Source organism: Mesobacterium hydrothermale (assembly GCF_035818635.1).
Taxonomy (GTDB): Bacteria; Pseudomonadota; Alphaproteobacteria; order Rhodobacterales; family Rhodobacteraceae; genus Mesobacterium_A; species Mesobacterium_A hydrothermale.
This window is the reverse complement of the sequence record NZ_JAYLLH010000011.1, coordinates 1-113,552: the sequence shown is the minus strand read 5'-3', so window position 1 is coordinate 113,552 and position 113,552 is coordinate 1. Positions and strand designations below refer to the sequence as shown.

The 113,552-nt window shown below is 62.5% G+C and carries 109 protein-coding genes and 1 tRNA gene (1 of these 110 running past the window's edge); 37 read left to right on the top strand and 73 right to left on the bottom strand.

Annotation, left to right across the window (positions count from 1 at the left end; translation table 11 throughout):
* The 7 genes from VK792_RS10170 to VK792_RS10140 form a co-directional block, all read right to left on the bottom strand.
* On the bottom strand, window positions 1-265 hold the 5' portion of the coding sequence (locus tag VK792_RS10170; protein ID WP_326297371.1) for an SPFH domain-containing protein. Its footprint begins 866 nt before the window's first position; only the first 265 of its 1,131 coding nucleotides appear in the window; it begins with the start codon at window positions 263-265; its stop codon lies off the left edge, out of view.
* 24 nt (window positions 266-289) lie between these two features.
* Window positions 290-1,255 (bottom strand): DUF2927 domain-containing protein, encoded by a 966-nt coding sequence (locus VK792_RS10165; protein WP_326297370.1) that lies wholly within the window; start codon window positions 1,253-1,255, stop codon window positions 290-292.
* 3 nt (window positions 1,256-1,258) lie between these two features.
* Entirely contained in the window at window positions 1,259-2,461 is a 1,203-nt protein-coding gene (locus VK792_RS10160) for a toxic anion resistance protein (RefSeq protein WP_326297369.1), read from the bottom strand.
* A gap of 26 nt (window positions 2,462-2,487) precedes the next feature.
* Window positions 2,488-3,378 carry a 5-bromo-4-chloroindolyl phosphate hydrolysis family protein gene (locus VK792_RS10155; protein WP_326297368.1) on the bottom strand — a complete coding sequence of 297 codons (891 nt, stop codon included), beginning with the start codon at window positions 3,376-3,378 and terminating at the stop codon, window positions 2,488-2,490.
* 196 nt (window positions 3,379-3,574) lie between these two features.
* A complete protein-coding gene (locus VK792_RS10150; protein ID WP_326297367.1) occupies window positions 3,575-4,399 on the bottom strand; it encodes a hypothetical protein in 825 nt (274 codons plus the stop codon).
* Between the two features lie 3 nt (window positions 4,400-4,402).
* Window positions 4,403-4,600, bottom strand: a complete 198-nt coding sequence (locus VK792_RS10145) for a hypothetical protein (RefSeq protein WP_326297365.1) — start codon at window positions 4,598-4,600, stop codon at window positions 4,403-4,405.
* Between the two features lie 83 nt (window positions 4,601-4,683).
* The gene (locus VK792_RS10140; protein ID WP_326297364.1) at window positions 4,684-5,481 is read right to left on the bottom strand and encodes a pseudouridine synthase; all 798 of its coding nucleotides are present in this window, start codon (window positions 5,479-5,481) and stop codon (window positions 4,684-4,686) included.
* Between the two features lie 92 nt (window positions 5,482-5,573).
* Here VK792_RS10140 and VK792_RS10135 point away from each other — a divergent pair, with 92 nt between their 5' ends.
* Both VK792_RS10135 and VK792_RS10130 read left to right on the top strand, forming a co-directional pair.
* On the top strand, window positions 5,574-6,005 hold the full coding sequence (locus VK792_RS10135) for a nucleoside deaminase (RefSeq protein WP_326297363.1): 432 nt from the start codon (window positions 5,574-5,576) through the stop codon (window positions 6,003-6,005).
* A complete protein-coding gene (locus VK792_RS10130; RefSeq protein WP_326297362.1) occupies window positions 6,002-6,547 on the top strand; it encodes an rRNA large subunit pseudouridine synthase E in 546 nt (181 codons plus the stop codon). The genes VK792_RS10135 and VK792_RS10130 overlap by 4 nt, the downstream gene beginning before the upstream one ends.
* 119 nt (window positions 6,548-6,666) lie before the next feature.
* On the opposite strand, the gene hemF is transcribed toward VK792_RS10130, so the two are convergent.
* From hemF to VK792_RS10115, 3 genes are all read right to left on the bottom strand, one after another.
* Window positions 6,667-7,560 (bottom strand): oxygen-dependent coproporphyrinogen oxidase, encoded by an 894-nt coding sequence (gene hemF, locus VK792_RS10125; RefSeq protein ID WP_326297361.1) that lies wholly within the window; start codon window positions 7,558-7,560, stop codon window positions 6,667-6,669.
* 64 nt (window positions 7,561-7,624) lie between these two features.
* Window positions 7,625-9,235: a GMC family oxidoreductase gene (locus VK792_RS10120; RefSeq protein ID WP_326297360.1), complete on the bottom strand. Its 1,611-nt coding sequence runs from the start codon at window positions 9,233-9,235 to the stop codon at window positions 7,625-7,627.
* Window positions 9,236-9,300: 65 nt separating this feature from the next.
* Window positions 9,301-9,765, bottom strand: a complete 465-nt coding sequence (locus tag VK792_RS10115; RefSeq protein WP_326297359.1) for an Lrp/AsnC family transcriptional regulator — start codon at window positions 9,763-9,765, stop codon at window positions 9,301-9,303.
* Window positions 9,766-9,897: 132 nt separating this feature from the next.
* Here VK792_RS10115 and ald point away from each other — a divergent pair, with 132 nt between their 5' ends.
* Window positions 9,898-11,016, top strand: coding sequence for an alanine dehydrogenase (gene ald / locus VK792_RS10110; protein ID WP_326297358.1), 1,119 nt, complete (start codon window positions 9,898-9,900; stop codon window positions 11,014-11,016).
* Window positions 11,017-11,031: 15 nt separating this feature from the next.
* On the opposite strand, the gene VK792_RS10105 is transcribed toward ald, so the two are convergent.
* The 9 genes from VK792_RS10105 to VK792_RS10065 are packed head-to-tail and all read right to left on the bottom strand — an operon-like array spanning window position 11,032 to window position 15,613.
* The gene (locus VK792_RS10105) at window positions 11,032-11,559 is read right to left on the bottom strand and encodes a flagellar basal body-associated FliL family protein (protein WP_326297357.1); all 528 of its coding nucleotides are present in this window, start codon (window positions 11,557-11,559) and stop codon (window positions 11,032-11,034) included.
* Window positions 11,560-11,570: 11 nt separating this feature from the next.
* Window positions 11,571-12,305, bottom strand: a complete 735-nt coding sequence (flgH, locus tag VK792_RS10100; protein WP_326297356.1) for a flagellar basal body L-ring protein FlgH — start codon at window positions 12,303-12,305, stop codon at window positions 11,571-11,573.
* Complete coding sequence (gene flgA, locus VK792_RS10095) at window positions 12,302-12,724, bottom strand: flagellar basal body P-ring formation chaperone FlgA (RefSeq protein ID WP_326297355.1); 423 nt, start codon at window positions 12,722-12,724, stop codon at window positions 12,302-12,304. Before flgA ends, flgH begins: the two co-directional genes overlap by 4 nt.
* Complete coding sequence (flgG, locus tag VK792_RS10090) at window positions 12,724-13,509, bottom strand: flagellar basal-body rod protein FlgG (protein WP_326297354.1); 786 nt, start codon at window positions 13,507-13,509, stop codon at window positions 12,724-12,726. Before flgG ends, flgA begins: the two co-directional genes overlap by 1 nt.
* Window positions 13,510-13,518: 9 nt before the next feature.
* A complete protein-coding gene (locus VK792_RS10085) occupies window positions 13,519-14,232 on the bottom strand; it encodes a flagellar hook-basal body complex protein (protein ID WP_326297353.1) in 714 nt (237 codons plus the stop codon).
* A 1-nt stretch (window position 14,233) separates the two neighbouring features.
* Complete coding sequence (locus VK792_RS10080; RefSeq protein ID WP_326297352.1) at window positions 14,234-14,503, bottom strand: flagellar biosynthetic protein FliQ; 270 nt, start codon at window positions 14,501-14,503, stop codon at window positions 14,234-14,236.
* Window positions 14,504-14,508: 5 nt separating this feature from the next.
* The gene (fliE, locus tag VK792_RS10075; protein ID WP_326297351.1) at window positions 14,509-14,799 is read right to left on the bottom strand and encodes a flagellar hook-basal body complex protein FliE; all 291 of its coding nucleotides are present in this window, start codon (window positions 14,797-14,799) and stop codon (window positions 14,509-14,511) included.
* A gap of 23 nt (window positions 14,800-14,822) precedes the next feature.
* Window positions 14,823-15,209, bottom strand: a complete 387-nt coding sequence (flgC, locus tag VK792_RS10070; RefSeq protein ID WP_326297350.1) for a flagellar basal body rod protein FlgC — start codon at window positions 15,207-15,209, stop codon at window positions 14,823-14,825.
* A gap of 14 nt (window positions 15,210-15,223) precedes the next feature.
* A complete protein-coding gene (locus VK792_RS10065; protein ID WP_326297349.1) occupies window positions 15,224-15,613 on the bottom strand; it encodes a FlgB family protein in 390 nt (129 codons plus the stop codon).
* An 85-nt stretch (window positions 15,614-15,698) separates the two neighbouring features.
* Here VK792_RS10065 and VK792_RS10060 point away from each other — a divergent pair, with 85 nt between their 5' ends.
* Entirely contained in the window at window positions 15,699-17,060 is a 1,362-nt protein-coding gene (locus VK792_RS10060; RefSeq protein ID WP_326297348.1) for a FliI/YscN family ATPase, read from the top strand.
* Between the two features lie 2 nt (window positions 17,061-17,062).
* Here VK792_RS10060 and VK792_RS10055 read toward each other — a convergent pair whose 3' ends face one another.
* The 6 genes from VK792_RS10055 to VK792_RS10030 all read right to left on the bottom strand — a co-directional run bounded on the left by VK792_RS10055 (window position 17,063) and on the right by VK792_RS10030 (window position 20,801).
* Window positions 17,063-17,875 (bottom strand): DUF1217 domain-containing protein, encoded by an 813-nt coding sequence (locus VK792_RS10055; RefSeq protein ID WP_326297347.1) that lies wholly within the window; start codon window positions 17,873-17,875, stop codon window positions 17,063-17,065.
* Window positions 17,872-18,276, bottom strand: coding sequence for a flagellar biosynthesis repressor FlbT (flbT, locus tag VK792_RS10050; RefSeq protein WP_326297346.1), 405 nt, complete (start codon window positions 18,274-18,276; stop codon window positions 17,872-17,874). The genes VK792_RS10055 and flbT overlap by 4 nt, the downstream gene beginning before the upstream one ends.
* The gene (gene flaF / locus VK792_RS10045; RefSeq protein WP_326297345.1) at window positions 18,273-18,659 is read right to left on the bottom strand and encodes a flagellar biosynthesis regulator FlaF; all 387 of its coding nucleotides are present in this window, start codon (window positions 18,657-18,659) and stop codon (window positions 18,273-18,275) included. Before flaF ends, flbT begins: the two co-directional genes overlap by 4 nt.
* Before the next feature lie 68 nt (window positions 18,660-18,727).
* Window positions 18,728-20,032 (bottom strand): flagellin, encoded by a 1,305-nt coding sequence (locus VK792_RS10040; RefSeq protein ID WP_326297344.1) that lies wholly within the window; start codon window positions 20,030-20,032, stop codon window positions 18,728-18,730.
* 183 nt (window positions 20,033-20,215) lie between these two features.
* The gene (locus VK792_RS10035) at window positions 20,216-20,515 is read right to left on the bottom strand and encodes a hypothetical protein (RefSeq protein WP_326297343.1); all 300 of its coding nucleotides are present in this window, start codon (window positions 20,513-20,515) and stop codon (window positions 20,216-20,218) included.
* Window positions 20,502-20,801 carry a hypothetical protein gene (locus tag VK792_RS10030; protein WP_326297342.1) on the bottom strand — a complete coding sequence of 100 codons (300 nt, stop codon included), beginning with the start codon at window positions 20,799-20,801 and terminating at the stop codon, window positions 20,502-20,504. The genes VK792_RS10035 and VK792_RS10030 overlap by 14 nt, the downstream gene beginning before the upstream one ends.
* 2,184 nt (window positions 20,802-22,985) lie before the next feature.
* Between VK792_RS10030 and VK792_RS10025 the strand changes: the two genes are divergently transcribed.
* The 8 genes from VK792_RS10025 (at window position 22,986) to infB (ending at window position 31,757) form a co-directional block, all read left to right on the top strand.
* Window positions 22,986-23,456, top strand: coding sequence for a flagellar hook-length control protein FliK (locus VK792_RS10025; RefSeq protein WP_326297341.1), 471 nt, complete (start codon window positions 22,986-22,988; stop codon window positions 23,454-23,456).
* Window positions 23,453-24,124 (top strand): flagellar hook capping FlgD N-terminal domain-containing protein, encoded by a 672-nt coding sequence (locus VK792_RS10020; RefSeq protein ID WP_326297340.1) that lies wholly within the window; start codon window positions 23,453-23,455, stop codon window positions 24,122-24,124. The genes VK792_RS10025 and VK792_RS10020 overlap by 4 nt, the downstream gene beginning before the upstream one ends.
* A 70-nt stretch (window positions 24,125-24,194) precedes the next feature.
* Window positions 24,195-25,157 carry a PLP-dependent cysteine synthase family protein gene (locus VK792_RS10015; protein ID WP_326297339.1) on the top strand — a complete coding sequence of 321 codons (963 nt, stop codon included), beginning with the start codon at window positions 24,195-24,197 and terminating at the stop codon, window positions 25,155-25,157.
* 122 nt (window positions 25,158-25,279) lie between these two features.
* Window positions 25,280-26,185, top strand: coding sequence for a LysR family transcriptional regulator (locus VK792_RS10010; protein WP_326297338.1), 906 nt, complete (start codon window positions 25,280-25,282; stop codon window positions 26,183-26,185).
* Between the two features lie 209 nt (window positions 26,186-26,394).
* Window positions 26,395-26,961 carry a ribosome maturation factor RimP gene (rimP, locus tag VK792_RS10005; protein ID WP_326297337.1) on the top strand — a complete coding sequence of 189 codons (567 nt, stop codon included), beginning with the start codon at window positions 26,395-26,397 and terminating at the stop codon, window positions 26,959-26,961.
* A 5-nt stretch (window positions 26,962-26,966) separates the two neighbouring features.
* The gene (gene nusA / locus VK792_RS10000; protein ID WP_326297336.1) at window positions 26,967-28,574 is read left to right on the top strand and encodes a transcription termination factor NusA; all 1,608 of its coding nucleotides are present in this window, start codon (window positions 26,967-26,969) and stop codon (window positions 28,572-28,574) included.
* 28 nt (window positions 28,575-28,602) lie between these two features.
* Window positions 28,603-29,238 (top strand): RNA-binding protein, encoded by a 636-nt coding sequence (locus tag VK792_RS09995; RefSeq protein ID WP_326297335.1) that lies wholly within the window; start codon window positions 28,603-28,605, stop codon window positions 29,236-29,238.
* Window positions 29,239-29,246: 8 nt separating this feature from the next.
* Entirely contained in the window at window positions 29,247-31,757 is a 2,511-nt protein-coding gene (infB, locus tag VK792_RS09990; RefSeq protein WP_326297334.1) for a translation initiation factor IF-2, read from the top strand.
* 371 nt (window positions 31,758-32,128) lie between these two features.
* Here infB and mutT read toward each other — a convergent pair whose 3' ends face one another.
* Genes mutT through VK792_RS09975 form a run of 3 tightly spaced genes read right to left on the bottom strand, consistent with a single transcriptional unit; the run spans window position 32,129 to window position 34,737 of the window.
* Window positions 32,129-32,536: an 8-oxo-dGTP diphosphatase MutT gene (mutT, locus tag VK792_RS09985; protein WP_326297333.1), complete on the bottom strand. Its 408-nt coding sequence runs from the start codon at window positions 32,534-32,536 to the stop codon at window positions 32,129-32,131.
* Window positions 32,533-33,762, bottom strand: coding sequence for a bifunctional glutamate N-acetyltransferase/amino-acid acetyltransferase ArgJ (gene argJ, locus VK792_RS09980; protein WP_326297332.1), 1,230 nt, complete (start codon window positions 33,760-33,762; stop codon window positions 32,533-32,535). The genes mutT and argJ overlap by 4 nt, the downstream gene beginning before the upstream one ends.
* Window positions 33,763-34,737, bottom strand: a complete 975-nt coding sequence (locus VK792_RS09975) for a foldase protein PrsA (RefSeq protein ID WP_326297331.1) — start codon at window positions 34,735-34,737, stop codon at window positions 33,763-33,765.
* Window positions 34,738-34,779: 42 nt separating this feature from the next.
* On the opposite strand from VK792_RS09975, the gene secA reads away from it, so the two are divergent.
* From secA to VK792_RS09960, 3 genes are all read left to right on the top strand, one after another.
* Window positions 34,780-37,509: a preprotein translocase subunit SecA gene (gene secA, locus VK792_RS09970; protein ID WP_326297330.1), complete on the top strand. Its 2,730-nt coding sequence runs from the start codon at window positions 34,780-34,782 to the stop codon at window positions 37,507-37,509.
* 132 nt (window positions 37,510-37,641) lie between these two features.
* Window positions 37,642-38,616, top strand: a complete 975-nt coding sequence (locus tag VK792_RS09965; RefSeq protein WP_326297329.1) for a translocase — start codon at window positions 37,642-37,644, stop codon at window positions 38,614-38,616.
* A 24-nt stretch (window positions 38,617-38,640) separates the two neighbouring features.
* Window positions 38,641-40,200, top strand: coding sequence for a phosphate ABC transporter substrate-binding/OmpA family protein (locus tag VK792_RS09960; RefSeq protein WP_326297328.1), 1,560 nt, complete (start codon window positions 38,641-38,643; stop codon window positions 40,198-40,200).
* Window positions 40,201-40,203: 3 nt separating this feature from the next.
* On the opposite strand, the gene radC is transcribed toward VK792_RS09960, so the two are convergent.
* Genes radC through hslV form a run of 3 tightly spaced genes read right to left on the bottom strand, consistent with a single transcriptional unit; the run spans window position 40,204 to window position 42,899 of the window.
* Window positions 40,204-40,947: a RadC family protein gene (gene radC / locus VK792_RS09955; RefSeq protein ID WP_435404839.1), complete on the bottom strand. Its 744-nt coding sequence runs from the start codon at window positions 40,945-40,947 to the stop codon at window positions 40,204-40,206.
* A gap of 45 nt (window positions 40,948-40,992) precedes the next feature.
* Entirely contained in the window at window positions 40,993-42,300 is a 1,308-nt protein-coding gene (hslU, locus tag VK792_RS09950) for an ATP-dependent protease ATPase subunit HslU (protein WP_326297327.1), read from the bottom strand.
* A gap of 44 nt (window positions 42,301-42,344) precedes the next feature.
* Entirely contained in the window at window positions 42,345-42,899 is a 555-nt protein-coding gene (hslV, locus tag VK792_RS09945; RefSeq protein WP_326297326.1) for an ATP-dependent protease subunit HslV, read from the bottom strand.
* A 104-nt stretch (window positions 42,900-43,003) separates the two neighbouring features.
* On the opposite strand from hslV, the gene VK792_RS09940 reads away from it, so the two are divergent.
* Window positions 43,004-43,912: a hypothetical protein gene (locus VK792_RS09940; protein WP_326297325.1), complete on the top strand. Its 909-nt coding sequence runs from the start codon at window positions 43,004-43,006 to the stop codon at window positions 43,910-43,912.
* Window positions 43,913-43,966: 54 nt separating this feature from the next.
* Here the strand turns inward: VK792_RS09940 and trxA are convergent, their stop codons facing one another.
* The 8 genes from trxA to regB form a co-directional block, all read right to left on the bottom strand.
* Complete coding sequence (gene trxA / locus VK792_RS09935) at window positions 43,967-44,287, bottom strand: thioredoxin (RefSeq protein ID WP_326297324.1); 321 nt, start codon at window positions 44,285-44,287, stop codon at window positions 43,967-43,969.
* 48 nt (window positions 44,288-44,335) lie between these two features.
* Window positions 44,336-47,749: a double-strand break repair helicase AddA gene (gene addA, locus VK792_RS09930; RefSeq protein ID WP_326297323.1), complete on the bottom strand. Its 3,414-nt coding sequence runs from the start codon at window positions 47,747-47,749 to the stop codon at window positions 44,336-44,338.
* Complete coding sequence (addB, locus tag VK792_RS09925; protein ID WP_326297322.1) at window positions 47,746-50,673, bottom strand: double-strand break repair protein AddB; 2,928 nt, start codon at window positions 50,671-50,673, stop codon at window positions 47,746-47,748. Before addB ends, addA begins: the two co-directional genes overlap by 4 nt.
* Window positions 50,666-51,346, bottom strand: coding sequence for a nucleotidyltransferase family protein (locus VK792_RS09920; RefSeq protein WP_326297321.1), 681 nt, complete (start codon window positions 51,344-51,346; stop codon window positions 50,666-50,668). The genes addB and VK792_RS09920 overlap by 8 nt, the downstream gene beginning before the upstream one ends.
* Window positions 51,343-52,347 carry an aminoglycoside phosphotransferase family protein gene (locus VK792_RS09915; protein WP_435404838.1) on the bottom strand — a complete coding sequence of 335 codons (1,005 nt, stop codon included), beginning with the start codon at window positions 52,345-52,347 and terminating at the stop codon, window positions 51,343-51,345. Before VK792_RS09915 ends, VK792_RS09920 begins: the two co-directional genes overlap by 4 nt.
* Window positions 52,314-52,793 carry a tRNA (adenosine(37)-N6)-threonylcarbamoyltransferase complex ATPase subunit type 1 TsaE gene (gene tsaE, locus VK792_RS09910; protein WP_326297320.1) on the bottom strand — a complete coding sequence of 160 codons (480 nt, stop codon included), beginning with the start codon at window positions 52,791-52,793 and terminating at the stop codon, window positions 52,314-52,316. The genes VK792_RS09915 and tsaE overlap by 34 nt, the downstream gene beginning before the upstream one ends.
* Window positions 52,794-52,839: 46 nt before the next feature.
* Window positions 52,840-54,360, bottom strand: coding sequence for a PAS-domain containing protein (locus tag VK792_RS09905; protein WP_326297319.1), 1,521 nt, complete (start codon window positions 54,358-54,360; stop codon window positions 52,840-52,842).
* Between the two features lie 75 nt (window positions 54,361-54,435).
* Complete coding sequence (gene regB, locus VK792_RS09900) at window positions 54,436-55,827, bottom strand: sensor histidine kinase RegB (RefSeq protein ID WP_326297318.1); 1,392 nt, start codon at window positions 55,825-55,827, stop codon at window positions 54,436-54,438.
* A 109-nt stretch (window positions 55,828-55,936) separates the two neighbouring features.
* On the opposite strand from regB, the gene VK792_RS09895 reads away from it, so the two are divergent.
* Complete coding sequence (locus tag VK792_RS09895; protein WP_326297317.1) at window positions 55,937-56,557, top strand: SCO family protein; 621 nt, start codon at window positions 55,937-55,939, stop codon at window positions 56,555-56,557.
* 78 nt (window positions 56,558-56,635) lie between these two features.
* Window positions 56,636-57,190: an ActR/PrrA/RegA family redox response regulator transcription factor gene (locus VK792_RS09890; RefSeq protein WP_326297316.1), complete on the top strand. Its 555-nt coding sequence runs from the start codon at window positions 56,636-56,638 to the stop codon at window positions 57,188-57,190.
* 159 nt (window positions 57,191-57,349) lie between these two features.
* Here the strand turns inward: VK792_RS09890 and VK792_RS09885 are convergent, their stop codons facing one another.
* The 3 genes from VK792_RS09885 to VK792_RS09875 are packed head-to-tail and all read right to left on the bottom strand — an operon-like array spanning window position 57,350 to window position 58,449.
* Complete coding sequence (locus tag VK792_RS09885; protein WP_326297315.1) at window positions 57,350-57,706, bottom strand: GNAT family N-acetyltransferase; 357 nt, start codon at window positions 57,704-57,706, stop codon at window positions 57,350-57,352.
* A complete protein-coding gene (locus tag VK792_RS09880; protein ID WP_326297314.1) occupies window positions 57,707-57,835 on the bottom strand; it encodes a GNAT family N-acetyltransferase in 129 nt (42 codons plus the stop codon).
* Window positions 57,832-58,449: an HD family hydrolase gene (locus tag VK792_RS09875; RefSeq protein WP_326297313.1), complete on the bottom strand. Its 618-nt coding sequence runs from the start codon at window positions 58,447-58,449 to the stop codon at window positions 57,832-57,834. Before VK792_RS09875 ends, VK792_RS09880 begins: the two co-directional genes overlap by 4 nt.
* A gap of 221 nt (window positions 58,450-58,670) precedes the next feature.
* Between VK792_RS09875 and ahcY the strand changes: the two genes are divergently transcribed.
* Window positions 58,671-60,062 carry an adenosylhomocysteinase gene (gene ahcY, locus VK792_RS09870; RefSeq protein WP_326297312.1) on the top strand — a complete coding sequence of 464 codons (1,392 nt, stop codon included), beginning with the start codon at window positions 58,671-58,673 and terminating at the stop codon, window positions 60,060-60,062.
* Between the two features lie 198 nt (window positions 60,063-60,260).
* Window positions 60,261-60,602 carry a DUF2853 family protein gene (locus tag VK792_RS09865; protein WP_326297311.1) on the top strand — a complete coding sequence of 114 codons (342 nt, stop codon included), beginning with the start codon at window positions 60,261-60,263 and terminating at the stop codon, window positions 60,600-60,602.
* Window positions 60,603-60,820: 218 nt separating this feature from the next.
* Here VK792_RS09865 and VK792_RS09860 read toward each other — a convergent pair whose 3' ends face one another.
* The 5 genes from VK792_RS09860 to tsaD all read right to left on the bottom strand — a co-directional run bounded on the left by VK792_RS09860 (window position 60,821) and on the right by tsaD (window position 64,009).
* On the bottom strand, window positions 60,821-61,216 hold the full coding sequence (locus VK792_RS09860) for a DUF1761 domain-containing protein (protein WP_326297309.1): 396 nt from the start codon (window positions 61,214-61,216) through the stop codon (window positions 60,821-60,823).
* A 69-nt stretch (window positions 61,217-61,285) separates the two neighbouring features.
* On the bottom strand, window positions 61,286-61,705 hold the full coding sequence (locus VK792_RS09855) for an EVE domain-containing protein (RefSeq protein WP_326297308.1): 420 nt from the start codon (window positions 61,703-61,705) through the stop codon (window positions 61,286-61,288).
* On the bottom strand, window positions 61,705-61,977 hold the full coding sequence (locus tag VK792_RS09850; RefSeq protein ID WP_326297307.1) for a YciI family protein: 273 nt from the start codon (window positions 61,975-61,977) through the stop codon (window positions 61,705-61,707). The genes VK792_RS09855 and VK792_RS09850 overlap by 1 nt, the downstream gene beginning before the upstream one ends.
* Window positions 61,974-62,930, bottom strand: a complete 957-nt coding sequence (locus VK792_RS09845) for an NAD(P)H-dependent glycerol-3-phosphate dehydrogenase (protein ID WP_326297305.1) — start codon at window positions 62,928-62,930, stop codon at window positions 61,974-61,976. The genes VK792_RS09850 and VK792_RS09845 overlap by 4 nt, the downstream gene beginning before the upstream one ends.
* Window positions 62,927-64,009, bottom strand: coding sequence for a tRNA (adenosine(37)-N6)-threonylcarbamoyltransferase complex transferase subunit TsaD (gene tsaD / locus VK792_RS09840; RefSeq protein ID WP_326297304.1), 1,083 nt, complete (start codon window positions 64,007-64,009; stop codon window positions 62,927-62,929). The genes VK792_RS09845 and tsaD overlap by 4 nt, the downstream gene beginning before the upstream one ends.
* Window positions 64,010-64,027: 18 nt before the next feature.
* Between tsaD and VK792_RS09835 the strand changes: the two genes are divergently transcribed.
* The 5 genes from VK792_RS09835 (at window position 64,028) to VK792_RS09815 (ending at window position 70,381) form a co-directional block, all read left to right on the top strand.
* Entirely contained in the window at window positions 64,028-64,816 is a 789-nt protein-coding gene (locus VK792_RS09835) for a uroporphyrinogen-III synthase (RefSeq protein WP_326297303.1), read from the top strand.
* 63 nt (window positions 64,817-64,879) lie between these two features.
* The gene (locus tag VK792_RS09830; protein ID WP_326297302.1) at window positions 64,880-66,334 is read left to right on the top strand and encodes a COG4223 family protein; all 1,455 of its coding nucleotides are present in this window, start codon (window positions 64,880-64,882) and stop codon (window positions 66,332-66,334) included.
* A 9-nt stretch (window positions 66,335-66,343) separates the two neighbouring features.
* Window positions 66,344-67,897, top strand: coding sequence for a heme biosynthesis protein HemY (locus VK792_RS09825; RefSeq protein WP_326297300.1), 1,554 nt, complete (start codon window positions 66,344-66,346; stop codon window positions 67,895-67,897).
* A gap of 317 nt (window positions 67,898-68,214) precedes the next feature.
* A tRNA-Thr gene (locus VK792_RS09820) sits at window positions 68,215-68,290 on the top strand.
* 465 nt (window positions 68,291-68,755) lie between these two features.
* Window positions 68,756-70,381, top strand: coding sequence for an ABC transporter substrate-binding protein (locus VK792_RS09815; protein WP_326297299.1), 1,626 nt, complete (start codon window positions 68,756-68,758; stop codon window positions 70,379-70,381).
* A gap of 58 nt (window positions 70,382-70,439) precedes the next feature.
* Here VK792_RS09815 and VK792_RS09810 read toward each other — a convergent pair whose 3' ends face one another.
* From VK792_RS09810 to VK792_RS09770, 9 genes are all read right to left on the bottom strand, one after another.
* Complete coding sequence (locus tag VK792_RS09810) at window positions 70,440-70,943, bottom strand: hypothetical protein (protein ID WP_326297298.1); 504 nt, start codon at window positions 70,941-70,943, stop codon at window positions 70,440-70,442.
* Window positions 70,936-73,764, bottom strand: a complete 2,829-nt coding sequence (locus VK792_RS09805) for a 2Fe-2S iron-sulfur cluster-binding protein (protein ID WP_326297297.1) — start codon at window positions 73,762-73,764, stop codon at window positions 70,936-70,938. The genes VK792_RS09810 and VK792_RS09805 overlap by 8 nt, the downstream gene beginning before the upstream one ends.
* Entirely contained in the window at window positions 73,761-74,027 is a 267-nt protein-coding gene (locus VK792_RS09800) for a sarcosine oxidase subunit delta (RefSeq protein ID WP_326297295.1), read from the bottom strand. Before VK792_RS09800 ends, VK792_RS09805 begins: the two co-directional genes overlap by 4 nt.
* A gap of 12 nt (window positions 74,028-74,039) precedes the next feature.
* Entirely contained in the window at window positions 74,040-75,290 is a 1,251-nt protein-coding gene (locus tag VK792_RS09795; protein ID WP_326297294.1) for a sarcosine oxidase subunit beta family protein, read from the bottom strand.
* Entirely contained in the window at window positions 75,287-75,952 is a 666-nt protein-coding gene (locus tag VK792_RS09790; protein ID WP_326297293.1) for a TetR/AcrR family transcriptional regulator, read from the bottom strand. Before VK792_RS09790 ends, VK792_RS09795 begins: the two co-directional genes overlap by 4 nt.
* A 3-nt stretch (window positions 75,953-75,955) precedes the next feature.
* Window positions 75,956-77,509, bottom strand: a complete 1,554-nt coding sequence (locus tag VK792_RS09785; RefSeq protein WP_326297292.1) for a trimethylamine methyltransferase family protein — start codon at window positions 77,507-77,509, stop codon at window positions 75,956-75,958.
* Window positions 77,506-79,908, bottom strand: coding sequence for a GcvT family protein (locus VK792_RS09780; protein WP_326297291.1), 2,403 nt, complete (start codon window positions 79,906-79,908; stop codon window positions 77,506-77,508). The genes VK792_RS09785 and VK792_RS09780 overlap by 4 nt, the downstream gene beginning before the upstream one ends.
* A gap of 446 nt (window positions 79,909-80,354) precedes the next feature.
* Window positions 80,355-82,313 (bottom strand): DUF4214 domain-containing protein, encoded by a 1,959-nt coding sequence (locus VK792_RS09775; RefSeq protein WP_326297290.1) that lies wholly within the window; start codon window positions 82,311-82,313, stop codon window positions 80,355-80,357.
* A 300-nt stretch (window positions 82,314-82,613) separates the two neighbouring features.
* Window positions 82,614-84,908 (bottom strand): arginine/lysine/ornithine decarboxylase, encoded by a 2,295-nt coding sequence (locus tag VK792_RS09770; protein ID WP_326297289.1) that lies wholly within the window; start codon window positions 84,906-84,908, stop codon window positions 82,614-82,616.
* A 389-nt stretch (window positions 84,909-85,297) separates the two neighbouring features.
* Between VK792_RS09770 and mscL the strand changes: the two genes are divergently transcribed.
* On the top strand, window positions 85,298-85,726 hold the full coding sequence (mscL, locus tag VK792_RS09765; RefSeq protein ID WP_326297288.1) for a large conductance mechanosensitive channel protein MscL: 429 nt from the start codon (window positions 85,298-85,300) through the stop codon (window positions 85,724-85,726).
* A gap of 36 nt (window positions 85,727-85,762) precedes the next feature.
* Here the strand turns inward: mscL and VK792_RS09760 are convergent, their stop codons facing one another.
* Genes VK792_RS09760 through VK792_RS09750 form a run of 3 tightly spaced genes read right to left on the bottom strand, consistent with a single transcriptional unit; the run spans window position 85,763 to window position 87,238 of the window.
* Entirely contained in the window at window positions 85,763-86,368 is a 606-nt protein-coding gene (locus VK792_RS09760) for a MotE family protein (protein ID WP_326297287.1), read from the bottom strand.
* Window position 86,369: 1 nt separating this feature from the next.
* A complete protein-coding gene (locus VK792_RS09755) occupies window positions 86,370-86,729 on the bottom strand; it encodes a hypothetical protein (RefSeq protein ID WP_326297286.1) in 360 nt (119 codons plus the stop codon).
* Between the two features lie 8 nt (window positions 86,730-86,737).
* Complete coding sequence (locus tag VK792_RS09750) at window positions 86,738-87,238, bottom strand: flagellar basal body-associated FliL family protein (protein WP_326297285.1); 501 nt, start codon at window positions 87,236-87,238, stop codon at window positions 86,738-86,740.
* A 116-nt stretch (window positions 87,239-87,354) separates the two neighbouring features.
* Between VK792_RS09750 and fliF the strand changes: the two genes are divergently transcribed.
* From fliF to fliP, 4 genes are read left to right on the top strand one after another with little or no spacing between them, the layout of a single operon-like run.
* Window positions 87,355-88,968, top strand: a complete 1,614-nt coding sequence (gene fliF, locus VK792_RS09745) for a flagellar basal-body MS-ring/collar protein FliF (RefSeq protein ID WP_326297284.1) — start codon at window positions 87,355-87,357, stop codon at window positions 88,966-88,968.
* The gene (locus VK792_RS09740; protein ID WP_326297283.1) at window positions 88,965-89,564 is read left to right on the top strand and encodes a FliH/SctL family protein; all 600 of its coding nucleotides are present in this window, start codon (window positions 88,965-88,967) and stop codon (window positions 89,562-89,564) included. Before fliF ends, VK792_RS09740 begins: the two co-directional genes overlap by 4 nt.
* Entirely contained in the window at window positions 89,557-89,841 is a 285-nt protein-coding gene (locus VK792_RS09735; RefSeq protein WP_326297282.1) for a FliM/FliN family flagellar motor switch protein, read from the top strand. Before VK792_RS09740 ends, VK792_RS09735 begins: the two co-directional genes overlap by 8 nt.
* Window positions 89,838-90,545, top strand: coding sequence for a flagellar type III secretion system pore protein FliP (fliP, locus tag VK792_RS09730; RefSeq protein WP_326297281.1), 708 nt, complete (start codon window positions 89,838-89,840; stop codon window positions 90,543-90,545). The genes VK792_RS09735 and fliP overlap by 4 nt, the downstream gene beginning before the upstream one ends.
* A gap of 115 nt (window positions 90,546-90,660) precedes the next feature.
* Here the strand turns inward: fliP and VK792_RS09725 are convergent, their stop codons facing one another.
* The 11 genes from VK792_RS09725 to VK792_RS09675 all read right to left on the bottom strand — a co-directional run bounded on the left by VK792_RS09725 (window position 90,661) and on the right by VK792_RS09675 (window position 102,463).
* Complete coding sequence (locus VK792_RS09725) at window positions 90,661-91,785, bottom strand: ABC transporter permease (RefSeq protein ID WP_326297280.1); 1,125 nt, start codon at window positions 91,783-91,785, stop codon at window positions 90,661-90,663.
* Complete coding sequence (locus tag VK792_RS09720; protein ID WP_326297279.1) at window positions 91,782-92,705, bottom strand: ABC transporter ATP-binding protein; 924 nt, start codon at window positions 92,703-92,705, stop codon at window positions 91,782-91,784. Before VK792_RS09720 ends, VK792_RS09725 begins: the two co-directional genes overlap by 4 nt.
* A complete protein-coding gene (locus VK792_RS09715) occupies window positions 92,698-93,651 on the bottom strand; it encodes an HlyD family secretion protein (protein ID WP_326297278.1) in 954 nt (317 codons plus the stop codon). The genes VK792_RS09720 and VK792_RS09715 overlap by 8 nt, the downstream gene beginning before the upstream one ends.
* Complete coding sequence (locus tag VK792_RS09710; protein WP_326297277.1) at window positions 93,648-94,286, bottom strand: CerR family C-terminal domain-containing protein; 639 nt, start codon at window positions 94,284-94,286, stop codon at window positions 93,648-93,650. The genes VK792_RS09715 and VK792_RS09710 overlap by 4 nt, the downstream gene beginning before the upstream one ends.
* Before the next feature lie 94 nt (window positions 94,287-94,380).
* A complete protein-coding gene (locus VK792_RS09705) occupies window positions 94,381-94,818 on the bottom strand; it encodes a DsrE family protein (protein WP_326297276.1) in 438 nt (145 codons plus the stop codon).
* A gap of 207 nt (window positions 94,819-95,025) precedes the next feature.
* A complete protein-coding gene (gene cydX, locus VK792_RS09700) occupies window positions 95,026-95,181 on the bottom strand; it encodes a cytochrome bd-I oxidase subunit CydX (RefSeq protein WP_326297275.1) in 156 nt (51 codons plus the stop codon).
* A 15-nt stretch (window positions 95,182-95,196) separates the two neighbouring features.
* A complete protein-coding gene (cydB, locus tag VK792_RS09695) occupies window positions 95,197-96,357 on the bottom strand; it encodes a cytochrome d ubiquinol oxidase subunit II (protein ID WP_326297274.1) in 1,161 nt (386 codons plus the stop codon).
* 5 nt (window positions 96,358-96,362) lie between these two features.
* Window positions 96,363-97,976 carry a cytochrome ubiquinol oxidase subunit I gene (locus tag VK792_RS09690; RefSeq protein WP_326297273.1) on the bottom strand — a complete coding sequence of 538 codons (1,614 nt, stop codon included), beginning with the start codon at window positions 97,974-97,976 and terminating at the stop codon, window positions 96,363-96,365.
* A gap of 158 nt (window positions 97,977-98,134) precedes the next feature.
* Complete coding sequence (locus VK792_RS09685; RefSeq protein ID WP_326297272.1) at window positions 98,135-99,784, bottom strand: amino acid ABC transporter ATP-binding/permease protein; 1,650 nt, start codon at window positions 99,782-99,784, stop codon at window positions 98,135-98,137.
* On the bottom strand, window positions 99,781-101,430 hold the full coding sequence (locus VK792_RS09680; protein WP_326297271.1) for an ABC transporter ATP-binding protein/permease: 1,650 nt from the start codon (window positions 101,428-101,430) through the stop codon (window positions 99,781-99,783). The genes VK792_RS09685 and VK792_RS09680 overlap by 4 nt, the downstream gene beginning before the upstream one ends.
* 109 nt (window positions 101,431-101,539) lie before the next feature.
* Entirely contained in the window at window positions 101,540-102,463 is a 924-nt protein-coding gene (locus VK792_RS09675) for a LysR family transcriptional regulator (protein ID WP_326297270.1), read from the bottom strand.
* Window positions 102,464-102,576: 113 nt separating this feature from the next.
* On the opposite strand from VK792_RS09675, the gene VK792_RS09670 reads away from it, so the two are divergent.
* The 4 genes from VK792_RS09670 (at window position 102,577) to VK792_RS09655 (ending at window position 107,780) form a co-directional block, all read left to right on the top strand.
* On the top strand, window positions 102,577-103,995 hold the full coding sequence (locus VK792_RS09670; protein WP_326297269.1) for a form I ribulose bisphosphate carboxylase large subunit: 1,419 nt from the start codon (window positions 102,577-102,579) through the stop codon (window positions 103,993-103,995).
* Between the two features lie 62 nt (window positions 103,996-104,057).
* Window positions 104,058-104,414, top strand: a complete 357-nt coding sequence (locus VK792_RS09665; protein ID WP_326297268.1) for a ribulose bisphosphate carboxylase small subunit — start codon at window positions 104,058-104,060, stop codon at window positions 104,412-104,414.
* 110 nt (window positions 104,415-104,524) lie between these two features.
* Complete coding sequence (locus VK792_RS09660) at window positions 104,525-105,334, top strand: CbbQ/NirQ/NorQ/GpvN family protein (protein WP_326297267.1); 810 nt, start codon at window positions 104,525-104,527, stop codon at window positions 105,332-105,334.
* A gap of 103 nt (window positions 105,335-105,437) precedes the next feature.
* The gene (locus tag VK792_RS09655; RefSeq protein ID WP_326297266.1) at window positions 105,438-107,780 is read left to right on the top strand and encodes a nitric oxide reductase activation protein NorD; all 2,343 of its coding nucleotides are present in this window, start codon (window positions 105,438-105,440) and stop codon (window positions 107,778-107,780) included.
* Here the strand turns inward: VK792_RS09655 and VK792_RS09650 are convergent.
* Window positions 107,723-108,214, bottom strand: coding sequence for a hypothetical protein (locus tag VK792_RS09650; RefSeq protein ID WP_326297265.1), 492 nt, complete (start codon window positions 108,212-108,214; stop codon window positions 107,723-107,725). The genes VK792_RS09655 and VK792_RS09650 overlap by 58 nt on opposite strands.
* Before the next feature lie 11 nt (window positions 108,215-108,225).
* Between VK792_RS09650 and VK792_RS09645 the strand changes: the two genes are divergently transcribed.
* On the top strand, window positions 108,226-108,534 hold the full coding sequence (locus tag VK792_RS09645; protein WP_326297264.1) for a hypothetical protein: 309 nt from the start codon (window positions 108,226-108,228) through the stop codon (window positions 108,532-108,534).
* A 394-nt stretch (window positions 108,535-108,928) separates the two neighbouring features.
* Here the strand turns inward: VK792_RS09645 and VK792_RS09640 are convergent, their stop codons facing one another.
* Window positions 108,929-110,251, bottom strand: a complete 1,323-nt coding sequence (locus tag VK792_RS09640) for a site-specific DNA-methyltransferase (RefSeq protein ID WP_326297263.1) — start codon at window positions 110,249-110,251, stop codon at window positions 108,929-108,931.
* A 262-nt stretch (window positions 110,252-110,513) separates the two neighbouring features.
* Window positions 110,514-111,248: an SH3 domain-containing protein gene (locus tag VK792_RS09635; RefSeq protein WP_326297262.1), complete on the bottom strand. Its 735-nt coding sequence runs from the start codon at window positions 111,246-111,248 to the stop codon at window positions 110,514-110,516.
* A 467-nt stretch (window positions 111,249-111,715) separates the two neighbouring features.
* Here VK792_RS09635 and VK792_RS09630 point away from each other — a divergent pair, with 467 nt between their 5' ends.
* Both VK792_RS09630 and VK792_RS09625 read left to right on the top strand, forming a co-directional pair.
* Window positions 111,716-113,047 (top strand): tyrosine-type recombinase/integrase, encoded by a 1,332-nt coding sequence (locus VK792_RS09630; protein ID WP_326297261.1) that lies wholly within the window; start codon window positions 111,716-111,718, stop codon window positions 113,045-113,047.
* Between the two features lie 175 nt (window positions 113,048-113,222).
* Window positions 113,223-113,456 carry a hypothetical protein gene (locus tag VK792_RS09625; protein WP_326297260.1) on the top strand — a complete coding sequence of 78 codons (234 nt, stop codon included), beginning with the start codon at window positions 113,223-113,225 and terminating at the stop codon, window positions 113,454-113,456.
* Window positions 113,457-113,552: the final 96 nt, after the last annotated feature.

The following is a 113,552-nucleotide window of genomic DNA, read 5'->3' as shown; positions in this document are numbered from 1 at the left end:
ACTGGAACCCGTGGTCCCAATGCTGAAGCGAGGTCATGATCGGCATGTTGTTGGTTTCCAGCATGTAAAGGCCGGGCTGGAACACGTCCGCCAACTGCCCTTCATGGATGAACACCGCCGCCTGCCCTTCGCGCACCGTCAGTTTGGCGCCGTACTTGATTTCGTGGCCTTCGCGTTCGAACCGCCACACCATCGTGTCGCGGGTGTCGTCGACCCAGTGGATCACGTCGATGAACTGGCCGCTCAGGAAATCGAAAATGCCCATGCCGGACCTCCCCTTATTTCTAGTTCAATTCGTGCCGCCCATCAGGTCGGCTACGATGTCTTTGACAATGGGTCGCGCGGTATCTGCCGACATGCCCGCCTGCAAGCGGTCGTCGTACAGGATTTTCAGCAGCACCTCGTCATGCGAGGTCAGCAACGCGAATTCATCATCGTCGTTGAAGATCGACGGACGGGCATAGGGGCTGTCATTGGCCAGCCCAAGCCCCTGCGCCACCTCTTCGTGAATGCAGGATTTGCGCAGCAGGTCAGGATGTTCCGACCGGACCAGCGCGATTGCCTTGCCATAGGCGGTGCCCCCCGGCGTATCGGCAAAGGCGATCACAAGGCAATGGATCGAACGTGGCAGGCTGTCGATGATCGACAGCGATGCCCGATCCACGTCGGGCACCAGCGCCTCGATCCGGCCACGCACGCCGGGGCGATCATCCTCGCCCATGAACAGCACGTGGAAATTGGCGCCGCTGTCCGCCATCGCGATCGGATGCCCCGTCACCCGCGCCAGCCGGGCGGCATAGGCCTTGAGCGACGCGCGGTCGCGCTGCCGCTGTTCAAGCGGCACCGAGGCACCGAATTCCGCGGTGATCCGCACCGGGACCTGCCATTTCTTGACCGGCCCCAGCGCGCCGTCCGACAGTTCCAGCCCACGCCCGCGGGCATATTCATCCGCCAACGCGATACGTTCGAAATTCCGCGTCACCATGTCGGCGGTATAGGGTGTGTCCGGCCCGCCGCCATCCGTGCGCAGCAAGCCTTGGGTCAGCAGATCGCTTTGGACCCGGGCATAGTACACTGCCAGGTCCTTGCTGGTCTGCGACGGGGCCTTTGGATCGGGGTCGGCCGGGGGCACCGGTTCCGGCACGGGCTGGACCACGGGCACGGCAACGGGCTCTTCGGGTGCAACCATGTTGCAAGCCGAAAGCCCTGCCGCGACCACAGCAACCAGCGCCGCGCGTGCCCGGTCCCGGATCATGCCTCAGCCGTTGTCGGGCACGGCAGTGCCGGCATTGTCGCCGACACCGTCGCGACGGGCCTTGGCCGCGGCCAGCGTATCGCGCAGATCCGCTTCCATTTTCTTCAGCTCTGCCTCGGCCTTGGCGCGGCGTGCCTTGCCTTCGTCGGCGATTTGCAGGCTTTCCTGGATGGTGCCGATCAGGTCGGCATTGGCTTGCTTGACCGCCTCGATATCAAACACACCGCGTTCCATTTCCTGCCGGATCACCTTGTTGCTGTCGCGCAGGTTCTTGGCATTCGCCGTCAGCAATTCGTTGGTCAGGTCGTTGGCGTCGCGCACCGCCGCCGCCGCCTCGGCCGAGCGTTGAATGGTCACCGCCTGCGCCAGCTGGGTTTCCCACAGCGGAACGGTGTTCACCAGGGTCGAATTGATCTTGGTCACCAGCGACTTGTCGTTTTCCTGCACCAGCCGGATTGACGGCAGCGACTGCATGGTCACCTGCCGTGTCAGCTTCAGGTCGTGCACCCGGCGCTCCAGATCGTCGCGCGCGGCGCGCAGGTCGCGCAGTTCCTGCGCCGCCATCACCTGATCGCCTTCGGCAGCGGCCTTCACCGCAGCCTCTTTCGCGGGAATATCGCGCGCGTCCAGTTCGTTCAGCTTTTCCTCGCCCGCGGCGATGTAAAGCGCCAGTTCGTCGTAAAACTGCAACGTCTTGTCATACAGCAGATCCAGCGACTTGATGTCCTTCAGCAGCGTGTGCTCGTGCTTCAGAAGGTCGTCGGTGATGCGGTCGATCTGGCCCTGAACCTGCTCGAATTTCGCGGTGAACTTGGCAAACGGCGCAGCGCGGCCGATCAGCTTTTCCCACCAGCTGCGTTCGCGGCGCACGTCCAGTTCCGACACCGAAAACCCGCGGATCGTGGTGACGATGTTGCGCAGGCTATCGCCTGCCGGGCCGACGTCCTTGTTGCGCACATCCTGCAGCATCGCCTGGCTGATTTCCTGCAACTCTGCCTGCGCGGCCGACCCAAAGGATACGATCGACTGGGTGTCTTCCATGTCGATTTCATCCATCCGAGACCGGATCTCCTCGGACGTGGGCGCGTCGGCATCGGTCAGGCTGACCACCTCGCCTGCGTCTTTCGGCTCTGGCAGGATCACGGCGTTGACCTCTTCCACCAGCGCCAGCGCTTCCTGCGCCTTTTCGCGAACATTCTCGGACATGGGACGTTCCTTTTACGAATACCGGCTCAGTCGAGCCTGACCCCTTCACGCTGCAGCCTGTCGCGCAGCACATCAATTTCAACTGTCAGATCGCTGTTGGTATCCAAAAGCAGCTTGCGCGTCTTGGCCCCAAAGCTTTCCTCTAGGTCGGTTAGCAGCATCATGTAACTGCTGCGTGCATCGGCATCCCGCGTGCGGGAATAAACGTCGGCAAATTTCACCGTCGCGTCGCGCGCGCCCATCAGGTAGACGCTCAGGAACTTGCGCGCGCCGGTCAGGTCGCGCGGGTCTTCCTCGACCGTTCGGATCATCTCGCGCACCTGGTCCTTGAACCGCTCCACCCGCGCCTCGGCCTGACGGTCACCGGCGCGGCGGATGGCATCGGACATGACGTTCAGATAGGCCTCGGCCTCGTCCACCACGCGGGCCACACGATCCTGCTGAAAGGTATCGACACCGTCCATGCCCTTGTCGCGCATCGGGTCCAGACCGAAGGCCCCCAACTGCAACGCGCTGGCCGCAACACCGTAGATCACCGGCGCGATCAGCCCCGGTTCGACCTTCCAGGCCGCAATGGCCACGCCCAGCCCGGTCAAAACCGCGGCAAACAGCTTGCGCGGAATGCCCGGACGGCGCGCGACACGGCGCGCGTTGTATTCGGTCTCGGCCCTCAGACCTTCGCGCAGCAGCCACGCCGCCAGCAACATCAGCGCTGCACCACCCAGCCCCACGGCCATACCGGTCGCGCCATCGTTGATCGAGGTGAAGGCCAGAATGACTGGCGGCACGAACAGCACCTTGGTGCGCGCTCCCGCCGGATCGACCCGCGCGCCCTGATAAGCCCCGCGCGGTTGCGGGCGGCCCTTGCCATCCGGAGCGCCATCGGGGCTGAACTGACCGCCATACCGCTGCGCCACGTTACATGCCCCCCAGCCAGCCAGAGGTGACCCCGAACAGCAGGATAAGCAGCAGGATATAGGAAACTTTCTGCAAGCCCCGTGCGGACATGCGCACCCCCAAATTCAATTCCAGTCAGAACTTATGGAAAAGGGGGCCCGCTTGCTAGGGGGAAGCGGGAAAACCTTTCGTCAACGGCAAGAATCCGGCCAGCGCTTAGGCAGCGTCCTTGCGGCTTGCCTCATCGAACAGCGCATCTTCGCGGGCTTGCTCTGCTTCGGCCAGGGCGTCGTCGGCGGTCAGTTCCTGAATGCAGGCGTCGAATTCATCCGCCAGAGTCTTGAGAAACACCATGTAGCGGCGGCGTATCCGCGGTTCGGGGTCCTCGGAATACTCCTCGACAAACAGGTCCGACGCCTCTGCCGCCTCGGTCAGGACATGACGCAGTTCTGGGGCGATTTCCTCGATCACCTCGGGGTGCGTACTCAGCACCCGCAGCATGGAATCGCGGAACGCGCGGGCCTGCAACAGCGACGGCTCGTCTTCCAGCTCTGCCACCCGGATCGGGATTGCGCTCAGCACCCGCTCGGCGGTGTCGATCAGCTTCTGCGTTTCCTTCGCCGAACTCCTGCGGTCCTTGATCCTGATGCGTTTTTCCATGCCCTTGTCGGTGCCAAAGGCAATGACGCTCAGCCCGAATACCAGCATCCCGATACCGCCTGACGTGATCAGTTCGATCCCTTGCATCAGCGCCAGGATCGCGGCACCCGCCCCGATCATCGCCGAGCCGATCGCCTTGCGCGGCACGTTGCGACAGCAGCTCAGCCCGACTTGTTCGTCTTCCAGGGCAGTCACGATCATATGCGCGGCAAAGCCGAACAGCGTCAGCAGCAGAAACCCCATCACAAGGCTGCCGATATCGCCCCGGAACAGCCAGAAGATCAGCGGGCACAGCGCCAGCAACAGGACGTTCACGGTGTTCGGGCTGCGGGGTTCGTCGTGGCGCGGCTCTGGTCCGTCATGATGGGAAATGTCGGCCATGGCTCACCCGTAACTCAGCACGAACAGCACGATCCACAACGCCACCAACGCAAGGTTTGCCGCCAGGTGGTCGGTGAACCGCATCCCGGACACGGTCGAAACCATGACATCATAGATGTCCCGCATGACCAGACGCAGATTCCCGAGAATCAGCAAGGTCGAGCCCAGAAGGATCAGTATGGCGAGGATCGATAGCAACATGCCCCCGGATCTGCCCGCCAATCCCGGCGGAAAAATGGCGCGGGGCGGGAATTTTGGGGATTTGGCCGTGGCTTGTCAGCGCGTTAAGGGTTGCGCTGCCGCCGTTGACGCACCGGTTTGGGCTTGTCGGGCTTCGCACCTTCCAGTCCCAGTTGATCGCGCAGCACCTTGGGGCGCACCTCGACGACCTCTCCGGGCTTCATCTGACCCAGCTGGAACGGGCCATAGCTGATCCGGATCAGCCGGTTCACCGTCAGGCCAATGTCGCCCAGGGCGCGGCGGATTTCGCGGTTCTTGCCCTCGCGCAGCCCGATGGTCAGCCAGGCGTTCGCGCCCTGTTGGCGGTCAAGGCTAACGATCATCGGCTGAAACGTCTGGCCATCCACGGTCAGCCCCTGACGCAGCGGGGTCAGGCTGTCGTCGGTCGGACGTCCGTTCACCCGCACCCGGTATTTCCGCAGCCAGCCGGTGCTGGGCAGTTCCAGCTTGCGCTTGATCCCGCCATCGTTGGTCAGCAACAGCAGACCTTCGGAATTCAGGTCAAGCCGCCCCACGCTCATCACCCGCGGCATCTCTTCGGGCAGGTCGTCATAGATCGTCGGCCGCCCCTGTTCGTCCTTGTTGGTCGTCACCAGCCCCGTGGGCTTGTGATACAGCCAAAGCCGCGCCGCTTCGGGCGCGTTGATCGGCTTGCCGTCGACGGTGATCTTGTCGGCATCGGTCACATTCAGCGCGGCGCGGTCGATGATCTTGCCGTTCACCGCGATGCGGCGGGCTTCGATCATCCGCTCGGCTTCGCGCCGGCTTGCAACGCCGGCACGGGCCAGAACCTTGGCGATCCGCTCGCCCGGGGGGGACGCTTTGGGGGTCTTGTCACTCATGCCTTCGCCATATCCTGTTCCCCTGCCCTTGGGAACCGGATTTGCATCGCCGCGCGCGCAGGCTAAGAAACGCCATGCACAGCGAAAGCCCGATGTCCCTTGCCCTGGCCGAAGCCCGCGCCGCCGCCACGCGCGGCGAGGTGCCAGTTGGCGCTGTTCTGCTTGGCCCCGATGGCCGCGTCTTGGCGCGCGCCGGCAACCGCACGCGCGAACGGAACGACCCAACCGCCCATGCCGAGATCCTCGTGATCCGCGAAGCCTGCGTCGCGCAAGGCTCCGAACGGCTGCCCGATCACGATCTGTACGTCACGCTGGAACCCTGCCCGATGTGCGCCGCCGCGATCAGCTTTGCCCGCATCCGCCGGGTGTTTTACGGCGCGTCCGACCCGAAATCGGGCGGTGTCGCGCAAGGCCCGCGGATCTTTTCCCATCCGCAGTGCCACCATGTGCCCGAAGTATATGACGGCATCGCCGCCCGTGAGTCCGAAACCCTGCTGCGCGATTTCTTCAAAGGCCGCCGATGACCCGCGTGATCCTGTTCAACAAGCCGATGAACGTGCTGTCGCAATTCACCGATCGCGGCACCGAAGGGTCTGACCGCCAGACCCTGTCGGATTTCATCAAGGTCCCCGGCGTCTATCCCGCAGGGCGGCTGGACCGCGACAGCGAAGGGCTGATGATCCTGACCGACAATGGCCGCCTGCAGGCGCGGATTTCCAACCCGAAATTCAAGCAGCCCAAGACCTACCTCGCGCAGGTCGAAGGCGACGCGACAGAGGCACAGCTGGACCAACTGCGCCGGGGGGTGGACCTGAACGACGGCATGACCCGCCCGGCGCAGGCGGTGCGGATCGACGACCCGGGCCTGTGGCCCCGCACGCCGCCGGTGCGGTTCCGCAAATCGGTGCCCGATTGCTGGATATCGCTGACCATCACCGAAGGCCGCAACCGGCAGGTGCGCCGGATGACGGCCCATGTCGGCCTGCCTTGTCTGCGGCTGGTGCGCTGGTCGGTCGGCGACTGGACGCTGGACGGGCTGGCCCCGGGCCAGTGGCGCGACGCCTGATCGCACGCTGCGTTAACCCGGCAAACGCCCCGAACCATGCGCATGGAATGTGCATCGGTTGTGCATGGATTGTGCCCCGGAAATTGACAGTCTTCCCAGGGTCTTAACCCCGATTCCCGTCAAACCCACTTGGCCAGCGGCGGCAGGCTCATCAGAACGGCATTCGCGTCATGCCCGGTTTCCAGACCGAATTTCGTGCCCCGGTCATAGACAAGATTGTATTCCGCATAGAGGCCCCGGTGGATCAGCTGCGCGTCCTTGTCGGCCTCGGAAAACGCCTGTACCCGGCGCTTTTCCACCAGCGGCACAAAGGCCGGCAGGAAGGCGCGGCCAATGTCCTGGGTCAGGGCGAAATCCGCGCCCCAGTTGCCAGTGCATTGATCGTCCATGAAAATTCCGCCCACACCCCGCGCCCGTTTGCGGTGCGGGATATAGAAATATTCGTCTGCCCAGGCCTTCAAACGCGGGTATTCGTCGGCCCCGTGCGGGTCCAGGTGGGCCTTTTGCGTGGCATGGAAATGCGCCGTATCCTCGGCATATTCGATGCAGGGGTTCAGGTCCGACCCGCCGCCGAACCACCAGGCGTGCGGGGTCCAGAACATCCGCGTGTTCATGTGAACCGCGGGCACATGCGGGTTGCGCATGTGCGCCACCAGCGAAATGCCAGAGGCCCAGAACCGCGGATCGTCCGCCATCCCCGGAATGCCCTTGCGCGCCGCCATCGCCCGCTGCGCCCGTTCGCCTAGCGTGCCATAGACGGTGGACACGTTGACGCCCACTTTCTCGAACACCCGACCGCCGCGCATCACGCTCATCAGCCCGCCGCCCGCGTCGCTGCCATCGTCGGAATGCCGTTTGGTTTCAGTCACTTCGAACCACCCTGCGTCCATCTCGGTGAACGGCCCCCCGGCGTGGCTGTCCTCCAGCCCCTCGAAGGCGGCGACGATCTGGTCGCGCAGGTCGCGGAACCACGCAGAGGCGCGGGCTTTTTCGGTGTCCATCTGGTCGGTCATGGCGTGCAGTCCTTGTCTTGTTGCCGCCTTCTAGCCCGCACGCAAAGGCGCGGGCAAGCCGGGCTTATGCCGCAACCGACGCGCGGGCATCGGCCAGGATCATGTCCGCGCCCTTTTCCGCGATCATGATGGTGGGAGAATTGGTATTGCCGCTTGTGATGGTCGGCATCACGCTGGCGTCAATCACCCGCAGACCGGACAAGCCCTTGAAACGCAAGCGTTCATCCAGCGGCGCCGTCGCATCCTGCCCCATCCGCACCGTGCTGACCGGGTGGAAGATCGTGGTGCCCACGTTGCCTGCCGCCTCGGCGACCTCGGCGTCGGTCTGGAAACTGGCGCCGGGTTTCAGCTCTTCCGGGCTGTATTTCGCCAGCGGCCCCTGCGCCGCGATCCGCCGCGCAAGACGGATCGAATCGATGGCCACCCGGCGGTCGCCCTCGGTCGACAGATAGTTCGGAGCGATTTCCGGCGCATCGCGCCAATTGCCCGAGGTGATGCGGACCGTGCCCCGGCTTTCGGGCCGCAGGTTGCAGACCGACGCTGTAATTGCAGGGAAATCATGCAGCGGCTGGCCGAACGCCTCCAGCGACAGCGGTTGAACGTGGAACTCCAGGTCCGGGGTTTCCAGATCCGGGCGCGACTTGGCAAAAGCGCCCAGCTGGCTGGGGGCCATCGACATCGGGCCGGACCGTTTCAGCACGTATTCCAAGCCGATCATCGCCTTGCCCCACAGCGAATTCGCCAGAGAGTTTAGCGTCTTGCCATGGCTCAGCCGCCAGGCGCAGCGCAATTGCAGATGGTCTTGCAGGTTGGCGCCGACACCCGGCGCGTCCATCGCCACCGCGATCCCGTACCGCTGCAGCAACGCGCCCGGCCCGATCCCCGACAGTTGCAGGATCTGCGGCGAATTGATCGCGCCGGCGCTCAGGATCACCTCCGCCCGGGCGGTGGCCGTCATCTCCTGCCCGGCCTTGTCATAGACCACGCCGGTGACCCGCGAACCGTCCAGCACCAACCGCTTGGCCTGCGCCTGTGTTTCGACCTTCAGCGTCTTGCCCGTGGCCGTCCGCAGGAACGCCTTGGCGGTGTTCATCCGCCAGCCAGCGCGTTGATTCACCTTGAAATAGCCGACGCCTTCGTTGTTGCCGGTGTTGAAATCGGTGACCTTGGGCAGGCCCTCTGCGGCGGCGGCCTCCAGCCAGTCATCCAGCACGTCCCAGTGCAGTCGCTGGTTTTCCACCCGCCATTCGCCGCCCGTACCGTGCAGATCAGACGGGCCGTCAACGTAATCTTCAGACTTTTTGAAATAGGGTAGCACATCGTCCCACCCCCAACCGGTCAGCCCCATCTGCCGCCAGCCGTCATAATCCGCCGCCTGACCCCGCAGATACAGCATGCCATTGATCGAGGAACAGCCGCCCAGAACCTTGCCCCGCGGGTAAAGCAACGACCGACCGTTCAGCCCCTTGTCCGGCGCGGTCTTGTACATCCAGTCGGTGCGCGGATTGCCGATGCAATACAGATAGCCCATCGGGATATGCACCCAGTGGTAATTGTCCTTGCCGCCTGCTTCCAGCAAAAGCACGCGGTGGCCTGCGTCGCTCAGCCGTTTGGCCAGAACGCAACCCGCGCTGCCGGCGCCTACAACGATGTAATCCCACTCATTTGCCGACATCTGCGTTCCCTGACTGCTTGGTATACCGCTGTCTACAAAATTGACGTTACGGGAACCAGCCCCATTCAAACCGGCAGGGCGGTGGTCTTGAACACCGTCCGCAGCGCGAAGGACGACTGCATCTGCGCCACGCCGGGCAGGCGCGTCAGGTACTGACGGTGTATGCGGGCAAAGTCCTCGGTATCTTCGGCCACGACCTTGAGGATGTAGTCCGCCGTGCCTGCCATCAGGTGGCATTCCAGCACATCCGGCACCCGCGCCACGGCCTTTTCAAAGGCGTCCAGCACCTCGTCAGCCTGCGCACTCAGCTTGATTTCGACGAAGACGGTGGTCGGCATCCCCAGCTTGCGGGCGTTCAGCAGGGCGACATAGTCCTTGATGAACCCCTCTGCCTCCAGCCGCTGCACCCGGCGGTGACAGGCAGACGCCGACAGATTCACCGTTTCCGCCAGTTCGGCATTCGACATCCGCCCACGTTTCTGAAGCGCGCGCAGAATACGGCGATCCGTTTCATCAAGGCTGGGATGCACAGGTTTCTTCCTCTCCTGCTGCGGTTCTTCGAATTTTCTGCGAAAATTCTTGTGGCAAGCGGATCATTTCCACCCAGAAATTGCAATACCGCCATGACACCTTTGACCCAGAAGGGGAGAAGGAGAAACCCAATGAAAATCGGATGCCCGACCGAGATCAAACCACAGGAATTCCGTGTCGGCCTGACGCCGCAGGCAGCGATGGAGGCCGTCGCCCACGGTCACGAGGTGATCGTTCAGAAAGGCGCAGGCCTTGGCGCCGGCTTTACCGACGATGACTATGTCGCGGCCGGTGCCCGGATCGCCGAGACCGCCGAACAGGTCTTTGCCGAGGCCGAGATGATCGTGAAGGTCAAGGAACCGCAGGCCGTGGAACGCAAGATGCTGCGCGACTATCACCTGCTGTTCACCTACCTGCACCTTGCGCCCGACCCGGACCAGACCCACGACCTGCTGGCAAGCGGCTGTACCGCGATCGCCTATGAAACCGTGACGGACGACCGGGGCGGTCTGCCGCTGCTCGCGCCGATGTCGGAAGTGGCGGGTAAACTCGCCCCGCAGATGGGGGCCTGGACCCTGCAAAAGGCCAATGGCGGGCGCGGCGTTCTGCTGGGCGGCGTGCCCGGTGTCGGCCCGGCGAAGGTGGCCGTGATCGGTGGCGGCGTCGTCGGCACCCACGCGGCGCGCGTCGCGGCGGGCATGGGCGCGGATGTGACCGTGCTGGACCGCTCTCTGCCGCGGATGCGCTATCTCGATGACGTGTTCGGCGGGGTGTTCAAGACCCGCTATGCCAGCGCCGGAAGCACCGCCGAACTGGTGGCCGAGGCCGACATGGTGATCGGCGCGGTGCTGATCCCGGGGGCCGCGGCACCCAAGCTGGTCAGCCGCGCACAGCTGTCGACGATGAAACACGGCGCGGCAATCGTCGATGTCGCAATCGACCAGGGTGGCTGTTTTGAGACTTCGCGCGCGACGACGCACCAGGACCCGGTTTATGAGGTCGATGGCATCATGCATTACTGCGTCGCCAACATGCCTGGCGCGGTGGCCCGCACCTCGACCATCGCGCTGGGGAACGCCACCATGCCCTTCATGCTGGCGCTTGCGGACAAGGGCTGGAAACAGGCCTGCGCCGACGATCCGCACCTGCTGAACGGGCTGAACACCCACGCGGGCAAGCTGACCTACTACGCCGTGGGCAAGGCACTGGGGATCGACGTGACCTCGCCCCAGTTGATCGTCAAGGGCTGAACCCCGGCAGTCCCGTCAGGCATCCTGGCGGGACATGTCCGTGATCAGCACATCGCTGACCGCATCGCCCAGCACCCGCCGCGCGACCGTCCGCAATTCATCGCGCAAAGGGGCAAGATTTGCAGCGTTGGCGAAATCGCCGCTGAACCGGCCAAGACTGGCCTGGTCGAACAGCGTTTGCAGGAACAGGTCGCGCAACTTCGGTTCACGTTGATAGACCAACTCGGAACTGCCGGCCTTGGCTTCCAGCGTGATCGAGAGCACCACCAGCGACGCGACCCGGGTTTCGGTGATCACCGGGATGACGAACTGATTGTTCATCTTCACATATTCCCGGTCAGCCAGGTCCGCCGCATCGATCGGGGGCAGCGGCGCGTGACCTTCGACCGGGACGCAGGCGACAGGCTCGCCAGCTGTCGCATCGTGGGACGTGTCTCCTTGCGCCGCATTTTCCTGGGCGGGATCGGGACGCAGGAACAGCCCGGCGCCCAGACCGGCGCCCACGCCGATCAGAGTCAGGATAACGGGGATCAGGAAACGCATCGCGGGCCCTCTCAGAACGGCAGAACCATGTCCAGCACCTGCTGGCCATAGCGTGGTTGCTGCACATCGGTGATCTGGCCGCGCCCGCCATAGGAAATCCGGGCCGAGGCGATCTTGTCATAGGTGATCTGGTTCTGGCGCGACACGTCCTCTGGCCGGACGAAGCCCGTAACCAGCAATTCGCGCAGTTCGAAATTCACCCGCACCTCCTGGCTGCCCTCGATCGACAGGACGCCGTTGGGCAGAACGTCGATGATGGTGGCGGCAACGCGCAGGGTCAGCTTTTCCTTGCGCCGGACAGAGCCGTCGCCAGAGCTTTGCAGTCCGCCGCTGACATCCACCGCATCGGCCATCGACGCCCCGTCGGAAATGCCCGTGTCGATCCGTTGCGGAACGCCGAAAAGCTGCGGCACCTGCATGTCCTGCGTGGCATTGCGCGACCGCGCGGTGGCATTGGAGATCTCGGCCTTCTCGTCGATCTCGATCACCACGGTCAGGATATCGCCGCGCTTCATCGCCCGCCGGTCCCCCAGGAGCGACGCGCGATCCCGGCTCCAGAGCGAGGCGCTGTCGGACGGCTGCACCGTGGCAGGCAGAAACGGCAGCGGCGCATAGATCATCGCATTGTGTTCGCGGGTGTTTTCGGGTTCGGAAAAGGTGGGCGCCTTTCCCAGGTGATCGCTGCGTCCGCAGGCAGATATGAGCAGCGCGCAGGCAAAAAGATACGTCAATCCTGTTCGTTTCATTGCACCAAAACCCGCCCATCTGGTTGTACGACACCCAGGACCTTGCTGCGCGACGCGGTGTTGAGGACCGAAATGGTGTCTCCGACGCTGCCCCTTGCCAGCGACCGACCTTCGGCCAGAATCTCCAGCCCACCCTGGCGGTAGATCAGGCTGACCACGGCATTGCGCGCAACCAGGGCGGGTGGCCGCAGGTCGCCACGACGGATGTCGCGACCGGCATAAAGCACAACGCGCGCCTCTTGCCCGATGACCTCGTCCAGCGTGGAATAGACCCCGGCGGACGCACCGGACGACAGGCGCACATCGGCGTTGGTCAGAACCTCCTCGGGGCGGATGGTGCGGGTGGCAATCACGGTATCGGCCCATGCCACGGCCGGCACCAGCGAAAGCGCGATGAGCGTTGGAACCGCGCGCAACATCAGCGCACCTGCGTCGTCGCCGACAGCATCTGGTCAACCGCGGTGATGACCTTTGCGTTCAGCTCGTATCCGCGCTGCGCCTCGATCAGTTCGGTGATTTCACGGACGGCATCCACCGAACTGTCCTCAAGATACCCCTGCCGCAGCGTCCCCAACCCATCCAGCCCCGGTGAAGACACAAGCGCCGGACCAGACGCTTCGGTTTCGACAAAAAGATTGCTGCCCAGCGCCTCCAACCCCTTGGGGTTGGTGAACCCGGCCAGCGTGAACTGTCCTATCAGCTCCCCTTCCACCCCGTCGCGGAAATAGGCATAGACTTCACCATCGGCATTGATCGAAATGCTGCGGGCGTCGGCGGGGATGGTGATTTCCGGGACCACGGGCATGCCATCGGCGGTCACGATCAGCCCATCGGCATTGCGTTTGAGCGCCCCATCGCGGGTGAAAGCGGACTGCCCCGACGGCAAGGTTATTTCGAGGTAACCCGCCCCTTCGATGGCGACGTCCAGATCGCCATTCGTGGCCGACAGCGCCCCCTGCCCCAGTTCGACGCTTATCGCCGAAGGACGCACACCAAGGCCCAGTTGAATACCGGTCGGAAGCACCGTTCCATCCGCCGCGCTGACCGCGCCGGCACGGGCAAACTGTTGATAATGCAGGTCTGCAAATTCGGCGCGGCGCGGATTGTACCCCGTCGTGCTCATGTTCGACAGGTTGTTGGAAATCACTTCGACCCGCATTTGCTGGGCGCTCATTCCGGTGGCGGCAATGGCAAGGGCGCGCATGGCTTGCTCCTATTTTATAAAGGTGTCGAGCGCGCTGCGGACGCGTTCGTTTTCGGAATCGAGAAAGCTTTGGCCCAGTTCATAGGCACGCTGCACCTCGATCATGCGGGCCATCTGGCCCACGGCATCGACATTCGAGCTTTCGAGGAATCCCTGAAGCACCGTCGGGTCCGGGATCGGGTCGAACCCGGCGTCGGCCCGGAACATCACGCCGTCCTCGCGCTGCAAGTCCTCGGGCGCGACGGGGTGCACCACGCCCACCTGTCCCAGCAGGCGGTCCCCGGCGCTGAGCGTGCCATCGCGCGCCATGGCGAAATCCTGCGCGTCGGGCGGGATGAAGATCGGCGCCCCGCCGGCATCCAGCACGCGATAGCCTTCAGGCGTGACCAGGTCGCCGTTGGCATCGGTGGAAAACGCCCCCGCGCGGGTCAGACGCTGGCCCAGCGGCGTTTCGACAAGGAAATAACCATCGCCCTCGATCGCCATGTCGAACGGCGCGCCGGTGCGTTCAAGCGCCCCTTGTCGGAGCGAGGTGTTGTGGATCCGCGCGGCCGCCATCGACACGCTGTCATCCCGGCCCGATCTAACGACAAATTCTGAAAACAAAAGCCCTTCCTGCCGGTAACCGGTGGTGGCGCTGTTGGCGATATTGTTCGCGATCACGCGCATTTCGCGCATCAGCCCGGATTGCCGGGTCAGGGTGGTGTAGCCTGCGGTTTCCATCTCAGCCTCCGGCAATGATGGGGATCAGCTGGTCCTGGAAAAAGCTGACCAGCGTCTGTGTCATGAAGCTCATCGACATCCAGAACGTGACGACGATGGCGATCAACTTGGGCACGAAGGTCAGCGTCATTTCCTGGATCGAGGTCAGCGCCTGGAACAGACCGACCGCGATCCCCATCACCAACGCGACAGCGAGGATCGGCAGCGCCGTCACGACACTGACCGACAGACCCTGTCGCAGGGTGTCGAAAAACAACGCTTCGCTCATCATGGCGGTCAGACCGGCATCCGCAGGATTTCCTGGTAGGCCTCGACCACCTTGTTGCGCACGGTGACCGCCGCCTCGACGGCGAGTTCCGACTGCGCCAGCGCATGTACCAGCGCATGCGGATCGGCATCACCGATCATCGCCTTTTGCGCTGTTACTTCGGCCTGCCGCAGCGTCTGTTCGAAACTGCTTGCGACATCGGACACCGCGCGACCGATGTCGGGCTGTGCCGGACCTGCGGCGGTTGCGGTTCGGGTCGCCGCGTATTTCTGCGCGGCAAACAAGGATCGGACGTCCATTCTGGTCTCCTTCCGAGTTGGAGTTATCGACGCAGCAAGTCCATCAGCGCGGATGACATCTGCCGGGTCTGGTCAAAAATCTTCAGGTTTGCCTCGTAGCTGCGCTGTGCTTCGCGAGCGTCGGCGATCTCGATCACCAGGTCGACATTGGAGCCCTCGAAGTGGCCCGAAGCATCGGCCAGCGGGTGCGAAGGGTCATATATGCGTTCCAGTTCCGACCGGTCGAGCGTCACATCGCCCAGCATCACCTGACCCCTACCAGCGTCGCGATCCGCGCGTACCGGGGCCAGCTTGCGGTGATATCCCGGCGTATCAAGGTTGGCGACGTTTTCGGAAATAAGCCGCAGGCGTTTGGATTGCATCCGCAGCGCGCTTGTGGACACCCCGAGGGCATTCGTGAATTCTGACATTTTTCGCGCCTTCCCTAGCTTCGGCCAATGCTGCTGCGCAGGATATTGAGGCCAGAGCGATAGATCGCGAGCGCACGATCATGCTGACGCCGCGCTTCGACCGAATGCAGCATCTCTTCCTCCAGCGACACGTTGTTGCCATTGGGATCGGCAGGGCCCCGCCGTGCGCGCGCCTCCACCAACGTTTCGCCGCCGGCTCCGCCCAAGTGACCCGGACGGGTGGCGCGCAAGCCGAACGTTTCACGCGCCCGGCGGCTGACGAGCGTGGCAAAATCCGGCAGATCGCGCGCGACGTAGCCCGGCGTGTCCGCATTCGCCATGTTCTGGGCGATCAGTGCCTGCCGTTGGCCGGCATGCTGCGCCATGGATTGCGCTGTCTTGAACAGCGAGAGTGTTTGGAACATCGGGGCTTCTCCCTCGATTGGCTTCAATCAAGGCTTAACCGTGATTCCTTTAGAAACGGTTTTCGAAACCTGAAGGGAGCGCGCGATGGACAAGACCCTGTTTGCAAGCCTGGGCGCCGGGCTGGGAGAACTGAGCGCGGTGCATGCCGTGGGCCGTGTGGCCGGTATCGAAGGCAACACGGTCTGGGTCACCGGCCTCGTGCGCGCGGCGGCCATTGGTGACCGCGTCCGGCTTTACGCCCGCCATGGCCGGAACAGCGAGGGCGAGGTGATCCGCATCCAGAACGACCGCGTTGCCGTGATGCTGGACACGGGGCTTGAAGGGGTGTCGGTCAGGGATCGGGTCGCCCTTCTGGGGCCCGCGCATCTCCGTCCGTCCAAGGCCTGGATCGGCCGGGTGATCGACCCCTATGGACGTGCACTGGACGACAAGCCGCTGATTGGCGGAAGCGCGCCGGTCGATCTGCGTCAACAGCCGCCTTCGGCGGTCACCCGGCGACGCATGGGGGACCGGTTGCGGTCGGGGTTGAATATCCTCGACACGGTCTTGCCGATCGTGCGCGGCCAGCGGATCGGCCTTTTCGCGGGATCGGGCGTCGGAAAATCGCGGCTGCTGGCGCATCTGGCGCGGCATATGCAAGCCGATGTCGTGGTCGTCGCGCTGGTCGGCGAACGCGGGCGCGAATTGCGCGAATTCGTCGAATCCGCACTTGGCCCGGACGGGATGGCGCGCAGCGTCGTGGTAACCGCGACGTCTGACCGGTCCCCGCTCGAACGACGGCGCTGCCTTTGGTCCGCCATGGCCGTGGCGGAACATTTCCGCGCAACCGGGCAGCATGTTCTGTTGCTGGTCGACTCCGTCACCCGCTTTGCCGAGGCGCACCGGGAAGTCGCGCTTGCCTCGGGCGAAATCCCGGCGCTGCGCGGCTTTCCCCCGTCGGTGGTCCACGAAATAAACGCCCTGTGCGAACGGGCCGGGCCAGGGGCGGGCAGCGACGGGGACATCACTGCCGTTTTCAGCGTGCTGGTCGCAGGTTCGGACATGGAAGAGCCGATTGCGGATATCCTGCGCGGTGTGCTGGACGGGCACGTGGTGCTGGATCGACAGATTGCCGAGCGCGGACGCTATCCCGCGATCAACGTGCTGAAATCGGTGTCGCGCAGCCTGCCCGATGCCGCCAGCCCTTCAGAGAACGCGTTGATCGTGACACTGCGGAGCCTGATCGGCGCCCATGAGGGTGCCGAAGCCATGATCCGTGCGGGGCTGTATCGCAAAGGGTCCGATCCACTGGTTGATCAGGCCTTGAATATCTGGCCAGCCGTGGAGGATTTTCTGAAATCCGGGAATGCGGCCTCACCCGACGGTGCGTTTCAGCGGCTGGCCCTGCTGCTGCGTCGCGCCGGGGCGCAGGTTCCACACACCCCGACCAGAGAAGGTGCCGCCTGAATTTAGGGCAGCAGATCGGGGACTTGAATCTGGCTCATCAAGGTCAGCGCGACCTGTCGCGAGTCCAAGGCCGCGCCGGCATTGACCTGCGATCTCAGCAAGAAGCGCCGCACGATCTGTTCGCTGGTGTCGCCGGTCGCCAGTTCCGCGATCCGATCGGTACCAAAACCGCTTTCGGCCTTGGTCTTGAAGACCTCCAACTGTTTGTCGAGGTCGATCTGGCCGAACTGCTGGGGCAGACCGAATACGGTTTCCCAGACCTTGCGCAGCGGCGGATTGGCCATGACCTTGAACCAGGCGGCATCGTTCGATGCGGTGCTGGCAGCAATTTCGGGCATCAGCCGCTTGAAGCCCAGGGAAAGCCGCAAGTCTGCATCCTGTTCGCCCACCGCCTGCTCGAACGCGACCTGGGTGTATTTGTCGATCGTCCGGGCCACGAAAGCCGCGTTCCGTGTCAGGCCAAGATCAAACCTGTCCTGTCCGAAGCCACGCGCCAGCTCCTTGTATCGACTGTCCTGCAGCCGGTTGGCCAGCGCCGAGGCATCGGTGCTGCCGCCTTCCAGTATCCGGCGAATGAAGAACCGGCTGTCGATATCCTGGCCCAGATCATAGGCACCCAGCGCCACTTTCAGCGCCGTCCGGTCAGCGACCAGAGCCTCGGGCGAGGTGAGACCGGCAATACGTTCCTGGAATCGGTCGGCATCGCGGGCAAGATCGGGGCGCGCCGCGAACAGCCCCCACTGACGTTCCAGGCCAGTCTGCAAGCCGATCCAGGCTGAAAGACCGGTGCCCAGGATCAGCGGCTGAAAGCTCATCTTGCGGCCACCGCCAGCAGGCGTTCCTCACGCGGGAGCAACGCGCGCAAGGATTTCAGGCAAGCATAAAAGTTGTCCTCGATCAGCGCCTGCGATGCGCGGCGCAGCAAATCCCGGCTGTCGGGATCGGTAAAGACCCGGCTCAATTCTTCCATCCTCAGGATGGCGCCCGGCTTGGCCTGATCCGAGGATCGGTCCCCGGTCAGAACCAGTTGCACAGTGTAGCACAGACGACGGACGGGCGTGACCGCGTCATCGGGATGAATCGCGTCTTTCAGGCGCAGGACATTGGCATTGGGCGTCATGATGCAGATGCGCGACCGCCGGTCACCGTTTTCGATCACCGCCCCGTTGATCAGCACGCGCTCTTTTGGGGCCAGTTTCAACACCAGTCCGGTCACGATGTTTCCTCCGGTTGCTTCAGGCCACGCAGGACGGCCAGGTTGACATCGACCAGCGGTTTGACCTTGGCAGAGTTCGACAGAACCTTGCCGGTGTGTACCGAAACGAACTCTGCCAGGTAGAGCAGCCGCGCCCGCAGGTCGTCGGGCAGCATGTTGTCAGGATCCATCAGGTCGGCGGCCAACACCGTCCAAAGGCGCCGGTTTTCATGCAGAGCCGCGACCAATCCGGGATAGTCGGTTTTCTTGATCCGCGCCGCCTGCCCCAGGCGATAGGTGATGCGAGAGATGATTTCGTATTCCAGCGATTTCGCGGATCGCGTGGCCAGCACGTTGTCACGGGTCTGGTAGTATCCATGCGTCGGTTGCGTTTGGGCGGCCAATGTCACAGCGGCATTCCAATCTCAGTCAGGCGGGAAACCGAGGCGGCGAACCGCCCCGGCTGTGTGGATCAACGGAAGAGCGACAGAAGCGACTGCGGCGCCTGGTTGGCAATCGACAGCGCCTGGACACCCAACTGCTGCTGAACCTGCAACGCCTGCAACCGGGCAGAGGCCTCTTCCATGTCCGCATCGACCAGCGTGCCGATGCCCGAGCGCAGCGAATCCGTCAGCGACGTGATGAATTTCGACTGAGTTTCGATCCGGCCCTGCACCGAACCGAAAGAGGCGCTGGAATCGATGGCGGTCTGGATCAGACCCTCGATATTGGTCAGCGCCTCGTCGACCCCGCTTTGGGTCGACACGTCGATGTCCGCCAGCGCTTCCAGCCCACCGGCCACGACGTTCGCCGACGAAACCACGCTTGACACACTGACGGCCAAGGTGTCGGTCGCCGTGGTCACTGTCGATGCGATGGTCAGCGTGTCCCCCGACGCGGTGACGTTCAGCGTGTCCGTGTCCAACCCGTTTGCCGACGCATAGGTGGAATAGGCGTCCGCCAGACCCTTGGCCACGTCATTTGCGGTGTCACCATCGCGCACAATGTAACGAATCTCGCTTGCTGCGGCTTCTGCCTGGGTTGCGGCGGCAGCGGCGGTGGTGCGGTAATCCGCCTGCGTGAAGGTCGAGTCGTCGGCGTCGGTCCCGAACACGTTCAGAACATAGGCCGTACCGGCGGCCAGACCCGAGTTCGTCGTGCCAAGGTCGATCGTGTCGGACAGGGTTGCGTTGTTCAGCGTCACGCTGTCGACACTGGCCGTGAAAGTCCCGCCAGTGCCGTCGATCGAGCCGGCGTCGGTGCTCAGGTCTTTCTTGCGCACACTGATATCCGACGCTGTCACCCCGGTGTCGGACCGATCCAGCGAGGCCAGAACATTGATCGACCCCGTCCCGGCGGTGGTGTCGGTATTGCTGAGCAGGTTTAGCCCGTTGAATTGCGCCGCGCCGACAACCGCCGAGATCTGGTCGCGCAGCGCCGCGATATCGGTCTGGATCTTTTCGCGGTCAACGTTTTCTTCCTGTGCGGCGACGATCTTGCCTTTCACCTGGGTCAACAGGTCGGTCACGGTTTCCGCACCCTGCCGGGCAACCGCAACTGTCGACTGGCCCAGCGCAAGGCTGTCCGAGATGCCCTTGAATCCCTGGACATCGCTTTCCATGACCTTTGAGATCGCCCAGATCGCGGAATTGTCCTTGGCATTGGCCACGGATTTGCCGGTCGAGATCTGCTTTTGTGTATCGGCCAGGTCGTAGTTGATCGACTTCAGGGTTTGCAGCGCCACCATGGCGCCGTTGTTGGTAAGAATACTGGACAAGGTTTTGCTCCTTCGTAGGCCGGGATTTCCGGCGGCTTCATTCACGCGTTGGTGTTGTCCAAGACATTCTGTCCATGCGCCCCTGGATCAGGGAGTTGCGCCATCCGTGGATGCAGGTCGGTGCTAACAGCCGGACCGCAAACAAATCGTGAATCGCATCCGGCGGTTTGCGGCCAAACTGTTTCAAATACGTTTGTTCACAAGGGACTGTTCCAACGATGCAGGTCCGCCATAACCAGTCTCGCCCACAACCGTGCGCCGCCGCCCCTGGATATAGCCCTGCAGCAACCCGGCAAGCACGTCCGACAGGGCACGGCAGTCTTGAAGCGCTGCCTCGATGCGAACGCGTGTTGCGGGGGGGCCATGCGCAAAGTCCGCAGCGTCGACGATGAACGACGGGCGTTCCGGTTGCCCCGCCAGGATCGCGCTGCGCGCGACGCGCATGCGGCGCGACAGATCGGCCAAGCTGTCACGTCCGGGCATCGCCTTGCCCCCACGTGCCAACGATGTGCGACGCAATGCCGTTTTCATCCGCAGCCATCCGCTGCGCCAGTTCCATCGTCAGGAATGACGCAAATTCGGACGGCCCGGTCTGACCCGGCGCCTGCCCAAGTGCCTTTTCAACACCCATCGCCTGCAAAAAGAACTGAGTGAACCCAACGCGCAGCATAAATTGCGCGCGGGCATCGTCGTCGCCCTGAAAACCAACCGTGCCGTTGGGCCGGAAGATCTGTGCCGCTTTGATCGGCTGTACCGTTGTCTCGCTCATCGTTCGTTAACCGCTCCTGCTCTATCCACGGTGGACAACGGATAGAGCGGGGCGGTTATGAATTATTTAAACCTGCAGTTTTCCACACAGTTTCCTTCTGCGATTGCAGGCAGATCGGCCCCCCTGCCGAAAGGAACAGGCGTCGGGGCGTTTGCGGACGAAAAGACTGCGCTGGATTTTCTGCAAAACTATACCGCTGCCGCGCCGGCAGTTCAGGCGCCGGAAGGCGCGCCGATGGTGCAACAGGATGCGCCAGACGGCATCGAAACCGCGACTTCGCAGCCGGACGGGGATGATGCGGCGGTTGTTGACGCATCGGAAAATGCAGACGCCCCGGCATGTCCCGATGAAGCGCTTGTCGACACTGTGGACCCTGCAGCGGTTGACGATTCGCATCTGGAAAGCGCCCAAATCTCATCTGCCACCGGCAAGACGGACATATTCCCTCGCCCCTCAACACCGGACCCGATTGACGCACAAAACGCGGTGCATGCGCCCGCAAACGCAAGTCACCAAGAAAGCCTGGCCCCAGCCGAACCGAAACAACGGCTGTCCAAGCAGACGCTTCACCCGGTCCCCCAGGTGCCGCACAGGGTTGGAAACGGCCGCGAACGAATCCATCCGACGCGGCCGCTCAACGCTGTACCCGGCGGCCTGTCAGGCGGTCTTCCCGGGCCAACGCCGCCGCTCACTGCTTTTAAAACGGGGGCGCCTCACGCACCGACCACAGCCCGTCCAACGGCCCCGGTGGCGGGCCAGCAAGCACCAGACGCCCCGATGCGCGAAAAACCTCAGGCAATGGAGCAGGGAACTACAACAGAGGCAAGACTCGTGAACACGCCGAAAGGCGCTGCACGTTCGAATGTCCCGAATGCGGACCTTTTCAACGGGCCACGGCTTCAAACCCGCACAACCGCCATCAGCCCGATCTCAGCGCAACCGATAGCAACCTCTCCGCCCCCTTTCGGTGATGCGCCATCGGCGTACCAGACCGCGTTTCAAACCGGAACAACCATTCCGTCCGATCACCGCCGAGCCGACGAAACGCCCAGGACTGACGCAACCGAAATTCTGACAGAACCCCGCTCGTCGCGTCATCGTGCCGGGGGTTTTTCCGCACCTGAGAAGTCCGGCCTTGCGCCCATTCCATCGTTGCCGCAACAGGACGCGAAGCATGCACTGACAAAAGATCCGACACCGACCCTCTCTCCGGATCGCAGCCTGGTTCGCGCCTCTCCGGTCACGGGCCCGGACCTTCAGCCGTCGCCGCAACAGCCCGTCTTCGCCCGTGAACCCGACCTGAGTGCCCCGACCGAACACCAAATCGTCGCAGCCCCCCGATTTACCAAGCCCCGGAACGACACGGCGTCGAGGCTGCCGGCCACGAAAACGATACCTGAACCAGGGCCAGTACCGGCCGTACAAACTCTGGCCACGCCCAAGCCTGTTCAATCACCCGGACCCGTTGGGTCCCGGCAGGTTGAAAACGTTCAGAACGCACAGATCGGGCCGGTGGGAACCACGCCCCCATCCAAAGCCCGAACCGACACCCCCGAGGCCCCAGTGGAAACGTCGGAGACCACGAGAACGACCGCTCAGGCCGAAATGCGCTCCGGCTCTCAACCCGTTGCGCAAACCGCGGTGCGAACAGGCTTTGCCACCAATGTCCCGCATGGCGACTTGCGGTATCCGGTGACGCAAGATACGCCGCGACCCGACCGAGGTACCTTTGGTGAAGCGCCGGCTTCGCATGACACGCCTGCACGTCGAGCCGCGCCTTTGGCTGCGACTGGGCCTGCCCACGCGCGCGCGCAGGTTCGGGCCCCGATAAGTCCCCCACCCCAAAGCGACACAAGTCCCAATGACGCACTGGCGTCGAAACACGCGTTCGTGACCGCAACAGTGCCCCCCGGTCCGTCGTCCAGCAGTGTCAGTGCGTCAGACAATTCCGCGCCACCCCCTGCAGGACATACGCCACCCGCCGTACCTGCGCCGCTCGTCACCCCGATCGGTGCGCGCACCCAGGACAGCCCACACCTACGGCCAGAACACGCTGCGCTACTGACAGAACGCCCTGCGCCGAGCAACGCCAATCCGATTGCCGAAGCGCCATCTGCCCCGTTTCAAGGCCAGGACAACCCGTCGCAGAAAGCAAAGGCCCACGAACCTGCCACAGAGCCGCCTGTGGCCCGCATCACCGAAACCGCATTGCCATCGGATACAGCGGCGCCGCGCGCCGCGACATCTGTGGCACCGTCCACCACACTGCCCCCGGTGCACCGCCAACTGGCCGTTGTAATTGCACAGGGCGACGGCGGCGTGACAGTGCGGCTGGCCCCAGAGGAACTTGGGCAGGTGTCGATACGGCTGCACAGCGACGACGGGTCCCTCCGCCTTGTGATCCACGCCGACAGGGCGGACACGGCCGACTTGATCCGCCGCAATGTCGCCCCGCTGGTCGATGAAATGACCCGGCTTGGATATGACCGGGTGGCCGTCGATATCTCTGGCGGGCAGGGCGGACCGGCGCAGGACCGTCGACACCCCATGCCGCAGGTGGCGCCGCAAGACGGGGCCGATCTGTTAGACATGCCCCCCCCGGAAACGCCGCAACGCCGCAACGCGCCGACCAGTGGAATGGACCTGAGACTATGACAAACGCCATCGAAACCACCACCACCGCCACCGCCGCCAATGGGCAGATCCAGAACCCGGCGAAAAAGACCACGACGCTGACGTCTGACTTCGAAACCTTCCTGAAGATGCTGACGGTGCAGATGACCAATCAGGATCCGCTCAACCCCGCTGACGCCAGTGAATTTTCGACCCAGCTCGCAACTTTTTCAGCGTTGGAACAGCAAGTGCTGACCAACCAGTTGTTGCACGACCTGACCAGCAGCCTGACCGCCGCCCCGGTCAGCGAGGCAGCCGCGCTGATCGGGATGCAGGCGCTGTCGGATGCCCCGGCGCGCTTTGCCGGAACGCCGCTCGACTTGCGCGCCGATCCGCCCGTCAGTGCCGATCGCGCGGTTCTGATCGTGCGTGACGCGGATGGCAGCCTGGTGCAGTCCTTCGATTTCGATCCGGATGAAACCGAACTGAGCTGGGCTGGCGTGGATGGCGATGGGCGCAGCCTGCCCTATGGCACCTACCAGTTCGAGGTTGAGAGCTTTGTCGGCGCAGACACGCTCGGTACACGTCCCGCGCTGAACTATGCCACGGTGACAGAGGTGCGCCGTGACGGGGCATCGACCGAACTGGTTCTGGATGGGGGCATCGCAGTCAACGCCAACGCGGTACAGGGCATTCGCTTGCCGCAATAACGCGTCAGGACTGGACCTTCGCGCCGATCTCGCCCAGCTTTGCCGCCAAAGGTGGGGAAAGGGAAAGCGGATGGCCTGTTCTTCGGTTCTGGACGTAATCGGCAATACACCGTCGGTCTGGCTGGATCGCCTGACCGCACAGGCAGGGGTCTCTGGGCGCATCCTTGCCAAGCTGGACTACCTGAACCCCGGATTTTCAAAGAAGGACCGTGCCGCGCTGGGGATCCTGGATGCTGCCAAAGACAGCGGAGATCTGAAGCTGGGACAAACCGTGGTTGAACTGACCTCGGGCAACATGGGCACCGGGCTGGCGATTGTCTGTGCGATCCGTGGGCATCCGTTTGTCGCCGTCATGTCGCGTGGCAATTCCATCGAACGGGCGCGGATGATGTCAGCGCTCGGGGCCGAGGTGGTGCTGGTGCCGCAAGCCGAAGGCTCTGTACCTGGCGAAGTTTCAGGCATCGACCTGGCCTTGGTCGAAGACGAGGCGCAGCGCCTTGTCACGGAACGCGGAGCGTTTCGCGCAGACCAGTTCAACCACCCCGGCAACCGTTTCGCCCATGAAACCGGCACCGGGCCTGAACTGTGGCGCGACAGCGATGGCACGCTGACGGCCTTTGTCGATTTCGTCGGATCGGGGGGCAGCTACGGCGGAACGATCCGGGCGCTGAAAGCCGCCAATCCGAACCTGCGCGGCTATGTTGTCGAACCGGCCGGGGCCGAGGTCCTGTCGGGAAAGCCGGTCGAAACCCCGGCACACCCGATCCAAGGCGGCGGCTATGCCATGGCTGACCTGACACAATTGCACGGGGCCCCGATCGACGGCTATCTGCGGGTCACCGGTGACGCCGCGCGGCACGCGGCGCGGCACCTGGCGCGGACCGAAGGGCTGTTTGCCGGCTTTTCCGCGGGGGCAAACCTTGCCGCCGCGCTGGAGCTTCTGCGCGAGACGGAACAGCACGGCACCATCGGGATCGTGCTGTGTGACAGCGGGCTGAAATACCTGTCCACCGACCTGTGGCCGCAGGGCTAACGCTGTTTCTGCGCCCAAGACACTGCCTGCAAATACCCCTGTATTGTCCGGGCAGCGCCCCGAAACTGCCTGAATTGACCGCGATACCAGACGCTAACAAAACGAACTGTTGAGGGTTAGTGATGGACCGTTTAACGGAAATGGAAGCCTTCGCGACGGTTGTGGACCAAGGTGGGTTCACCGACGCGGCCAAGAAAATGGGCATCTCGAAATCGGCCGTGTCGAAACACGTGTCGTCGTTGGAAGCCCGGCTTGGTGCACGGCTGTTGAACCGGACCACGCGCCGCGTCAGCCCAACCGAGATCGGCCTTGCCTACTATGACCGCGCCCGCCGCGTGCTGAACGACGCTGGTGAAGCCGACGCGCTGGTCACCTCGATGCAATCGGCCCCTTCGGGCCTGTTGCGGATCAGTGTGGCGACCGATTTCGGTGTCAATCACCTGAGCCCGGTACTGGGCGAATTCCTTGCAGATTTCCCCGATATCACCGTCAACATGGTGTTGAACAACCGCTACGTGGAGCTGATCTCGGAAGGGTTCGACATGGCGATCCGCATCGGCGAGCTGGAAGACAGCACGCTCCGGGCCCGCAAGCTGACCGAGACCACCAAGCGGATGATTGCCGCGCCCGGCTATTTCGAAAAATTCGGCCGGCCCGAGCGGATCGACGACCTTAACGAACACAAGCTTCTGCACTATTCCAACCAATCCAGCGGCAATGTCTGGAAAGTGACCGCTCCGTCAGGTGAAAAACGACAGGTGCGCACCGCCGGCTGGTTGTCTGTCAACGACGGTCAATCGCTGCTGAACGCCTGCATCGCCGGTCTTGGTATCGCGTATCTTCCGTCCTATCTATATTCGGATGCGATGCGGCAAGGGCTCGTCGTGGACGCGATCCCGGAACTTCCGATCGAAACTCAGGGCATCTATGCCGTCTATCCGCCGGGTCGGTTCACGCACCCCAAGGTCCGCGCCTTCATTGATTTTCTGGTCCACGCCTTCGCGGAAAAAGGCCCGACCGACTGGTAATATCCGACTTTCCCTCGCCTGACCCAAGGCACCTCGACCCCGGTTTCGACCGGGGTTTTTCTTTGCCGCGCGCAAAACCCTTGCAGACTCGGGGCAAGCCGCGTATACGCGCCTTCAACAGCGGCGTGTTTGGTTAGCTCTGAACGCTCCACCGGAAATCATGACGGGCCGCGCGCCCGTTTTTTTGTGTCTGAAAGACGAATATCCGCATGACAAACATGATCGCCAAAGCCGCCATAGATCGCCGCCTGGCCGAGATCGTGGGCCCCGTGATCGAAGACATGGGGTTCGAACTGGTCCGCATCCGGTTGATGAGCGGCAAGACCGCCACCTTGCAGATCATGGCCGAACGCCCCGAAGGCGGGATCGAGGTCGATGACTGCGCCGAGATTTCCACCGCCGTCAGCGCGGTGCTGGATGTTGAAGACCCGATCCTCGATGCCTATACGCTGGAAGTGTCCAGCCCCGGCATTGACCGCCCCCTGACCCGGCTGAAGGATTTTGAGACCTTCGAAGGTTACGAAGCCAAGATCGAAACCACCGATATGATCGACGGCCGCAAACGCTTCCGGGGTATCTTGGCCGGGGTTGAAGGCGACGACGTGCTCATCAACATCGAGGAAGGCACGATCGGCCTGAACTTTGATTGGCTGTCCGATGCCAAGCTGGTCCTAACCGACGAACTGATCCGCGACATGCTGCGTGCCCGCAAGGCCGCTGAACTGGACGAAACCAAATTCGATGACATCACGGCCGATGGCCCTGAGGAGGAGTAAGTAAGATGGCAATCACCTCTGCCAACCAGCTTGAGCTTTTGCAGACCGCCGAAGCCGTTGCCCGGGAAAAGATGATCGACCCTGGCCTGGTGGTCGAAGCGATGGAAGAGTCGCTGGCCCGTGCCGCCAAGTCCCGCTACGGCTCGGAAATGGACATCCGCGTGAAGATCGACCGCCGCACCGGCAAGGCGACCTTCACCCGCGTCCGCACTGTCGTGGCCGATGACGAGCTGGAAAACTACCAGGCTGAAATGACGGTCGAGACCGCCAAGCAGTATCTGTCCGACCCCCAGATCGGCGACACTTTCGTGGAAGAGGTCCCGCCGGTGGAACTGGGCCGGATCGCGGCGCAGTCGGCCAAGCAGGTGATCCTGCAGAAGGTCCGCGAAGCCGAGCGTGACCGCCAGTACGAAGAATTCAAGGACCGCGTCGGCACCATCATCAACGGCGTCGTCAAGCGCGAGGAATTCGGCAACGTGGTTGTGGACGTGGGCGGCGGCGAAGCCACCCTGCGCCGGAACGAGAAGATTGGCCGCGAAAGCTATCGCCCAAACGACCGGATCCGCTGCTACATCAAGGATGTGCGCCGCGAAGTGCGTGGCCCGCAGATCTTCCTGTCGCGCACCGCGCCGGAATTCATGGCCGAACTGTTCAAGATGGAAGTGCCGGAAATCTATGACGGCATCATCGAGATCAAGGCCGTCGCCCGCGACCCCGGTTCGCGCGCCAAGATCGCCGTGATTTCCTACGATGGTTCGATCGACCCGGTCGGCGCCTGCGTCGGTATGCGCGGCAGCCGCGTGCAGGCTGTGGTGAACGAACTGCAGGGCGAAAAGATCGACATCATCCCGTGGTCCGAAGACCTGCCCACCTTCCTTGTGAACGCGCTGCAGCCGGCCGAAGTGTCCAAGGTGGTGCTGGACGAGGACGCCGAACGGATCGAGGTCGTCGTGCCCGACGAACAGCTGTCGCTGGCCATCGGCCGCCGCGGTCAGAACGTGCGTCTGGCCAGCCAGCTGACGGGTCTCGACATCGACATCATGACCGAGGAAGAAGAATCAAAGCGTCGCCAGGCGGAATTCGAAGAGCGCACAAAGCTGTTCATGGAAACGCTGGACGTGGATGAATTCTTTGCTCAGCTGCTGGTCTCGGAAGGGTTCACGAACCTCGAAGAAGTTGCCTATGTCGAACTGGACGAACTGCTGGTGATCGACGGTGTCGATGAAGGCACCGCAGAAGAGCTTCAGACCCGCGCCCGCGAATTCCTGGAAGAACAGGCCCGCAAGGCCCTGGAAAACGCCCGTGAACTGGGTGCCCAGGACAGCCTTATCGACTTCGAAGGCCTGTCGCCCCAGATGGTCGAGGCACTGGCCAAGGACGGCGTGCTGACGCTGGAAGATTTCGCCACCTGCGCGGACTGGGAACTGGCCGGCGGCTGGACCAGCGTCAATGGCGAACGCGTCAAGGACGATGGTCTGCTGGAGCCCTTCGAGGTCAGCCTTGAAGAGGCACAGCACATGGTCATGACCGCCCGCGTCCTGCTGGGCTGGGTCGACCCGACCGAGCTGGACGCCGAGGAAGACGAAGACGAAACCGAAGCGCAGGCCGAGTAATCGGCCAGGCGCAGCCTTGGGGGCTTGAATGACACGCGGCGGTAAAGCCAAGACACTCGACGATGGACCGGAGCGCAAATGCATCGCCACCGGCGAGGCACAGCCCGCCGCTGGCCTGATCCGATTTGTCGTCGGCCCCGATGCGCAGATTGTGCCCGATATCCTGGGCCGCCTGCCCGGTCGGGGCATCTGGGTCAGCGCTGACGGCGCTGCCCTCGACAAGGCGGCGGGCAAGGGCCTTTTCGCCCGCGCCGCGCGTCAGCCTGTACAGGTGCCCGAAAACCTGCGCGCCGAGGTCGAAAACCAGCTGGCACGCCGGGTTGTTGACCTTATCAGCCTCGCCCGCAAATCGGGCGACGCGATCGCGGGCTATGAAAAGGTCAAGGACTGGCTGATGAAGGACGAGGCAGAAATCCTGCTTCAGGCCTCGGACGGTTCGGGACGCGGAAAAACGAAACTCAGCACCCCGCAATTCGGCAGCTACATCGGCTGGCTGACAGCCGACGAACTGGGTATGGCCTTTGGACGAGAAACTGTGATACACGCTGCGCTTCGCGCTGGCGGACTCGCGCAACGTGTTGTAGACGAGGCCCGACGACTGAAGGGCGTGCGCATCGTAAGCGACGATGCAAAGGACGGCGGCAGGGGCCGCCGGAAAGGATAAGTAGCTTTATGAGCGATAACGACGGCAAAAAGACTTTGGGCCTGCGCGGCGGTTCCCATTCCGGGAACGTGAAGCAAAGCTTCAGCCATGGACGTACCAAGAATGTCGTGGTGGAAACCAAGCGCAAGCGCGTGGTCGTGCCGAAGCCCAACGCGGGCAAACCCGGCAGCGGACCGCAGACGCAGGCTTCGGCCAAGCGCCCTGCCGGCATTTCCGATGCCGAAATGGAACGCCGCCTGAAGGCGCTTCAGGCAGCAAAACTGCGTGAGGTCGAAGAGGCCGCACAGCGTGAAGCCGACGAAAAGGCCCGTGCCGAAGAGCGTGATCGCCTGCGCGCCGAGAAGGAACAAAAAGAGCGCGAACAACGCGAGGCCGAAGAACGCGCCAAGGCCAAGGCCGAGGAAGAAGCCCGCCAGAAGCGCGAAGCCGAAGAGGCCGCCAAGCGCGCCGCCGAAGCCAAGGCCAAGCCGGCCGCTGCTGCGGCCCCCGCTGCCGCCGCTGCCCCTCAGGACCGCGCCGCAACACCTGCCCGTGGCCCGGCCCCGCAGCAGACTCCGCGCAAATCGGAACGGGAACGTGAAGAACGCGGTCGCTCGGCCAAGGCCCGGGACGATGGCAGTCGCCGCGCAGGCAAGCTGACGCTGAACCAGGCGCTTTCGGGCGAAGGGGGCCGTCAGAAATCCATGGCCGCGATGAAGCGCAAGCAAGAGCGCGCGCGTCAGAAGGCAATGGGTCAGCCGCAATCCCGCGAAAAGGTGGTGCGCGACGTTCAACTGCCCGAAGCGATCACTGTTGGTGAACTGGCCAACCGGATGGCAGAGCGCGTTGCGGACGTGGTCAAGTCGCTGATGCAAAACGGCATCATGGCGACCCAAAACCAGACCATCGACGCCGATACCGCGGAACTCATCATCGAGGAATTCGGCCACCGGGTGACCCGTGTGTCCGATGCGGACGTCGAAGACGTTATTCAGGATATCGAGGACAAGCCCGAAGACCTGCAATCGCGCCCGCCGGTCATCACGATCATGGGCCACGTCGACCACGGAAAGACCTCGCTTCTGGATGCAATCCGCAACACAAGCGTGACCAGCGGCGAAGCCGGCGGCATCACCCAGCACATCGGCGCCTATCAGGTGACGACGAAGGATGGTGCGGTGCTGACGTTCCTCGACACCCCTGGCCACGCGGCGTTTACGTCGATGCGGTCGCGCGGTGCACAGGTGACGGACATTGTCGTTCTGGTGGTTGCAGCGGATGACAGCGTCATGCCGCAGACGGTCGAGGCCATCAACCACGCCAAGGCGGCAGGTGTGCCGATGATCGTCGCGATCAACAAGATCGACAAGCCGGCAGCGAACCCGACCAAGGTGCGCACCGAATTGCTGAACCACGAGGTCGTGGTCGAAGCGATGTCGGGTGAAGTGCAGGATGTGGAAGTGTCCGCGCATACCGGCCAAGGTCTCGATGACCTGCTGGAAGCCATTGCGCTGCAAGCGGAAATCCTGGAACTGAAGGCCAACCCTGATCGGGCCGCACAAGGCGCGGTGATCGAGGCACAGCTTGACGTCGGCCGTGGCCCCGTGGCCACCGTTCTGATCCAGACTGGGACGCTGCATCAGGGGGATATCTTCGTCGTCGGAGAGCAGTACGGCAAGGTCCGTGCGCTGATCAACGACAAGGGCGACCGCGTGAAAGAGGCAGGGCCGTCGGTTCCTGTTGAGGTTCTTGGTCTGAATGGCACCCCCGAGGCCGGCGACGTTCTGAACGTCACCGAGACCGAAGCGCAGGCCCGCGAGATTGCGGAATACCGCGCCGGCGTCGCCAAGGAAAAGCGCGCCGCTGCCGGTGCCGCAACCACGCTCGAACAGCTGATGCAGAAGGCCAAGGACGACGAAAGCGTTTCGGAGCTTCCGATCGTCGTGAAGGCGGACGTGCAGGGTTCTGCCGAAGCCATCGTTCAAGCGATGGAGAAAATCGGCAACGACGAAGTGCGTGTGCGTGTGATTCACTATGGCGTGGGTGCCATCACCGAGACCGACATTGGCCTGGCCGAAGCGTCGGGTTGCCCGGTGATCGGCTTCAACGTCCGCGCAAACGCCCCGGCCCGTAACGCGGCCAACCAGAAAGGTGTGGAAATCCGCTATTACAGCGTGATCTACGACCTCGTGGATGATGTGAAGAAAGCGGCCTCTGGTCTGCTCTCGAACGAGATTCGCGAAAAGTTCATCGGCTATGCTCAGATCAAAGAGGTCTTCAAGGTCTCTGGTGTCGGCAAGGTCGCGGGCTGTCTGGTCACCGAAGGTGTCGCCCGCCGGTCCGCCGGTGTGCGCCTGCTGCGCGATAACGTCGTGATCCACGAAGGCACGCTGAAAACGCTGAAGCGCTTCAAGGACGAAGTGGCCGAAGTGCAGTCGGGTCAGGAATGCGGCATGGCGTTTGAGAACTACGACGATATCCGCCCCGCAGATGTCATCGAAATCTTCGAGCGCGAAGAGGTCGAACGTACACTCGACTGATCGAACCGTACGAAACCATAGAAAAAGGCGGGGTGACACCAATCACCCCGCCTTTTTTCTTTCCCCCGTTCGGATCAGTTAGACACTGGTGTTCCGGTGAACAGGCGGTTGCCAATCCGGACAATCATCCGACCATCCGGGAGCGTCTTTTCAAGGATACCCTGGGCGGAAACACAGCTGCCCAGAATGATAGTTTTCAGCATTTTGTTCCTCCCCAACAAGTGAACGTTTTATGTATATATCGAAAATCTGTTTCCTGAACCAGTTCAAAACGCCACACCTACGCAATATTATTGCGCAAATTATGGGCAAATGGGGTGTTTTGAAACAATGCCGCACCGCAGCACTTGACGCAAATCCACCAGGTCAGATCAGAGCCAATCGCGCAGAATCGGGATGAGCGGCACATCTGCGGCGGGCATCGGATAGTCGCTCAGATCCCGCGCCCGCACCCATTTCAGTGCCTGCCCTTCGCGCGACTGGGGGATGCCATCCCACTTGCGGCAAGCGAACAACGGCATCAGCAGGTGAAAGCTGTCGTAAGAATGGCTGGCAAAGGTCAGAGGGGCCAGGCAACTGGACCAGGTGTCGATGCCCAGTTCCTCCTGCAATTCACGGATCAGCGCCGCTTCGGGGGTTTCCCCGGGCTCGACTTTTCCGCCCGGGAATTCCCACAGACCGGCCATGGACTTTCCTTCTGGCCGCTGCGCCAGAAGCACTCTGCCGTCGACGTCGATCAACGCGACGGCAGAGACCAGAACGATCTTTTTCTCGGTCAAGAGCGATAGTCCGCGTTGATCGAGATGTAGCCGTGTGTCAGGTCGCAGGTCCAGACGGTCGCCGCACCCAGACCAATGCCCAGATCAACGGAAATCGTGATCTCGGGCTGTTTCATGTGGGCCGCGCCAAGCTCTTCCCGATAGGTGCTGGCAACCCAGCCGTTTTCGGCAACCAGAATGTCACCGAAGCGAATCGACAGCTTGTCCCGGTCCGCCGCAGCGCCGGATTTCCCCACCGCCATGACGATACGGCCCCAATTCGGATCTTCGCCCGCGATGGCCGTCTTGACCAGCGGTGAATTGGCGATGGCGAGCGCATGCGTGCGGGCATCGGCATCGGTCAGCGCGCCAGTGACGGTGACGGTGACGAACTTCGTCGCGCCCTCGCCATCGCGCACGACCTGGTGCGCCAGGTCCAGCATGACGTCGAACAGGGCCGCCTCGAACTCGGCGTTGTCGGCGGTCACCATGACGCCAGAGGCACCGGTCGCCCCCATCAGCAGGGTATCCGAGGTCGAGGTGTCGCTGTCCACGGTGATGCAGTTGAACGTCCAGTCATTGATCCGGCTGACCAGCGCCTGCAGGTCGGCGCGCGCCACCTTGGCATCGGTGAAGATGTAGACCAACATCGTCGCCATATCCGGCGCGATCATGCCCGAACCCTTCGCAATGCCCGCGATCTGCACCGGCTTGCCGCCGATCTCGACCGACCGGGTCGCCCCCTTGGGAAAGGTGTCGGTGGTCATGATCGCCTTGGCCGCGGCGCCAAGCGCGGTTTCGTCTTGCGCGCCCATCAGTTCTTCGATCTTGGCGATGATCCGGTCATGCGGGAGCGGTTCACCGATCACGCCCGTAGAGCTGCTAAAGACCCGCGCTGCGGGCAGGCCCGTTGCCATCGCTACAGCATTGCAGATCGCGGCGACAGAGCCATCCCCGGCCTTGCCGGTAAACGCGTTCGAGTTGCCCGAGTTGACGACAATAGCCGCGCCAGCATCGCTGTCGCCGCCGATCTTGGCCTGGCAGTCCAGCACGTTGGCCGATCGCGTGGCGGACCGTGTAAAGACACCAGCCACGGTGCTGCCCGGCGCCAGCATCGCCATCATCACATCCGTTCGGCCGGCGTATTTCACACCCGCAGCGGCCGCGGCGAAGGTCACACCTTCGATTACCGGCAATGCCGGAAACTCGGCTGGCGCCAAAGGCGACCGGGTCAGGTTCTTGGCCAATCAATCCTCCAACAGGTCTAGATTGCGCAGTTGCGCCTTGTCGATGCCTTCGGCACCGTTCACGATCGTGGCACCGGATTTCAGCATGTCCAGTTTTTCGGTCAACGCGGCACGTTGCAATTCATCGGCCAGCTCTGCCCGGACGCTGTCCAGGGCCGGCGCGGCTTTTTGACGAGTCTCGTTCAGCTTGATCACGTGCCAGCCGAACTGTGTCTTGACCGGTGCGGACACCTGGCCCACCTCCAGTTTCTCGACCGCAGCCTGGAACGGCTCGACCATCATGCCGGCTGCGAACCATCCCAGCGCACCACCGTTCGGGCCGGATGGGCCCGTTGACTTTTCCCGGGCAACAGCGGCGAAATCGGCACCCGCGTTCACTTCATCCGCGATCGCCTGCGCCTCTTCCTCGGAGTCCACAAGGATGTGCGAGGCGTTGTATTCAAGCCCCAGGTCCGCATTGGCATATTTGGCGTCGTAGGCTGCCTGCAATGTATCATCACTGACCGCGGCCTCGGCCACGCTGGCTGCCGCTTCGGCCGCAAGAAGGGCACGCTGTTCGTTTTCCAGCGACAGCTTCACGCGCTTGGTTTCCACTGCGGCGTCATCCATGCTCAACAAGGTTTGGCCGATCAGCTGATCCAGGATCGCATCCCACAATACGTCGTCCGACAGGCGCTGGTATTGCTCTGGAAGGCTGTTGCGCATCAGAATCATGTGGCCAAGCGTGATGTCGGTTCCGTTAACGCTCACGATCACCGTGTCCGAGCTGGGTGTGTCCTGTGCCGAAACGGGCAAAGCAAACGCCATGGCAAGCGCGAAAACGGACAAACGGGTGACGGATTTCAACATGAGGGGTCCTTCCTGACGGCCGCGCCCATGGGCGGCGTTGACACTGCTCTGACCGCCCCTTACATCGCCAGATGCCGAACGGTCGGTCGTTTCCTGCTTCATATGGGTTGCGCGCGAGCCGGGCAAGCGCAAGGCACGCAAGAAAACGTCAGACGGGATAGAGAGAGCATGCTGGGTATCGGAAAAGTCGCCAAGAAGGTGTTTGGCACCGCCAACGACCGGAAGGTGAAAGCCACCCGCCCGCTGATTGCAAAAATCAACGCGTTGGAACCTGAGTTCGAAAAGCTTTCGGACGATCAGCTCAGGGAAAAGACGGCCGAACTGTCGGACCGCGCGAAGGCTGGCGAAAGCCTGGACGCCCTGCTTCCCGAAGCATTCTCAAACTGCCGCGAGGCAGCAAAACGCGCGCTGGGTCTGCGGGCCTTCGATGTGCAGTTGATGGGCGGGATTTTCCTGCACCAGGGCAACATTTCCGAAATGAAGACCGGCGAAGGCAAGACGCTGGTCGCGACCTTCCCGGCCTATTTGAATGCGCTTTCGGGCAAGGGTGTGCACGTCGTCACCGTGAACGACTATCTGGCCAAGCGCGATGCAGAGTGGATGAGCAAGGTCTACGGCGCGCTGGGGATGTCGACCGGCGTGGTCTACCCGCGCCAGGATCCCGAAGAGAAGAAAGAGGCGTATGCCTGCGACATCACCTATGCCACGAACAACGAATTGGGCTTCGACTATCTTCGCGACAACATGAAGTCGTCGCTGTCCGACATGTCACAGCGCGGGCACAACTTCGCCATTGTGGACGAAGTGGACTCGATCCTGATCGACGAAGCGCGGACGCCGCTGATCATCTCTGGCCCATCAGACGACCGGACCGAGCTGTACAAGGCGATTGACGAACTGGTGCCGCTGCTGAACGACACCCATTTCACGCTGGACGAAAAGCAGCGCAACGTGACCTTTACCGAAGAGGGCAACGAATTCCTCGAACAACAGCTGATGCAACGCGGCCTTCTGCCCGATGGGCATACACTCTATGACCCGGAAAGCACCACGGTGGTGCACCACGTCAACCAGGGCCTGCGCGCACACAAGCTGTATACCCGTGACAAGGATTACATCGTCCGCGACGGAGAGGTGATCCTGATCGACGAATTCACCGGCCGCATGATGCAGGGCCGCCGTCTGTCCGAAGGTCTGCACCAGGCGATCGAGGCCAAGGAAGGCTGCGAAATCCAGCCGGAAAACATCACCCTCGCCTCGGTGACGTTCCAGAATTATTTCCGCCTTTATGAAAAGCTGTCCGGCATGACCGGGACCGCGGCGACCGAGGCAGAGGAATTCATGCAGATCTATGGCCTGGGCGTGGTCGAGGTTCCGACCAACCGCCCGGTTGCCCGGATCGACGAAGACGACAAGGTCTATCGCACGGGTCGCGAGAAATACGAGGCGATCGTCGAGGAAATCGGCAATGCCCACGCTAAGGGCCAGCCCGTTCTGGTCGGCACCACCTCGATCGAAAAGTCCGAAATGCTGTCGGAGATGCTCAAGGCCGCGGGTCTGCCACACAACGTTCTGAACGCCCGCCAACACGAGCAAGAGGCGCAGATCGTCGCCGATGCCGGCAAGCTGGGCGCGATCACCATCGCGACGAACATGGCGGGTCGTGGTACCGACATCAAGCTTGGCGGAAATGTCGAATTCAAGATCATGGAAGCCATCGCCGCCAATCCCGACGGCGATCATGCTGCAATCCGCGAACAGATCGAAACCGCGCACAAGGCCGACGAACAGGCGGTGAAGGATGCCGGCGGTCTGTACGTTCTGGCGACCGAACGGCACGAAAGCCGCCGCATCGACAACCAGCTGCGCGGCCGCTCTGGCCGTCAGGGGGACCCGGGCCGGTCGTCTTTCTACCTGTCGCTGGAAGACGACCTGATGCGCATCTTCGGGTCGGAACGGCTCGACAAGGTTCTGAAGACCCTTGGCATGAAAGAAGGCGAGGCGATCATTCACCCCTGGGTGAACAAGTCGCTGGAACGGGCGCAGGCCAAGGTCGAAGGCCGCAACTTTGACATCCGAAAGAACCTGCTGAAGTTCGATGACGTGATGAATGATCAGCGTCGGGTGATCTTCAGCCAACGGCTTGAGATCATGAAATCAGAGGACGTGTCGGAAATCACGGCCGACATGCGCGGACAGGTGATCGACGATCTGGTCGAACAGTTCATGCCGCCGAAATCCTATGCCGACCAGTGGAATTCCGAAGGCCTTTATGCCGCCGTGATCGAGAAGCTGGGCATTGACGTGCCGGTCATCGCCTGGGCGGCCGAAGAAGGCGTGGACGACGAAACCATCCGCGAGCGGCTGGAAGCCGCCGCCGACGAAGAGATGGACAAGAAGACCAAGGCCTTTGGCGAAGACACCATGCGCCAGATCGAAAAGCAGATCCTTCTGCAAGCGATCGACGGCAAGTGGCGTGAACACCTGCTGACGCTGGAACATCTGCGGTCCGTCATCGGTTTCCGCGGCTACGCGCAGCGTGACCCGCTGAACGAATACAAGACCGAGGCGTTTCAACTGTTCGAAGGTCTGCTTGACGGGCTGCGGGAAGAAGTCACGCAGAAGCTGTCTCAGGTACGCCCGATGACCGAAGAGGAACAGCGCGCCCTGATGCAACAGATCGCGGCGCAGCAGGCGGAAATGCAACGCGCCCAACAGGCGGCGATGGCGCAGGCGAGTGGTCAGACCACCCCTGATAGCGCCGCAGCGGCCCCGACGCCGCTGCTGGCGGGCTTTGACGAAACCGATCAGACAACTTGGGGCAACCCGGGCCGCAATGATCCCTGCCCCTGTGGGTCAGGCCAGAAGTTCAAGCACTGCCACGGTCGTCTGGCCTGAGAAGGATTGTTTCAGGGCGGGAAAATAAACACATTTCCGCCCTGAAAGCGCCCCCCGACGCGCCCTCCCCCGCCATTCCAATGCCGCGTTGTATTGCGAATTTTTCCCAAAATACCTTGGGAAGGAATCGCCATGTTGACCAAGCCGAGAACAGTCGCACTGTCCCTGAGCACCGCGTATTGCGCGCTGGGGATCGGATTCGTCATGCAAGCCTTCATGGAACCCGAATCCCCTAAGTTCGCGCAAGGGGACATCCAGTTCGATGACATCACGCCGACCTCTTCGGCCGCACCGATGCCGCGCCTGCGTCTGCCCAAGATGCCGGCAGAAGCCCGCGCGCCCGGCCAGCAGACCGGCCCCGAAGGCCTTCAGACGGCTGCGGCAAACATGGGTGACATGACCAACCCGGCCGGTACCGCACAGCCCAACTGCCGGATCGACATGGACGCCGTCCCCGCGCCCGGCGCGATGGTGGACCTCAGCTTGTCGGCCCCTTGTCTGGGCGGCGAAACTGTGGTGCTGCATCATCATGGCATGATGGTCACCGAAACCTTGTCGCCCGAAGGCACCCTGCAAGCGTCGCTGCCCGCGCTGAATGATCGCGCGGTTTTCGTCGCGGCGTTTGACAACGGCGAAGGCGCCGTCGCCCTGACCGAAGTCGCGGGCCTCGACCTGATGGATCGCGTAGTGGTCCAGTGGGAAGGCGACATGGGCCTGGAACTGCACGCCCGTGAATTCGGCGCGGACTATTTCCAGCCCGGACACGTCTGGCACGACGCCAGCGGCGACATGGCCGCGGTGGCCGAAGGCGAAAGCGGTTTCATGCTGCGCCTCGGCGACACCTCGGTGCCGAACGCCCTCGTGGCCGAGGTCTATACCTATCCCACTGCATCGACCAGCAAGCAGGGCACTGTCCTGATGACGGTCGAGGCTGAAGTCACCGCACAGAACTGCGGCCGCGACATCATGGCCCAAACCATCGAATTGCATCATGGCACCAAGCCGCGTGTGCAGGATGTGACCTTTGCACTTCCCGATTGTTCGGCCGTGGGTGAATTTCTGGTGTTGAAAAACACTGTCGAAGACCTGACAATCGCGTCCAACTGACGGCTGTCTTAAACAGGTCTTCTTATGTCTCAATTGCGTGCGGCGATCCTCGCCGCACTTTTCATGTTTGCGCAGACCCCGCCATCGCTGGCGCAGGATGTGACGTTGCAGTCGCTGGATGGCGCAATCGAACTGTCGGGAACGCTTCTGGGCTTTGACGGCGAGTTCTACCGCCTCGACACGCGCTATGGCGAACTGACAGTCGATGGAAGCGGTGTAAACTGTACCGGGCCTGGCTGCCCCAACCTGTTGAACTATGTCGCCGATCTGACGGTTTCGGGCTCTTCCACCATCGGCAACGTGCTCATGCCCGCGCTGATCGAGGCATTCGCCCTGCGAGAAGGCTACGCCGCCGAACGGGTGATGCCAGACGACTCGCATTTCATCTATACGCTGAAGGAACGTGGCACTGGTGCCAGCGTCGCGCGTTTCCGGTTCCGCGTCAGCAATACAGATGAAGGCTTTGCCGACCTGCTGGCGGATGAGGCTGACATCGTCATGTCCCTGCGCGAGGTGCGCCCAGCGGAAACCCGGCTGGCGTCAGAGGCCGGCATGGGCGACCTGCGCGCAGCCAACCGCAGCCGCGTTCTGGCGCTGGATGCGCTGATACCGGTGGTGTCACCTGCCAACCCGGTGACGCGCATTTCGCTGCGCGATCTGTCGTTGGTGCTGGCGGGCAAGCTGACCAACTGGTCGCAACTGGGCGGCCCCGATGCACCCATCGGGCTGCACCTGCTGGCCGCTGGCAACGGGTTGACCCAGGCGATTGAGGACAAGCTGATGCGCCCGGCGCGCCTGACATTCAGCGGCGATGTCACCCGGCATGACAACAACGCCGCGCTGGACCGCGCGGTCGGGGCCGATCCGTTTGGGCTGGGCATTGCCAGCTATTCCGAAATCGACTCGGCCCGGGCGTTGCAGTTGTCGGGCACCTGTGGCTTCACGCTGCGCGGCACCCGGCGCAACATCAAGACCGAAGACTACCCGCTGACCCTGCCGATGTTTCTTTATCTGCCCGCGCGGCGGTTGCCGCGGATGGGGCGTGATTTCCTGGCCTTCACCCGTAGCCCGGCCGCGCAAATCGTGATCCGTCGTGCCGGGTTCGTCGATCAGGCGCCAGAAGAGGTGCCGATTGATATGCAAGGCGACCGACTGGCCAATGCCATTGCGGTCGCAGCGGGCGATGCCGGTCTGGACGGGTTGAAACGTATGACCGAAACGCTGGCACCGATGCAGCGGTTGACCACCAGTTTCCGCTTCGAACCCGGCTCGATCTCGCTTGACGCGCAGTCCCGCTCGAACGTGCAGCAACTCGCTCGATCGCTGGAGGCGGGCGCGTTTGATGCCCGACGCGTCCTGTTTGTGGGGTTCAGCGACGGACAGGGACCGGCCGACGGCAACCTGGCCATCGCCCATCGCCGCGCCGAAAGCGTGCGCGACGCGGTCTTGGAGGCAGCAGAGGCCGCCAACCTGCGCCAGACCGACATCGGCACCGACGCCTTCGGCGAAGCCCTTCCCATGGCCTGCGACGACAGCGTCTGGGGCCGGCAGGTCAACCGGCGGGTCGAAGTCTGGGTGCGTTGACCGCTACAGCAGCCCTTCGGCCCGAAAACTGATTTCTCGCGACCGCCCGATCACAAGGTGGTCATGCAGGGCAATGCCCAACGCATCCGCCGCATTCAATATCTGCCGTGTCATGTCGATATCCTCGGCACTGGGGGTCGGATCGCCCGACGGGTGGTTGTGCACAAGGATCAGCGCGCTGGCATTGATCTCCAGCGCGCGCTTCACGACCTCGCGCGGGTAAACGGGGACGTGATCGACGGTGCCCCGCGCCTGCGGTTCATCGGCGATCAGCACGTTCTTGCGGTCAAGATACAGCACCCGGAACTGTTCGGTTTCCTGATGCGCCATCGTCGTCTGGCAATAGGCCAACAACGCATCCCAGCTGGAAATGACCTGCCGTTGAAGCACCCGCGCCTGCGCCAGACGGTGCGCCGCCGCCTCGACGATCTTCAGCTCGGTGATCACCGCCTCTCCGGCGCCGCTAACCTCTGCCAGCCGGGCGGGACTGGCCGAAACGACCGCGTTGAAATCCCCGAACCGGTCCAGCAGCGCCCGCGCCAGCGGTTTCACATCCTGCCGGGGGATCGCCCGGAACAGCACCAGTTCCAGCATCTCGTAGTCCGGCAGGGCCGCGGCACCGCCATCGCGGAACCGCGCCCGCAGCCGTTTGCGGTGGTCCGCGATATACGACGGCACCCGCCCCGCGGCCATCGGCACCGCCGATGCCTCGTCAAACAAGCCGGGCTGTTCGCGAAACTCCACCATGGCGGCAGGGTGCGCCGCGCATGGTGAAGAATTGGTTAACGCACGTCAGAGCACGTAGCGGCTCAGGTCCGTGGACCGGGTCAGTTCACCCAGGTGCTTTTCGACAAAGGCGTCATCGACCGTCACCGCCTGCCCGGCCATGTCCGGCGCGGTGAAGGACAGTTCCTCGAACACCCGCTCCATCACGGTATAGAGCCTGCGGGCACCGATGTTCTCGATCGTCTGGTTCACCTCGGCCGCGATCCGGGCCAGCGCCGCGATGCCATCCTTGGTAAAGGTGACCGCCACCTCCTCGGTCGCCATCAGGGCGCTGTATTGCAGCGTCAGGGCGTTGTCGGTCTCGGTCAGGATGCGGACGAAATCCTCTTCGGTCAGTGGCCGCAGGTTCACCCGGATCGGCAGACGCCCCTGCAATTCCGGCAACAGATCGGACGGCTTGGCAATGTGGAACGCGCCCGAGGCGATGAAAAGGATGTGGTCGGTCTTCACCGGCCCATGCTTGGTGCTGACGGTCGTGCCTTCGATAAGCGGCAGCAGGTCGCGCTGGACGCCTTCACGGCTGACGTCGTCGCCGCGCGCTTCGGCCCGGGCCGCGACTTTGTCGATTTCGTCCAGAAAGACGATGCCATTCTGCTCCACGGCCTCGACCGCGGCCAGCTTGACCTGTTCGTCATCCAGAAGCTTGTCGGCCTCTTCCGCGATCAGCACCTCGTAGCTTTCCGAAACGGTCATCCGCTTCTTCACCGTGCGTCCCCCGAACGCTTTGCCGAAGAGATCGCCCAGGTTCATCATGCCCGCGCCACCACCGGGCTGGCCGGGGATGTCGAACATCGGCGCGGGGCTCGCGGTTTCTGCCACCTCAAGCTCGATCACCGTATCGTCCAGTTCGCCCGATTTCAGCTTGCGACGGAACATGTCTCTTGTGGCCTCGCGCGCGTCGGTTCCGGCAATCGCTTCGATCACACGTTCTTCCGCGTTGCGATGGGCCGCGGCCTTGACCTCTTCGCGCATCAGCTCGCGGGTCATGGCGATCGACGCATCGACCAGATCACGCACGATCTGTTCCACATCCCGGCCAACATAGCCGACTTCGGTAAACTTGGTTGCCTCGACCTTGATAAAGGGCGCGCGAGCCAGCTTGGCCAGGCGGCGGCTGATCTCGGTCTTGCCGACGCCGGTGGGTCCGATCATCAGGATATTCTTCGGATACACCTCGTCGCGCAGGTCGTCGGATAGCTGCTTGCGCCGCCAGCGATTGCGCAGCGCGACGGCCACGGCGCGCTTGGCGTCGCTTTGGCCGATGATGAAACGGTCGAGTTCGGATACGATTTCACGCGGGGTCAGGTCGGTCATGTCGGTCCTTTCCGGGAACACGAATTTTCGATGAAAATTCGTGACTACCCAAGGGTTTCAACGGTCAGGTTGCCGTTGGTATAGACGCAGATGTCGGCGGCGATCGCCATCGCCTTGCGGGCCACGGCTTCGGCGTCCAGATCGCTGTCCATCAACGCCCGTGCGGCCGCGAGGGCATAGTTCCCGCCCGATCCGATCGCCGCCACATCATGTTCGGGTTCCAGAACGTCGCCCGCCCCGGTGATCACCAGCAGGTCGCGCCCGTCGGTGACGATCAGCATGGCTTCCAGCTTGGACAGGTATTTGTCGGTGCGCCAATCCTTGGCCAGTTCGACACTGGCGCGCTGCAACTGGCCAGGCGTCGCTTCCAATTTGGCTTCCAGCCGTTCCAGCAGCGTGAAGGCATCCGCGGTCGATCCCGCGAAACCGGCCACCACGTCGAATCCACCGGGCGACAGGCGCCGCACCTTGCGAGCGGTGCCCTTGATCACGGTCTGGCCAAGGCTGACCTGCCCGTCGCCTGCGATCACCACGTGGCCGCCCTTGCGGACGCCGATGATCGTCGTGCCGTGCCAGCCGGGAAAGCTGTCGTCTGCCATGTTGTCGCGCTCCTTGTTGGTCGAGGGCCTATATGGCGATCTGGGTCCGCGGGGACAAGGGGGCGGGCCTTGCCCGGGCCTGACGGGCGGGCTAGGCAGGGGCTATGGCACAGGCGCGCGTTGTTCGGTTCTACCTTGATCCCCCGTTGAAACGCAGCGCCGAGCGCGGGCAACACAATTTTCTGACATTGGTCGCGGAAACGTTGATAGAGGCCGGGTTTCGCGTCGCCTATCATCGTGACAGCGCCGAGGAACGGGAAAAATCCCGGGGCCGAAACGGATTTGCCCTGTTTCACATGGCGCCGCCCACCACCCAACGCGGTGTCACCATAAGGCGAGCCTATCACTATCCGTTCTGGGCAATCGAACCGCAGGCAGAGCGTTGGCATTGGCACGTCGCCCGCAGCCGGTTCAACCCGGAAACCCTTGACCCGGCCCTGGCGAAACGGTTCACGGAGTTCTGGCGCAAACGGCTGTTTGCGGGCTGGCAAGCACGCGATGACGGCTTTGTCTATGTTCCGCTGCAAGGGCGGCTTGCCGATCATCGCGCGTTCCAGACGTGCAGCCCCATTGCCATGCTGAACGAAGTTCTTGCACGCGATCCGCGCCCGGTCGTGGCGACCCTGCACCCAGGGGAAACCTACAGCGTGGCAGAGCTGTCTGCGCTTCAGGCGCTTGTGGATGCCCACCCGCGCCTGACCCTTGCCTCGGGGCAGATGGACCGGTTCCTGCCCGCCTGTTCCTGCGTGGTGACACAGAATTCAAGCGCGGCCTTCAATGGCTATTTCTTTGAGAAACCAACCGTTCTTTTCGCGCAGGTCGACTTTCACCATATCGCCGGATCGGTCCCGCGTGATGGGGTCGACGCCGCGTTTGCCGCGCGCAAGGCACCGCTGCCCGCCTATGCGTGTTACCTGTGGTGGTATTGGCAACACATGTCGATCAACGCCGGCCACCCATCAGCCAAGGTCAGGATAGCGCAGGCCTTGCGACGGGCCGGTTGGCCGATGTGAAAATGAAAAGGGCGCCCCAAACGGGACGCCCTTCAAATCAACGGATACGAACGCTTACAACGCGCCTTCGATCCAGCTTTGCAGCGCGGCTTTCGGCGCGGCACCTGCGCGGTTCGACACGACCTGGCCATCCTTGAAGATGAACAGCGCCGGAATGCCGCGCACGCCCAGGTTTGCGGCCGACATCGGGTTTTCATCTACGTCGACCTTGACGATTTTCACGCGGCCTTCGTATTCGGAGGACAGCTCTTCCAGCGACGGGCCGATCTGCTTGCAGGGGCCGCACCAGGCAGCCCAGAAATCGACCACGACGGGGATTTCGGAATTTTTCACTTCGGCGTCAAAGGTGGCATCGGTCACGGCAACGGTGGCCATAGGGAATCTCCTTGAGATGGGGCAGCGGATCTGTGCTGAGGCCGAAATCTAAGTAGCGGGGGCTGGAAGGTCAAGTTTTGCGCGCTCCAGCGCCTGCGTCACAAGATCATGCGGCAGGAACATCATCTGCGCGGTCCGGGTCCACAGGAACGCAGTCTCGATCCGCCGGTCGGGATAGACCTGCGCCAGCATTGCGGCATAGGCCCCCATCTGCCGCAGCAGCCCTTCGGGGCAGGTTTCGGGCGTGTCGGGCACGGTGCGGTTCGATTTGAAATCCACCGCCAGCACGCGGTCCGGGCCGACGATCAACCGGTCGATGACGCCGTGGCAGGGGCCAAGGCCGGGCAGGTTTGCGGACACAGCCACCTCGGCCAGCGTATCAGGCGCAAAACAGATCGACAGGCCGGGTGCGTCCAGGACCCCCACGGCTTCGTCCACAAGAGCGGGGCGGGCATCTGCGGGCACGTCTTCGCGCGCCAGCAGGGCGTCGGCCATGGTGGCGCGTTCATCGGTCGGCAGGTTGGCCAGCACCTCCAGCAGCAGGTGCACATGGGTGCCCCGAAGCTTGGCCGCGTCGCTTTCGTCGCCCTCTGCCCCGGCCAGGGCCTTGGCCCCACCAAGCTGCGACGGCGACAGGGTTTCTGGCGCGGCAGGCACATCCGGCGCCGGCTCACGCAGCCACGGCGGCATCGCCACGGCGCTGTCCGTATCGTCCTGCGGTCGGGTCATCGGCAAGGCAGCCCAATCCCCCTCTTGCAGGCGCAAACCCTGCCCCGTGCCCTGATCGCCGAACCCGACGACATGCGGCAACGCGCCGGCACGTTCCATTCCGCTCCTGACGATTTCGTACCAGGAATCGCCCTGTTTGCCCAAATCGTCGATAGCGGCGACCACCAGCCATTTCTCGGCCCGTGTCATCGCAACATAAAGCAGCCGGTCGCGTTCGCGGGCGTCGGCATCCTTGCGGGCCTGCAATCGGGCAAGCTGTCGTGCGGGCAGACTTTCGGCCTTCTGCTTCCAGAAGCCCCCGGCATCGTCCGTCAGGATGCTATCGCGCACATCTCGGCTGGGCTGGCTGCAATCGGGCAGGATCACGATGGGCGCTTCCAGGCCTTTCGCGCCGTGCACCGTCATCACGCGGATACGGTCGCCCGCGCTGTCGGCCTGACGTTTGATTTCCAGGTCGTCGGTCTGCATCCATTGCAGGAACCCGGTCAGGCTGGGCACCTCTGTCTGTTCATAGGACAGCGCCTGCTGCAACAGCGCGTCGATGCCGTCCTCGGCCTCTTCGCCCAAACGCCCCAGCAACAGGCGTCGGCCGTTGTGGCGGGTCAGGATTCGTTCGATCAGGTCATAGGGACGCAGGAAATCGGTCTGGCGCATGAGTTCTGCCAGAACCTGCACAACCTTGGGAAAGTCTTCCGCACGCTCGCGCAGCGCGACCCACAGGAATTTCTCCCCCCGGCCCTGCGCGAGATCGTAAAGCTGGCCTTCCCTCAGCCCGAACAGAGGCGAGCGCAGCGCCGTAGCCAGCGACAGGTCATCCTCTGGCGTGGCAAGGAATGCCAGCAGCGCGCCAATGTCGCGCACCGCCAGTTCCGCCATCACCTTGAGCCGGTCTGCCCCGGCGATCGGCAATTGGGCCTGTTTGCAGGCGCGAATGATTTCTGTGAACAGCCGGGACCGACGCCGCACAAGGATCAGAATGTCCCCTGCCCGCACCGGCCGTGCCTGATACGTGCCGCTGTTGCCGCTTTCGATCGGCAGCGGGTGGTTCGTATCGATCAGCTCCTTGATGAACCCCGCCACGCGCCGCGCCAGAACCACGGTATGATGTTGCGGGCTGACATGGTCGACCGGGTCATACCAGGTGCCGTCCTTGTCCTCGGTCGTTTTCTCGACCAGGGGCCACAGGTCGACGCGACCGGGCATCCGTTCCTTGAAGGCGATGTGCTTTTCATCCTGCGGAAAGCCCGAGTCGCGGCGGTTTTCAAAGGTCAGGTCCACCAGCCGCAGGATCGGCCAGGCCGAGCGAAAGGAGTGTTCCAGCGATAGCGCGTTCAGCGGGGTATTGGTGCCCCGCAGGCGGGCGGCGAACTCTGCCCGCATCCGGTCAAATTCGCGCGCGTCGGCCCCCTGGAACGAATAGATCGACTGTTTCTTGTCCCCCACGACAAAGATCGTGCGCGCGACATCGGCCCGCGCCCCTTCGCCCGAGGTGAATTCGCGTGCCAGCCGTTCGATCACGCGCCATTGCGTCGGGCTGGTGTCCTGTGCTTCGTCGACAAGAATGTGGTCGATCCCGCCGTCCAGGCGGTAGAGCACCCATTCCGCTACTGCCGGGTTGTCCAGCAGTCGGTTCGCAAGCGCGATCAGGTCATCGAAATCCAGCCAGCCTCGGCGCTGTTTTTCCGCCTCATAAGCGGCCAGAAAGACAGTCGCAAAGCGGTGCAACGCGATATCCCTGTCGGCGGCCATCAAGGCCAACCGGGTTTCGCGGGCGGATTCCACCCGGCGCATCAGGTCGTCCAGCCGGCCCGTTAGATGCGCAAGCGGGCCGTTTGCAAGGGCTTTGGTGGGCAGCTTTCCGATCTTCGCGGTAAACGGCTCTTTCGCAGTCGATCCGTTCAGCAACGCGTCTTCCAGAAGCTGCAAGGCCCCCAGATCCGGAGCCGTGATCGTCGTCAGCTTGTCTGCCAGCTTGTTGTCGTTGGAACCGCTGCCGCGCAAGACCGGGATCATCTCTGCGAACATCTCAAGCTCGCCGCCCAGAAACACGCTGTCCAACAGGCCGGGAACATCCATCCTGTCGCTCAGACCGTAGGCCGTACGAATATCGCCTTCGGTGCGTACGGAAAGAAGCACATCGCGGTTGCGGGTGATTTCGGCGCAGACCGCATCCAGCGTCTGATCGGTGCTGTGCCCTGCCAGCGCGGTGACCAGCCCGGCATCCGGGCCTTCGGCGATACGGTCCAGCACCTCTTCGCGCAGCAGTTCTGCGGCGCGGTCTTCGATTTCCTTGAACTGCGGGCTGACCCCGGCCTCTAGCGGAAAACGCCGCAGCAGCGCGGAACAGAACGAATGGATCGTCTGGATCCGCAAGCCACCAGGCGTCTCGATCGCCCGGGCGAACAGGGTGCGGGCATTGCGCAGGAAGTCGGGGTTGGCGCTGTCGACCACGCCGAGACCCGCCAATGCGGTGCCCAGGTGCGTGTCATCCAGCATCGCCCATTCGCCCAGACGCTTGAACAGGCGGTTCTGCATCTCGGTCGCGGCTGCCTTGGTATAGGTCAGACACAAGATGTGATCAGGCGGCACGTCCCGCAGCAGCAGCCGCGCCACCCGATCGGTGAGCACACGGGTCTTGCCCGACCCTGCGTTCGCCGACAACCAGGTCGACGCGCCGGGTTCGGCGGCTTCGACCTGGCGCAGGGTCGCTTCGTCGAATTGCGGCAGGCTCATTCCAGAACCTCGTCATCGGGCGGCTGCGCCCCGTCCCATTCACCGAAGCGCGACAACTGGTCATAGTCTGTGACCTCGTGTTCGGAAAAGCTGGCATTGCGCGCGGGATAGCCCCTGTCGGGGTCGTCGTAAGCGGCAATCAATTTCCCGAACTGGTCCCAAAGCTCACTTGGCGTGATCTCGTCCAACGGCGCGGTCTGTTCCCGGGGCGTGGCCCCAAGCCCGATATAGACGGCCTGTGCGACATATTGCGGGAAAAGCGGCTTGAAAACGCCCTGTTCGATCATCGCCGCCTCCAGCAGCAATTGCTTGTCGAAATGCTTCTGCTGGCTTGTGGTGGGCGGTGTGCCGGTCTTGTAGTCATAGACATGGGCGCGGCCTTCGGTGTCCATGTCGATGCGATCGACCTTGCCGGTCAGGGCAAAATCGGGCGCCGACATTCGGGCTGTGGCTTTCTTTTCCAGCATCACCGGTTGCGCCAGTTCTCGTCGCTGGTGTTCCCGCGCGATAAACCAATCAGCGACGCGATCCACCCGGGCCAGCCAGACATGCCGGATCGCGGGCCAGGGAATGTCACGGGCAACAATCTCTTCCGCGATCTGCATCAGCCGCGCGCGGGTCAACCGGTCAGAGTCTTCCATCGTTTCAGCGATGAACTGCTGAAAGATATCGTGAATCACCGTGCCCCGGATCATCGGATCGGCGGTACGCTGCAGCGGCATCAGGGGCCGCAGGTTCAGCACATGCTTGGCATAGATCGCATAGGGGTTGCGGATCAGGTGCTGAATCTCGGTCACCGACAGGTGCCGCGGGCGCGCGGCCACGGGCGGGCGCGGCGCGGGGCGCGGCGCTGGCAACGCCGGCTTCGGCGCCTCGGACGCGCGGGCCAACGCCAGCCATTCGTTGCCCCTGCCCCGCATCTGGTCCAGCGCGGCGTGGCCATTGCGATTGGGCAAGCCGTTCAGCAGGTTGATCAGCCGGTTGATCCACCGCGACGGCACGGTTTCGGCATCCTGCGATTTCAGCGCGAGGGTCACCCAGACCTCTTGCCCGCCAAAGGCCTGCTGGAAATCATGCGCTGACAGGCCGATGCGGCGTTCCGGCACCAACAGTCCGGCGTCGTGGCGCATCCGCCGGTTCAGCCACGGGTCTGCCTTTGGCATTTCCGGCCAGGTGCCTTCGTTCAGCGCGCCAAGGATCAGCAGGTCGGCGCCCATCACCCGCGCCTCAAGCGTCCCCCAGATCAACACGGTGGGGTGCGGCGTGACGGGGTTGCGCACTTCGCCCTTCGACAGAACGGCCCCGAACAGGTCGGCATAATCCCGTGCGGTCATATCGCCACCATGGGGCGCCTGATCCTGCAGGTCGGTCACGATCTTGTGCACTTCGCGCCCTGCAGATTCAGCCCACAATACGCGTGCATCGTCGCTTTCGGACCCGGCGCAAAGTCCCTGCGCACGGTCCAGATGACGTTTAACCCATTCAGTCAACGGCAGCGGGCCGGCCACCGGCGGCTGGCAGAACAGGTGCGCGACCCAGGCCGCCCAATCCGAGCGGTTGCGCGCCTCGCCCCAGGCCAACAGTTTTTCCGCGGTCGGAAACGGCCAGCCCTTGCGCCGGATGTGCAATTCCAGGTCACGGGTGTTCAAGTTGTGCTGGCTGCGTCCGGCCCCTGCGTGGCAAAGCGGATGTTTCAGCAGGGTCAAAAGCGCCTCGGCCGTCAGATCACGGATGAACAGCCCCGCGACATGGCGCATAAACCGACCCGGCGGGGTCAGCTGCGGTGGGGTACCCGCACTATCGTCGGGCAGGATCCCCCAGCGGTCCAGCGCTGCGGTCACCTGCCGCGTGAGCATCCGGTCGGGGGTGATCAGCGCGGCGGTCTGGCCGTCCTCTGCGGCCTGCCGCAAACGCAGGGCGATGGCCAGCGCCTCATCCCGCGGGCTTGCCGCCTCGACCAGTGTCACATTTGCCATGGCGTTCGACAGGTCTGGCAGGAACGGACCGTCGCGCAGCCACTGGTCGGTGACAGGTGCGGGCCGAAGCGCCAGTGACAGCACGGCGTTGCGCGCGGGGCTGGGTGGCGGCGTGTCATCCCAACGCGCCACAGCTTCGCGCCTCAGGCCAAGCTCGACCATCAGACGGGCAAAACGGAACTGGGGGTGGTCCTCTCCGGTCAGGGCGTCGCCCAGCGTGTCCCACACCGGCGCGGGCATGTCGAAATCGAAGCCGGGCAGCACGACAGCCCCCTGCGGCAGGCGCGCCACTGCCTCCATCAACAATCGCGTGGTCCCGCGCGACCCGGTGGACCCCGCAAGGATCACCGGGTGCCGGGGCGGGTTGGCCTGCCAACGCGCAATCCGGCGCAACACCGACTGGCGTTGCAACGCCTCAGTGTCGGGGGCGTCCGTGGCCAGTTCGAAATAAGGTTGCAACACCTTCAGGAAGCGCAGCGCACGTTGCCAGTGGCCGGACTGGTCCGAAACGTCGAGCGCGGCGATATTTTCGGGACTGACGCCTTCGCCCTGCATCTCGTCCATCAGGCTTGCCAGCGAATCCGCAAGGTCGAACAGCGTGTTGCGCGGGGCCAGCGTCGGGTCGGCATCCAGCAGACGCGCCACCAGTTGCGCCAGCTCCAGTCTTCTCCGCAACGGCGGCACAGCGTTCGGCAAGCCGGCCATGTCGCGGGGATCGGTGCTTTCGGTCAGCAACCGCAAGCGCGGTTGAATGCGCGGCGGACCGTTGTCCAGAAGGCTTCTCAGACGACGACGCATCCGCGTGGTGTTGACGATCACTTCAACCCGGCCGATGGCCTCTGGCGGCTGCCCCTCCAGCATCCTGTCCAGGCCACGCAGGAAGGCGGCGGGGAAATCCACACCCGGTGGCAGGCCGAAAAGACGGGGTGTGTCGGTAGGGTCAAACATCAGCCAACAGTCCTTCGGCCAGAGCGATCCCTTCGGGCCGACCAACATCACACCAGCCGCCATCATGGACGACGCCAAACAGCCCGCCCTGTTCGGCCATCTTGTTCCACACCACGTTCAGCGAAAACGCTGGTTCCCTGACCTCTTGCAACAGGTCGGTGTGCAGGATCTGCGCCCCGGTATAGACCAGATCGCCCCCGCGACGCAGCCGACCGTCGGGACCCAGGTGGAAATCGCCCGGCGCGTCGCGCCCCAAGGCCGACGTCAGCGGCACACACAACAAAAGCGCTTGCATCCGATCCGGTTGCCACGCACGGGCCAGCGTCGCCAACGGGTTTGATCCGGTCCAGACCGCGTCGGTGTTCAGCGTGAACACCGGCCCCTGCCCAAGAAGGGGCAGCGCCTTGCGCAGCCCCCCCCCGGTTTCAAGGATCTCGGGCGCCTCGTGCGACAGGGCCACATCGCGGTCCGCCAGATGCGCGGCCAGTTGATCTGCATGGTAATGCGCATTCGCCACGCGGGTCAGCGGGCCAAAGTCATCCGCAAGCGCCAGCGCATGGTCGATCAGCGGACGGCCCGCCACCCTGATCAAAGGTTTAGGACAGGTGCGGGTCAGCGGGCCCATACGGGTGCCGAACCCGGCGGCGAACAGCAGGATCGCGTTTGGGCTCATCGTGCCAGCCTTTCCAACACATCCGGCGTAGGGGCCGGGAGGTACTTTGCGATCAGCGGCGCGACCGAAGACAGCGCCGGATGGTGCAGGCTGCGGTCGATATGGCCCCAGACGCGCGGGATCAGGCCAAGGTAGCCAGGCTTGCCGCGCAGCACCGCGAGGCGGGCAAAAATCCCAAGAATCCGCAAGTTGCGCTGCACCCCGAGCACGGCGCAGGCGGCCCGCAAGGTGTCTTCTGGCGTACCGGTCCGGTCCGCGAACCGCCTGATCGCCCGGTCGGTGACCGGGCCGGTGACGTCGCGCCGGGCGTCTTGCAACAGGGACACCAGATCATAGGCCCGGTGGCCGATCAGCGCGTCCTGGAAATCCAGCAGCCCGGCACACGCCGTGCCTGTGCGCTGCGGCAGCCACAGCAGATTTTCGGCGTGGTAGTCGCGCAGGATCATCACGTCAGCCACGGACGCGTGGCTGTCGAGCGCGTCTTTCAGCGCGGCCTGCAAGGCCCGCCGGTCGGTCTGTGACGGGGTCTGCCCGGCCCGGGCCGCATAAAAGTCGAACGCCGGGTCGATCATCTGCGCAAGAAGCGATGGCGTGGCGACAGTCAGCCCTGCGGGCGGCTTGGCCCGGTGCAGTGCAATCAGCACATCGACCGCGGTGTCGTAAAGCGTTGGTTCCAGCGCGGGATCGGTTTCGCACAGTCGCGCAAACAGGTCATCGCCAAGATCCTCGATCAGCAACAGCCCGTCCTGCGGCGCCTCTGCGATGATGCGCGGCGCGCTCAGGCCGAGCGCGCTCAGGTGCCGCGAAAGCCGGGCAAACAAGGCAACGTCGCCGTCCGGGTCCTGCATCACGACCGCGGTATCCTCGCCCTTGCACAGGCGGGTATAGGTCCGACTGGAGGCATCAGGCGTCATGTCCTGCCGCGCGGCATCGCCCCAACCGCAAGCATTCAGGAACCCCGTGATCGTCACGCGGCCACCCCCTGCAGCCGCGCGCCCCAATCGCCAGCCGTCCAGCTGAGTTCCAGCGCCCTGGCCTCCGGGCTGTCCCCGGCATCGGCAAAGCGAATCCAAAGCGCCTCTTGCGGCGACAGGTCGGCCAGACGGTCAGGCCATTCCACAAGGCACAGCGCGGTTTCAAACGCTTCGGTCAAGCCCAGTTCCACCACCTGATCGGGGTCGGTCAGGCGATACAGGTCACTGTGCCAGATCTCGAAGTCAGCCGCCTCATAGACCTGCACCAACGTGAATGTGGGCGATGGTACGTCCTCTGGTGCGGGTAGCAGGGACTGGATCAGGCAGCGGGCAAAATGGGTCTTGCCCGCGCCAATTCCACCTTCCATCAACAACACATCCCCTGCCCTCAGCCGCACCCCCAGGGCGCGCGCCAGAGCACAGGTTGCAGCGGGCGATGGCATCGTCAGGCAAATCGGGGATGTCGCGGTCATGGGCCGACTTTAGCTGCCCCGCCACCAGCCGCAAGCGCGATCGCCGCTACTCTGCCGCGCGGGCGGACCATGCCGGCGCCACCCCATCCGACAAAGAGTCTCGGGCGGTAAACCGGATCAGCAGGCTTCCCCCTGCCACCGCCTGAACCCGCACCAGAACGCGCCCGCGAAGCCGGTGTTGAACGGTCAGTTCCACCGGGTGTGGCAACCGCTGTTGCTGAAGCGTATCGCACAGTTCAGACAGTTCCGGCGTATCCTCGCACAAGCTGCGCCAGTCCTTGCATTCGTCCGGGATGGTGCTTTCACCCATCCGGCCATCGGGGTCGTTGCCCCAAAGTGCCCGGTAGGCCGCGTTGCTCATTGTCAGAACGCCAAGCTGCGAAAACACGGCATAGGCATCTGACATCGCATCGAGAACCGCCAGCGACTGGTGCAACTCTGCCCGGAACCGGCGGGTCAACGAGATTTCGGCGCTAATATCCTCGATCAAGAAGGCAATCGCGCCATCGGGATGCGGCCGACCGGTGATCTTGTAGGTCAGGCCCGAAGGCAACGTCCAGGTGTCGGTATAGCGGTCATCACAGGTGGCGCGGACCAGTTCGGCAAGCTGTTCGCGCCAACCTGAATAGTTCTTGGGTTCCGGCATCATCCGCACCTCTCGCAGATGATCGAAAAAGGTCATCAGATTTGGGCGCCCGGAGAGGAATTCCGCCGGCAATGCCGTTAGGTCGATCAGCGCCGGATTGAACAGCGCCAACTGGCGGTTCCGGTCAAAGATCGCAAGCCCGATTGGCAGGTGGGCAAAGGTCTTGGTCAAGGTCTGGACGAAGTTGCGCTGCGCCTCTTCCGCGCGAACGACTGCGTCGATGTTGGTGGCCCAATGCAACGTATCGGGCCCGGCACGGCGCGAGACGACCTCGAACCAGCGCACGTCAGCCTGGCTGTTCGACCGGTCCGCCAGTCGCTCACGCCACTGTTCCGGCCGGTCCTCGGGTTGCGAGGTGACAAGCGCGATTTCCCCGGTATCCAGCGCCAACGCTTCGCAGGCGTCATTCGCCCACAAGACACGGCCATCGGGCGCGGTGCGCCAAATCGGTTCTGGCGCGCGTTGCACCACGGCGCGCAGGCGGGCCAGTTCGGCATCCAGGAACGCCGCCCGCTGCCCGTCCAGCGGCAGGCGCGCGCCGCCGCTGACCTCGACCCGCAGGCGATCGCCACGTTGGACGATGCGCAGGGTCGCGTCCTGCCCGGCAGATGCAAATTCTTGCTTTTCAAGGTCCGGAAGATCCGGTTGCAGGTCAGGAAACCGGGGAGTCAGCGCATTCCAGAGATCGCGCCAATAGATCGGGCTGTCCTGCGGCAACCCCAGCGCCCCAAGCGCGCCATCGCTGGCATCCAGCAGCACATCATCCTTCAGAACAAAGGCCATGACGGTCACATCCGGAGCGGGATCGTGCCGGCGTGCGCGCAGACCTCTTGGAAACAGATAGGTCACGGCCAAGACTATGGCCGCGGCACCCAACGCACCCAGCGCAATCATCCCCCAGACCGCCGGTTCCATTTCCATCCGTGAGCCCTTTTCAGCCAAGGTGCCACGAATTTGGTTAATGAAAGATTAATAAAAACAACCCAGAGGTGAATTTCACGGCTCGAACCTCTGGTTCTCCCCAAGCCCACCGGGCGTATCCTGCGGCACGATCTGGGCGCGTGGCCACACGACTTCGACAATCGCACCGCGTTTTTCGATGTTCGATTTCTTGGTCACGTAAGGATCGGATCCGTTGGCAAAACTCAGCTCTGCGCCGCTGCGTTCCAGCAGCGTCTTGGCGATGAACAGTCCAAGCCCCATGCCTTCGTATTCCGGCCGCAGGCCCTTGTCCTTTTCGGACCGGCGGGTTCGTACGAACGGATCGCCAATCCGTCCGATCAGGTGCGGGGGATAGCCGCGACCATCGTCCACGATCCGCACCGAGATATGGTCTTCGGTCCACAGCGCTTCGACCCAGACGCGGCTACGGGCGAAGTCCACGGCATTCTGCACCAGGTTGCGCAGTCCGTGGATGATTTCAGGGCGGCGCAGGATCTGGGGCTGGGCCAGGTCGGCACCATGGCTTGGGCCTTCTTCAAAGAGGATCTCTTTGCCGCGCATCTGGTGCGGTTCGGCGGCTTCTCGCAGCACCTCTGACAGCGGGGCCTGGCGCATATGCAGGTCATCCTTGCCCGCCCGCCCCATCGACCGCAGGATATCGCGGCAACGGTCGGTCTGTTCGCCGATCAGCCGCGCATCATCGGCCAGATCAGGCCGGTCTTGCAGGTCCTCGATCAGCTCTGACGCCGTCAGCTTGATCGTTGCCAGCGGCGTACCGAGTTCATGCGCGGCGGCGGCAACGACCCCGCCGAGATCGTTCAGCTTCTGCGCCCGGGCCAGCGCCATCTGTGTTGCCGTCAGCGCATCAGCCATCGAGTGCATTTCCCGCGTGATCCGCCGCGCGTAAAGCGAGATAAACACAAGGGCGATAGAAATTGCCGCCCATTGACCAAAGACGAAGACGGTCGGGATACGCAGGACAAACCCGTCTTCGGTCATCAGCGGCAAGTGAAAAAACACCATGACCGTGATCAGGACAAAGGCCGTCAGCCCCAGGAATATCGCTGACCGCAACCGCAGCACCGCCGCCGACACCGTGACAGGCCCAAGCACCAGAAGCGAGAACGGGTTGTGCAGACCGCCGGTCAGAAACAGCAGGAAACACAGCTGCAAGAGGTCGAACAGGACCATCATGAAATTCTCGGATTCCGACAGGCGCTTGTTTTCCGGGAATACGAAGATCGCGATCAGGTTGCCCGCGACCGACACCCCCACCGCCAGGAAGCACAGGCCGAATTCCAGTTGAAGGTTGTAGACCCTCTGCGCCACGATCAACGCGGACAACTGACCGACAATGGCAAACCAACGCAGCAGGATCATCGTGCGCAACCGGATCCAGTGCGTGCGGTTCTGTTCGTTCAGCAGCCCGTATTCGGTGTCAGACATCTGCGCTCATTCACCCCCTTGCGCCCGTGGTTTCAATTGTTAGGTGTCCCGGTGAACACGCGCAACGCATTCCGGTGCGGCGGTGACGAAACGAACAGGAGGAACCGACATGGTCAAATTCGCAGCAATCGCCGGGGCAGTCGCCGTAGCAGCCCTGTTGGGCGGCGTCTGGTACGTGTCGCGCCCGGCGCCGGATGCCGACCGGTTCGCACAATGCCGGACCGGCAAGATCGCGGGAGGAAGCGAAACGATCGGCGGGCCCTTCACGCTGGTGAACGCGGCCGGGAAAACCGTAACCGACAAGGATGTGATCACCGGGCCGACGCTGCTGTATTTCGGCTATACCTATTGCCCTGACGTCTGCCCGCTGGACAATGCCCGCAACGTCGAGGCAGTCGATATCCTGGAAGATCGCGGCGTGATGGTGACGCCGGTTTTCATCTCGATCGATCCGAAGCGTGACACGCCCGAAGTGGTCGGCGATTTCGCCCAAAACATGCATGAGCGCATGATCGGGCTGACCGGCAGCCCGGAACAGGTCAAGGCCGCAAGCCAGGCGTATCGCACCTATTTCAAGGTTCAGGATCCTGACGAGGAATATTACCTGGTCGACCATTCGACCTTTACCTATCTGGTCTTCCCCGAATACGGGTTCGTCGAGTTTTTCCGGCGCGAACTGACGCCAGAGCAGATGGCCGACAAGGTGGCTTGTTTCGTCGAAAAAAGCTGACCCACGCTAGTGGTTTGACGGGATCGGCATCACAGGATAAAGAACTGTGTCAAACAGACGCGGCGGGGAGGAAACCTGGTGGCCGAGCGCACTCTGGACGACATTGGCGAAGACAAGACCCTGCTTTTGGTAGATGACGACGAACCGTTCCTGCGCCGGTTGGCGAAGGCCATGGAAAAGCGCGGTTTCGAAGTGGAAATGGCTGGTTCCGTCGCCGCCGGCAAGGCCATTGCCACAGCCCGTCCCCCGGCCTTTGCCGTCGTTGACCTGCGGCTTGAGGATGGCAACGGGTTGGACGTGGTCGAAGTGCTGCGTGAAAAACGCCCCGACAGCCGCATTGTCGTGCTGACCGGATATGGCGCGATTGCCACCGCCGTTGCTGCGGTCAAGATCGGTGCCACCGATTACCTGTCGAAACCTGCCGATGCGACCGATATCACCAATGCCTTGCTTGCAACGGGCGAAGAAATGCCGCCGCCACCGGAAAACCCGATGAGTGCGGACCGTGTGCGTTGGGAGCATATTCAGCGGGTGTACGAATTGTGCGACCGCAACGTCAGCGAAACCGCGCGGCGTCTGAACATGCACCGCCGCACACTGCAGCGCATTCTTGCCAAGCGCAGCCCGCGCTGACTACCGACCCTGAAAACCTTTGCCTGCGCGAGGCTTATGGCAGGGACCTGCTATTCCTGGTGACCAGCCCCTCGCTGCCATAGACGCGGCCTGGCATTGGCCGTTGGAGTGACTGCCGCTCTGGCGCGGGGGCGTCACGCCTTGGGCCGAACGGAACGCTTAGAGGTCGAAGCGTTTCAGCACCTTGTCCACTGTCAGCCCGTCCGCCAGGACCACGCCGTTACGGCGACCATAGTCTTCGAAACCGCGGCTTTGGTAATAGGCCAGCCCACCGGAATTGTCGGCGCGGATTTCAGCACTGATCCAGTCGTAGCCAAGCGCGCGTGCCACGGATTTCGTTGTCTCGAACAAGCGAGAGCCCGTGCCGAGCCCGGTCTTGCCGGTCTGGACGAAGGTGGCGATTTCACAGGCGTCCGGCGGCAGGTCGGGGTTTGGTGCGACCCACTGAAAACCAAGGATGGCACCATCGCGGTCTTCGGCAACATGCCAGGCCGAGCCTGCGCCGCCGGACTGCACTCATTGCCACAAGGCGTCGCGCGTGACCGGCTGAGTGATCGCGGTGGTGCCACCGGCGTCGATGATCTGGTTCAGGAGTTCCGCCATCTGGCGTGTATCCAGCTGGGTGGCGCGACGAATGGTGATCATAGCTGTCCCATCAGTGAAGCGTGGCGCCGGGTGAAATCACGCCGCACCTCGACCGGGGGGCGCAGATGAATGTCCAGCCCGGCGATCAGGGCACGGTCGGGGGCGCCAAAGAATTTGTCCGCCTCGGCCACGGTAAAACCTGCGATCTGCGTCGCCTCCATCCAGGCGCTGACGCGGTCGGCCTTCTTGATCTGCTTCTTCAGCTTCGCGGGTGTCACGGCAGGCAGGCCGAACCGGATGTGGATCGCTGCCGTCAGACGTTCGTCCAGCTTGCCATACTCCGGCCCGACAGCAGCCTTTACAGGGGAAATCATGTCGCCAATGACATATTCCGGTGCGTCATGCAGCAGCGCGGCCAGCCGGTCTTGCGTCGTGGCTGTTGGGCACATGCGGGCAAACAGCGCCTCGACCAGAAGCGAATGTTCGGCAACGGAATAGGGATAGTCGCCAAAGGTCTGCCCGTTCCAACGCGCCACGAAGGCAAGACCGTGGGCGATATCCTCGATCTCGATATCTACAGGGGTCGGGTCCAGCAGGTCCAGCCTGCGGCCAGAGAGCATTCGTTGCCAGGCTCGGGGCATGGTTGCCACGGTCAGACCTTTCCGGAAATCCATCTTTGCGCCAAGGGCTATCGCCTTGTCGGCGGCGGATCAACCATTCTGCCAAACCTGCATGGCAGACAACAGGCATCCGGACTACATGATCGGAAACCGAAGATACGGCAGGCACAGCCAGAGCCCGATCGGCGGTCTTGCGACTGTCCGCGTCCGGCATCATTGCTCGTTAATGTCTGGGGTGCTAAAGACCCGCCCAATTCACAGATTAGGAGCCGACAATGGCCGACTACATCATCAAGGACATCGCTCTGGCCGATTTCGGCCGCAAGGAGCTTGATATCGCCGAAACCGAAATGCCGGGCCTGATGGCCCTGCGCGAGGAATACGGCGCCGCACAACCGCTGAAGGGCGCCCGGATTGCCGGGTCGCTTCACATGACCATCCAGACTGCCGTTCTGATCGAAACGCTGGTGGCGCTGGGGGCTGACGTGCGGTGGGCATCGTGCAACATCTTCTCGACCCAGGATCACGCCGCCGCCGCGATTGCCGCCGGTGGCACGCCGGTCTTTGCCATCAAGGGCGAAACGCTGGAAGAATACTGGTCCTACACCGACAAGATTTTCCAGTTCGAGGAAGGCACCTGCAACATGATCCTGGACGATGGCGGCGACGCGACGCTGTACATCCTGCTGGGTGCGCGGGTCGAGGCCGGTGAGGAAGACCTGATCGCCGTGCCGACCAGCGAGGAAGAAGTCTGCCTGTTCAACCAGATCAAGAAGCGCCTCAAGGAAAGCCCCGGCTGGTTCACCAGGCAGCGCGACGCGATCAAGGGTGTATCCGAGGAAACCACCACCGGCGTGCACCGCCTTTACGAGCTTCAGAAACAGGGCCTGTTGCCGTTCCCCGCGATCAACGTGAACGACAGCGTGACCAAGTCGAAGTTCGACAACAAGTACGGCTGCAAGGAATCGCTGGTCGACGGCATCCGCCGCGCCACTGACACCATGATGGCCGGCAAGGTCGCGGTCGTGTGTGGCTATGGCGACGTCGGCAAAGGCTCTGCCGCATCGCTGCGCGGCGCGGGCGCGCGCGTCAAGGTGACAGAAGTCGACCCGATCTGCGCGCTTCAAGCGGCGATGGATGGCTTCGAAGTGGTGGTCCTGGAAGACGTCGTTGACAGCGCCGACATCTTTATCACCACCACCGGCAACAAGGACGTGATCCGCATCGAGCACATGCGCCAGATGAAGGACATGGCGATTGTTGGCAACATCGGCCATTTCGACAACGAAATTCAGGTCGCCGCGCTGAAGAACCATAAATGGACCAACATCAAGGACCAGGTCGACATGATCGAGATGCCGTCAGGCAGCCGCATCATCCTGCTGTCCGAAGGCCGTCTGCTGAACCTGGGCAATGCCACCGGCCACCCGTCCTTTGTGATGTCGGCATCGTTCACCAACCAGGTTCTGGCGCAGATCGAGCTTTGGACCCGGGGCGACAATTATGCCAATGGCGTCTACATCCTGCCCAAGCATCTGGACGAAAAGGTTGCACGCCTGCACCTGGGCCGGATCGGCGTGAAACTGACCGAACTGTCAAGCGAACAGGCCGCCTATATCGGCGTCAAGCCCGAAGGCCCGTTCAAGCCGGAACACTACCGCTACTGATCCTGCGACAGTTCCCCGAGGCCGCAGCGCCCCGCCTGGACGATCCGGCGGGGCGCTGTCCGTTTGGCGCCCCGCCTGACCCAAGGGCAAGCAAGCACCGTGCGCATTTTCCCCTTTGTCTTCGCGTTCTCAGGGCTTACGATTCGGCCCAAGGCCAAGGTTGGCCGCCCCGGAACAAGACAAAGGTGGGAGCTCAAGATGGGAAAGCGTGACGAACTGATCGCCAAATATGCCGATGACCTGCGCAACAAGTGCGGCATGGAACCCGATATGGACCTGTTGACCAAGGTCACCATCGGCTGCGGCCCGTCGATCTACAACGACGATGCCTCGACCGTGGCCGCCAGCCAGGACAGCGAACTGGAAACCGTCAAGAACAACTTCCTGATCAAGAAGCTGGGCTTGGCCGATGGCCCCGAGTTGATGGATGCGATCAACGCAACCGTGGAAACCTATGGCCGGTCCGAGCGCAACAAGTACCGCGCGGTGTTCTACTATCTGCTGGTCAAGCACTTCGGCAAAGAAGCCGTTTACGGCTGAGCTCTGCCCCGATGTTTTCCGAAACGGCCCCTGGATCAACCGGGGGCCGTTTTATTATCGATTGGATTTTAAAAGCTATTTTCTTGGGATCAGGCACGATCCGGGCTAGTCTGACCCCAAGCCAGGATGGCCGGACAGAAACCAGATTGCCGTGTGGTGCTGTGGGAGCGCCGGGGTAAGACGGGTCCCGGCGATCCTGTCGGGACCCTGACCCGCCCTCAGAACAGCGCCAGCACCAGACCCATGATCGTGCAGCCCGCCACCGCATAGCCACCATCAATCAAGGTCAGCGTAAACGGGCGCATGCCGTAAGCATTGTTGATCATCGTCCAGGGTGCGATGAAAAACAGCCCGATGCCGGCCCCGGTCACCATCGCGCCGCCAACGGTCGTGATCCCCGACATGGTCAGCATATGCCGCATCATTCCTGCCACAAGCACCATGCACAGGGCCGAAAGAATGAAGGGCGCCGGGCTGCTGCCGCCAACCGGTTTGCCATCGGGGTCGCATTCGATCCCCGCTGCCCGCAGCCAGGGTTTTGACAGCGTCATATACCAGACCGCCCCCCACACCCAAGAGGCCGCCGCCGCGACCAAGACTTTCACGGTTTCCATTCTTTCTCTCCGTCTGCGCGTCATTCCGCCGCAGTTTGCAACAAAGCGACGTGCGGGCACAGGGGAAAGTCAGGCGTCAACGCCCGCCAGCGCGCAGATCCGCTGCCACTCGGCCTCGGTCACCGGCTGAACCGACAGGCGCGAGTTCTTCACCAGCACCATGTCTGCCAGTTCCGGATCGGCCTTGATCTGGTCCAGCGTGACCGGGGCGTTCACCGAGACCACGGCCTTGATATCCACACAGTCCCAGCGCGGGTCGTCGGTGGTGCTGTCGGGATGCGAGGTCGCGCAGACCTCGACGATCCCGACAACGGCACGTTCCTTTTGCGAATGATAAAAGAACCCGCGATCCCCCAGCGCCATTTCACGCATGAAATTGCGCGCCTGGTAATTGCGCACGCCGTTCCACTCTTCGCCCGTGTCCCCCTTGGCCAGTTGGTCGTTCCAGCCCCAGGTCGACGGTTCAGACTTGAAAAGCCAGTAGCGCATCAGCCAATCACCTGTTTCCACGCGATCAGTTCGACACTGTCGAACAGTCCCGCCTTTGCATAGGGATCATTCGCAGCCCAAGCCTCGCCCGCCGCCATGTCCGCAACCTCAAGGATGACAAGAGAGCCGCACATTTCCCCGGCGCCGTCCAGCAGTGGACCAGCCTGGGCGACGACGCCCGTCGCCTCGATATAGGCCAGATGGTCCGTCCGGTTTGCCTTGCGAATGTCCAGCGCACCGGGTTTGTCCTTGGCGATCAGCGCAATTTTCATCGGGTTTCCTCCTTCAGGGGTCGGGACAATAGATCGTGCAATACAGCATCGACGGTCGCGCGGGATTCAACCAGTGCGGCCACAGCCTGCGTAATCGGAAGCGACAGGCCGTGATCGCTGGCGATTGCGGCCAGGGCACGGGCGGTGGCGGCCCCTTCGACGGTTACGCTGGAGTCAAAGCCTTCCTTGCGTCCAATCGACAGGCCGAACCGATAGTTTCGCGACAGATCAGACGTGCAGGTCAGCGCCAGGTCGCCCAACCCCGACAGCCCTGCCAATGTTGCCGGATCGGCACCCCGATGGCGGGCATAGCGGGCCATTTCGGCAAACCCGCGAGTCATCAGCGCCGCACGAGCGCTGTCACCCAGCCCGGCCCCGATGGTCACACCGCAGGCGATGGCGATCACGTTCTTCAGTGCGCCCCCCAGCTCCGCGCCGATGACATCGGTGCTGCGATACAGGCGCAAAGTCTGGGTCGAAAGTTCGCGTTGCAGCCTCTGGCCCAACACATCGTCAGCACAGGCCAGCGTCAGCGCTGTGGGCAGGCCGCGCGCAATATCGGCGGCAAAGCTGGGACCGGTCAGAATTGCGGGTGTGGCCTCGGGCCAGCGCGCGCCGAGAATGGCCGACGGGCCTTGCAATGTGGTCAGGTCGATGCCCTTGCAACACGCGACAAGCGCCTTGCCGGTCAGGGGACGACGGATGGTCTCTGCAAATCCCATGAGGCTTTGCATCGGCATCGAGAGCAAGAGTGCAGCCGCGTCCAAGGCCCGCTCCAGGTCGGCGGTGACGGTCACGCCGTCGGGCAGGAACACACCGGGCAGGCGTGGCGTTTGGCGGGTGACGCGCAGCGCCTGCACGTCCCGGCCCCACAGAGTCACCGGGCGGTCCTGGCCCAGCGCCACGGCCAGCGCGGTGCCGAAGGCCCCGGCACCCAGAATGGCGATGCTCATGCCTTGGCCCCCTTCTTGCCCGACCCCAGCAGCGGGGCTGCGGATTTGTCCAGCGGCCAGCGCGGGTGTGCCTGCAAGGTCATGTCATCGCGCTGCCCCAGCGCGAAAAGCTCTGCCCCGGCATAGGCAATCATGGCCGCGTTGTCGGTGCAAAGTGCCAGCGGCGGCGCAACAAAGTTCACGCCATGTTGCGCGCACAGTCCGGTCAGCGCAGCCCGAATGCCCTGGTTCGCCGCCACGCCCCCGGCGATCGCAAATCCCGGGCAGACAGGGTCATGCGAAAGGTAGATATCCAACGCGCGCCGGGTCTTTTCCTGCAAGACATCGCTGACCGCAGCTTGAAAGCCGGCGCACATGTCCGCCCGGTCCTGCCGTGTCAGCCCACCCTGATCCGCGATCAGCGAGTCACGCTGGCGCAGCAACGCGGTTTTCAACCCGGAAAAGGACATGTCGCAACCGGGCCGGTCCAGCAGCGGACGCGGAAAGGCAAACCGCTTGGGGTCGCCCGTCCTGGCCTCTGCCTCGACCGAGGGGCCACCGGGCTGAGGCAGGCCCAGCAGACGCGCGGTCTTGTCGAATGCCTCGCCCGGGGCGTCGTCGATCGTACCGCCCAGGCGTTCAAATGCCTGCGGGCCGCGCACCAGAAGAAACTGGCAATGCCCGCCCGACACCAGCAGCATCAGATAAGGGAAGGGCAGACTGTCCGTCAGCCGCGGGGTCAGCGCATGGCCCGCAAGGTGGTTCACACCCACCAACGGTTTGCCCGACCCCGCCGACAGCCCCTTGGCGCACATCACACCCGACAGCACCCCGCCGATCAGTCCCGGTCCGGCGGTCACAGCAATGGCGTCGACATCGCGCAACGTCAGTTCGGCGCGATCCAGCGCCTCGGCCACGCACAGGTCGATCTTTTCGGCATGGGCCCGCGCGGCCAGTTCCGGCACCACGCCGCCAAAGGCGCTGTGCAATTCGGTCTGGCCCCAGACCACGGACGACAGGACATCGCGCCCGCGCACAACCGCCGCGGCGGTATCGTCGCAGCTGCTTTCCAGCCCGAGGATTGTCAACTCTGCGTTCATCGCCAAACCGTTGCGTTCATGATGACTGACGGGGTACCACCGGACCGAAGGCCCGACAATCCCGGCAAGACCATGTTCGATACACGCCCCTATCTCTTGATGACCCGCCCGGAAGCGGCAGGACAGCGATTCTGGCAGGGCCTGCCGAAGGACACCCGCGACGGCTTGCGGCTTGTGATTTCGCCGCTGATCGAAACCGAGGTGACCGGCCCCCTGCCCGATCTGCGGGCATATGACGGGGTGATCCTGACCTCGGCTCACGCTGTCGCGGCGTTTCGCGCACTTGGGGGGCACGCAGCGGGGCTGACCTGTTTCACCGTTGGCGCAGCCACCGCCCGCGCAGCGACCGAGGCGGGTTTTGTCGCCCTGTCCGCCAATGGTGATGCCGACGATCTGGTGCGCCTTGTGTGTGAACGGGCGGCGGGGCAGCGCTTGATACATTTGCACGGCACCCACACGCGCGGTGACGTTTCCGTACGTTTGACCGCTGCAAACGTACAAACCGACAGCGCACCGATCTATGACCAACGCGCCCTCGGCCTGAGCCAACAGGCGCAAGATGTTCTGAGCGGAGATACGCCGATCGTGGTGCCGCTGTTTTCGCCGCGCACTGCCGCTCTGTTCGCAGCGGGCTTTCGCGGCGATGCACCGCTATTCTTGGCCTGCATGAGCCAAGCGGTTGCGGCCGAGGTGGCCAGCCTACCTGCAAAAGAGGTAAGCGTTGCCTCGAATCCCGACGCGAAGGCGATGACCGCGACGGTTGCGCCCCTTGCATCGCGGGCGGCGCGGTTCCACAACAGGGAATAAGAGTGACGGGCCCATCAGGACCAGGCGGCGAAGGATGGGCCGACGCAAGGAAAAGGTAGGACCGTGGCAAAACCCAAAAGCCCGAAATCCGGCAAATCCACCAAGGCGACCGAGACATCCGAGGAAATCGTCGATGCCGTCGTGGTCGAAGAAGAGCCGAAAGCGGATGTAGCCGATGCAAAGCCCGAAGACGCGGCGGTGACGGAAAGTTCTGACAGCGCAGAGCCCAACGTCGAGGACGCGGTCGCGGCTGACACGGTTGCAGGCGATGCAACCGATGACTTGCCTGGCGAAACGGGTGCGACAGAAGCGACGCCCGAACCCGCCGAGGCGGCCCCTGCGAAACCCGAGGAACCGGCAAGGGCCGACGATAGCTCCACTGCCGCGGAAACAGATCATGCGCCGTCGGAAGACACCGACGCAGGCGAAGACGACTGGACTGAAGAAGACCGTGGACCTAAAGACGCAACCGAAGCCCTTGCCTCCGTTGCACCACCGCCCACACAGGAGCCGGCGCGAAAGGGCGGTTTTGTCCCGTTGGTACTGGGCGGGATCGTCGCGGGGGCGATTGGCTTTGGCGCCGGAACGTTCGTCAACGGTTGGCCCTTCGGACAAGAAGAAGACCCCTTCAAGGCCGAAACCCGCAGCGCGTTGAGCGCACAGTCGGGCACGCTGTCCGACCTATCCGGCCGCGTCGATGGATTGGCCAGCAAACTGAATGACACCTCTGCCGCTGTTGCGGCCATCGACCTTGGGCCCGTCGCCGCGCAGGCGCAGGCTGCACAAGCCACCGCAACGGGCCTGGGGTCAGCGCTGAACGAGATTGAGGGCAAGCTGAGCGCCTTCGAAACCCGTCTCGCAGAGCTGGAAAAACGCCCGATGGAAGCCGCGGTATCGCCCGAAGCCATCGCTGCCTATGAACGTGAGCTTGATACGCTGCGGTCGGAAATCACCGCTCAGCGCGACGAGATCAAGACCATGGCCGCCGAAGCCTTTGCCGCCCAACAGGCAGCGGGCAACGATGCAATTTTGGCCAAGGCGCGCGCCGCGTTGGCGGAAATCACCGCAGCGGTCGACAACGGCGCACCTTTTGCCGAATCGCTGTCACAACTGACCGTCGCCAGCGGCACGACGATCCCATCTGGCCTGTCGGCGCATGCTGCGGACGGAGTGCCGACGCTGACCGCATTGATCGAATCGTTCCCTGATGCCGCGCGATCCGCCCTGGCCGCAGCCCGCGCGGCGGATGACACCGGCGCAAGCGGTTTCGGTGCGTTCCTGAGGGCGCAGCTTGGTGCAAGATCCGTCACGCCACGGGACGGCGACGACCCGGACGCGGTCCTGTCGCGGGCCGAAGCCGCGTTGCGGTCGGGCGATCTGGAAACGACGTTGTCGGAACTCGACGCCCTGCCCGGCGTTGCACAGGAAAAGATGGCCGATTGGCGTACCGGGGCAGATGCCCGCGCAAATGCACTTTCGGCCGTGGCCCAGCTGGGCCAGGAATTGAACAAGGAATAAGGGTCAGACATGCTTTGGTCGTTGATTAAGATTGTCGTTTTCGTCGCGCTGATCGCTGCGTTGACCCTTGGCGCGGGCTATTTGCTGGACAATGACGGCACCGGGCTGGCGCAGGCGCAGATCGTTCTGAACGGACAGGAATACACCCTGGGCCCGATCGAGATGATCATTGGATCGCTGATCATCGTTGCCGGGCTGTGGGTGCTGTTCAAACTGGTGTCGCTGCTGATCGCGATCCTGCGATTCATCAACGGCGACGAAACCGCCGTATCGCGTTATTTCGACCGCAATCGTGAACGCAAAGGATTTCAGGCGCTTTCCGAAGGCTTGATGGCACTGGCGTCTGGCGAAGGGCGACTGGCGATCGCCAAGGCCGAGAAGGCCAACAAGTACCTGCGAAAGCCCGAGCTGACCGACCTGATCACAGCGCAGGCAGCGGAACTGACCGGCGATCGCGACAAGGCCGAGAAAATCTACAAGCGTCTTGTTCAGAACGACACCACCCGCTTTGTCGGCGTGCGCGGCTTGATGAAGCAGAAGTTGGCCGAGGGGGACACAGACACCGCGCTGAAGCTGGCCGAAAAGGCGTTTGCCATCAAACCCAAGCACGAAGAGGTGCAGGACGTTCTGCTGAAACTGCAAGCGGGTGCCGCGGACTGGCGCGGGGCGCGGGCGACGCTGGCGACCAAACTGAAGACAGGCACCTTGCCGCGCGACGTGCACAAGCGCCGCGATGCGGTTCTGGCCCTGTCCGAAGCGAAAGATATCCTGGACGAAGGCAAGTCTGACGAGGCACGCGAAACCGCGATCACCGCAGCCAAGAAATCGCCCGACCTGATCCCCGCCGTCGCCATGGCCGCACGCAGCTATATTGAACAGCAGCGCCCGCGCCTTGCCGTGCGGATGCTGAAGAAAGCCTGGGAAATCGAACCGCATCCCGACCTGGCCGCCGCCTTTGCCGCGATCGAACCAACGGAGAGCGCAGAGGATCGGCTGAAGCGGTTTCAGCAGCTGACCAAGATCAAGCCGGACCACCCGGAAACCCGCATGCTGCTGGCAGAGCTGAACATCGCGGCCGAGGACTTCCCCGCCGCGCGCCGCGCCATGGGTGATCTGGCAGACGTGCAGCCCGATGCCCGCGTCCTGACCATCATGGCCGCGATCGAACGCGGCGAAGGTGCGTCCGATGCAGTGGTGCGCGGTTGGCTGGCCCGGGCGCTGACCGCGCCACGCGGCCAGCAATGGGTTTGCGACAACTGTAAACACATCCACAGCAACTGGGGACCGGTCTGCGAAAACTGCGGCGGGTTCGATACGCTCAGCTGGACGACACCTCCACAAAGCGAAGTCGCCCTGCCCGGCGGCGCCGAAATGCTGCCGCTGCTGGTCGGCCCTACCGATCCGGCCCCAGAGCCCGATTTGCCCGTTGCCGCCGATGTCGAGATCATCGACCCCGTCATTCCGGTTGTCGAAGACGCAGCAACCGACCCCGAGGACAAGGCTGCCGATACGCCGCCAGAGGCCGAAGAAACGCCCCCTGAAAAGAAGGCCGAACAAGCCTGAAGATACGTCCACCGGGTCCCGATGCGGGGCCCGGTTTCATTTTTGCCGATATGCGACGTGACACGCACTTGAGGTCTTGAGATCGGACCAGAAGGCATGTATGCGCTTCGCACCGAAGCACAGGGTTGCGGGAGACCGCTGCGCATGGCTTTGGATCGCTGCCTGCTAAGGGTCTTGCGAAACGCCGGTGCAGATGAACTGGTCAAACACGTCATTCGTAGGTCGCGGGTTCACTCGCGCAGTTTGTTTGAGACCAGTTGGCTTGACGCGGCGCATCGTAGCGACCAGGCCCGGATAGGGCCGCGACAGAGAAGGATGCCGGTGTAGCTCAGCTGGTAGAGCACGTCATTCGTAATGATGGGGTCGGGGGTTCGAGTCCCTTCACCGGCACCATCCTTCTCAGGAAGTCAGATGTTTGGGTCGGTTGCCTGCGCTCGCCGCGACCGGTGTTGGTCCGCCTCACCAACAATCCTCTCGATACTCTGGAAAACTCGCTCAAAGGCCACGAAGTGCTCAGTGTGGATACTTGGCACGTTCTCTTTTGAGAAGTGAACCTTGTTACCTATGAAACGGGTGAAGCGTTCAGGGCGCGACTGATCGACCTCAAAATGAGCGTCGGGATCAGGAACGCCACCAAATAGAAGCTCAATGGTGAAAAGAGGGCGCCCTGCGTAGTGGCGGGGCGCGCTTTGATGCCGATGCGATTTCACACGCCTCACTCGGGTTTGAATCGGCGGGGCCGGGACGGAAATCGCCTGCGCTGCAAATTGTTGACGCAGCGGCAGAGCGGCGCAATGCTGGCTCCTAGACACATGTGTCCAAGAATCAAAACCACACCAACAGGAATGGGAGACTGACATGATGACCAAGACCATTCACCCTGCGGCGCGCATGTACGCTCATGAATATCGCGCAGGCCTGATGGACCGGCGCGAATTTCTTAGCCGGTCCACGATGCTGGGCGTATCCGCGGCGACAGCCTATGGCCTGATCGGGGCAGCACTTCCAACACCGGTCCAGGCCCAGGCCCAACGCGGCGGTACCCTGCGTGTGAACATGGAAACCAAGGCGATGAAAGAACCGCGCCTGTGGGACTGGACGGAATACGCCAACTTCTGCCGTGGGTGGCTGGACTACATGACCCTGTTCAACCGCGATGGCAGCGTGACCGGCGGTCTGGTCGAAAGCTGGGAGGCCAATGCCGACGCCACGCAATACACGCTGAACCTGCGCCGGGGTGTGAAATGGAACAACGGTGATGATTTCGGAGCGGTGGACGTGGTGCACAACTTCGACTTCTGGGCGGACGGCACCGTCGAAGGCAACTCTATGGCATCGCGCGTGGCGGCCCTTCAGGATGCAGAGACCAAGAAACTGCGCACCGGCGCGGTGGAAGTCATCGACGATCACACCGTCCGGCTGAACCTGAGCGCGCCTGACATCAGCATCATGGCGGCGCTGTCGGACTATCCGGCGGCGGTGGTGCATCGCAGCTTCATGGGTGGCGATCCGGTGGCCGCGCCGATCGGCACCGGTGCCTATCTGCCCGAAAGCTATGAAACCGGGGTAAAGGCTGTTCTGGTGCGCAACCCCAACCATGACTACTGGCGCGATGGCGGCTGGCTGGACCGGATCGAATTCACCGACCTCGGCACCGACCAATCGGCGCTGGTTGCTGCGGCGGAAGGTGACGAAATCGACCTGACCTATCGCACCGATGGCGATTTCGTGCAGTTGTTCGACGGGATCGGCTGGGAAAAGACCGAGGCCGTCACGGCAAACACACTGGCCGTGCGGTTTAACCAATTGTCTGCGCCTTATGACAATCGCGACGCACGGCGCGGTATCCAGATGACGGTGGACAACGCGCTGGTGCTGGAACTGGGGATCGGCGGGCTTAGCTTGACGGGTGAAAACCACCATGTCTGCCCGGTGCACCCCGAATATGCCCAACTACCACCGCAGGAACATGACCCTGCCAAAGGCGTGGCGATGGTCGCCGCAGCCGGCCATGCCGATACCGGGTTCGAGCTGATCTCGCTCGATACCGACTGGCAGAAAAACACTTGCGATGCGATCGCGGCGCAGATGCGCGATGCCGGTCTGAATATCAAGCGCACGGTCCTGCCTGGCGCGACCTTCTGGAATGACTGGACGAAATACCCGTTCTCGGCCACCGAATGGGGCCCGCGCCCGCTGGGTATCCAGATCATGGCGCTGGCGTACAAATCCGGCGCGGCGTGGAACGAAAGCGCGTTCTCGAATGCAGAATTTGACAGCCTTCTGGAACAGGGTCTGTCGGTCGCCGACGCCGACGCCCGGCGCGAAATCATGGCCAAGATGCAAAAGATCATGCAGGACGAAGGGGTGTTGATCCAGGCCTATTGGCGCTCGGTCTTCAACCACTCGAACGGCAAATTCGCCAATGTCGATGTGCATCCGTTCTATCAACTGGACCTGCACGACATCTACCTGAAGGCATGAGCCTGCAAAGGGGGCATCGTTTCAGCGGTGCCCCCGGTTTCTCGTGACCCCCTGCGATCTACAGAACTGCGATCAGACGGGCCAGATGCGCCCAAAGCGCGGCAGCGTCGGGTGTCTGCACCCGCAAGCTGACACCATCGGGCAAGCCTGCGACCAGCGCGCCAATTCCTGCAAACAAGGTGGCGGTAGACGGCGATCCTGCCGGGGCCGACAGGCAGGCCGCGACGACCTCGGATGCGCGTGGCCCCGTTACCGTGATTTCCAGATACAGATCATCGGCCGATGAGGCCGCAAAGCTATCGTGCCAGCCACTGATTCCCAGCGGGCGGTCAGAGCAGACCAGCGCGCGGTCGCGCGCGATGCGCAGGACGAAAGGGACCGTTGGCACTGGGTCCAGCAGCCCCAACATCGACGCACCGGGGGCAAGCGCCGCAAGGGCCGCGTCCAGATCGCCCGACACCAGTGTCGCCCCCGCTTGCCGGTGGCAGGTGATCAACAACCCCTCCCCCGTCAGGGTCGCGCCGGGGTCCGGCATGCGCGAGGCCCAGTCACGTTCAACCATTCAGGCGCTCTCCCTCCGGATCAAAGGCACAGGCCGCCGAGATGCGGGCGCTGACGGTTTCACCAAGATGGAACACGGTCACCTCTTGCCCGATGCGGTCGCGCCCGGCCTCGATCATGGCCAGCGCGATGGGGCGGCCAAGGGTTGGGCTGTGATAGCTTGAGGTGACGAACCCAACCGACCGGCGCGGGCCATCGGCGGCCAGCACATGTGCCCCGGTCGGCAGCGGTGTGCCGGTGGTTTCCAGCCCCACAAGCTGCCGCCGGTCGGGGCGCCGCGCCTCGGGCGTGAACAGCGACCGGCGTCCGAAGTATTCGTCGGCCCGTTTGTCGCGCGGCCCGCCCCAGCCCAGATCATGGGGCATGGTGATGCCATCGGTATCCTTGCCGATTAGAATATAGCCCTTTTCGGCGCGCAAAAGCATCAGTGCCTCAAGCCCGATCCAGACCGCGCCATGGGTCTGCCGGGCGGCGTCCAGCGTCGCAAACAGGGCGGCACCGTGCCGCGCGGGCACCGACATTTCCCACGACGCATCACCGGTAAAGCTGATCCGCGCGACGCGCATCGGGTGGCCCTGCCATGTGGTTTCGCTCACCCCCATGTGGGGCAGGTCGGGCAGGTCTATCCCGGCGCCGGCGATCAGCGCGCGGGCAGCGGGGCCACTGACCGTCATGGTCACCCAATGCGCGGTGACATCGTGAAGAAACACGCTGGCCGGGTTGAACGTGTCTTGCCGAGCCTCTTCAAGAATCAGCCGGACCGAAGTGACATGGCTGGACGAGGCCGAGACGACGAAGTGATCTTCGGCCAGCCGCAACACCACGCCATCGTCATGCACAATGCCGGTTTCCGACAGCATAAAGCCATAGCGCGCGCGCCCCGGTTTCAGCGTCGACATGCGTACATAGCCGCAAAAATCCAGCAGCGCGGCGGCATCCGGGCCCAGCACCTCGATCTTGCCAAGGGGCGAGGCATCATAAAGCCCCGCGACCTGTCGCGCGATGCGGGCCTCGGTTTGTTGGGCGCTGGCCTCGTCCGAGCCGTAATGGGCGGGGCGCAGCCAACCGCCATATTCGCGAAACTGTGCGCCAATTGCGCGGTGCTGGCCCTCAAGCGGCAGCCGTTTGGGGGGAGAAAACGCCTCGCCTCGCCGCATCCCGCCGATGACGGACAGGGGCACCGGCGTGAACGGCGGGCGATATGTGGTGGTACCGGTTTCGGGGATGGTTTGCCCAGTCAGCGCCGCCATCGCAGCCAGACCTGCGAAATTGGCGCTGCGCCCCTGATCGGTCGCCATGCCAAGGGTGGTGTAGCGCTTCAGATGCTCGACCGATCTGTATCCTTCCTGCGCTGCGATACGCACATCCTTGAGCGTTACATCATTCTGTGGGTCGATCCAGACCCGCCCCTTTGTGCCGGGAACGGGGCGCATGGGCGAAAGGGTCCAGTCGGGCGTGGTGGCGCGCGGTGCGGGGCCAGAACCACCGCCTGCCACATGCCCCTGCGCCAGCGCCGTGGTCAGACCAAAGGCACCGTTTGCCGCGCCGGCCGTGCGGATCGACGCGGTGCCTGCACGCGGGATCAGCGCATCGGTGGCGGGGTCGAAATCCAGCTTGCCACCCGCCTGACAATGCAGGTGGACAGACGGGGTGAACCCGCCCGACACCAGCACCGTGTCACAGTCGATATACTGGCCCTCCACGGACACCGCCCCGACCTCTCGCAGGCCATGGGCGCGGTCTACCCGCGCGCCGCGCAGCAGGTGCACACCGTCGGGGGCCGTGGGCGTGTCGCGACGGGCATCGACCAGCGTAACCTGGCAGCCCGCCTGCGCCAACGCTGCGGCGGTGGCATAAGGCGCGTCATTGGCACAGGCCAGCACGATGCACCGCCCGGCGACGCCGCCATACAGGTGCAGGTAGTGTAAAGCTGCCTCGGATGACATCACGCCGGGCAGGTCGTTATTGGCAAACCACAAGGGTCGTTCGATCGCGCCCGCCGCCAGCACCACGTCTTGCGCGCGCAAGCGCCAATGGCGGTCGGGCCGATCGCTGCGCCGTTCCCAAGCGGCGTAAAGCCCGTGGTCGAACGCGCCCCACAGCACGGTGTCGGTCAGGATGCGCCCACCGGCGGAGTGAACAGCCGCGCAGGTGTCGGCCACGAAATCCGGCCAGGGCGCCCCGTCGATGTCACCACCGCGCCAGCGAAGGCTGCCCCCGGGCTGCACGGCCTCGTCCACCAGCCAGACCGAGCGGCCCTCGGTGGCCGCGGCCCGAGCCGCCGCCAGCCCTGCAGGGCCCGCGCCGATCACCAACACGTCGCACGTGGCGTTGATCGAGGGTGTCTCGGCGGGTGGGTGATGCGTGCCATCCAGTCGCCCCAACCCGGCCATGCGGCGGATCATCGGCTCCCACCGCATCCAGCCAAGTGCCATAAAGGTCTTGTAGTAAAACCCGGCGGGCAGAAACCTGTGGGCAATATCCATGATCCCGAACCGGTCGCGCGCCGCATCCGGTGCCGCGTTGACCGAACGCAACGCCATGCCGTCGCGCAGGCCTTCGGTAGTGGCGCGCAGATTGGGCGTGGTCTGTCCATCGATCGTCACATCCAGAATGGCGTTGGGTTCTTCGCCGCCCATCCCCCACAGCCCGCGCGGGCGGTGGTATTTGAAACTGCGTCCCAGAATGCGCGGCCCGCCCGCCAGCAGGGCCGAAGCCAGCGTATCGCCCGCGAACCCCGAAAGCGCCTGCCCGTCAAAGTCAAACGCCAGCGGGCGCGCGCGGTCGACCGCGCCCAGCGTGGGGTGCCGCCAGCCGCTCATATGTTGCGCCCCGGCAAGGCGTCAGCACCAAGAACCGCGCGTGTGACGGTGTCGCGGGTCATGACAAAGAATTCACCGCAGGTCAGGTGCACCCAGACTTCGCGCGCGGCCCCCTTGGGCGCGTCGGTGCCATAGAGGTAGTCTGCCCAATCGGCATCCGAGACATCGGGTGCGGGTTCGGGGCGGTGCTTGCCCGCCTCGGCACCAAAGTGAAATTCGGTCTCGTCACGGAGGCCACAGAAGGGACAGGGAAACTGCTGCATGCTCTCTCCTCCCTAATGTGCGATGCCGGACCCGGCGGCTTCGTCGATCAGACGACCCCGGGCAAAGCGATCCAAATCGAAGGGACGGCTGATGGCGTCATGCGTGCCGGTGGCCAGCAGATGCGCCAACAGCCAACCGCCCGCCGGGATCGCCTTAAACCCGCCGGTGCCCCAGCCGCAGTTGACGAACAATCCATCGGGTCCGGCCGGACCAATGACGGGCGAGCTGTCGGGGACCACATCGACGACCCCGGCCCACTGCCGCAACAGCTTCAGTTGCGCGAAAGCCGGGAACATTTCCAACAGGCCGGACACCACGGTTTCCTGCGCCGGCAGGTTCCCGCGCTGGCCATGGGTCGGGACACGGTCAAGCCCGCCGCCAAACACCAGTTCGCCTTTGTCCGACTGGCTGACATAGGTGCCGGTCCCAAGATAGAGCAGTATGGTATCCAGCATCGGTTTGACAGGTTCCGACACAAAAGCCTGGAGCGCATAGGTATGGATCGGCAAACGCACCCCCGCCATCGCCGCCAGCCCCGGTGTCGCCCCGGCGGCAGCAAGGCCCACACGGGTCGTGCGGATCGGGCCAAGATCGGTCTCGACCCCCGCAATACGCCCGGCTTGGATATCCAGGCCGGTGACGGTGCAGTTTTCGATGATATCCACCCCCAGATCGCTGGCAGCGCGGGCATAGCCCCAGGCCACCGCGTCATGGCGGGCCACCCCTGCCCGGCCTTGCCAGACTCCGCCCAGGCATTTGAACCGCGCATCGCAGGTCCGGTTCAGCAGGGGGATGCGGCGCGCGGCCTCTTCCGCGCCCATCAGGTGGCCATCGACGCCGTTCAATTGCATGGCATTGGCGATGCGGGCGCAAATCTCCATCTGCGCGGGCGTATGCGCGGCGATCAGCATCCCGCGCTGGGACAGCATGATGTTGTAATTGAGCTCGCGGCTCAGTCCTTCGTACAGCCGTAGCGAGAGATCATAGAGCGCCACGCTTTCGGGGTAGAAATAGTTTGACCGCACAGCGGTGGTGTTGCGTCCGGTATTGCCGCCGCCGATCCAGCCCTTTTCCAACACCGCGACGCGGGTCAGGCCATGATTGCGGGCAAGGTAATAGGCCGTCGCCAGCCCGTGCCCGCCGCCGCCCACGACCACCGCGTCATAGGCCGGTTTCGGGCGCGCCTTGGCCCATGCAGGCTGCCAGCCGCGATGCCCCCGCAGCCCTTCGCGCAAGAGGGACAGGGCCGAATAGCGGGTCATCTTGCGGCCACCTGACGGGAAAAGGCGCGAAGCTCTTCCACTTCGTCTTCTGACGGATACACGCCAGTAAAAGCGTAAAGATACAGGCGCACCCGAGACAGACGCTCTTCCAGCGTTTCGTTCAACTCAAGCGCATAATAACCGATCTGCTGATAATAGAGCACCCGCGCGCGAATATCGGCCTCGGCAGGGTCATAGCCATAGCGCATGAACATTCGCGCCAGCGCATCGGTGCGCGCGCTGTCCGAGCGGTCGATCACGCGGCGCACCGCCCCGTCACGCCGCGCCCATTCGCGCACGGCGAAATCAAGCTGATGGTTGAACCCGTCCGGGTCGATGATGCAGCGAAAAAACCCGTTCAGCGCGGCGGTGATCGTGGGGGCGGGAGCCTCGGCAGCGGCGACCATGATGCCGGTATTGGTCCGTTCCCATTCTGCGAGCAGCTGGTTCAAAAGATCCTTTCGGCTTTTGAAATACCAGTAGAACGACGAGCGCGACACCTCGAGCCGGTTGCCGATGGTCAGCACCTTGACCTCGGAAACCCCGTCCGAGACCAGCAAGTCCATCGCCACGCGCAGCCAATCTTCGCGCGTGACCTTGACGTTGCCAGGCAGGCCCTTGTCGGACATGTCGCGGCGGGGCAAGGGGATCGGGTCGGTCATGGGTCAGCTTTCGGGTGGGGCGCCGCCTTCGACGGTGCGTTTGTCGATGAAGGCGCGCAGCGCCTCCAGGCGATCAGGCGGCGTGGCAAAGTCCGTCTGGGTCGCAAGGATCGCTTCCCAGACGGCGGTGGCACGGGTGCTTGCATCCTTCGCGCCACGCTCGATCCAGGTGCCGAAATTGGCGTAATCATGCACGACGGGTTCGTAGAATTCGGTCGTGTAACGCTCCATCGTTTGCGGCGCCGAAAAGAAATGCCCGCTGGGCGCAACATGGGACAGCGCGTTGGCAAAGCCGATTTCATCCGTGCCAGCCTTTTTCCCGGCACAGAGTTCGGCCACCATGTTCAGCACCTCGACATCGGTCACGATTTTTTCATAGCTGACGGACAAACCTCCCTCAAGCCAGCCGGCCGAATGAATGATGACCGTCGCCCCAGCCAGCAGGCAGCCCCACAGTCCCAACTGGTTCTCATTCGCAGCTTGCACATCGTTGATGTTTGACGCCGACCCGGCCGCTGACCGCCAGGGCAAGCCCAGCATCCGCGCCATTTGACCCGCCGCAAGAGAAGCCTGAAAATGCCCGGGCGTGCCAAAGGCAGGGGCTCCTGATTTCATGTCGACGTTCGAGGTGAAGGTGCCATAGCAGACCGGCGCGCCGGGACGGACCAACTGCGTCAGGGTGATCGCGGCCAGACATTCGGCATGGGACAGCGTGATCGCCCCCGCAACGGTGATCGGTGCCATTGCCCCCATAAGGGTAAAGGGGGTGACGATGGACAATTGCCCATATCGGGCAAAGTCGATCAGCCCTTGTGCCATCGGGATATCAAGACAGCGCGGGCTGTTGGTGTTTATGATCGTGTAGGCGTGGACACCCTGTATGAACGCGTCCTCGGACAGGCCGCGCGCAATCCGCAGCATCTCGAAATTGTCCAGCGTCTGCGGCGTGCCGCGTGCGAAGAGAAAGGGGAATTTGTCGGTCAATTCCATCTGCGCCAGCATCGTGAAATAGTGGCGCACGGGCGTTGGGATATCCTGCGGCTCGACAGAAGGGCTCATCATCTGGAACACGTCGTAGTGATGCGAGATTCGGGTATATTCCCGGAAATCCTCCCCCGATCCGGGACGCCGCCCGCGTTTGAGATCGGTGGCGTGAGGGGCACCCGCGCCGGGCTGAAAGGCCAGCGCCCCCAGTTCAAGGATCACGTCGCGATGGGCGGCACCTGCGCGGCAGTGGATCGATTTGGGCGCGCTAGCAACCGCAGCCTGCACGATCTCGCGCCCGAGAAAGACCATCTCTCCCTCGACCCGCGCGCCTGCGGCGGCATAGATCTTGCGCGCCTCGGGCAGCAGCACCTTCATTCCCAGGTCTTCCAGCGTCCGCAGGGCGGTTTCGTGTATCTGCGCCGCCTCATCATCGGAAAAGACGGACATGATCGGAAAGGGGTTGCGCAACTGCCGATAGTTGGGGGCTCGGTCACTGGTCGCGCCTGCCGGACCCGCGCCACGGCGACGTCCGGCCCGGCGGCCTGCCGCGCGGGTTGTGGTCGTCGTCATGCCCGCATCGCCTTTCCTTCCGGATCGTAGGGCGAAGCAGGGATCACCTTGGCCGCCCGCTCGACCCCTACGATATGAACCGAAAGCTCGGTGCCGGGTCTCGCCGTATCGCGATCCAGCATGGCCAGCGCCAGCGATTTGCCCACCGTATGCCCATAGCCACCCGAGGTGACAAAGCCGACGCGCTTGCCATTCTGCCAGACTGGCTCATAGCCGCTGGCGTCGGCGTCACCGTCGGCAATTTCGAGCGTCGCGATGACCTGCGCTGGCGGGGTGTCGCGCTCGCGCAGCGCGGCATCCTTGCCGATGAAATCCTTGGACCAGTCGACCCAACGGTCCATGCCGGTTTGCGCGGCGGTGTAACCTTGGGTGAATTCCGCCGACCAGATGCCAAAGCTTTTTTCCAGCCGCAGCGACAACAAGGCGTTGAACCCGTATTCGCGGATACCGAAAGCGGCACCGACTTCCAGCAACGCGCGCCGCAAGCCAATGTGATCCATCGCGTCGCAATGAATCTCGTACCCCAGTTCACCCGCCACCGACAGGCGCCCAACCTTGCAGCGGTGCAGCCCGATATCAAAACTGCCGCACCCCATGAAGGGCAGTTCGCCCACCGGCCCGTCGGCCAGTGCCTCGATCACCTTGCGCGACTGCGGTCCCGCCAGCGAGACGCCCACCGTCGCATCCGAGATATCGCGCAGCATAACGCCCTCGTCCATGTGGTCCTGGAACCAGCGCATGTGCCATTCGCGCAGGTAGTAGCTGCCCATGATCCACCACGTCCCATCGCCCCAGTTGAACACGGTCAGATCGCCCTTGAGCTTGCCCGTCTCGGAAAGCATGGGGGCCAGTCGGGCGCGGCCGGGTCCGGGCAGTTTCGACGCCATCACGCGGTCAAGCCACGCCTGCGCGCCATCACCCGACACTTCGAACCGCGAAAAGCCCGAGATATCCAACAGACCGACACCGCCCCGCACCGCCTTGCATTCCTCTGCCACGATGTCGAACGCGTTCGATCGCTTCAGGGTCGGCTTTTCGATGAAACCTTCTGAGGGCGCGAAATACAGCGGCATCTCCAGCCCATAGCTTGCCCCCCAACGGCATCCCGCAGCCGTCATGTCGGCATGCGCCGGGGCCATTTTCAGCGGGCGACCGGCGGGCAGTTGTTCGTTGGGATAGGTCATCACGAACCGACGGGTGTAGAACTGGCCCGTGGTTTCCTTGATGAACCGCTTGTTTCCGGCGTAGTCGCCATAGCGCGCAACATCCATGCCGAAGACATCGGCCTCGGGCTCGCCATGGATCATCCATTCGGCCAGCGACTTGCCGACCCCGCCGCCTTGCAGGAACCCGGCCATAACGGCGCAGGCGCTCCAATACCCGCGCTTGCCGCGCACCGGCCCGACCAGCGGGTTGCCATCGGGCGAAAAGGTAAAGGCCCCGTTGACCCATGTCTTGACGCCAACCTCTTGCAAAGCGGGATAGCGTTCAAACCCAAGGGTCAGCTCGCGTTCGATCCGATCGGGGTCTTCCTGTTGCAATTCGAACCCGTATTCCCACGGCGCCCCGTCCATCATCCAGTGATCGTGATCGATCTCGTAGATGCCCAGCAGGATGCCCTTTTGGTCCTGCCGCATATAGGTGAACCCCTCAAGGTCCACGACCAGGGGCAATTCACGGCCCAGTGCCGCGACCTCGGGGATGGTGTCTGAAATCAGATAGTGATGGTTCAACGGCGAGACCGGCAATTCGATGCCCGCCATCCGCCCGACCTGCTTGGCCCAGAGACCCGCGGCATTGACCACATGTTCGCAGGTCACGGTGCCCTTTTCGGTCACGACGCGCCAGCCATCGGCGATCTGGTGCAGTTCGAGGACACGGTTGTTTTCGATCACCTCGGCCCCACGTTTGCGGGCAGCGCCGGCATAGGCGTGCACCGTGCCGGTGGTGTCAATATAGCCCTCGCGGTCGGCCCACATCCCACCCAGAATGCCATGTGGCGACATGATCGGACACAAGGCAGCGGCCTCTTCCGGGGAGACAAGGCGCACATCTTCGATGCCGATGGATTGAAAGGTGCGATAGGCCGATTGCAGCCATTCCCAACGGTCCGGCGTGCCTGCCAGCGTCAAGCCGCCGGTCATATGCATCCCCACCGACTGCCCCGATTCCCTTTCGATCTCGGACAACAGGTCGATGGTATAGGCCTGAAGGCTGGCGATATTGGGATCGGCATTGAGCGCATGGAATCCCCCGGCGGCGTGCCAGCTGGATCCGGCGGTCAGGATTTTGCGCTCGATCAGGCAGACATCGGTCCAGCCAAATTTGGCGAGATGATAGAGAACCGATGCCCCGACGACACCGCCGCCAATGACCACAACCCGATAATGGCTTTTCATCGCTGCCTCCCGTTGATGACAGGGCAAAGGCTAGCGCGACCCGATGCCAATGTCTAGACAGCTGTGTCCATGGATCGGTCAATCGGTCGAACACACCCCGGGTGATTGCCAGCTTTCGCCGTACAGGTCTAAGAGCCGCGCCTGCATCAGCGGGGTGTTCTTAGGGGATCAAAGGGGCCTTTTGTGAAAACGGCACCGATAAGGTGCTCGGCGTGCGCGATGTGCCTGTGCTGGCTATGCCCCCCAGCAGGTCGCGCCCCGGCAAATTGACCACTTCACCACCGCGCGCCTCAGCGGCGCGGTCAAGCTGCGCACTCACATCCATTGATGTCCTGATATGTTCACGCACCGTAGCCTACCCATCGGCAGCTGCTTTTTCACCAAGATCGCGGCGCGGGCGTGGGCAAATCGGACCCGCCCGACTGGGCGGGTCCGCGCTCATATGGTCAGACCATGAACATGCCGCCATCCAGGTCGGCAAGCCCGGTCTGGTTCAGGGTCACCGTCACATCCATGTCCATGAAGACGACCGCGCCGTTCTGTTCGGTCATGTTGCCCAGAACATCCGAAGCACTGTCATAGCCGAAGGCGGTGAAATCAAGCACATCCCAGGACTCCAGATCGGTGACCGTGTTGCTGCTGCCGGCATCTGTTGAAAACACAAAACGGTCTGAAAACACACCACCCGACAAGGTGTTGTCACCGTCATTGCCCATCAGCACGTCGTGCGTGCCCTGCGCCATGACCCAGGCGTTCAGATCACTGTCCGACTTGGCGCTGAACTCGGTGCTCTGCGCGAATCCGATCAGCACCTCGGCCCGCGTTGCACCGGCATCAAGACGCGCGGTCCAGTCTGCAAGACCCGGTGCATCAGGATCGCGATCCAGCGCATTTTGGTAAAGTGCCGTCACGTACTCGGTGTTCGTCGTACCGCCGTATGTCGCATAGAACTCGGCGCTCCCGACGAAGCCGCCCGCAACACCGATCTGCGAGAGCGCGCCGGTCGCGAAGTTTTCCACCCACAGGCTCAATCCGCCAGCGTCCGGATCGCGGTCGAACGCGGTCTGGTAGAGGCGGAAGATCTTTCCGGTATCAAGTTCGAGGCTAGAGTCGTTCTGGAAGTCACCATAGATCATGTCGTTGCCGCCAGCGCCGCCGATGTTGTCGGCACCGCGATCACCGAACAGCGTATCGTCGCCGCCCGCCCCGCGCAGGATATCGTTGCCCATGCCGCCGGACGCCCGGTCGTTCATCATGCCGGTAGAGGCGTTGTTCAGGCCCTGGTCACCATCGGCCCATGTCCCGGTGTGGATTTCGTCATTTCCGGCCCCGCCATAGATCGTATCGGAACCATCTGCGTTGACGTCAAACATCGTGCCGATCGCATCCGAGACCCGGCTGTCGTCGTCGCCGGTGATGATGTCATCGCCATCCCCGCCATGGATCATGTCGTCTCCGGCACCGCCGGCATAGCCATTGTCATAATCTCCAAGTTGCAGCGCACCGGAGGCACCTGCATCTGCTGCGTCAGTCTGATTTTGATCTGTGGTCCCCGCCATGATCGCGTCATCGCCGTCTGCCCCGTACAGAACATCCCGACCGGCGTCGCCTGTCAGGGTGTCGTTGTCCGCACCACCATTGATGCTGTCGTTGCCCGCTTGGCCATAGATGACGTCATCGCCAAGACCGGCATCATACATATCGTTGCCGTCCCCCAACATTTTGGAGGTGGATGCCAACGTGCGTTGCGATGTCAGCAGGTTCAGCGCGTCCGCATAGGTCGCGGCTTCGATCTCTCCGGCAGCTGCTGGCAGGATACCGATAAAGCCGTTCTCACCGCCATCGACCTCACCACTCGTTCCGCTGCCAATCCCATCCGGGACGTCGACGCCGTGAAGCACAATCTCACGCAGCGTGAGCGGCATCAGATCATCGGCCGTGTAATCCGTCTTCGAGACAGGGCTGAAGAAGCTCGTCTCGTCATTCAGATCATAGCTTTGGACAAAGGACAGCATGCCGTTCTCGTCCGCGACCGGCATCGCGCCGCCCGCGGGCGAGACCAAAGGCAGCAAGACGTCGCCATATCGACCCAGCCCTTCCAACACCTCGACCATGCCATCGCGATCCGCGTCATCTGCCAATGTCGGCGACATCGAGTCGATGGGGGCCCCGTCCGTGTCGAACAGTCCATGCACATGCTGGGCATGGGTTTGCGACGGCGTCAGGCCGGTGCCAGCTATGGCCACGTTGAGATAGGAGGAACCATCCTCTTCGGTCTCCATGGCGACGATCGCCGTAGCATTCACCCCAGAGCTGTTCAGGGCTTTGAAATCGACGGTCCAGAAAGCATCTGCGCGCGAAAGAAAATTTTCGTACGATGTGTAGGAAGATGCGAGATGTGCCATTGGTGATCTCCTTTTCATAATGGGTCACACCGAGTAGCCACGAAGCCCGAACGGAAAAGTTTCAGTTTCCTGAAAAAATCAAGCAAAACTGCCGTTGCGCATGTCAAATCGTACGTCGCAGCGATGCCGTTGGCCTGTGCTGCTGCGCCCCATGACAGGGGCCGCAGGCCGAATGGCAGGCAATCGCCCGGGGTTCAAGAGGCTGGTAGTCCGGCGGCCCGCAGCAGCGGGCAATCTGTCAACCCTTGGTCACGCCGCACCGCGAAGCGTCCACGTTCTTGCTGCTCTGCAATGGCAAGACTATTCTACGGCCACACAATCCGCATAGTGGCTCATCTTCCCGCTTTCATCGGTCTCTAGCACAAGACCGTGAATGTCAGTTTCGAAGCCTGGGCATTCACGCGCAAATTCACGGTTGAAACGCAGGTATTCGACGATCTTGGCGTTGAACACCTCGCCTGGGATCAACAGCGGGATGCCCGGTGGATAGGGTGTGACAAGGCTGGTGGTGACGCGTCCTTCCAGATCGTCGATGGCAACCCGTTCGGTCTTGCGCCGGGCAATGTGCGAATAGGCCTCGGTCGGGGTCATGGCGGGATGATGATCGCTCAGGTAAATCTCGGTCGACAGGCGGGCGACGTCGTATTTGGCATAAAGCGCATGAACGTGCTGGCACAGATCTTGCAGGCCGAACCGTTCATAGCGCGGCTGTGCGGCGCTGAACTCTGGCATCACCCGCCACAACGGCTGGTTTCGGTCATAGTCATCCTTGAACTGCTGCAACGCCGCCAGCAACGTGTTCCACCGGCCCTTGGTGATGCCGATGGTGAACATGATGAAAAACGAATAAAGCCCGGTCTTTTCCACCACGACCCCATGTTCGCTCAGATATTTCGACACGATCGACGCGGGGATGCCGCTATCGTCGAAATGGCCGTCGATATCAAGGCCGGGGTTGATGATCGTCGCCTTGATCGGGTCAAGCATGTTGAAATCGCGGGCCATGTCGCCGAAGCCGTGCCAGCTGTCCTTGCCGCCGGTCTCGACACCATCACTGTCGGTCCGCTTCAGTTGCCAGTCCTTGGCACGGCCCATGCCGTCTTCGTTTTCGTCAAAGTCATCCGGCCCCCAGACCTTGAACCACCAGTCGCTGCCATAGTCCTTTCCGACTTTTTTCATCGCGCGCCGGAATTCCAGGCTTTCGACGATGCTTTCCTCGACCAACGCGGTGCCGCCGGGCGGCTCCATCATCGCCGCGGCCACGTCGCAGGAGGCGATGATCGAATACTGCGGCGAGGTCGAGGTGTGCATCAGGTACGCCTCGTTGAACAAGTGGCGGTCGAGCTTGGTTTCTTCGCTGTCCTGCACAAGGACATGGCTGGCCTGGCTGATCCCGGCCAAAAGCTTGTGCACCGATTGCGTGGCGTAGGTCACCGAATGCTTTGTGCGCCCGCGCTTGCGCCCCATCGCATGATAGGTGCCATAGAATGGATGAAACGCCGCGTGCGGCAGCCAGGCTTCGTCGAAATGCAGGTTTTCGACATAGCCATCAAGAAGGCCCTTGATCACCTCGGTATTGTACAGCACGCCGTCATAGGTCGATTGCGTGATTGTCATGATCCGCGGTTTGACCGTGTCGGGGTCGTAGCCATCCAGCAGAGGGTTTGCCCGGATCTTGGCCTTGATCGCGTCGGGTTCGAATTCGCTGCGCGGGATCGGGCCGATGATACCCCAATGGTTGCGCGTAGGTTTCAGGAATACCGGGATCGCGCCGCACATCATGATCGCATGCAGGATCGACTTGTGGCAGTTGCGATCAACCACCACCACGTCGCCGGGTGCCACCGTATGATGCCAGACAATCTTGTTGCTGGTTGACGTGCCATTGGTGACGAAAAAACAATGGTCAGAATTGAAGATGCGAGCCGCATTCTTTTCCGAAGCACCGATGGCGCCATTGTGATCCAACAACTGCCCCAGTTCCTCGACCGCGTTGCATACGTCGGCACGCAGCATATTTTCGCCGTAGAACTGGTGATACATCTGCCCGATTGGCGACTTCAGAAAGGCGACGCCGCCGGAATGTCCGGGACAATGCCACGAATAGGACCCGTCCTCGGCATAGTCGAGAAGCGCCTTGAAGAACGGCGGCTGGATGTACTCCAGATAGGCGCGCGCCTCTCGAATAATGTGCTTGGCCACAAATTCCGGCGTGTCCTCGAACATATGGATGAAGCCGTGCAATTCGCGCAGGATATCGTTGGGCAGATGGCGGCTGGTCTTGGTTTCGCCGTAGACATAGATCGGTACGTCGGCGTTCTTCCAGCGCACTTCCTCAATGAAATTGCGCAAGTTGACAACAACCGGGTCAAGGTCGGGGCCTGGGCTGAATTCTTCGTCGTCGATGGACAGAACAAACGCGCTTGCCCGGCTTTGTTGCTGAGCGAATTGCGACAGGTCGCCATAGCTCGTGACGCCCAGGACCTCGAACCCCTCGGCTTCGATGGCTTCTGCCAAGGCGCGGATGCCCAGTCCAGAGGTGTTCTCTGAACGGAAATCTTCGTCGATGATGACGATCGGGAAACGGAATTTCATCGGCCACTCCTGTCGGCGGGCGTTGCGCCTTCGTTTTGTTTCCTTCCCTGTCGGCGCCGTCAAGAGGAGAGACCCGCAGCCATGCCCTGGCGGCCTCCTGCTGCAGATCGGCGACGGGTCTCACGTGGGCCGGTGTCATGGTCAGGCTCTTGGCTTTGATATTGGCACCGGACGCGCACTAGGAAGGCCCTCCAGTTCGCCTGTCAGGCCGGCGTCAGATGATGACTTCAGAAACCACGATTGCCGCGAGAAACCACACTGCGTGTGGACTTGCGGGGAAAAGTGCCACGCGCTTCCCGTTTGAATACGCTTGGCGCTGTGCGATTGCCGCGGCTGCATGTAAACTTGCACTTGCCGCATCGAGCGGCGTGTAAACTGTGGGGATTGAAATGATCCAGGAATTCAAGAATTTCATTGCCAAGGGCAACGTCATGGACATGGCGGTGGGCATCATCATCGGTGCGGCCTTTACCGCTATCGTAAACTCTTTGGTCGGGGACCTGATCAACCCCTTCGTGTCGCTTTTCACCGGCGGCATCGACTTTTCGGGATGGTTCTATGCTCTAGACGGCAACGAATACGCGTCGCTTGCTGCCGCGCAAGAGGCCGGCGCGCCGATCTTTGCCATTGGCAGTTTCATCATGGCCGTGATCAATTTCCTGATCATCGCCTTAGTTGTGTTCATCCTGGTCAAGATCGTGAACCGCGTGAAAGAGGCCGCCGAGGGCGAAGAGGACACCCCGGCCGAAACGGCCCCGGCTGGCCCTACCGAAATCGATCTGCTGATCGAAATCCGTGACGCGCTGAAAAAAGACTGACGTATCTTCCCCCGCGCACCTCGGGTGTGCGGGGGGCTACTGGCTGATCGGGTCCGTCCGTCCCGCGTTGGCGTTGCGACCGGCCAAGAGCACGCTGATGGCGTTGGCCGTTTCGGGGTGCATCGCCGCCATGATCGCCGCGGCCGCCTCTGGGGACATGCGGCCCAGAAACCCCGCCGCGAATTCCGGGGCCATGGATTCGAACAATGCTGCAGCCGGCTTTGGTTTCATACGCTCATAGACCGTGGTTAGCCGCGACAGGTCATCCTCTGACGCTCGGTCAGCCTGCGCCATCGTCGCGGCCAGCTTTGCCTCTGCGGTTTCGGCGGCGGCCTGCCTTTCGGCCAGATGGGCTTCGGCCGAAGCCAGCTCTGCCAGGCGCGCGGTGATCCGCGCCTCTTCTCTGGCAACTTTGTCTTCGCGTGCACGCAGGGCGTCGAGCACGCGTTGCAAATCGTCATCGGTCGTGCACAGCGGCGACTCGGCAATATGTTTCGGAGCGTTGAGCGCCATTCCCGGACTGCCCGAGGCCAGAACCTGTCCGGCTCCCGCCACCAGTCGGACCAGCGCCGAACCGATCAGCAGCGCACCGATCACCCCGACCGGCCCCAAAGGTGACACCTTGCGCTTTCGTCCAGCCATCTTATCGCCCCCGCGTTGCATGGCGCAGGAACGTGGCGTCTGCCTGCCGTTCCTGACCTGCAACCCCGCGCGACTGGTCCGGCAAATCGTGCATCGATGCCACCAGAAGTTCCAATCGGTTGGCGACGCTTTCCGCCTGCTGGGTCAACTCCTGAAGCGAACCTGCACTGTCCCGTGCGCTTTTCTGGGCAGTCTGCAACGCCTGCCCCAATTCATCGACCTGCTTGGACAAAACGGCCACGGCGGCCCCCACACCATTGTCCAAATCCGTGAACCGCGCCAGCCGTCGGGCCAGCACAAAACAGTAGAACCCGGCGCCAAGCGCCCCGGCCACAAGCAAGATATCAGCAATCATTTCCATCTCGACCCTCAATTCAGAACGAATTCGGACACCAACAGGTCGCTGACGCGATCGTCGCCGACCACCAGCCGGACCCGGTGCAGCATCTGCACCCGCAACCGCAGCAGCGAATCGCGGTCCGCGACGTCACGCTCCTCAACCGCTTGCAGGAAACTGTTCAGCGCATCGACGATCCGGGGCATCAGATGCGTGACCTCCTGCACGTATCGGCTGGGCACCTCCAGGTTGGCCGCGAAACGCAAGTGACGGCTGCCCGCGCGGTCTCCCAGCGCGACGATCAGCGGCGATACCGGCACAAACGCCATGTCAGCGGCACGATCGTCCGCCACCTCGCCCTTTGCATGCGGTTCCACCTCGACGTTGGGATGGTCCCCGCCCAATACCATCCCGGACCAGACCGCAAAGAACGCCCCGCCCCCACCCGCAAGCGCCAGCACAACGCCGATCACCAGGGGCAGTTTGCCGCGTTTGCGCGGGGCCTTTGCGCTGTCTTCGATGTCTTCCGCCATCTTTTCGCCTTTCGCTGACAACGCTGCCGTTATGTCAGCCAGGGACTAACCGATTGTTAAATCTGATGCGCCAAACCGGGACCAACGGACACGTGCCGTTTCATGTGGAGGACCCCGTGACGCAAATTCTGAACACCTGGGCTGCACTGGACCTGCGCAAGCGTTTCATTGTTGTCTTGGCCATGGCAGCGGCGGCGCTTGCGCTCTACTTCGTATTGCAGATTGCAACACAGCCTCGGATGACGCTGCTTTACGCCCAGCTGGAAGAAAGCGCCGCGGGCGACGTTGTGCGGGCGCTGGAGCAGAGGAACGTTCCCTACGAAGTGCGCAGTGGCGCGATTTTTGTCGATTCGACCCAACGCGATTCCCTGCGCCTGACCCTTGCCAGCGAGGGCCTGCCGGCGAACGGGCCAAAGGGCTATGAATTGCTGGATTCGCTGACCGGTTTCGGAACGACCGCACAGATGTTTGACGCCGCCTATTGGCGCGCAAAAGAAGGCGAACTGGCCCGCACGATCCTGTCCAGCCCCGGAATTACAGGTGCACGCGTGCACATTGCAAATGCAGCAGCCAACCCGTTCCTGCACGATGTATCGGTCACCGCCTCGGTTTTTCTTACCAGTGCAAGCGGCAGCATCGACCCCGATCTTGCCCGTGCGATGCGGTATCTCGTTGCCTCTGCCGTACCGCAGATGGAGCCAGAAGAGGTGTCGATCATCGACAGCAAGGGGCGGCTGGTCTCCGCACAGGATGGCGCAACAGCCGCCAACACCGCCGAGGACCGGGGCGATCAACTGCGTGACCGCGTCCAGCGCCTGGTCGAGGCGCGCGTCGGCCGTGGCAACGCCGTGGTCGAGGTCAGCGTCGATACCGTGACCGAAACCGAATCGATCCTCGAACGGAGATTCGACCCCAACGGTCGCGTTGCGATCAGCACCGACACAGAAGAGCGCACCCGCCAATCAGAAGAAGGCGCCGCAAATATCACTGTGGCCTCGAACCTGCCGGACGGGGCCGCGGCAGGCGGCGACCCGAACACCAGCCAAGACAGCGAAACGCGCGAGCGGGTGAACTACGAAGTCTCTGAAACCACGCGTGAAATCACTCGCTCACCCGGGGCGATCCGACGCCTGACCGTGGCGGTTCTCGTCAATGGCACGATTGCACCCGATGCCAATGGACAGACCGTTTTCACGCCACTACCGGACACAGAACTGATCGCCTTGCGGGAATTGGTGGCCGCCGCAGTCGGCTTTGACAAGGACCGGGGTGACGAAATCACGATCCGCAGCATGGCTTTTGAACAGACCCTCGCCAGCGGTACCGCCGGGGTGGCGGAGCCGTGGTACGCTCGCGCCTTCGACTTGATGGCGCTGGCACAGATGGCCGTACTTGGGCTGGTAGCACTATTGATCGGGCTTTTCGTTCTGCGCCCGATCCTGGCATCACGCAACGCCCCCGCCCCGCTACAACTGGATGCGGCCAGCGCTTCGCCGTCTGACCCCGCCCCTGCGCTCCCCACCGCCCCGTTCGAGGCAGGACTGGACGATGAAAGCGGCGACCTCCCCATGATGATGGCCGCGCCGTCCAGTTTCGACAAAGAATTCGGCGGCGACAGCGTTCTGGACAGCGACCCGATCGAAAGACTGCGCGGGCTGATCGAGGCCCGCAAAGAGGAAACCGTCGAAGTGCTGCGCACCTGGCTTGACGAAAAGGAAGAGGCGCGATGACGGCACTTGCAGACCTGCTGCCGAATTTTGGCAGCAGCACCTTGGAACGGCAGGACCCCAGAATGGATGTAGAAGCGCTCGAAGTGCTGAAGCTCGCGTCCTTCGAAGAGGGCTACAAGGCTGGCTGGGATGATGCGGTCAAGGCCCAGCGTGGCGATTTTCACCGTGTGTCCAGCGATCTGGCTCAGAACCTTCAGGACCTGTCATTCACCTATCACGAAGCGGTCAATCACGTGGTCAATGCAACGGCACCGATGTTGCGCCAGATGGTCGAAACCCTTCTGCCTGCCCTGGGGCGCGACGTGCTGGCACTGCACCTTGCGGACCGGCTGCGCACTGTCCTGGACGGGTTGGACAAACCCGACGTAATCATCGCCGTGTCCCCCGCCGATCATGACACCGTCGCACCGATGCTGGATCAGGTGACCAGCCTGCCGGTCCGCCTGCAAAGCGATCCGATGCTGGGCGCCGGGCAGGCCGACATCCGGTTCGGCGACACCGAAAGCCGCATTGACCTGGGCGAGGTGCTCGAAGGGATCTCCGCGCTGGTCGAAAGCTTCCTCTACGAAAACGAAAAGGCGTTGAAACATGGATGATGCGATGCCCGCGACACGCGCCCGCCCAAACCCTCTGACAGAGGTGCCCATAGAAATCACGGTCTCGGTTGGCCACGCCCGCCCCTTGGTGCGGGACCTGCTGCAACTGGACAAGGACAGCGTTCTGACATTGGACCGGCAGATTGATGACCCTGTAGAGCTCTACGTTGGCGACCGGCTGATTGGCATCGGGACGCTTGAAGTGGTCGAGGACGACGGGCCCGGGCGCTTGGCGGTGCGCATTGTCGAAGTCGTGCAAATGCAGCCGCCCGCATGATACGGTTTCTTCTGCTGCTGCTTGTCCTGCCCGCTGGACCTGCCGCCGCGCAGGAACTGACCCTGTCACTGGGCGATGGCAGCCTGACCAGCACCAGCCTGCAGCTGATCGCATTGATCACCTTGCTTTCGCTGGCCCCCGGCATTGCCATCATGGTGACCTGCTTTCCCTTCGTCGTCACGGTCCTGTCGATCCTGCGGCAAGCCATCGGGTTGCAGCAGTCTCCCCCCAACATGCTGATCGTATCGCTGGCCCTGTTCGTGACCTATTTCGTGATGGAGCCGGTGTTCACCCTGGCCTGGACCGACGGCTTCGCGCCGATGATCGACGCGCAGGTCAGCCTTGAGGTCGGCCTTGAGCGCGCTGCAGAACCGTTTCGCACGTTTATGACCGCGCGGGTCGATCCAGACACCCTTGCCAGCCTCGAGGCGCTGCGCCCGCCCGAAAACACGACGGGCACCCCGCAACTCTCGGTGCTGATCCCCAGTTTCATGCTCTCCGAAGTCGCCCGCGCCTTCCAGGTCGGGTTCCTGATCTTCCTGCCCTTCCTGATCATCGACCTCGTCGTCGCCGCAATCCTGATGTCGATGGGCATGATGATGGTACCGCCGGCCGTCGTGTCGCTTCCCTTCAAACTGGCATTCTTCGTCGTCGCCGATGGTTGGGCGCTGATCACAGGCAGTATGATCCGAAGTTACTTCTGACCACCCTGGCGCAGCACGGCCTTCTGCCTCTTTTACTGTTCAAATACCTTGGGGGTATGCCCGTGGCGCGCATCAGCGCGCCCTGATCGGATCGCCGCATGCGATCCGACACCGCTCAGTCCAGTGTTCGCCGAAACCGCAAGAGCGCAATCCCTGCCAGCACCATGGCAAACGCCATAAGCGCAAGGAACGGCCCAGCCACTGTATCAGGCCCGGCCCCTTTCAGCATAACCGCGCGGATCAGGCGCAGGAAATGTGTCAGCGGGAAAACCTCGCCCAGGTATTGCGCCCAGATCGGCATTCCGCGGAACGGGAACATGAACCCCGAAAGCAGCAGCGACGGAAGGAAAAAGAAAAACGTGATCTGCATCGCCTGCATCTGTGTGCGCGATAGCGTCGAGATCAGGTAGCCAAGGATTACCAGCGCCAGAACAAAGACAAACACCCCCGCCAGCACCAGCGAAACCGCTCCGACAAAGGGAACGTCGAACACCACACGGGCGGACACCAGCACAACCGCCACCTGCACCGCGCCGACACCAAGGTAGGGAACGACCTTGCCCAGCATGATCTCCAGCGGGGTCGCGGGCATCGACAGCAGGTTTTCCATCGTCCCGCGCTCGGTTTCGCGGGTCAGGGCCATGGCGGTCATCATCACCATGGTCAGTTGCAGGATAACCCCCAGAAGGCCTGGCACGATGTTGTATTGGGTGATGCCCTCGGGGTTATAGCGTTTGTGCACAATGATCGATACCGGCTGCTGCGCGCTTGTCTCTGTCCCGGCTTCGCGCCGCAGCGCGCTCGCGGCCACGGTACTGAGGGTCGAGATCGCGCCGGAGGCCACCGCCGGATCCGTGGCATCGGCGTCGATCAGGATCGTGGCCGTGTCGTTACGCTCGATCCGGCGCCCGAAATCCGACGGGACTGTGACAACAAAGGACACGTCGCCGCGCGCGATCATTTCCTCGGCCTCCGCCGCAGTCGCATCGGGCGCAATGAAACGATAGTACCCGGTCAACTCCAACGCCGACACCATGGCGCGGGTGAACCTGTCCTGGGTCGGGGCAACCAATGCGGCGGGCAGTTCTTTGGGATCGAGATTGATGGCAAAACCAAACAGCATCAACTGTAGCAGTGGCACCCCCAGCATCATCCCAAAGGTGATCCTGTCGCGCCGCATCTGGATGGTTTCCTTGACCAACAGCGCCCAAAGACGGGTCAGAGAGAAAAAGCGGCTCATGCCATGTTGTCCTCTGCGCGGCCCATCAACTGGATGAACACATCTTCAAGGCTGGTCTCTGCCGGGGCTGCTTGGGTGCCGGTGTCTTGCGCCACGCGCACGACCGTTTCCTTCAAGGCTTTGGCGTCGTGCCCGACCACGTGCAGCGTGGCCCCGAATGGCGCAATCTGATCGACGCCTGGTGCGCCTTTCAGACGTTTTGCGGCTTCTGCCGTGTCCGCACCGAAGACCACCATGGTGGTCAGGCCTGCGTTCCTGACCACTTCGGCTACGGTGCCTGTGGCGATCAGGTGACCGTAAGAGATGTATGCGATGCGATGGCACCGTTCGGCCTCGTCCATGTAATGCGTGGAGACCAGAACCGTCATGCCGCCCTGCGCCAGCCGGTGGATCTCGTCCCAGAATTCGCGCCGCGCCTTGGGATCGACGCCCGCAGTCGGTTCATCCAGCAACAGCAGGTCGGGCTTGTGCATGACACAGGCCGCCAGCGCCAGGCGCTGCTTCCAGCCCCCCGAAAGCGATCCCGCCAACTGGTTCTGCCGCGAACTGAGCCCAAGGTCGGCCAGCGTGTCCCGCACCGCCTTGCCGGGCCGACGCATGCCATAAAGCCCGGCCACAAAGCACAGGTTTTCGCGGATCGTTAGGTCTTCGTAGAACGAAAACCGCTGGGTCATGTAGCCAACCCTTCGCTTGATCGCACCGCGATCCTTGCGGATATCAAAACCCAGAACGCGACCTTCGCCTTCGTCCGGTTCCAGCAGGCCGCACATCATGCGGATCGTCGTGGTCTTGCCCGACCCGTTGGGGCCAAGGAATCCCATGATCTCGCCTTTCCTGACCGACAGGGTCACACCATCTGCCACGGTCCGGTCTCCGAACCGCTTGGTCAGGCCGGTGACTGTGATCGCCGGTTCAGCCACCCTGCCCCCCCGCATAGGACACGTCGACGATCTGCCCGGGTTTCAGCCGCTTGCCATCGGACGGGCGCGCCTCGATCAGGTAGACCAGCTTCTGCCGGTTCTCGAGAGAGTAGATCACGGGCGGCGTGAATTCCGGTTCATCCGAGATATAGCTGATCTTCGCGGTCAGATCCGGCGCGCAGCCATCGCAACTGACCTTCAGCAAGGCACCGATCTTCAGCGATTCAAAGGCCGTTTCCGGCACATACAGCCGCAGCTTCACCGCGCCGTCGGGCAACACCGACAGCACGGGCGCGGATGGTCCCGCCAGTTCACCCACCTGCCGGATCACATCGACAACGGTCACCGGCTCGGACAGCGTCAGTTTGCGTTGATCCAGCCGCCACTCTGCCTTGTTCCGCGCGGCTTCGGCCGCATCGACCGCCGCCTTGGCGCGGTCGATGGCCTGCGGGCGCGCAGGCAGTCTTGCCACGGCCAACTCCGCCGAGATCTGCGTGACCCGAGCCTCTGCCACATCCGCTGCCGTCACCGCATTGTCGCGTTGCGCAATCGTCGCCACGCCTTTTTCGTACAGTTGCCTGACCCGATCACGTTCGCGTTCCGCCTCATCCGCCTGCAGCTTGGCCGACGCCAGATTGGCCTCGATCACTGCGATTTCCTCGGGGCGGGCGCCTTCCAGAAGATCAGCCAACTGGCTTTGCGCCTGGGCCAGGTTGGCGGTCGCTTCAGCCACGGCGATTTCGGCGTCGCGGCTGTCCATCGACACCAGCAGATCCCCCGCAGCCACCTTGTCGCCACGCGCCACCGCGATCTGTTCGACCTGCGCAACCTCGACAGGGGCAACAAGCACATACTCGCCCTCGACATACCCTGTCGCCAGCGGTGAGGGTGGCGCGCAACCGGCAAACAGCGCGGCGGCAAAAGGCAAACTGCAAAGAAGGCTCATATCTGGTGCCTTTCCAGTGTGGCGCGAAGGTTTCTGACAACGACATCGGCAATCTGTCCGGCTTGCTCTTGTCCAATGCCGGCCCAATCCATCCGGCGTTCGACGATAGGCTGGGCGATGCGGAAATACAGGACCTGCCCGATGATCGAAAACACCGTCAGGCGGGTCGCCTCGGCCTCAGGCGGCTGCCCGGTGGCAATCGCCCACAAGCGGCACAAATGCGCATGGCGCGGGGCAAAGACCTGCGAATAGATGGTATCGGTCACTTCGCCGGGATGGCTCAGTTCGCGCAGGACAAAAGCGACCATGCCCTGCGTATCCGGCGCGGCCACCAGAAGCGACACAAGACGGCGCAACACGGCCTCGATCTGGTCGGCGGCCGCGGCGGGTGATTGCGGCATGTCGCTGTCCATGGCGGCGCCGAACGCCTGCGAAATCCTGCTGACGACAGCCTGCGCGCACGCGCTGCGCAACCCGGCCTTGCCACCGAAGTGATAAGAGATCGCCGCGACATTGACCCCGGCCCGCTCAGCAAGCTGGCGGGTCGATGTTGCATCGAACCCCTGCTGGCCAAACAGCTCTAGCGCTGCTTGCACAAGGGCCGCCCGCGTCGGGTGGGTCTCTGCGGCGTCCATCTTGCGTTCGGAATTAAATCAAACGTTTGATCTATTCAAGGGAAAAAGAAAAACCGCAGTCCGAACACCGGACTGCGGCGGGTTCACGCGTGGATCAATAGCTCATCACGCGGGTATTTTCGGCGACGATGGCGCCGGCCATGGCGCCGGGGTTGGCCACACCCACACCGTCGATCAGCACGGATGCATCCGCACCCTTGCCCGGCAGGTAGATGGCGCAGACTTCGACCTTGGCGCCCGGCTCTGCCATGATCATCTTCATCAGGCCCTGGGGGCTCATGTTCTTGGGCGGCTGGCCTGCGGTCGCGCTTTCCGGCGCGTCCTTCAGGGCGATGTCCGCTGCCGGACCGCACAGCAGGATGTGCGGGGTTACGCCTTGCTTGGCGGCCTGGAACGTCAGGACCATGGCCATCAGCTGGGTCTGCGCCTCGGGTGCAGTCACCACGGTCACAAGCTTCTCGGCGTTTTCGGCCTTGGCCGGAGCGGCGAAAGCAGCGGCTGCGATCAGCGCGGCGGTCAGGGTGCGTTTCATATGGTTACCTCTGTCGGATTAGGGTTGCCGCGGCGCGTACGGTTCCACCTTGCGGCGGTTCCGTTGCCCGTGCGCCGGGCAGATGGGAGAGAGAGACTATCGGGCAATTTCCGTGGGGCGTCGGGGCGGTCCTGCAAGACCGCCCCGGTCCCTATGTGCAGCGCGGCCCGGGACGATGGGTCAGGCTGCGGCGTTCATGTCCACGCATCAGCCGTGGAAATGGTCCTTGTTGTGGTGCTCACCCACCGGGCATTCGCCTTCACCGGCAAAGCAGGCATCGGTGCGCAGTTCCAGCCACATGGCGTTCAGAACAGCCAGAAGGGCGGCCAGAGGAAGACCAAGGATCCATGCAAAATACCACATGTTCAGGTTCCTTTCTCAGTAGGAGGTCGGGTTGCCGGTCACGTCAGCCTCGGTCACCTTGCCCCACAGGACCTTGTAGACCCAGGAGGTGTAAGCGAGGATGATCGGCATGAAGATCAGTGCCATAACCAGCATCACGAACAGCGTCAGATGCGAGGACGAGCTGTCCCAGACGGTCAAAGAGCTGTTCGTATCCACGGTCGACGGCAGGATGAACGGGAACATCGTCAGGCCAACCGAAGAGATGATCCCGGTGATTGCCAGTTTCGACCACAACAGGGTGGACACTTCGCGACCGGCGCGCAGCCCCATAACCGCCATGGCAATCCCGGCAAAGCCCATGACCGGAGCGATGATGATCCACGGACGTTCGGCATAGGCGCTGATCCAGCTGCCGCCGCGGGCGACTTCGGAATACAGCGGGTTCGACGGGCCGTCCTTGACCACTTCGCCAACGATGGCAAAGCCGTCGACCCCGATCGCAAGCCAGACACCTGCCAGCGCATAAGACGCCGCGGCCACGATCCCGGCAACGGTGCCGATCTTGCGGGCGCGTTCCTGCACCGGGCCTTCCGCCTTGAGCGTCAGCCACGCCGCGCCGTGCATAAGCAGCATAGACAGCGACACGACACCGGCCAGCAGGGCGAAGGGACGCAACAGCCCCAGGAACTTGCCGTAGAAGGTGCCGTCATACATCGGCATCAGGTCCGGGGTCAGGTGGAACGGCACGCCCAGCAGAACGTTGCCCACCGCCACGCCGAACAGCAGGGCCGGAACCGCACCGCCGACGAAAAGTGCCCAGTCCCAACCGTTGCGCCATGCCTGGCTGTCACGCTTGGAGCGGTACTTGAAGCCGACGGGACGCAGGATCAGGGCAGCCAGCACCGCGAACATCGCCAGGTAGAACCCCGAGAAGCTGACCGCGTAGAGCGGCGGCCAGGCGGCGAAGATCGCGCCACCGCCCAGGATGAACCACACCTGGTTGCCTTCCCAGACCGGGCCGATGGTGTTGATGGTGATGCGGCGTTCCATGCCGTTCTTGCCGACGAAGGGCAGCAGCGCACCGACACCCATGTCGAACCCGTCGGTCAGGGCAAAGCCGATCAGAAGGACCCCAAGCAGGGCCCACCAGACCACGCGCAGGAATTCGAAGGTGAAAAGGTCATGAAGGATCATGTGATTTACTCCGCAGGCGTGGGCGCGAACGGGCCCTGGCCATCATGGGTGCGCAGGCGGTGCTCATGGCGCTCCTGCCAGGTCGCGGTTTCCGGAACGTCCATGTACGGGCCCTTCTTGATGTATTTCACCATCAGGCTCATCTCGATGATGAACAGGATGGAATAGAAGGTGACGAACCCGGCCAGGGTGATCAGCAGGTCGCCCACCGACAGGTGCGAGGCCGACAGGGCGGTCGGCAGAACGCCGTCCACGGTCCACGGCTGACGCCCGAATTCGGCGACGAACCAGCCCAGCTCTGCAGCGAGCCACGGCGTCGGGATGATGGCGACGGCGGCATAAAGCGACCAGCGCGGGAACTGCATCTGGAAGAAGTTGGCCCGGATGAAGAAGAACACCATGACCGCGATGAAGCTGAAGCCCAGCGCAACCATCAGACGGAAGGCCCAGAACAACGGACCGACGCCGGGAATGGTGTCATTGGCAGCCATCTGGATCTGTTCCGGCGTAGCGGTACGCGGATCCTCGACGTATTTCTTCAGCAGGAAGGCAAAGCCCAGGTCGTCCGAGTTTTCCTCGAAAGCGGCGCGCACCTCTGCCGGGGTGTTGTCGCGCTGTTCGCGGATGGTCATCAGGGCGTCATAAGCCACCAGACCACGCTGGATCTTGTGCTCTGCTTCTTTCACCAGATCGTTGATGCCCGGAATGTCATGGGTCAGCGAACGGGTGCCGATCAGGCCCATCACCCACGGAATTTCCACCGCGTAATGGGTTTCACGGGCTTCCTTGTCCGGAATACCGACCAGCGTGAACGGCGCGGGCGCGTCGTGAGTTTCCCACATTGCTTCGATCGCGGCCAGTTTCATCTTCTGGGTGTGGCTTGCCGAATAGCCGGATTCATCGCCAAGAACGACAACCGACAGGGCCGAGGCCAGACCGAAGGCCGCCGCGACCGAGATCGACCGACGGGCCAGGTCCATGTGACGACCTTGCAGCAGGTACAGCGCCGAAACGCCCAGAACGAAGACCGACGCGGTCACGTAACCGGCCGACACGGTGTGCACGAATTTCGCCTGGGCGACTTCGTTGAAGACCACGTCGAAGAACGACGTCATTTCCATCCGCATGGTGTCGGGGTTGAATTCTGCGCCAACCGGGTTCTGCATCCAGCCGTTGGCGATCAGGATCCACAAAGCCGAGAAGTTCGACCCGATGGCCACAAGCCAGGTGACAACCGCGTGTGCCGGCTTGGACATCTTGTCCCAGCCAAAGAACATCAGGCCGACGAAGGTCGCTTCGAGGAAGAAGGCCATCAGACCCTCGACCGCCAGCGGCGCGCCAAAGATGTCACCGACATAGTGGCTGTAGTAGCTCCAGTTCATGCCGAACTGGAATTCCATGGTGATGCCGGTTGCAACGCCAAGAACAAAGTTGATTCCGAACAGCGAGGCCCAGAACTTGGTCATCTGGCGCCAGATCGGGCGGTTCGTCATCACATAGACCGTCTCCATGATCGCAACGATGATCGACAGACCAAGCGTCAGCGGCACGAAGAGGAAGTGATACATGGCGGTCATCGCAAACTGCAGACGCGACAACTCGATAAGTCCGAGCTCCATGTGCATTCTCCTCGGTTTGCGGCGATATTAGGCATATCGCCGATTCATATTTAACGTGACAAGCAAACCTACTTCGTAGATTTAGCTTTGGGCGTCTTGCTAAATGGCCAACCCGAGTCGGGTCTTGATCTGGATCAATTATATTCTGAATCTCAGATTTATTTTTCCACCGTCACTAGACGGTCGGCGAATTCCTGTTCTGCCGGGCGGTGTGCCGCCACCAGGATCGCCGCATCGGGCAGATAGTTTCGAATGCCGCGAAGGACCGCGCGAGCTGTCTGCGCATCAAGCCCTTCGGTCGGTTCATCAAGCAGTAAAACGTTGGGACGCCTCAACAAAGCGCGCGCCAACACAAGCCGCCGCGCCTCTCCGCCCGAGAGCCCTGCCCCGCCTTCACCCAGGATCGCCCCCAGTCCGCCCCGTCCCTCGACAACACCGGTAAGGGCACAGGCCTCAAGCACGGCCAAGGCATCGGCGTCAGTCACGTCTGCGCGAGCAAGCGACAGGTTTTCCCGGAGGCTGCCACTGACCAGGGCAGAGCGTTGTGGTAACAGCGTCAGCCATCGCCGCAGATCGTCTTCTGGCCAGTCCGCCAGATCAACACCACCAATGCGGACCGCGCCACCTGCAGCGGTGCCGACCCCGGCCAGAACATCCAGCAGCGTGCTTTTCCCCGACCCGCTGGTCCCGACGAAGGCCATCGTTTCACCTGGCGCAACGTGGAAACTCAACCCCTGCAACAGCAGACCGCCGCCGGGGCGGTTGATGCATAGGTCGGTGACGGAAATCCCTTGCCCCGCATCGGCTTTCGGTGTCGTCTTGACCACGGGAAGGGCATCGCTCTCGGACCCGTCCAGGACCCGGCCGACTGCGTCGCGGATTCGTCCGACCTCGGCAACGCCCCGGCGCAGGGGCAAAAGCGACTCCGCAAGCGAAAGCGCAACAAAAACCCCGATGGCGGCTGGCGCGGCATCGACAGCGCCTTGGGTCACCAACCAGCCCGACAGGCCAAGAACCACCGACACGATCCCGGCAATCGACACCTGCATCCAGAAACCGGCACCGGTGTCGACCCGATCCAGCCGCTCAAGCGCCGCGCGCGCCTCGACCTCGGCCCCGTCCAGCGCGGTGCGGATCGCGGGCAGTTCGCCTTGCAGAATGACATCGCGCTGCCCCCGGAACAGGCCGATCGCCTGACGGCGCAGGCGTTGCATCGCCTCTTCGGCCTCGGTCGACGGGGCAAGCGTGGCAAAGGTCACCCGCATCAGGACAATCGCCCCGCCCAACAGGTAGCCGACAAGGATCACAGCGGCGACCTGCATCGTGACCAGCCAACTGAGCACCAAAAAGACCATCACATGGGTCGTCAGGGCTGCCATCAAGGGCAGGGCCAGCCGCAACGCCACGCCGTCCAGCGCATCCACGTCCGCCGTGATCCGCGTCAAGGCAGACGCGCCACGCAGGTGCCGCAAGCGCGGGATCGGCCAGCGCGCCAACCGCTGCAACAGCGTGACCCGCAGCACCGCCAGTGCCCGCAATGTCGCGTCATGTGACATCAGCCGCTCGAAATACCGCGCCCCCGCCCGGCCAAGCGCCAGCAGGCGCACCCCCGCACTGGGGCGGAATACGTCGAACGCGATGCCGATTCCGGCCAACCCGGCGACACCAGTCGCGGTAATGAACCAGCCCGACAAACCCAGCAACGCCGCCCCCATGATCAGGACAAGCGTGCTCATTCCGGCATCGCGCAGCATGGCCAGCGGCGTGGCCTGCCAGATCAGGCGAAAGGCGCGCCAAAGGGCTTTCATATCCGGCCCTCCAGTTCCAGCACGGCACCCAGCGCGTCACGCAGACGTGGATCGTGGGTGACGGCCACAACCGTACGACCCGAGCGCGCAAGCGTACAAAGTGCGTCGATCACCTGGTCCGCGGTGGTGGCGTCCAGATCGGCGGTGGGCTCATCAGCCAGGATCACATCAGCCTGGCTGTAGAACGCCCGCGCCAGCAACAGCCGCCGCGCCTCGCCCCCCGACACGCCAGCACCAGTTTCGCCCAACCGTGTTTCCAGCCCGTCAGGCAAGGCCGCGACGATTCCTTCGGCCTTGGCGGCCTGTAACGCGGGGGCCAGATCATCACCACGCGCCGCCGGATCAAGAAACGCGCGCAACGAAACATCGCGGAAATGCACGGATTGCGGCACGTGGCCCAGCCGGGCCCGCCAGGCATCGGCGGTGTCGTCGGTCAACGGCTGACCGGCAACGATGACGTGTCCGGCACTCGCCGGCAAGACCCCTGCAAGGACGTCCAGCAGTGTCGATTTTCCGGTACCGCTCCCGCCCCAGATGGCAAGGCTGCCCCCGGCGGCAAGCTCGAAATCGGGATAGTCGATCCGCTGCTCATCGCGCCGTACCGAAAGACCCCGGACCGAGATGGTTGCAGGCCCGGCAAGCGGCGGGGTCTGTGCTCCGGTACCAAGGATGGCAACGACGTCACGAGATGCCAGATCATCGATCTCTTGCGCAACGGCCTGTGCGGCAGCGCGGTCGTGCCAGGCCGAGGCCAGATCCCGCAGCGGTTGGAAGAATTCAGGCGCAAGCAGAAGGACAAAGACGCCTTCGCCCAAGGTCAGAGGCGTGGCCCAATAGCCAAAGGTGATTTCCCCCAGAAGGGTAAAGCCCACGTAAACCGCGACCATCGCCACGCCGATGGCGGAAAAAAGTTCCAGCACGGTCGACGACAGAAAGGCCACACGCAGCACCGCCATGGTGCGTGCCCGCAGACCTTCGGCGCGTGCCTCGAAATCGATGACGGACCGGTCTGTGGCATTCAAAAGCCGCAGATCGGGCAAGGCCGAAATGCGGTCGATCAACAGCCGGTTGATATCGCCGATCTCGATCATCTGGCGTTCGCTGGCCTCTTTCGCGGCCATGCCGACTAGCGCCATGAACACCGGAATCAGCGGCCCGGCCACCAGCAGCACAAGACCGACCGCCCAGGAGACATAGAAGCTGAGGATCAGGATCAACGGCGGCACCAGCATCACCCGAGACATCGCCGGGCGATAACGCGACAGGTACGGCACGAGCAGCGCGGTCTTCTGCGTCAGAAGCGCGGCCAGATCAGCAGAGCCACCGCGCCGCGCAAGGGTGCGGGTTTCGCGGTCCATCAACCGCTGACGGCAATCCGTCAGTGTCAGGTCCGCCGCACGAAAAGCCGCACGGGCCCCGAGCCGGTCCAGCATCGCGCGCAGGATGCCAAGACAGCCAAACGCGATGGCGAGCGCCCAAAGCGGGCCAGAGACATCCGGATCGGCCCAGACCGCCACCGACCACGCAATCGCCAGCGCCTGCAACGGCCAGACTGCCCCTGACAGCGCGGCCAGCGTGGCGGCGCGACGCAAGTGCGGCTTGGCGCCCGCAGGCACGAGGCGGTTCAGGGGGGACGGTGAAGACATCAGCGGGGCATTTCGACTGTTTGGGCGTAACCTATCTTTTCAGCCCGAGACTGAAACAGGTCGGTCTGTCGCATCCCTGTGACGGCTTTGGCGCCAGGTGTCCAGCCGCTCAACCCGCGGAATCGGCCATCGTCCGCGCACTTTCGTTTTGCAGGAAGTCCTGAAAACTTTGCGCCGCGTTGCTCAGTCGCTTGCCCTTGGGGTGCACAGCGAACCACCTGCGCCGCAGCGGGAAGCCCTGCACGTCCAGTTCCGCCACTTCGCCCGCGGCCAGTTCCAGCCGCAGCATGTGGCGTGACAGGTACGCGATCCCCAGGCCGGAAATGACACCCTGCTTGATCGCTTCGCTGTCGTCGAATTCCATCAGCGCGTCCAGCGACACCCCTGCCTCGTTGAACAGCTTGTCGACGGCTTGCCGTGTGCCAGAGCCAGGTTCACGGCGGATCACCTCTTCTTGCGCGATGCGCGCCAGCGGGATGGATTTCTGGCCAACCAGCGGATGATCGGGCCGGGCGACAAAGGTGATGACGTTTTCCAGGAACGGTACGGCGGTCACCGACAGCTCTTCGGGCCAGCGCCCGATGATATAGATGTCATCGGCATTCGCGGCCATGCGCGCCAGAATCGTTTCGCGGTTGGTGATCTGCAAACGCGGCTTTACCCTGGGGAAACGTCGTTTGAATTGACCCAGCAACTGCGGCAAAAAGTACTTCGCAGAGGAAATGACGACCACCGAAAGCGGTCCCGCGACCTCTCGGTGCATGTCGCGCAAGGCCGATTCCAGCTCGTCCAGACGCTCAAGAATGTCGTGCGAAGCTTTCGCAACTTCTGCACCTGCAAAGGTCAAATGCAGGGTTTTGCCGATCTGTTCCGTTAGCGGTAGCCCAATTTTTTCTTCCAACCTTTTCACCTGCATCGACACCGAAGGCTGTGTCAGGTTCACCTCTTCAGCGGCGCGGGTGATCGACCCATGCCGCGCCACAGCATCGAAAAGGCGCAACTGCTGAAAGGTGGGAGGGACGATCCGTGGCATCGGAAATGCATCAATCTTTGTCTATGCTTGTCATAAAAAATATCTAGTGTCCCTTATTTCCGGGGTCAATTAGCAAACGATCAAAGTCGCCGTTAGAGGAGGATACAACCGTCATGGCAAAGACTTATAACGCTGGGGTGAAGGAGTATCGGGAAACGTACTGGATGCCCGAATACACCCCCAAGGACACGGATTTCCTGGCCTGCTTCAAGGTTATCGCCCAAGAAGGCGTTCCGCGGGAAGAAGCGGCGGCCGCCGTTGCTGCAGAAAGCTCGACCGGTACCTGGACCACCGTCTGGACCGACCTGCTGACCGACCTGGACTACTACAAGGGCCGCGCCTACGCGATCGAGGACGTGCCGGGCAACGATGACGCCTTCTATGCCTTCATCGCCTACCCGATCGACCTGTTCGAAGAAGGCTCGGTCGTGAACGTGCTGACCTCGCTGGTCGGCAACGTCTTCGGCTTCAAGGCCGTGCGCTCGCTGCGTCTGGAAGACGTGCGTGTGCCGCTGGCATATATCATGACCTGCGGTGGCCCGCCCAACGGCATCCAGGTCGAGCGTGACAAGCTGAACAAGTATGGCCGCCCGATGCTGGGCTGTACCATCAAGCCCAAGCTGGGCCTGTCGGCCAAGAACTATGGCCGGGCAGTGTATGAAGTGCTGCGCGGCGGTCTGGACTTCGCCAAGGACGACGAAAACGTCAACTCGCAGCCGTTCATGCGCTGGCGTGACCGTTTCGATTTCGTAATGGAAGCGATCCAGAAGGCAGAACAGGAAACCGGCGAACGCAAGGGGTCGTATCTGAACGTCACCGCGCCCACCCCGGAAGAAATGTACAAGCGCGCGGAATACGCCAAGGAAATCGGCGCGCCGATCATCATGCACGACTACCTGACCGCCGGCTTCACCGCCAACACCGGTCTGGCAAACTGGTGCCGCGATAACGGGATGCTGCTGCACATCCACCGGGCGATGCACGCCGTTCTGGACCGCAACCCGAACCACGGTATCCACTTCCGCGTGCTGACCAAGATGCTGCGCCTGTCCGGCGGTGACCACCTGCATTCGGGCACCGTTGTGGGCAAGCTGGAAGGCGACCGCGACGCGACGCTGGGCTGGATCGACATGATGCGCGACAGCTTCATCAAGGAAGACCGGTCGCGTGGCATCATGTTCGATCAGGACTGGGGCGCGATGCCGGGTGTGTTCCCGGTGGCCTCGGGCGGCATCCACGTTTGGCACATGCCGGCGCTGGTGTCGATCTTTGGCGACGACTCGGTTCTGCAGTTCGGCGGCGGCACGCTGGGCCACCCCTGGGGCAACGCGGCGGGTGCCGCAGCCAACCGCGTGGCGCTGGAAGCCTGCGTCGAGGCCCGCAACCAGGGCCGCGAGCTGGAAAAGGAAGGCAAGGACATCCTGGTCAACGCCGCCAAGTCCAGCCCGGAACTGGCGACTGCCATGGAAACCTGGAAAGAGATCAAGTTCGAATTCGACACCGTCGACAAGCTTGACGTTCAGCACCGCTAAGCGACGCGGCCCCGGGCCTGTCCCGGGGCCCCTGACCCTACCGAATCGAAAGGAATACCCCCATGAGCGAGATGCAGGACTACAAATCGTCCCTGAGCGACGTGAACAGCCGCAAGTTCGAAACCTTTTCTTACCTGCCGGAAATGGATGCCGACCGCATCCGCAAGCAGGTGGAATATATCGTGTCCAAGGGCTGGAACCCGGCGGTCGAACACACCGAACCGGAAAACGCCACCTCGAACTTCTGGTATATGTGGAAGCTGCCGATGTTCGGCGAAACCGATGTGGACGTGATCCTGGCCGAGGCCGAAGCCTGCCACAAGGCGCACCCGAACAACCACGTCAAGCTGATCGGCTTTGACAACTTCGCCCAGTCCAAGGGCGCGGAAATGGTTGTCTATCGCGGCAAGCCCGTCTGACGATAGGTGTCGCGCCGCAAGCGGCCCGACACGCGGGGGGCGCTGCCCCCCGCACCCCCCGGAGTATTTCGGGAAAGATGAACGCAGGATACAAGGAAAGTGACGGACCGATGACCGTGCATGATGCAAGCCAGTACAAGGTCGCGAAAGAACCGTTCTATCGCGTGACCGCAGGCGAAGACGCGCTCTACAAGGCCGCCTATGCCCGCCGGATGCCGGTGATGCTGAAGGGTCCGACCGGCTGCGGCAAATCGCGTTTCGTGGAATACATGGCCTGGAAACTTGGGCGCCCGCTGATCACCGTGGCCTGTAACGAAGACATGACCGCGTCCGACCTGGTTGGCCGTTTCCTTCTGGATAAGGACGGGACCAAGTGGCAGGATGGCCCGCTGACCACCGCGGCCCGCATTGGCGCGATCTGCTATCTCGATGAAATCGTCGAGGCGCGTCAGGACACCACCGTGGTGATCCACCCGCTGACCGACCACCGCCGCCAGCTGCCTCTGGACAAGAAGGGCGAACTGATCGAGGCGCACCCGGATTTCCAGCTCGTGATTTCCTACAACCCCGGCTACCAGTCGCTGATGAAGGACCTCAAGCAGTCCACCAAACAGCGTTTCGCCGCGCTGGACTTCGATTATCCCGACGCCACCGTGGAGGCCGAGATCGTCGCCCGCGAAACCGGGGTCGATCCCGATACCGCCGGCAAACTGGTGCAGATCGCGCACCGCACCCGCAACCTGAAGGGTCACGGGCTGGATGAGGGCATTTCGACCCGTCTGCTGGTCTATGCCGGCCAGATGATCGCCGAGGGTGTCGAGCCCACCGCCGCCTGCCTGATGACGCTGGTCACCCCGCTGACCGACGATCCCGACATGCGCCAGACGCTTCAGGCAGCTGTCGAGACATTCTTCGTCTGACGACGAAGTCTTCCCTGCCCCGGGGCCACCCTGGCTCCTATCCCCGCTCCTCCCTGGAACAGGGGGGTCCCGGCGCAGGACCCAACAAGACCATAGGCCAGACATGACACTGACTCTTGACGAATATCAGGCCTGTTTCGCCAAAGCGCCTGAAGACATGTACGGAACGGTCGAGGCCCTGTTCGCCGACGCCGCCCGCGTGATGAGCCCCGCCGGACTGTCGGATTACATGGAAGGCGCCAAGGGCCTGTGCAACCTGGGACGCGGCCATGACCTGGTCATGGCCTGGCTGGAAAACATGCCGCTTGTCGCCAAGGAATGCGGCGAAGACGTACTGCGCGACTGTCTGGGCGCGGCGATGAAACTCTCTTCGATGACCTCGGGCGAGGTGATCGCCCTGCTCTTTTCTTCGCTGCCGACAGCGGCGCGGCGCCTGGGTGACCCGGAACTGCTGCGCGGCTATCTGAACCTGATCCACCAGCTGTCGGCCAAGGCCTCACGCGGGCTGCGGCCGATGCTGGGCGTGATCGACGAACTTCTGTCCAAGCTGACCCTGTCCGGCCTGCGCCGCTGGGCCAATTTCGGGGCCGAGGCATACCGCCGCGACCTGGCCAACCTGACCAAATATTTCAGCCTGCAAAGCCCCGACAGCCGCAAGGTTCTGCAACAGGAGCGACGCGGCACGCTGTTCATCGACACCCAGCGCAAGCTGAACTTCTACCTGCGGGCGCTGTGGGGGCGCGATTTCTTCCTGCGTCCGACCGCCGCCGACTACGAAGGCTTCAAGCCTTATGTCGAACACCATGTGATGCACCTGCCCGACGCGGTGGACGAACTGCCAGGCCTCACCGGGGTCGAGCTTTATCGCGCGATGGCGGCGCATCAGGCCGCGCATATGCAATACACCACCCGGCCGATCTCGGCCGAACAGCTGTCGCCGGCGCAGATGTTCTTTATCGGGCTGGTCGAGGACGCCCGCGTCGAATGGATAGCAGCGCGTGATTTCCCGGGGCTGGCCAAGCTTTGGGGCCGCATCTTGCGGCTGGAACACGCGAGCGACCTGGAGCATGTCACCGTCGAGTGGCTGGAGAAATTCGCGCTGCTTCTGAATGACCCCGAAGCGCTGACCGGGCGTGAGGATCTGGACCTGCTGGGCGCGAAGTTTCACACCGAGATCGCGGAAAAATGCGCCAACAACATGCTGTCGTGGCACCTCGGGATGGAGTTGTTCCACTGCTTTGCCAGCACCCGCGACGTGCCGAGCCTGCGTATCCTCAATTCGATCCGCATTCCGTACCGTGACGACAACCGGTTCGTCTGGGAATTCAAGGAATTCGACTGGGACGCGCACGGCGCCGAATACATCCCCGCCAGCCAACGGCAGGTGCGCAAATACGTCAACGCCGTGGAGATGGCGAACGAGGTGGATTGCGAACTGGCGGGCGACGACGCGCAGGAAATCTGGATCTGCAAGGACGAGATGATGCCCTACGAGGACGCGGGCGAGGCGACCGTGTCCTTCAACGACATGTGGGGCAAAGAGCCGATCTCGGCCCCCTATCACTACCAGGAATGGGACTATCAGGTTCAGCTGTTCCGTCCGGACTGGGCCACGGTCTATGAACGCCTCGCCACCAAGGGTGACCCGCAGGTGGTTGACGACATCCTGACCGAACACAAGCCTGTGGCGCATCGCATCCGCCAGATCATCGACATGCTGTCGCCCGCAGGCGTGCAGCGCGTCAGGGGGATGGAGGATGGCGACGAGATCGACCTGAACGCCGCCGTCGATGCGATGATCGCGATCCGCATGGGCGAACAGCCCAATCCGCGCATCACCATGCGCAACGTGATCAAGTCGCGCGACCTGGCGGTGACCGTGCTGCTGGACCTGTCGGAAAGCACCAACGACTTGGTCGAAGGCTCGGACAAGACCGTTCTGGATCTGACGAAAGAGGCTGCAACCCTGGTGGCCACCGCCATCAACGGCATTGGCGACCCTTTCGCGCTGCATGGTTTTGCGTCGGACGGGCGGCACGATGTGCACTACTACAAGTTCAAGGATTTTGCGCAACGGTTCGACGACGAGGCCAAGGCGCGACTGGACGGCATGAAGGGGGGCCTGAGCACCCGCATGGGCGCGGCGCTGCGCCACGCCGGGGCGGGACTGCTGAAACAACCCGAACGCCGCAAGCTGATCCTGCTGGTCACCGATGGCGAACCGGCCGACATCGACGAACGTGATCCGCAGCACCTGCGCCATGATACCCGCAAGGCGGTCGAGGAATTGTACGGAAAAGGTGTCTTTACGTACTGCCTGACGCTGGACCCGAACGCCGACAGCTATGTCAAACGCATCTTCGGTCTGAACAACTATACCATCGTGGATCACGTGGACCGGCTGCCGGAAAAACTGCCGACGCTGTTTGCAAGCTTGACCAGTTGATCCCGATCGGGCGTTTGGTCCGGCCCATCCGCTGAGGCGCAGCGGCCTGGCTGCCCGCTGATGCGCCTGGCGACTGGATTTGGGGAAACGAAGGTGCGGATTCCTTCGTGTTCACCGCCGGTCGGACTGGAAATGACATCATCTTCGACAGGGAGTTCGTTGATCGGATCGAAATCGACATCGATGCCGCGCGATTTTCTGACTATGACGTTGATTTTGGCCCGGATGGCACAATGCTCAGTTGGACGCACCAGTGCAACCTGCCAGTGAGCGAGAGCCTGTTTCTGCTGAACGTCGACGAGGCGATGTTCAGGCACCTGGATATCGATTTTGTATGATCCAGCGACAGCCGCGCCCTGACCGGCGCGGGCAGATCGCGTTTTGCCGCGTTGAAACCCGGCATGGCCGGCATATACTCGCAGGACCAAACCCAAGCGGAGGCCACATGAACACCCCCAAGCGCTACGTCGGCATTCACAACGAAATCAACGGAGGTATGACCGACACAGCGAAGATCATTCGCGATGCTTGGGTATTCGGCCTGATTCCCGAAACCGAAACCTGCGAAGGCTGGCTGCCCGCCGGCATTCAGTCCCTGTGGGAAAAGGTCGATGCAGAATGGGAAAAATATGGCTTCCGGGTCGGTGCTTTGCCCGACGACATTCGCGCAAACTTCATGCGCATCCAGAACGCGGCGATCGCCCGCGCACGGGAAGAAGGCTGGGACGGCGAGCAAGAACTGGCGGGGGACTGACCCCCACCACGTGACGCACCAGTGGACATCAAAGAGCGACAAACGGCATGCGCGTGCCCGATACCTACCAGTCTGGAACGCGCTGACACGGGTGTCCTAGACAGCTCCTTAGAGACTAAGGTGAGAGGGCGAGAGACTGATAGGGTAAGCAAAATCAGATGGTTAGGCGCTCACCTTGCAGGTTTACTGGGTGAGCAACTGAGACATTCGAAATATCCCATGATCTCGTCCAGCCAATCTCAGGCGCAACATGGCGCAACTGCGTTGGGCGATTTTTCCAAACGCTCGCGGAACGCGGGTCGGTGTCCCCGCCCGACGCACCCCCACCCCTGGAAGGACCCAAAGCCAAGATGGATTATGGGCTACTTCGCTTACTCAACGAATTTCCCGTTCATCACGTTGTAGATGCAAGTTTGCTGAATGGTCCAAGTGCCATCGCCATCGGTCGGCATCGCCACATTTCCGTCCGCTGCGTAGCGAATGAGCAATAGGTCAAGCTCGCCCTCAACTGTCTTGCGAAGCGTCTTTGCTTTGACCCAGACGCGCGCGTCACATCGGGCAACGGTCGAATAACGAATTCTCCGGAACTCGAAATGCTCACCCGCCTTTCGCCGGTGACGATCAACTCGCCGTCCTTCACCTGTTTCGTGATCCGGTCGTATTCATGGCCATGCAGGTTTTCGATCCCCTGCACCTTGTCCACCAGATCGCCCGCCTTTTCGATGGCCCGCCAGTTCAGCCGCTCGCGCAAGAATTGCGTCTTTTGCGTGCCGGTGAAGTCATAGCCATTGATCACCCGCCGCACCCGTTCGGCAGTCAAATTGTCCGCATTCGCCTTTCCGTTCTCTTCATCCAATTGAACAAGAATGAAGCGCCTGTTGCCGCCGTCCCGTTTGTTCAGCGAAAGAACAGCGTGCCCGGTTGTCCCTGATCCGGCGAAGCTATCCAAGACTACGCTGTCTGGTCGCGTCGCAATCGTAAGGATTTTCTCCAGGAGCCGTAGCGGCTTTGGTGTCTGGAAGGGGACATCGAGATTGAACGCTGCAAGTTCCTTGCTTGCTTCATCTGTGTGACCAGAATTGGTGTGTGGCCACCAAGTTGTTGGAACAACCGTTCCCGCGTCCTCGAGATACCGCTTGTAGGATGGTGCTCCATCGCCGTTCTGGCCATAGTAATCCAATCCTGCGGCGACAATTTCCTTCCACTTGGCTTCTTCCCGCGACCAACATCTTCCGCGCGGGGGAAAACGGACGGCACCCGAAGGAGTAGTAATAGGGTAGGACAGGTTTTCCCGTACGTTTGGTGCATCCCATGGAATTGCGCGCCAAGGACCTTTGGGATCGTCGTCATTGTTGGAATATTGCTTTGCCTGGGTTTCGTCGCGCGGCAACTCATTTCGCAGTTTCTTCCATGTGTCCTTGTGTTTTGAATAGACAAGGATGTGGTTGTGAGAAAGCGAAACGTCTGTGTCGTTCGAAACTGAATACCGTGCCTGCCAAACGATATTCGTTACGAAACAATGTTCGCCGAATACCTCGTCCAAAATCAACTTTCCGCGTTGGGCTTCATTGTCGTCTAGTGTTACCCATAGGCTTCCATCTTCTGCCAACAACTCATGCAACAATCGCAGCCGGGGCCACATCATCGCGCACCATTTGTCGTGGCGCAGCCCGTCCTCGATCCCGATGGGGTTGGCGTCCAGCCATTCCCGGATCATCGGCGCGTTCACGTTGTCGTTGTGGGCATTGCTTCCCCGGCGACCACGATCAACGCGGCCCTTGCCGCCGAAGGCTTGTCCGTAGACCTTACCGAAACCGCCTTGCTTGCTGTGCCGCTCTACACCGTCACGGCGTCGGATCGTGCCCGCACCCTTGAAGTTTGTCGCAGCACCTACGCCGCAGTCGCGTGACGCAAGTTCCCTTAAGTGCCAAGGGCAACTGACCCCGGTTCGCGTTCAATGACGCGACCGGGGTTCTTTTTCACCGGAAGACTTCCCCTGTATCGGCGTTCAAATACAGGCGGTTGGCGACCGTCGCACCGCCGCAGTAGGTGAAGTAGACAGGTTGGTTGCTATGGCTTGTAGACTTCACCCAACCGCCCATGTCGCGGAAGTCGCGTTCGGTGCATCGGCGCTGCGCGATCAGCGATTGGGCTGCTTCTGCGAACGCGGTTCGGTATCGCGCGAAGTCGTCGGACCCGGCCACCAATTCTTCAATCCCCGACGCATCCGCAGCCGGATCGGGCGGGCGCATTTCCGATAGGTATTCCATCGACACCCATTCGGCGAACTGCCCGTCGGTAATGCCGTTTGCAGGGTCGCAGGCTGCGTTGCCTGTATCGACGTATTCGCTTCGACCGCCGACGCACGACGCGTCATAGCGTTGCGAAATCCGCGCCCAACCGTCGCGTTCTTCATGCACGGTCACGCCTTCGCGGAAGAACAATCGCCCGACTACACCGCAGCTTTCCGACGGGCATGTGCGACGGTTCAAGCGTTCGGACGTGACCCAAAGTCGTTCGTCACCTTCGGGCGCGGCCCACGGACGTTCATTCACTTCCGGCATTGCGGTGTCCGCAGTTTCCGGCGATGGCCCGGTTACGCCGATAAGAACGAAGCAACCGACGAAAGACGCCAAGGCAACCCAACGGCTCTTGAACGGCTTGAATGGGTAGATCACCCCGGCCAACGACACGATTGACGCCAGCGCCAGCACCAAAACAACCACAGAATTTCCGTCCAAGCCCTTATCCTCTTTAGCGATTCAATGCCGCGACCCTAACACGGATAACGTGTTTGTGTGGCCCTTTACGGGCGAAGCTGGAAGGCACCCGACTTCGCAGAGTGCGACATGCGGTCACGTCTTCGTGAGCGTTCGCCGGGCTTTCGGGCAGCCTGTGCACTTGCATTAGAGAATGTATAGAAATCCAGCCCTCTGAATTTCCGATGCAAAATCAATATCTTACAGGAAAAAGTGGCAGCCCGTAGGGGAATCGCAATGGACTATATGTAGAACATTTAATTTCACAATTACAATAAAAACAATGACTTAACGATAATCCGAATTTTCTGGATCAATATCTACTTGGGGGTTAGTTTGGGGGTCAGTTGTTCGATACCCTTAACCCCTGAGGGGTCGAGCGCTTGCTCAATTTGAGCCTCACACGCGGAGGATGCGTTCCAATGAGTACTTTGAAAGCCGCTGAACTTCCCACCTTGGCACCGAAGAAGTATCACGACGGGGACGGGCTGTACTTCGACAAAAAGAAACGCGGGGCTTGTTGGCTCTACAAATACACCTTGAATGGTAGCGCCAGAGAAATGGGTTTGGGCAGCTATCCCGAGGTTTCATTGCGGACCGCACGGGAAGAGGCAACAAAGGCGCGTGCGCTTAAGGCCCGTGGAATCGACCCGATAGACGAACGAGCCGCCGTTAGGCGGCGCGGAACCACCTTTGAAAAGGCTGCGCGAGAATATTGGCAAGTGCACTGCCAGCACTACGCCAAGCCGGAAAACTGGATCAACGGTATGGAACTCAATGTGTTTCCGCATATCGGGCGGAAACCGATAGCCTCCTTGACCGCAGAAGACCTGATCAAGTTTCTGAAACCTATTTGGGGCCGCGAGAAGACGCGGAAACTCAGGCATTGGATCAACGCTGTTATAGGCTATGTCGCGTTCGATGATCCGCGCGTTGACCGTGACTTGATGAAGTTGGTGGACAACAAGCTTGGTCCACAAAATATTGAGTACGATAATCTCACGGCGGTTCCTTGGGCTGATATCCCAAAGCTCTGGCAAGCCCTTCCACCCACTTTGGTGGGATTGAGCATGAAAGTTCTCATACTGACCGGACAACGGGTGAACCCAATTATCAGAGCCGATTGGTCCGAGTTTGATTTCAAGGAAAAAGTCTGGATCATCCCGCCGGGGCGGATCAAGCGCTGGAAACTCCCGTACCGGGTGCCCCTTTCCAAGACGATGATTGAGGTGCTGCGCGAAGCAGGTAGGCTTTGGGGTAAGGAAGGTTTGGTGTTTCCTTCGCCGACCTCCAAATCGGGTCGGCTTTCGAACAACGCCCACCGCCTTTGGCTCCACAAGCACGAATGGCGCGACGAAGAGGGTGAACTTGCGACCGCACATGGCTTGCGGAGCGCATTTCGAACTTGGATGGAAGACGCCAAGCCGCCTGTCGAATGGCGGTTGGCTGAACACATTCTCCAACACATGGGCAGCCTTGGTAACCAGACCGAACAGGCATATCTGCGGACTGACAAATTGGAACACCGTCGCGAAGTGATGGATGCGTGGGCTGAGTTCGTCGTAAGTGGGGTGAAATCAGCGCAGGCGTACCAACACTGGCAGGATGCGCTAGACGCTCAGGCTGAGCGTGGCGGGCGCACACTTCGCGAGGTGGAAGATTGGGCGCGGATGGATGCCGATGGTCAAAAGATCGAAGCCGAACATCTGGAGAAATTGCGTCAGGACAACGAGCGTCGACTTCGCGATGGTTAACGGGTGACAGATATAAGGTTGCCATAAATTATTATTGATATCAGCATGTTAGGTGATTTTTTAAGCGACGACAGCACGAAAAATTAACTTTTTCGCGGTAATACTGGGGGCGGAAATGATCAGAAGAGTCCTTTTGGCATTTTTTCGAACCCTCAAAAACCGAGAAAGAAAAAGAATGAATACACTGTCGTCAACTGAAATTCTGTCGAAGCTAAAGATTGACAGAAATTTGCATTACAGCGCGTTGCGCGACCCACGTCTGCGCTTTGTCAAGCGTGGTAATTTGCGTGTCTACACCCTTCCAAACCTTCTGGCAGTTTTGCGTGACCAAGATTGGTTCACTCCCAGAATGGAGTCGGATTTGATCCAACTTGACCACATGAAGAGAGCGGAGGTCGAAAATGCCTGACCTTACCAATCGCGTAAATCTAGTGGATTGATCGCGACAAACGAGTCCGAATTGGGATTCCCATTTGGTGCTGGCCGTGCGAGTCATGCTGATGCG

What these genes read in the sequence shown, in the direction of transcription:
- VK792_RS10165 (WP_326297370.1), bottom strand. Translation starts at nt 1,255, where the DNA reads ATGATCCGGGACCGGGCACGCGCGGCGCTGGTTGCTGTGGTCGCGGCA.
- VK792_RS10160 (WP_326297369.1), bottom strand. Translation starts at nt 2,461, where the DNA reads ATGTCCGAGAATGTTCGCGAAAAGGCGCAGGAAGCGCTGGCGCTGGTG.
- VK792_RS10150 (WP_326297367.1), bottom strand. Translation starts at nt 4,399, where the DNA reads ATGGCCGACATTTCCCATCATGACGGACCAGAGCCGCGCCACGACGAA.
- VK792_RS10145 (WP_326297365.1), bottom strand. Translation starts at nt 4,600, where the DNA reads ATGTTGCTATCGATCCTCGCCATACTGATCCTTCTGGGCTCGACCTTG.
- VK792_RS10140 (WP_326297364.1), bottom strand. Translation starts at nt 5,481, where the DNA reads ATGAGTGACAAGACCCCCAAAGCGTCCCCCCCGGGCGAGCGGATCGCC.
- VK792_RS10135 (WP_326297363.1), top strand. Translation starts at nt 5,574, where the DNA reads ATGTCCCTTGCCCTGGCCGAAGCCCGCGCCGCCGCCACGCGCGGCGAG.
- VK792_RS10130 (WP_326297362.1), top strand. Translation starts at nt 6,002, where the DNA reads ATGACCCGCGTGATCCTGTTCAACAAGCCGATGAACGTGCTGTCGCAA.
- hemF (WP_326297361.1), bottom strand. Translation starts at nt 7,560, where the DNA reads ATGACCGACCAGATGGACACCGAAAAAGCCCGCGCCTCTGCGTGGTTC.
- VK792_RS10120 (WP_326297360.1), bottom strand. Translation starts at nt 9,235, where the DNA reads ATGTCGGCAAATGAGTGGGATTACATCGTTGTAGGCGCCGGCAGCGCG.
- ald (WP_326297358.1), top strand. Translation starts at nt 9,898, where the DNA reads ATGAAAATCGGATGCCCGACCGAGATCAAACCACAGGAATTCCGTGTC.
- VK792_RS10105 (WP_326297357.1), bottom strand. Translation starts at nt 11,559, where the DNA reads ATGCGTTTCCTGATCCCCGTTATCCTGACTCTGATCGGCGTGGGCGCC.
- flgH (WP_326297356.1), bottom strand. Translation starts at nt 12,305, where the DNA reads ATGAAACGAACAGGATTGACGTATCTTTTTGCCTGCGCGCTGCTCATA.
- flgA (WP_326297355.1), bottom strand. Translation starts at nt 12,724, where the DNA reads ATGTTGCGCGCGGTTCCAACGCTCATCGCGCTTTCGCTGGTGCCGGCC.
- flgG (WP_326297354.1), bottom strand. Translation starts at nt 13,509, where the DNA reads ATGCGCGCCCTTGCCATTGCCGCCACCGGAATGAGCGCCCAGCAAATG.
- VK792_RS10085 (WP_326297353.1), bottom strand. Translation starts at nt 14,232, where the DNA reads ATGGAAACCGCAGGCTACACCACCCTGACCCGGCAATCCGGGCTGATG.
- VK792_RS10080 (WP_326297352.1), bottom strand. Translation starts at nt 14,503, where the DNA reads ATGATGAGCGAAGCGTTGTTTTTCGACACCCTGCGACAGGGTCTGTCG.
- fliE (WP_326297351.1), bottom strand. Translation starts at nt 14,799, where the DNA reads ATGGACGTCCGATCCTTGTTTGCCGCGCAGAAATACGCGGCGACCCGA.
- flgC (WP_326297350.1), bottom strand. Translation starts at nt 15,209, where the DNA reads ATGTCAGAATTCACGAATGCCCTCGGGGTGTCCACAAGCGCGCTGCGG.
- VK792_RS10065 (WP_326297349.1), bottom strand. Translation starts at nt 15,613, where the DNA reads ATGTTCCAAACACTCTCGCTGTTCAAGACAGCGCAATCCATGGCGCAG.
- VK792_RS10060 (WP_326297348.1), top strand. Translation starts at nt 15,699, where the DNA reads ATGGACAAGACCCTGTTTGCAAGCCTGGGCGCCGGGCTGGGAGAACTG.
- VK792_RS10055 (WP_326297347.1), bottom strand. Translation starts at nt 17,875, where the DNA reads ATGAGCTTTCAGCCGCTGATCCTGGGCACCGGTCTTTCAGCCTGGATC.
- VK792_RS10035 (WP_326297343.1), bottom strand. Translation starts at nt 20,515, where the DNA reads ATGCCCGGACGTGACAGCTTGGCCGATCTGTCGCGCCGCATGCGCGTC.
- VK792_RS10030 (WP_326297342.1), bottom strand. Translation starts at nt 20,801, where the DNA reads ATGAGCGAGACAACGGTACAGCCGATCAAAGCGGCACAGATCTTCCGG.
- VK792_RS10020 (WP_326297340.1), top strand. Translation starts at nt 23,453, where the DNA reads ATGACAAACGCCATCGAAACCACCACCACCGCCACCGCCGCCAATGGG.
- VK792_RS10015 (WP_326297339.1), top strand. Translation starts at nt 24,195, where the DNA reads ATGGCCTGTTCTTCGGTTCTGGACGTAATCGGCAATACACCGTCGGTC.
- VK792_RS10010 (WP_326297338.1), top strand. Translation starts at nt 25,280, where the DNA reads ATGGACCGTTTAACGGAAATGGAAGCCTTCGCGACGGTTGTGGACCAA.
- rimP (WP_326297337.1), top strand. Translation starts at nt 26,395, where the DNA reads ATGACAAACATGATCGCCAAAGCCGCCATAGATCGCCGCCTGGCCGAG.
- nusA (WP_326297336.1), top strand. Translation starts at nt 26,967, where the DNA reads ATGGCAATCACCTCTGCCAACCAGCTTGAGCTTTTGCAGACCGCCGAA.
- VK792_RS09995 (WP_326297335.1), top strand. Translation starts at nt 28,603, where the DNA reads ATGACACGCGGCGGTAAAGCCAAGACACTCGACGATGGACCGGAGCGC.
- infB (WP_326297334.1), top strand. Translation starts at nt 29,247, where the DNA reads ATGAGCGATAACGACGGCAAAAAGACTTTGGGCCTGCGCGGCGGTTCC.
- secA (WP_326297330.1), top strand. Translation starts at nt 34,780, where the DNA reads ATGCTGGGTATCGGAAAAGTCGCCAAGAAGGTGTTTGGCACCGCCAAC.
- VK792_RS09965 (WP_326297329.1), top strand. Translation starts at nt 37,642, where the DNA reads ATGTTGACCAAGCCGAGAACAGTCGCACTGTCCCTGAGCACCGCGTAT.
- VK792_RS09960 (WP_326297328.1), top strand. Translation starts at nt 38,641, where the DNA reads ATGTCTCAATTGCGTGCGGCGATCCTCGCCGCACTTTTCATGTTTGCG.
- radC (WP_435404839.1), bottom strand. Translation starts at nt 40,947, where the DNA reads ATGGTGGAGTTTCGCGAACAGCCCGGCTTGTTTGACGAGGCATCGGCG.
- hslU (WP_326297327.1), bottom strand. Translation starts at nt 42,300, where the DNA reads ATGACCGACCTGACCCCGCGTGAAATCGTATCCGAACTCGACCGTTTC.
- hslV (WP_326297326.1), bottom strand. Translation starts at nt 42,899, where the DNA reads ATGGCAGACGACAGCTTTCCCGGCTGGCACGGCACGACGATCATCGGC.
- VK792_RS09940 (WP_326297325.1), top strand. Translation starts at nt 43,004, where the DNA reads ATGGCACAGGCGCGCGTTGTTCGGTTCTACCTTGATCCCCCGTTGAAA.
- trxA (WP_326297324.1), bottom strand. Translation starts at nt 44,287, where the DNA reads ATGGCCACCGTTGCCGTGACCGATGCCACCTTTGACGCCGAAGTGAAA.
- addA (WP_326297323.1), bottom strand. Translation starts at nt 47,749, where the DNA reads ATGAGCCTGCCGCAATTCGACGAAGCGACCCTGCGCCAGGTCGAAGCC.
- addB (WP_326297322.1), bottom strand. Translation starts at nt 50,673, where the DNA reads ATGTTTGACCCTACCGACACACCCCGTCTTTTCGGCCTGCCACCGGGT.
- VK792_RS09920 (WP_326297321.1), bottom strand. Translation starts at nt 51,346, where the DNA reads ATGAGCCCAAACGCGATCCTGCTGTTCGCCGCCGGGTTCGGCACCCGT.
- tsaE (WP_326297320.1), bottom strand. Translation starts at nt 52,793, where the DNA reads ATGACCGCGACATCCCCGATTTGCCTGACGATGCCATCGCCCGCTGCA.
- VK792_RS09905 (WP_326297319.1), bottom strand. Translation starts at nt 54,360, where the DNA reads ATGGAAATGGAACCGGCGGTCTGGGGGATGATTGCGCTGGGTGCGTTG.
- regB (WP_326297318.1), bottom strand. Translation starts at nt 55,827, where the DNA reads ATGTCTGACACCGAATACGGGCTGCTGAACGAACAGAACCGCACGCAC.
- VK792_RS09895 (WP_326297317.1), top strand. Translation starts at nt 55,937, where the DNA reads ATGGTCAAATTCGCAGCAATCGCCGGGGCAGTCGCCGTAGCAGCCCTG.
- VK792_RS09880 (WP_326297314.1), bottom strand. Translation starts at nt 57,835, where the DNA reads ATGATCACCATTCGTCGCGCCACCCAGCTGGATACACGCCAGATGGCG.
- VK792_RS09875 (WP_326297313.1), bottom strand. Translation starts at nt 58,449, where the DNA reads ATGGATTTCCGGAAAGGTCTGACCGTGGCAACCATGCCCCGAGCCTGG.
- ahcY (WP_326297312.1), top strand. Translation starts at nt 58,671, where the DNA reads ATGGCCGACTACATCATCAAGGACATCGCTCTGGCCGATTTCGGCCGC.
- VK792_RS09865 (WP_326297311.1), top strand. Translation starts at nt 60,261, where the DNA reads ATGGGAAAGCGTGACGAACTGATCGCCAAATATGCCGATGACCTGCGC.
- VK792_RS09860 (WP_326297309.1), bottom strand. Translation starts at nt 61,216, where the DNA reads ATGGAAACCGTGAAAGTCTTGGTCGCGGCGGCGGCCTCTTGGGTGTGG.
- VK792_RS09855 (WP_326297308.1), bottom strand. Translation starts at nt 61,705, where the DNA reads ATGCGCTACTGGCTTTTCAAGTCTGAACCGTCGACCTGGGGCTGGAAC.
- VK792_RS09850 (WP_326297307.1), bottom strand. Translation starts at nt 61,977, where the DNA reads ATGAAAATTGCGCTGATCGCCAAGGACAAACCCGGTGCGCTGGACATT.
- VK792_RS09845 (WP_326297305.1), bottom strand. Translation starts at nt 62,930, where the DNA reads ATGAGCATCGCCATTCTGGGTGCCGGGGCCTTCGGCACCGCGCTGGCC.
- tsaD (WP_326297304.1), bottom strand. Translation starts at nt 64,009, where the DNA reads ATGAACGCAGAGTTGACAATCCTCGGGCTGGAAAGCAGCTGCGACGAT.
- VK792_RS09835 (WP_326297303.1), top strand. Translation starts at nt 64,028, where the DNA reads ATGATGACTGACGGGGTACCACCGGACCGAAGGCCCGACAATCCCGGC.
- VK792_RS09825 (WP_326297300.1), top strand. Translation starts at nt 66,344, where the DNA reads ATGCTTTGGTCGTTGATTAAGATTGTCGTTTTCGTCGCGCTGATCGCT.
- VK792_RS09815 (WP_326297299.1), top strand. Translation starts at nt 68,756, where the DNA reads ATGATGACCAAGACCATTCACCCTGCGGCGCGCATGTACGCTCATGAA.
- VK792_RS09810 (WP_326297298.1), bottom strand. Translation starts at nt 70,943, where the DNA reads ATGGTTGAACGTGACTGGGCCTCGCGCATGCCGGACCCCGGCGCGACC.
- VK792_RS09805 (WP_326297297.1), bottom strand. Translation starts at nt 73,764, where the DNA reads ATGAGCGGCTGGCGGCACCCCACGCTGGGCGCGGTCGACCGCGCGCGC.
- VK792_RS09800 (WP_326297295.1), bottom strand. Translation starts at nt 74,027, where the DNA reads ATGCAGCAGTTTCCCTGTCCCTTCTGTGGCCTCCGTGACGAGACCGAA.
- VK792_RS09795 (WP_326297294.1), bottom strand. Translation starts at nt 75,290, where the DNA reads ATGACCCGCTATTCGGCCCTGTCCCTCTTGCGCGAAGGGCTGCGGGGG.
- VK792_RS09790 (WP_326297293.1), bottom strand. Translation starts at nt 75,952, where the DNA reads ATGACCGACCCGATCCCCTTGCCCCGCCGCGACATGTCCGACAAGGGC.
- VK792_RS09785 (WP_326297292.1), bottom strand. Translation starts at nt 77,509, where the DNA reads ATGACGACGACCACAACCCGCGCGGCAGGCCGCCGGGCCGGACGTCGC.
- VK792_RS09780 (WP_326297291.1), bottom strand. Translation starts at nt 79,908, where the DNA reads ATGAAAAGCCATTATCGGGTTGTGGTCATTGGCGGCGGTGTCGTCGGG.
- VK792_RS09775 (WP_326297290.1), bottom strand. Translation starts at nt 82,313, where the DNA reads ATGGCACATCTCGCATCTTCCTACACATCGTACGAAAATTTTCTTTCG.
- VK792_RS09770 (WP_326297289.1), bottom strand. Translation starts at nt 84,908, where the DNA reads ATGAAATTCCGTTTCCCGATCGTCATCATCGACGAAGATTTCCGTTCA.
- mscL (WP_326297288.1), top strand. Translation starts at nt 85,298, where the DNA reads ATGATCCAGGAATTCAAGAATTTCATTGCCAAGGGCAACGTCATGGAC.
- VK792_RS09760 (WP_326297287.1), bottom strand. Translation starts at nt 86,368, where the DNA reads ATGGCTGGACGAAAGCGCAAGGTGTCACCTTTGGGGCCGGTCGGGGTG.
- VK792_RS09755 (WP_326297286.1), bottom strand. Translation starts at nt 86,729, where the DNA reads ATGGAAATGATTGCTGATATCTTGCTTGTGGCCGGGGCGCTTGGCGCC.
- VK792_RS09750 (WP_326297285.1), bottom strand. Translation starts at nt 87,238, where the DNA reads ATGGCGGAAGACATCGAAGACAGCGCAAAGGCCCCGCGCAAACGCGGC.
- VK792_RS09740 (WP_326297283.1), top strand. Translation starts at nt 88,965, where the DNA reads ATGACGGCACTTGCAGACCTGCTGCCGAATTTTGGCAGCAGCACCTTG.
- VK792_RS09735 (WP_326297282.1), top strand. Translation starts at nt 89,557, where the DNA reads ATGGATGATGCGATGCCCGCGACACGCGCCCGCCCAAACCCTCTGACA.
- fliP (WP_326297281.1), top strand. Translation starts at nt 89,838, where the DNA reads ATGATACGGTTTCTTCTGCTGCTGCTTGTCCTGCCCGCTGGACCTGCC.
- VK792_RS09725 (WP_326297280.1), bottom strand. Translation starts at nt 91,785, where the DNA reads ATGAGCCGCTTTTTCTCTCTGACCCGTCTTTGGGCGCTGTTGGTCAAG.
- VK792_RS09715 (WP_326297278.1), bottom strand. Translation starts at nt 93,651, where the DNA reads ATGAGCCTTCTTTGCAGTTTGCCTTTTGCCGCCGCGCTGTTTGCCGGT.
- VK792_RS09710 (WP_326297277.1), bottom strand. Translation starts at nt 94,286, where the DNA reads ATGGACGCCGCAGAGACCCACCCGACGCGGGCGGCCCTTGTGCAAGCA.
- VK792_RS09705 (WP_326297276.1), bottom strand. Translation starts at nt 94,818, where the DNA reads ATGAAACGCACCCTGACCGCCGCGCTGATCGCAGCCGCTGCTTTCGCC.
- cydX (WP_326297275.1), bottom strand. Translation starts at nt 95,181, where the DNA reads ATGTGGTATTTTGCATGGATCCTTGGTCTTCCTCTGGCCGCCCTTCTG.
- cydB (WP_326297274.1), bottom strand. Translation starts at nt 96,357, where the DNA reads ATGATCCTTCATGACCTTTTCACCTTCGAATTCCTGCGCGTGGTCTGG.
- VK792_RS09690 (WP_326297273.1), bottom strand. Translation starts at nt 97,976, where the DNA reads ATGGAGCTCGGACTTATCGAGTTGTCGCGTCTGCAGTTTGCGATGACC.
- VK792_RS09685 (WP_326297272.1), bottom strand. Translation starts at nt 99,784, where the DNA reads ATGAAAGCCCTTTGGCGCGCCTTTCGCCTGATCTGGCAGGCCACGCCG.
- VK792_RS09680 (WP_326297271.1), bottom strand. Translation starts at nt 101,430, where the DNA reads ATGTCTTCACCGTCCCCCCTGAACCGCCTCGTGCCTGCGGGCGCCAAG.
- VK792_RS09675 (WP_326297270.1), bottom strand. Translation starts at nt 102,463, where the DNA reads ATGCCACGGATCGTCCCTCCCACCTTTCAGCAGTTGCGCCTTTTCGAT.
- VK792_RS09670 (WP_326297269.1), top strand. Translation starts at nt 102,577, where the DNA reads ATGGCAAAGACTTATAACGCTGGGGTGAAGGAGTATCGGGAAACGTAC.
- VK792_RS09665 (WP_326297268.1), top strand. Translation starts at nt 104,058, where the DNA reads ATGAGCGAGATGCAGGACTACAAATCGTCCCTGAGCGACGTGAACAGC.
- VK792_RS09660 (WP_326297267.1), top strand. Translation starts at nt 104,525, where the DNA reads ATGACCGTGCATGATGCAAGCCAGTACAAGGTCGCGAAAGAACCGTTC.
- VK792_RS09655 (WP_326297266.1), top strand. Translation starts at nt 105,438, where the DNA reads ATGACACTGACTCTTGACGAATATCAGGCCTGTTTCGCCAAAGCGCCT.
- VK792_RS09645 (WP_326297264.1), top strand. Translation starts at nt 108,226, where the DNA reads ATGAACACCCCCAAGCGCTACGTCGGCATTCACAACGAAATCAACGGA.
- VK792_RS09640 (WP_326297263.1), bottom strand. Translation starts at nt 110,251, where the DNA reads ATGATCCGGGAATGGCTGGACGCCAACCCCATCGGGATCGAGGACGGG.
- VK792_RS09630 (WP_326297261.1), top strand. Translation starts at nt 111,716, where the DNA reads ATGAGTACTTTGAAAGCCGCTGAACTTCCCACCTTGGCACCGAAGAAG.
- VK792_RS09625 (WP_326297260.1), top strand. Translation starts at nt 113,223, where the DNA reads ATGAATACACTGTCGTCAACTGAAATTCTGTCGAAGCTAAAGATTGAC.